Here is a 115,343-nt window from a genome sequence, read left to right as displayed (position 1 = left end):
ACCGCAAAGATCTTCGGCTACCATATACAACTTAAACAATTTGGCTACTGTTGAAGTTACGGTGAAAACAACCGAGGTTTTATCGGTCTTTGTTACAGGAGGCAGAACGTCCTGCTGTGTGGCCGGGTCATATAGGTGATAAGTATAGGTCTTATTATTACCCGGCGATGCATTCTGAACGGTTACATCAAATGGAGAACAACCACTTAGCGGACTTGGAAGAATAAGTGCCACCGGTGATGCAGGGTGCACAGTGATTGTAGTTGTAGCAGTAGGTACATTTCCGCAGGAACTTACCAAATTCAAAGTTACCGTATAAGTTTTGTCCTTACCATCGGTACCCGGTACAAAGGTATGGGTAGGGTTAACTTCGGTTGAGTTAGTACCGTCGCCAAAATCCCAGGTAAAGCTGCTGCTGAGCGGTACGGAGGTGTTAGTGAATTGAACAGGTAACGCCCCGCAACCAGAGGTTACACTGGCTGTAAAGCCTGTTGTAATATGTGCAGGTAAAACATGAACAGTTAAAGTAAAAGGATCGCCGTTACAGTTACTGCCCGTAGCCTGTATAATATAGGTGACTACAGCGAAATTGGATGGATCGCTGTTGGTGATCACATCGTTGATAATAGAACCACTGCCGTTGGTATAACCCGTAGCCGATGGCGAAGTGTTGGCAGGATCAATTGTCCAGGTAAAAGAGCTATTGGGTTTAGAAGCTGTTATATGATAATTAAGGGCAGTTACCGAACACAGATCATTAACCGTAGGGGCGCTGGTGATCACCGTTTGAGGTTCAATAATTACCGTTACCGTACTTATCACCTTATCGCAGGGAACGGGCAGGGTAGTGGTACCGGCTAATGCAAATGTAACCTTCCCGGCGGCTATATCGGCGGCTGATGGCGTATAAGTAGTAACCAATGCGTTAGCATTGTTAAAAGATCCCGTACCGCCTGTCCATGTCTGACTGGTTATGGTGCCACTTAATACAGTACCTGTTAAATTAATATCCGATCCCGCGCAAACTGTCGGGGGGGCGGCAGTGCTAATGGTTGGCGATATTTGAAAAGTAAGGTGCTGGGTAGCTGTTGCCGGTGGGCCGCAATTATTTTTTACAGCAACAGTAATGGTATAGGTGCCGACGTCTTTAAATAATATCTGCGGATATTGAGAATTAGCGGTGGTTCCGCCGGTAAAATCAAACGCGCCGCCACTTATTGTCCAGGTGTAGGAATCAGGTTTCAATTCACCTATACCGTCCAAAACCGTGTGGGTAATACCGGCATCGGTATTAAATTTAAGGGTTTGGTTAATACCGCATACCTGTGCATCTGCCGAAAGTTGGGCAGTTGGCGTATCATCAACTGTTATGGTTTGCGCGGTACCTAAAACCGGACCGCAGCTTTTGGTATTGATAATAAGGTTAACCCGGTAAACACCTGCTTTAGAAAAAACCATATGTGGTTGCTGACTATTAGCGTCTGTATTATCTGCGTAAGTAAGGCTTCCTGCTGGCGCATCCGTTATCCATTGATAGGCATTGGTATTATTACAATTGGCATCAATAACCGATGTGTTATCGGGTATTACGGTTAAAGGCCCGCAGCCAGATTTCACCGGGAAATTAAACTGTACTGTTGGTGGATTCTGGATACAAATTTCCCGTGTAACATCGGCAGCCCCGCAAATACCGGCGGTATTTTGTAACACCAGCCTTACTTTATGTATACCCGGTGTAGTAAAGGTGTAAATGAAGGGCTGGGTAGCTCCATAATTTTGAACCTTCAACACATCATCAACATACCAGGAGTACTTAGCATCCGTATTAATACAACTTGCCGAAGTATTGGTAGTGCTGCCAGATTGCCCCGGATAGGAGGTATTGGCAAAAGTAACAGGTGTATTTACACATCCTACATCATTATTGGAAAACTTATTTTCGGGTGGGGTAAGTACCTGCGCATATTGAGTTGCAGGAGTGCCTATATCACCGCAATACGTGCTGGTAAGCTGTAAATTAACGCCAAAAACGTTCTTAACTGTATTGTTAACGATACTGCCGCATGACGACGCGGTATAAGTATGTACAATTTTACCACCTTGTGCAATAATTTGGCAAAGCGTAAAGGTGCTGCTTGTACCATCTCCCCAGGATACCTTGTAAATATGGCCCGGGTAGTTATTCTGCAAACCTGTTTCCGGCGATGTGATATCGGCATTAAATGTTAGTTCGCCGCTGCCGTTTGACAAACATACCGAGGTAATACCCGTAGCCCCCAAAACACGATTGGCTACGTTATTCATAAGCAGGTACGACTTTGTACCTACAACACCGCCGTTTACCGCTTTAACGGTTACCGTATAATTAGCAGCCTTAGCATTAAAAACCCCGTTGGGCGAAATGCTGACAACGCCACCTTCGACCGTTTGTGCCAGGTCATTAAAAAAGGTTGCCGTAACAGATGTTCCCGATGCCGATTGATTTAAGAAAGTATAAGCTGTAGCAGCATTAGGCCGGCCGTTACATGTACCAAACACTTCGGGATATTGCGGATTGATGATCTGGGAACTTACCGCGGCAACCACCCCGGCCACATTATTAACAGTAAAGGCCGAAGAGGCCGCGCTGGTAACAGCGGGTGCTGTAGATACCACCCTTAATTGATATCCGGTTCCGGATGGCGTTCCGGCAGGGATAATACCGTTTACAAATGTGGCATAAAAGCCGCTGATACTACCTATCTTTTGTTGTGATCCGAAATTCCCATTGGCATCTGATAAGTAAAGATCAAACTCATTGTTTGCGGCAAAACAATCAGAATTACTCAGTTTTATAGGTATGCTAATGGTTGAGCCCGAACCATAGGGTCCCGCATCAACAGTACCAATATTGATGGTTTGAGCTGCGGCGGATGACACAAGTAGACAGAGAAGAGCTAAAAAAAATAATTTTTTAGTGTACTTTATGTTCATTAAAAATTGGTTTCACAATGATTAAATGCTTCTTAACTCACCATCCTATTAAGGTGAATTTGGGGGCAAAACAATTATCAAGCGAAAACAGCTAACGTGAAGCAGGTTTCACGGTTGCCGAATCCGTACTCTTATACGGAATATTTTTACTGCTGGTTACAAAAAAAGAGAAGGATATGAGGGAAAATTAACTTGTTGGAAAATATCGAAATCTATTGAAAATTAAATTATTAACCAAAAAACAAATAGGCCACCAGAATAGCGGCAATAACGCCGGCACAATCGGCTATCAGGCCTGCCGGAATAGCATAACGGGATCTTTTTATACCTACCGATCCAAAGTAGAGGGCTACAATATAAAAGGTAGTATCGGCCGAGCCATTAAATACACAAGCCAGGCGCCCGGCAAAGCTGTCAACCCCAAAAGTTTGCATAGTATTGATCATCATGGCTTTCGATCCCGAACCACTCAGAGGTTTCATATAAGCAACCGGCATTGCATCCACAAAACGGGTATTGAGGTTAAATTGAATACATACCCAGCGCAAGCCATCGTTCATATAATCCAAAGCGCCACAGCTTCTAAAAACACTGATGCCAACCAGCATGGCTACCAGGTACGGTATTATTTTCACCGAGGTTTCAAACCCGGCTTTAGCTCCATCAATAAAAGCATCAAATACATTGATCTTTTTGATCAGCCCGCCCAAAATAAACATTACGGGTATGGTGAACAGCAAAAAGTTACTGCCTATGTTTGATACCGCGCTGATTTGCACTTTGGTTAAGTAATGGGTAAAGCACCAAACCAGCAAGGTTATAAAAGCGGTTAAGCCGCCCAGCCAGGTTATGATCACCCTATCCAAAAGGTTTATTTTTTGTTTAACCGCCACCACAAGCAGACCAACCACAGTGGCTACATACGTAGCGATAATACAGGGTATAAATACATCGGTAGGATTGGCGGCATTTAGTATGGCACGCTGCGCTATAATGGTAACGGGCAATAATTGTAAGCCCGAAGTATGCAGCACCAGGAACATGATCTGGGCGTTTGAGGCCGACTCTTTATCCGGGTTTAACTCCTGCAGGCTGCCCATAGCTTTTAAACCCAGGGGAGTGGCAGCATTATCAAGTCCTAATAAATTGGCCGAGAAGTTCATGAGCATTTGCCCGGTAGCCGGGTGGTCGCGGGGTACCTCGGGGAAAAGCCTGCTGAAGAAAGGTCCTACAATTCGCGAAAGAAAATTAATGGCACCCGCCTTTTCGCCAATATTCAATATGCCCAGCCAAAATGCCATGGCACCAACCAATGGCAACGCGATATCCATTACCGATGATTTTGAGGAACTGAATATACCATCAACCAATAACTTAAACGCTTCTGCATCACCAAAAAATATTAGTTTGACAAAAGCAACCACAAAGGCGATCAAAAAAAAGGCTATCCAGATATAGTTAAGGACCATCGGCTATGTTTAAGGCTTTGAAGTTAATGGTTTTGTTATTTAATATGAAATAACAATCTTTAAATACTATTTGATTAAAGCAAAATGAACCACGTTGTACAGGAATTAACCGATACCATTGATGAATTTCAGGATATCCGATTACAGGCGATTGACTGGGAAACCCGGCCAGCTCCCGGCAAGTGGTCAAAGAAAGAGATCTTGGGCCATTTGATCGATAGCGCGCAAATTAACCTGCAAAGATTTATACGCTGCACCTACGAAGAAAACTTCAGGCTTACTTATGAACAGGATGCCTGGGTAAGTGTGCAACGCTACCAGGATACAGAGGTTAATGACATCATCGATCTTTGGATACTGTTGAACAAACAGATCATCAGCGTATTAAAAAATTATCCTTTGGATAGGGTAGATGCCCGCTGCGACAACAGCAAATCGGAACCAAACCTGCAAACCGTAGCCTGGCTGGCTAATGATTATGTGGAACATTTAAAACACCATATGCGGCAGATTGCACCATGACCGGATATTCAGGAACACCACTGGCAAAAAAGCTGGGCATCAAACCAGGCTTCAAGATTAAGCTGATCAACGCGCCCGCTCATTATATGGAATTGTTTACCGATTTGCCATCGGGGCTATATTTTGATGATACCCCAGGCCCGCAAAAGGATTTTATCCATTTCTTTACTTTAAATAAGGATGAGCTGCTGATCAGGCTGCCCTTGCTGAAAGGGCAGATCAAAGCAGATGGCATGATATGGGTTTCCTGGCCCAAAAGGGCCTCTAAAGTAACAACTGATGTGACGGAAGATCTGGTAAGGGGTACCGCTCTTAAAAGCGGACTGATTGATATCAAAATTTGCGCAGTAGATGAAACATGGTCGGGCTTAAAATTAGTGATACCTGTAAAAGACAGGAAACCATCAGTTTAAGATCATTTTTATCAAAAACAATATAAAGCGGCTCGGCTGTACTTTATTAAGCGCCCGCAAATACGTAACTTAGCCTTACAATATATTCAATATGCCTAATAAAATAGAACTTAAACGTGTACACGGCGATTTCGGGTTTGAAGCGGTTGACGCTAATGGCCACACTGTAAAAATGGATAGCAGCCCTGAGAGTGGCGGTGAAAATTTTGGTGTTCGCCCAATGCAGATACTGTTAATGGGCCTGGCAGGCTGCTCGGCCATTGACGTGATCAGTATTCTTAAAAAACAACGTCAGGAAGTAAAAGATTACAAAATGATAGTTAACGGCGAGCGTGAAGCCGGTAAAGAACCCTCATTATGGGAGGATATTGAAATTGAATTTCATTTATACGGCGACATTGACGAAGATAAAGCGGCCCGCGCGGTCGAACTCTCGTTAACCAAATACTGCTCTGTTGCAGCTACCTTGGGTAAAGCCGGTGCTGATATTAAATCAAAAGTTTTTGTACACCCTGCTGTAATATAGTTCATGGTTCATTGTTGATGGTTCATGGACACAGATTGAAGAATGTAGTTACTACGAACCTTGTGGATTCAGATGTAGCTCCTATGATCTATGAACCATCAACTACAACTATGAACACTATCCCCATACCAACCATACACCTTTTTCCAATTCTGGATCAATTGCTCATTGAACTGCTCAGATCCTTATTGCCCGAAGATTGGAACAAACCTACTGTAGCTAAATTATGGACGGTAAAGGATGTCACTGCGCATCTTTTGCATGGCAATGTGCGTACGATATCTTCCAAACAATCATTTACCGGTGATACGCCTCCTGTTATTAACAGCTATAATGATCTGGTTAGTTTTATCAATAATGAGAACGCCGTTTGGGTAAAAGCGATGAAACAGGTAAGCCCTGATCTGCTGATACAACTACACGAAACAACCGGTAAACAGTTCGTTGATGAATTAGCATCTTTAGACCCTTTTGCCAATGCCTGCTTTTCTGTAGCCTGGGCAGGAGAGGAGCAATCGGCCAATTGGTTTCATATAGCCAGGGAGTATACCGAAAAGTGGCACCATCAACAGCAAATACGCGATGCGGTAAACAAACCGGGTATTATGCGCCGCGAGTTATTTTATCCTTGCATGGCCACTTTTATGCATGCATTGCCGCATACATATCGTCATGTACAAGCTCAAGAAGATACTTTAATTAAAATAATCATTGAAGGTGAAGCGGGCGGCGAATGGTATATAAAAAGAAGTAACAACAAATGGATTATTGCTCCGGAAACCAACAACCCGGCAGATTGCACCGTCAGCATCAAACCAGATATTGCCTGGAGACTTTTCACCAAAGCCATTACACCAGTAGTGGGTTTACAAAATTCAATATTACAGGGTAATACTCAACTGGGTGAAAAAGTATTTGATACTATAGCCGTTATGGCTTAATGTGTATTTATTATTTATAATAACATTTATTTAATAATTAACAATACAATATATATCTTCAAATAAAAACCTTATTATTGTTTAAATTTCATCCAAATTTCATCTTCTGGGTTTCAGGAGGTTTATGAACAATATACCTATAGTTAATTATTGTATAGTTTAATATATACAAATTATAAGTTTTGAATACAGATTGTACTGTTTTTTACTCATTAACTATCCGATACAAAAAGTCAATAATTAATAATTCCAACCCGTTAAAACACGGGTTTTTCCCTTGTTCAGGCGATGCTCTTAAAAGGGGCTCTATCAGTTGTTTATACTCAATTTTTGACTCTTTTACGTTAAAATGAACCTTCATTTTAACTTGTCGGCTGATTTAGAAATTAGACAGCTGGCATTAATGTTGCCAAATGGGGGTATGGTTTATTCAACAGTAAACCAATAATTAAACACAACGATATGAAATCAAATTTAAAAAAATCCACGCTGCTTCTAACAGCACTTATGGTAGGTGGTAAACTATTTGCCCAATCACCTGACTCTACGGCTTCGAGCTATGATTATGTAAAACCTTTTTCAGGTGGCGATAAATTACGTACGTGGTCTGTAGGTGTACACGGTGGCATGTTAACCCCTTATACCATCTTCGGCACCAATAGCAGACAGGATTTTAAAAATCCAACCGAACAACTAGGTTACGGTGCTTATATTAAAGATCAGATCCTGCCTTCATTAGGTATACAAGCTGATTTCTTACGCGGTAAAGTAAAAGGTAACAACAGCGCCCAGCTAGATGGATCAGGTAATTCTATTTACAGCTCATTTAGCACCCAGATCAATTGGTCGGCGGCGTTAAGCGCAAACATTACTCTGGCTAACATTAACTGGCGCCATGATAAACCATTTATTCAGCCTTATTTAACTGTAGGTGGTGGATATATGAGCTACAAACAAAAACTCATCAACGCGGCAGGTCAGGAAACCAACTTCAGAACAGATGGAAAATCTACCAAGGAAGTTTTTATCCCGGTTGGTCTTGGTTTGAAGTTTGACATCGCTCCGGGTGTAAACCTTGATTTGGGTTACCAGGTTAACTTTGTACAATCTGACAACTTTGATGGTAACAACTACGGATCAGGTAACGACAGATTTTCTTATGCACACATCGGTTTAGAGTTTGCTTTGGGTAGCCGTAAAAAACCACAAATGGCAACACACAACCCGGTATCATCAATGCGTAAAGAATACTTATGGGAAAATCAACAAACCAAAACCGCATTACAACGTGAAATTGATGCAGAAAGAGCTAAAAACGACCAGTTAAGAAATGATTTGAACACTACTAATGCTAACCTTGCCAAATTAACAACCGATAGTGATGGCGATGGAGTTCTGGATATTAATGATAAATGTCCAAATACACCTTCTGGTACAAAAGTAGATGGTTCTGGCTGTCCATTAGCTAAACCGGTTATCGTGGTAACTGAAGAAGATAAAAAAGTTGTTAAAGACGCGATCAAAAATCTTGAGTTTGATTTAGGTAAATCAACTATCCGCGCTCACTCATTACCAAGCTTAGACAGGGTTGCTAATTTATTGATTGAGAAAAACTTTAGCTTAAAATTAGCAGGTCATACTGATAACACAGGTTCAAAAGATCTGAACATGAGATTATCAAAAGACCGTGCAGAGTCAATCAAATCTTACTTAGTAAGTAAAGGTGCCAACGCATCACGTATTGAAGCTACTGGTTATGGACAAACACAACCAATTGCATCTAACAAAACAGCTGCAGGCCGTCAGGCAAATCGCAGAGTTGAGTTCACACTATATTAATATTAATAGTTGAATTTCAGTTTAGATACAATCTATCAAACAAAAAAGCCGCTCAAATGAGCGGCTTTTTTTATTACCCTTATATCATTGCAATGACGCTTTTTTTATTATTATTCTCCTTCAAAAAAGTCTATCAGGCCACCAAAATAGCTGTTATTCCAGCCGTCAACCATATCATCAAAGTCAGTATCTGGGATATTAGTGTGTCTCAGTTCTACCGATGATCCTCCTTTATCAGTGTGTAGTTTAATTGTTACTATGGAGTTATCAGATTCGCCTTCAAAATACCATTGTTGTACGATCTTCTTGTTTGGCTCAAATTCCAAATTTTTGCCAGTGATACTGCCATCCCACATCGAAAATTCAGAACCTGGTTCGGTTGACATTTCTGCGATTTCACCAGTCCATAATTCTATGGTGATCGGATTGGTCAGGGCCATATAGATCTCTTCGGGAGTGGCCGGTATATTGTAATATTTTTTAAAATCTTTCACCTGCGCAATTTAGCAGAATTAATTTTAGCTTTTAAATTAAACATTAACCGGACCTATGGGTAATATAACCCTGCCATAAACTTCATTTAACACATTGGCAATACCTGTATATATAGCCGATGCGCCGCAAATAATTCCTTCATACCCGGCCAGATGTTTTATACTATTGTTACCTGTGGCATCGCCGGCAACCAGCAAAAAGAATAGTATGGTTAAAGAAGCGAATACAAACTGCAATGCACGATTGAGCTTTAGTGTACCAAAAAACAATAGTAAAGTAAATATGCCCCATACACTTAGATAAGCACACATAGCGCCTTCTGAAGGCGCAGCACCCCAGCCCAGTTTTGGCATTACAATTAAACCTACTAATGATAGCCAAAAGAAACCATAAGAGGTAAATGCAGTTAAACCAAACGTATTGTTCTTTTTGGCTTCAATTACGCCGGCTATTACCTGGGCTAATCCGCCGTAAAATATACCCATGCATAGAATCATCGTATTCATCTCAAAGAAACCGGCATTATGGATGTTTAACAATACGGTGGTCATACCAAAGGCACAAAGCCCAAGAGGAGCGGGGTTGGCAATGCCATCTTTAACTGCTACAGGTGTTGTAGGAATCATAATAGGTTAGATTTTAAATTGGTTCACCGCAATCTAACTGATTTATAAATATTAAGCAAATTTTTGCAACTCAAGAGCTACTTTTATGTTAAGTATTTACCTATGCAGAAATTAGTATTGATACGCCACGGCGAAAGTGCCTGGAATTTGGAAAACCGCTTTACCGGCTGGGAAGATGTTGACCTTTCGGAAAATGGTTATATACAGGCCAGAAATGCGGGCAACATCCTTAAAAAGAATGGTTATAATTTTGATGTCGGTTTCACCTCTTATCTTAAACGATCCATCAAAACCCTGCATTTTATTTTAGAGGAATTAGATCATCTCTGGATACCGGTTGAAAAATCGTGGCGGCTAAATGAGCGTTTTTATGGCGCGCTGCAAGGTATGAATAAAGATGAAGCTATAGCCCGGTACGGACCCGAACAAGTTCATAAATGGCGACGCGACCCCAATGAGCATCCACCGGCAATTACCAAAGATGATCTGCGTTATCCAGGTCACGATCTGCGGTATAAAGGACTCACTGAAAGAGAACTACCTCTAACTGAAAACTTGAGCGAAACTATGGATCGGGTTTTACCTTTTTGGAACGAGCGCATTGTAAAGGCTATGCGGCGCAATCAAAAGGTAGTGATCGTTGCTCATGGTAACAGCTTGCGATCCCTGGTAAAATATATTGATTTGCTGAGTGATGAAGACGTCAGCAATCTTGAGATACCCACAGCTACGCCATTAGTGTATGAGCTTGATGAGGGCTTGAACCGGATAAAACATTATTACCTCGAGTAGAAGATATTCAGGTTGAATAATTAAACACAGGTAATGCGGCTCCACATTATTTTATCGTAGAGACACATTACATGCGTCTACTGGATAATATTAAACGGCCTCTGCAGTTTGTTCAACCGTCGCGGCTAAAGTCACCCCGGTAAGCTGATCAGCAAAAGCGATGAAGGCTTTACTCTCAGAAATAAGATCCTGGTTATCGATCAGGTCCTGCAGGTTAACTTTTCCGATAACAAACTTATAGCTACCTGAATAATAACGCTCCTGTATATGCTTAAAGTTTAATGCTTCAACCAGGCTTTCGTCGTCATATCGTAGGTAAATATTCAGTTCGATATTATTGGTAAAGTTAAGATCGGTTTTTTCTTTGGCCTTCTTATACTCATACTGGTAGTTATAACGTAAGGCCGCGATATCAGACAACACCGCCGATCCGGTAGGATGGCCCCCCGCGCCTTTACCAAAAAAGAATTGCTGGTCGGCAAATGCGGCTTGTACAGTTACGCCGTTGTATTCATACTCTACATTATATAAAAACTCCGTTTCGTTTACAAATTTGGGTAGTACAAACAGGGCCACATTATGTTCATCCAGCTCTTTGGCTACCGGAACCAATTTGATCTTCAGGTTCTTTTCGCGGGCATATTGCAAGTCTTGTGCGCCCAGGTTTTGTATACCGAAGTTAAACACTTCGTCGGGCTGTACAATTACACCGTAGGCATGCGCAGCAGCTATTACCAGCTTGTATTTGGCATCAAAACCGCCAACATCACTGGTTGGATCTGTTTCTGCAAAGCCAAGGTCTTGGGCTTGTTTCAGTGCGCTGTTATAATCCAGGCCCTCTATAAAACCTTTTGAAAGTATATAATTTGATGAACCGTTAAAAATACCGCTGATTGAGTGCAGCAACTCGTTATCATAATACTCTTCCAGGTTACGAATGATCGGGATACTACCGCAAACCGCGCCCTCATATAATAAAGATGTCCCGTATTTATGCTGTATTTCGATCAGTTCCTCCAAATGAAGGGCGATCATTTTTTTACTGGCCGAAACCACATTTTTACCAGATTTTAATGCTCTTGATACAATTTCAAAAGCAGCCTCCGTATCATTGATCAGCTCTACAATAGTATTGATCTCCGGGTTGTTCAATAGCTCGTCCCGGTCTGTAGTAAACAAATGTGCAGGCAAAGAACGCTCTTTATGCGGATCCTTGATGGCAAATTTTACAATTTCAATGTTTAAATTTTTGGTTTTAACGATGTCATAAAGTCCTTGCCCAACAACTCCAAATCCAAATAATCCGATATTTAACTTCTTACTCATTACGCTGTACGTTGTAATTCTATAATTTTTCCTTTTACATCAGTTTTAAAAAACGATGTGATAATATTTGTTAATGCTTCTGTTTCAATTAAAAACCCATCGTGTCCATAAAATGAATCAAGCTCAGCAAAGGCTGATTTGGGGATATGGTTAAATAAGTATTTCTGTTCTTCAAGCGGGAACAGCACATCCGAATGGATACCGATTACCAAAGTACGGGCCTTGATCAGGCTTAAAGCCTTTTCAACTCCGTGACGGCCGCGCCCCACATTATGCGAATCCATGGTTTTGGTCAGATACCAGTAACTATAGGCATTAAACCGGTTCACCAGTTTTTGCCCTTGGTAGCTTTGGTAGGTTGACGCACGGTAATCATCTGTTTTATCATCGCTTTCTTCCTGCTGGGTTATGGAATAAGTTTTATAGCCACGATAGGAGAGCAGGGCGATGCTTCTGGCCGCTTTAAGTCCTTTTTGACCACCATCGGGCGTATTGGCATAAAAAGTACGGTCGGTTGTAATAGCCAAACGTTGCGACTCGTTAAACGCTATTCCCCATGGTGAATGACGCGCGTTGGTAGCTATCAGGATCAGGTTTTTGATTCGTTCAGGCTCTGTAATAGCCCACTCAACAGCCTGTTGCCCCCCAAGTGACCCACCTACCAAAATATGTATATGATCAATCTGTAAATGGTCTGCAAGCAACTGATGTGCTTTTACAATATCCCTGATGGTAAATTGAGGGAATGCCTGATAATAAGGCTGCCCGCTTACCGGGTTAATACTTAAAGGATTACTTGTACCATAAGGCGAACCCAGAATATTCGCGCACACAATAAAATGTTCTTCGGGATTGAAAAGATAACCTGTACCCACCAGCCCCTTCCACCAATCAAATACGTCGGCATTGGCTGTGAGAGCATGACAGACCCAGATCACATTGTCCTTAGCTTTATTTAACCGGCCATAAGTATGAAAACCTATTTCCAGATCCTGTATCTGCTGACCCGATTCAAATTCAAATGCTTCTGTGTACTTAAATATTTCTGTATTCATTATTCTATTATTCGAGTTTTAAGCAGTGCGTGTTGAGTTTCTATTTTCAACTCACCACTCACTGTTCACCACTCACTTATTATACTAACTCTGCAGCAAGCTGCTCTACTTTGGCAAATGCCTGTTCAAAATCGGCCTTGATGTCATCAATATGTTCGATGCCTACCGATACCCTTAATGATGTTGGTGTAACGCCCGCAGATAACTGTTCTTCGTCAGAAAGCTGCTGGTGCGTTGTAGCCGATGGTTGGATGATCAGCGTTTTGGCATCACCTAGGTTAGCCAAATGACTTACCAATTGTAAACTATCAATAAAATGACTTGCCTGTTGTTTGTCGCCTTTGATCTCAAAGGACAATACAGCACCAAATCCATTTTTTAAATATTTTTTTGCCAGGGCATGATATGGGGATGAAGCAAGGCCCGGATAACTAACCTTAGCTACCTGCGGATGCTGCTCCAGCCATTTGGCCAGTTCTAAAGCGTTATCTACATGGCGCTGTACACGCAAAGACAACGTTTCCAAACCCTGTATATTCAACCAGGCGTTAAACGGTGATTGCGATGGACCGAAATCTCGCAAACCTTCCACACGGGCACGTATAATAAATTGGATATTGCCAAAAGGGCCGTCAATACCAAATACATCGGCAAATACTAATCCGTGGTAACCTTCAGATGGTTCAGTAAACTGAGGAAATTTTCCGTTACCCCAATTGTAGTTACCACCATCAACTATAATACCGCCAATGCTGGTTCCGTGACCGCCGATCCATTTAGTGGTTGATTCTACCACGATATGAGCACCATGCTCCAAGGGGCGGAATAGGTAACCTGCCGCACCGAATGTATTATCAACGATCAGCGGTAGATCATGCTTTTTAGCCAGGGCTGCTACTTTTTCAAAATCGGCTATAGCAAAACCCGGGTTACCTACAGTTTCCAGGTAAATGGCCTTTGTTTTATTATCGATTAAAGCCTCCAGATTTTCGGCGGTATCATCTTTGGCAAAGCGAACATCGATGCCTAATCGCTTAAAAGCTACTTTAAACTGATTGTATGTACCGCCGTACAGGAAAGGGGAGGTCACGAAGTTATCGCCAGCCTGTAATATATTATTTAGTGCTAAAAATTGTGCTGCCTGCCCGGATGCTGTGGCTAAGGCTGCAACACCGCCTTCTAAAGCCGCTACCCGTTTTTCAAAAACATCGGTAGTGGGGTTCATTAAGCGGGTGTAGATATTACCAAACTCCTTGAGCGCGAAAAGATTAGCACCATGCTCCGCATTTTTAAATACGTATGATGTGGTTTGATAAAGTGGTACAGCACGTGAGCCTGTTGTTGGATCAACCTCCTGACCGGCGTGTAATTGAAGGGTTTCGAATTTTAAATTGTTGGCAGACATAGTTGTAAGATTGAAATGTGTTTAATTAATTTTTTACTGTTTTGATGGATTTTTAACGGGCGGGTAAATAAACTTTACCTGTTTGTTGCAACACGTGTTTTCCGGGATCAGAAAAAGAGGACGCGTCCAGTGGATCAGCAGCAACACATACACATACTGCTAATATTTAAGCAAATAGGTTGTATGTTACCGTTTGAGGTATTAAAAATGTGGCGCTGACTAAATTTAATTAAACTTTTCATGGTTATAAATTTATATTCCCCGGGGTTATTTTCCGGGACAGGAATTGGCACCTTCTCCAATTTTGGAGGGTTGCCAGCGGGTCATTGAGCCTGATCTCTCGCCGCTTCTTTATAAATCAAAACCCGAACTATCGCGGAGAATTGATCAATGGTATCGCTACCAAATATTGTTGCAAATATAGGGTGATATAAATTAAAAAACCAAATTAAATTTTAGTAACTTGTTTTAACCAATGAATACCTGCGTAAAAAAGTGCATTTTCTTACTTATTAGTCTTTCATACTCATTAGCCAGTTTTGGGCAGATCAAAGAAGATACTGCTCTAATAAAACCTGAATTAATTGAAAAAGACTCTCTGTTTGTAAAGCGGTTAGCTCATGTATATAAAAATGCTCCGGCCAGTATACTACCATTGTTTAATGCAGTAAACCGAAAAAGTAATGACCTTGGTTTTAATTATTACTCAGTTCGTGGCATTTACGAAATCGGGTATTTATCCATTCGCTATCATTTTATTTTCTTTAAAGATAAGTTGATCAGTTATGAACTAAGCTCTCTTTTACCATTTGACAGCCGATTAACAAACAGGTACAGAGAAATTTGCTCACTACTATTTGAGCCCGGCAATGGTTATTTCACTAAGCCTGTTTATTACAAATACGATGAGATGGTAAAGCCTTTAAATACGAACACAAAACAATATACAACAGATAAAAAAATACAATTTTTAATGACACCGTACTCGGGTGAGATATATGGTGTTTATGCTTTTATGGGGTATTCCCCCATTTTACTTGAAAATCGACGTAATTATAACGCCATAAAAGATAAGATCACTCCCGAAATTGAGCTCATGTTACTTTACAGTAAAAATCCTGCTACACGTTTATCGGCAATTGAATATTACTATCAACACCCGGAACAATTTATAAAGGATAAAGACAGGTATGAAAAAAGGGTCAAGGCCATATATGCGGAATCTCCTTTAATTGAAACAGTTGTTGCAGACCGTCCCTCTACACAAAATGCAGAAGAAATGGTGAAACTATTTGCAGCCTGGCATTAATCCAAAGCTTGTTTCAAATCCGCTATCAGATCATCAATATGCTCTAAACCAACTGATACTCTAAGCAGGTTTATAGGAGTTTTAGTGTCCGGACCTTCAACGGTTGCGCGATGCTCAATCAGGCTCTCCACACCGCCCAAACTGGTGGCACGGGTAAACAACTTGAGTTTGTTAATGATGTTATGCGTATCGTTTTCATCGCCCTTAACAATAAAAGATAACATGCCTCCAAAAGCCAGCATTTGTTCTTTAGCAATGGTATGTTGTGGATGTGAGGGTAAACCTGGATACATTACCTGATCAACTTGAGGATGCTGCTCTAAAAACTCAGCCAGCAGTTGCGCGTTTTGTACATGGCCTTTAACCCGGTAAGGTAGCGTTTTAATGCTGCGGGCCAGGTAATAACAATCAGTTGGAGAGGGGATTGCGCCCCCCATTTCCTGTACCTGCCGTATTTTTTGCCACCATTCACTTTTTTCGGCTGTGATCAGCGCGCCGCCCATCAGGTCGCTGTGGCCGCCAAAATATTTGGTTGCGGAGTGCATTACCAGGTCGGCGCCCAAAGCAAGCGGTTGCTGACATATCGGCGTGGCGAAAGTATTATCGCAAACCACTTTAATCCCTTTCGCTTTGGCAATAGCGACAACCTTTTTAATATCGGTTATTTTAAGTAAGGGGTTCGATGGCGTTTCCAACCATATCACTCCTGTTTCTGGCCTGATGTGCTGCTGCAACACCTCTGTATCGTTTACATCGATAAAATCAAAAGTTAAAATTCCGGCAAACAGGTTTTTAAGCTGGTTGCGCAATCCATGATACATATCATCAGGCGCTATAACATGCGTACCTGGAGGCAGCGACTGGAATACAGACATACCAGCAGCATTACCAGATGAAAAAGAAGCCGCATCTGCACCATTCTCTAGCTTAGCCAATACATTTTCTAGCGACCAGCGGTTGGGGTTTGATGACCTGCTATAGATATGTCCGCCCGGGAAATCACCATCAATACCACGTTCAAAAGTGGTAGATAATATAATAGGCTGTATTACTGCTTTTGACGATTCGTCCTTTTTATTCCCGGCGTGGATAGCTATAGTTTCAATCTTCATTTGGCCAAATTAAATAAGATTATTTTTATAAGGTGTAACGGGGGGCATAATTTTTGCGTAATATTCTAAAATACCCCCCCTGTAATCATGAAAAATTTTTATTTCTCGTTAATTATTGCTTCGTTACTGCTAAGCAGTTGCAAGAAAGACAACATTGCTAATGAAAGTGAGTTTAATAAAAGCTATAATGCTTGGTTAAGCTTTAAAAGTAATGCGCACAATTCCTATCTCTATACCTCGAACTCCGGATCCGTTTTCGGTTATGGGTCAGAGACTAAAATCAGTGTAATTAATGGTAAGATAGTTTCAAGGGATTTTATTTCAACCCAACTTAAGCGAAACGGCACAGCTCAAAAAGACACGTTAAAACAATGGCATGAAGATGCTGATCACATCAACACACATCCTAACGATGCAGGCGAATCACTTATATTAGATGATGTTTACCAAAAAGCCAAAACGGTTTGGCTTAAAGCCGATAAGAAAGCCAATGACATTTACTTTGAAGCAAAAAATAACGGTATGATATCCAGTTGCGGATTTGTTCCCAAAGGGTGTCAGGACGATTGTTTTAACGGCATCAACATAAGCCTGATTACCCCTGTGCAATTTTAGTGTCATTTACTTCCATCCGCTTTGCAATGAATTATCTCATAAAGCATAGTTTTATGCTTTTTAGTACATTTGCGCAAAGTTTTTTCCATGGAAGCTGAAGGTAATTTACAGTTATTATTACAAAATCCGGATCTATCCGCTGATTTAAAGCACATTGCCGAAAAAGTTCTTAATAACGAACGCATCACCTTTGATGAAGGTGTGATATTATATGAGCAGGGCGACCTGGGTTATTTGGGCGTTTTAGCCAACTACATCCGCGAGAAACGTCATGGTCATAAAACTTATTTCAACCGTAATTTTCATATCGAGCCAACTAATTTGTGTGTTTATGACTGCAAATTTTGCTCGTACTCTCGCTTGCTGAAGCAAAAATCAGAAGGCTGGGAATATACCATGGACGAAATGTTTAACATGGTGACCAAATATGATGGTGAACCCGTAACCGAAGTGCATATAGTAGGTGGCGTTTTGCCACAATACGACGTACCTTTTTACCAGGAGCTTTTTAGCCGTATCCGCGCTCATCGCCCGGAACTGCATATCAAGGCATTAACACCTGTTGAATATCATTATATATTTAAAAAAGCCAAAATTGACTATGCTACAGGTATGCGCCTGATGCAGGAAGCTGGTTTACAGTCAATTCCCGGCGGTGGTGCCGAGATTTTCCATCCCGAGGTTCGTGACCTGATATCCAAAGATAAATGTACCGGCGACCAATGGCTGGCTATTCATGAAGAATGGCACAAGCTGGGTGGCCGCTCCAATGCTACTATGCTTTATGGTCATATAGAAAAGTTCTGGCACCGGGTTGATCATATGGAACGCCTGCGCCAGTTACAGGATAAAACTGGAGGCTTCCAAACCTTTATACCGTTAAAATTCCGCAACCAGGATAATCAAATGTCGCACGTGCCCGAGTCAACCGTGGTTGAGGATCTGCGTAACTATGCGGTGGCACGTATCTACCTTGATAATTTTGATCATATTAAAGCTTACTGGGCTATGATCAGTCGTACTACGGCACAACTATCCCTAAACTTTGGAGTTGATGATATTGACGGTACGTTGGATGATACTACTAAAATATATTCTATGGCTGGTGCCGAAGAACAGCACCCGGGCATGAGCACCAAACAATTGGTAGAACTGATCAAAAATATTGGCCGACAGCCTATTGAGCGCGACACTTTATATAATGTAGTAACCGACTATACTAATTTTGAATTCCCGGAAACTGAGCCAAAACCTCAGTATTACAAGTTGCCTGTAATTAATTGATGGTGAAAGGCGAAGGGTGAAAGGTAAAGGGTTTATCTTTTTTATACAAACCTTTTACTTTTCAGCTTTTACCTTTCATCCTAAACAAGAATGATACAAAAAACCTTATATATAGTACGCCACGGCCAAACAGAACTCAACAGGCTGGGTGTTGTACAGGGACGGGGAATGGATACCGATTTAAACGATGAGGGCCGTAAACAGGCAGCTCAATTTTTTGAGGCATACAAAACTGTACCATTTGATAAAATATATCTATCGGCCTTAAAGCGTACTCAACAAAGCGTTCAGCCTTTTATTGATCTGGGAATTCCCTATCAAAAACTATCAGGCCTGGATGAGCTGGCCTGGGGAATACACGAAGGGCAACCGGCTACGGCCCAAAACAAAGCCGCCTTTTTACAAATCATGCGCGACTGGCTCGATGGTCGCTTAGACAGTAAATTTGAAGGCGGTGAAAGCCCTAACGAGGTGGAGGTACGAGAGCGTGAAGCGCTCGATGTGATCATGAGCCATCCCGAAGAAAAAACAGTACTCGTCTGTATGCATGGTCGTGCCATGCGCTTATTGCTTTGTATATTATCAGGCGTTCCGCTTACAGAGATGGACACCTTTCCGCACCAGAACCTGGTTTTATACAAAGTGACCTACAACGGCGAAAAATTTGAGATCGTCGATTTTAACAACTCCGAACATTTAAAACAATCCTGAAAGAGAGCGTTTCTGTGAATAAGATAAGAATATCAGCTGTAAGCTACACCAACACCAAACCCTTTATATACGGCATCCAGCATAGTGGAATATTAGATAAAATTGAATTGAGCCTCGATATGCCGTCAGACTGTGCTCAAAAACTAATAGATGATGTGGTTGATATCGGCCTCATTCCTGTAGCGGCTACCTTGAATTTACCACATTGGGAAATAGTTTCTGAATACTGTATCGGGGCAGTAGGCGCTGTAAATTCGGTATTTATTTTTAGCAATTGCGATGTTAAGGACATCAAATACCTACAGCTCGATCCGCAATCGCGCTCATCCAATAACCTGGCGCGTGTTTTACTAAAAAACTACTGGAATGTAAACCCCGAATTAATTAAAGATGCTACAGACTACAGCGAATCTACAGAAGCCAACACCGCTTTTGTACAAATAGGCGACCGCACCTTTGGCAAAAAAGATAAATATAATTATGTGTATGACCTTGCCGAAGAATGGCAAAACTTTACGGGTTTGCCTTTTATGTTTGCCGGCTGGATAGCCAACAAACCTATTCCACAGGATTTTATGGACGAGTTTAACGCCGCCCTGAAACATGGCCTTGATCATCGGGCAGAGCTTTTTAAAGAACTACCCATGCGTGAAGATTTTGACATACAGGATTATCTGATGCACAAGATAGATTTCGATCTTACCGAAGGAAAAAAGAAAGCGCTTTATATGTTTTTGGATTATATAAAAGCACTATAGCCATCACCAACATATTTTTTCTGTTGAAGGGACGCGTAATTGCGTCTCTTTTTGTTTACAAATGTTTAATATATAAAACCTTATCCTGTAAAATACATTGGTTATATTAAAACAATTAAATATGTAGATAAATGAACCCATCATTAAAAGGACAAGCGGCACTGGTTACCGGTGCCGATAGCGGTATCGGTAAAGGGGTAGCCCTGGCTCTCGCAGCCGCTGGTGCCAAACTGGTTATCAATTACGCCCACAATCATGATGCTGCGGAAGTTACCGTAGCTGAAATAAAGGAGATTGGCGGCGAAGCATTTGCCGTACAAGCTGATGTAAGCCAGGAAACTGAGGTAAAAGAAATGTTTGCCCAGATGTACGCGCAATACGGCACCATCGATATATTGGTAAACAATGCAGGTTTGCAAAAAGATTCCAAATTTGTAGATATGACCCTGGATGATTGGAATACAGTGATCAGCATTAACCTTACCGGGCAGTTTTTATGCTCGCGCGAAGCAGCCAGAGAGTTTATACGCAGGGGTGTAGTGGACGAACGAAGCCGTGCAGCTGGCAAGATCATTTGCATGAGCAGTGTACACGAGGTAATTCCATGGGGAGGGCATGTTAACTATGCCGCAAGTAAAGGGGGCATTAGCATGTTTATGAAAAGCATAGCCCAGGAACTGGCCCCGCATAAAATCAGGGTAGTGGGCATCGGACCCGGAGCTATACAAACACCTATTAATAAAGCTGCCTGGGATACACCCGAGGCATTAGATAAACTGCTCACCCTCATACCTTATAACCGAATTGGCAAGCCTGATGATATTGGCAAACTGGCTGCCTGGCTGGCATCAGACGAGGCCGATTACATCACCGGCACCACCATTTTTATGGACGGAGGCATGACTTTGTATCCAGGTTTCGCGGATAATGGTTAAATTGAGGTTAAAATAATTTGAAAAATCGGTTTAGCTAATCCAAAACCTATTTTTTTGCACATTTTTAAATTTACATATTGTAAATTATACACTAAGTGCATTATAAAAATTTAAATTTTTCATCATAAAAGTAATATAATTATAAAATATTCATAAAAGTTAAATTTTATTTGTGACATTACTAATCTTAGCATACTTTTGTTATGGATTTAAAATTTAAACGGACATGAAAAAGATATTTTTAACAACAGCAATTGCCGCTTTATTAAGCGTTAATGTATTTGCCGCTGACGGCGTAAAAAAAGTAGTTGATGGTGGAACAAACGTTTCTTACATCGCTTTACACGGTTTCACAGTTGACTTTTCCGATGCAAAAGATGTAAACTGGACTGTAACCAAAAATTGCCAAAAGGCTACCTTCACTATCGATGGCGTTAAAAAAACCGCTTTCTACAACCTGAATGGCGAGTTTTTAGGTGTAACTCAACGTGTTGACGCTAAAGCTATCCCTGCTAAAACTTTAAAACAAATTGCTAAAGATTACAAAGGTTACGAAATAGGCGAGGTTATCGTTTACCAGGCTAATACCGACCTGAACGACAACATCGACCCAACTTCATACTTTGTTGACCTGAAAAACGATACTCATGAAGTATTGGTAAGGATCACTCAACAAGCTAACCTTGAGTTTTTCCAACAAGTAAGATAATTCTAAATAGTCTTCATAAAAAGCCATTCCGACAATCGGGATGGCTTTTTTATGTCACAAGCTTGTTATTTTGCCCTTCATTGTAACTATTAAGCAAACAAATTGAGGCTTTCTGTCTTTATTAATAAGTATAATTTATTAATATAATTCGCAGATATGCCCAAGACCATCATTGTATCTAACCGGTTACCTATCAAAATTTCAAAAAACGAAGACGAGTATATTTTATCGTCCAGTGAAGGGGGTTTAGCAACCGGTTTAGGTTCAATATATAAACAAGGTAATAATGTATGGATAGGCTGGCCCGGCATCGAGATCACCGAGCAACAGGATAAAGACCATGTTTCCCATCAATTAAAAGAACTCAGCCTAATACCAGTTTTTCTTGACCAGGAAGAAATCAATCAATATTATGAAGGATTCTCCAACGAGGTATTATGGCCGGTTTTCCATTATTACGCCTCCACGTACGCCAATTACAAGCAATCAAACTGGGATTATTACCAGGCTGTAAATCAAAAATTTAGAGACAGCATCCTAAGTGTTGCCGAACCTGGCGATATTATATGGATCCATGATTACCAGTTATTACTTTTACCTGCCCTGGTAAGGAATGAATTGCCTGATGTTTCTATTGGCTTTTTCCTGCATATTCCATTTCCCTCACATGAAATGTTCCGGTTGATACCCTGGAGATCTGAACTATTGGAGGGTATGCTGGGTGCTGACCTGATTGGCTTTCACACCTTTGATGATGTGCGTCATTTTTTGGGAGCAACCTCACGTATTTTGCCGGTAAATACCTCATCAAACATCATCACCATGGATGAGCGTTCCATCGTGGTAGAATCATTCCCCATGGGAATAGATGAGCAAAAATATGCCACTTTACCGCTACAGGATGATGTCAAAGAACAGATCGAGCTGATAAAAAACAATTTCAAAGACACCAAGCTCATCCTTTCTATTGACCGGCTGGACTATAGCAAAGGTATACTACAACGCTTGCAGGCTTTTGAATTGATGCTGGAGCTTTGCCCCGAGTGTATTGAAAAAATAACGTTCTACATGATCGTTGTGCCTTCAAGGGATACCGTTCCGCAATATGCCCACCTGCGTGAGGAAATTGATAAAAGGGTAGGTAATATCAATTCCATATATCGAACCATGGATTGGACACCTATCCATTATTATTACCGGTCGTTCCCGATCGAAACACTATCTGCCTTATACCATACTGCCGATGTATGCCTGGTAACCCCCATGCGCGATGGTATGAACCTGGTTAGTAAAGAATATATTGCCAGCAGAACAAATAACGATGGCGTATTGATATTAAGTGAGATGGCCGGTTCATCTAAAGAATTAATTGATGCTATCGTCGTTAACCCAAATAATACGGGCGAGGTTTGCCGGGCGATACTGGAGGCCCTTAGCATGCCACTGGAAGAGCAGCAAAGGCGCATGATACCTATGCGGCAGTTAGTATCAAAGTTTAATATTTCGCACTGGGTCAAAATTTTCTTTGACCGTTTAAAGGAGGTTAAACTCATGCAGCGCTCCCTACAGGCCCGGCATGTTAGTTTCGCCACCGAACAATCTATCATCAACCGGTATATCAAAACCAAAAAAAGGATCATCTTTTTAGATTATGATGGTACCCTTGTGAACTTTAAATCAAATATTGAGCAGGCCAGTCCCGATAAAGAATTATACGATATAATTGATAAACTATCAGAAGATCCTGCCAATCAGGTCGTGCTCATCAGTGGTCGTAAGCATGAAAACCTCGAAGAGTGGTTTAGCCATACCAATATATACCTGATTGCCGAACACGGTTCCTGGTTTAAAAGACCTGGCACCAGTTGGCATAAAATATCGGGATTGAGCGATCAATGGAAACATGATATTTATCCCATCCTGGAAACCTATGTAGACCGTACTCCGGGCTCATTTATCGAAGAGAAAACCTATTCGCTGGTTTGGCACTACCGCAAGGCACAAAATGGCTTAGGAGAGCTTAGAGCGAGCGAATTGATGAACAACCTGAAATATTTGGCCAGCGATAAAGGCCTACAGCTGCTGGCAGGGGATAAGGTACTGGAAGTAAAGAACATGGATATCAACAAAGGTAAAGCCGCGTTAACCCTAACAGAAGGCAAAGATTATGATTTTATTATAGCCTTTGGCGATGATTATACCGACGAAGATATTTTTAAAGCATTACCGGAAACTGCAATTACCATCAAAGTAGGCAGCAATTTATCAGCAGCTAAATTTTATCTCCGCAACCCCGCAGAAGTACGCAAACTACTCACCAGCTTCACCCAGCATATTACGGTGGAAGTTAATTAGAGAGTTAAGTTAGTGATTTACTGAATTAGTGATTAAGTAAATTAATTAGTGAATTATTGAATTAGTTGCGTATGTTCAACTAATTCAATAATTCACTAATTCACTAATTCACTAATTCACTAATTATAGAAATATAGGTCTGTCCAATTTCATGGCTATCCGGTAGGCCGCGTTCATCAGGCCTACGTGGCTATATGCCTGCGGAAAATTACCCCATTGGCTACCGTCCTGTTCATCAACATCCTCACTAAACAATAGCAGATGATTAGAGTATTGCAGCAGATTGGCAAACTCGCGCTGGGCATCATCCAGGCGACCAACACTGGCCAGAGCCTCTACATACCAAAAGGCACATATCAGGAAAGTAGTTTTAGGTTTGCCAAAGTCGTCAGTATATAAATATCTGTAAAACAATCCATTAGGGGTCCTTAGCTCTTTTTCTAATGCAAGTAAATGATCCTTAGCTTTTTGCGATTCCGGGTCAAGATAATTCATCATGATCAATTGCAGCGTACTGGCATCCAGATTGGAGCTACCTGCCGAATTGGTATACACTTTCCTCACCGGGTCATAACAGCTTTCTATATGCGCGGCCGCGCGTTCTTTCAATTCTATAGCCTTGTCAATAAGTTCTTTATTGTCAATAGTGCGTGCCATCTTTTCAGCGGCCGAGGCCCCGGCCCATTGGAACAGGTTGCTGTAGCAATGTATATTGGCCATGTTTCTGAACTCCCAGATCCCGGCATCCTTTTCATCAATGGTACGGTCAATCTTATTCAGTAGCGACTCTATCCAGCGAACCGAATCCTTCCGTTCCGAAAAAACGAAACGGTGATCGGTATATAGCGGGAGCAGGGAGATCATTACCTGCCCATAAATATCATTCTGGATATGCTCATAAGCCTGGTTACCAATACGTACCGGCTGGTTACCCATATAACCATCCAGATCGGTCAGTATTTCCTCAACCAATTTTCTTTTACCGGTTATGCCGTAAAGTGGCTGATAGCGTTCATCTTCGGAAAAGGAGATATCCGTAACATAGCTAAAATACTTCTCCATTTCCTCAAAGTGACCAATGTGGTTCAGCGCGGTGATCACATAGTAAGTATCACGCAGCCAGCAGTAGCGGTAATCCCAATTGCGACCACTTCCCGGCGATTCGGGTAAACTGGTAGTACTTGCAGCTATAATGGCCCCCGTATCCTCAAACTGGTGTATTTTTAATGCCAGGCCTGAGCGGATCACAAATGGCTGATAATAGGTAGCGATAGAGGAGTGCTTGATCCAGGTGCGCCAGTATTGAATGGTTTCGGCCAAAAATCGGTCAGCGGTTGATATCAGGGCGGCTTCCAATGGTTCGCCGTAGGTTAAGGCGAGGTATTTGGTTTCATTCAGCACAAAGGCCTGCTCATCAAATACATAACTGATAGGAATATTGGTGGTAAGCCGCATATTCTCCTCACCGCCAAGGTATTGTATATGGTTACTTCCACGGTTTACATTCAGCTTTACCGCGCCATATTCAGATACAGGTTCACACTTCACAATAACCCTGGGCGAGCCTTCAATAGCTTCTATTTTCCTGATCAGCATTAAGGGTTTATAATACCGCTGATGCTGATAAAACCTTGGTGCAAAATCGGTTATACGGTATTTACCACCACTTTTGGGGCTTATCTCGGTTATCAGCACATTGGTATTTTCCAGGTAGTGCTGCTCCGATGTATATTCTCCCTCAGGGCGGATGGAAAACTCGCCGCCCTTTTTTTTATCCAGCAAGCCGCCAAAGATGAAGGTGCTGTCGAACTTCGGCCAGCAAAGCCAGTCGACGTTGGTATTTTTATTAATATGGGCCAAAAAGGCGCAATTTCCAATTATTCCGGTCTCATAGGTATGTCTGCTCATTCAGTTTTTGTGCTTAGTTAATAGGTTCAACAATATTTGCGGCGTAATGTTGAAGCAAAATTTAAAAGCGCAGATCCGTAATGGTTAACAATTGGTCTTGAGTTTTTTAACCCGGTTACAAAATTCAAACCTCAGGATAAGGGCAGCAGACTTTTTAAACCCTTATTTTAACACTTTTCTGATCAAAAATGATGTAAAGAAGCTCACTTATTAGCCATTTTAACAAAGCTTTAACGCCATTTTAACACTTTTTAACAAATTTTTGATGGGTTTTAAAAATTTTAAAAAGAATTAATTTTCTGATATCCAAATAACTGCGTACTAAACAATGCTTTTTTAGCCTATTTTGTCTCTTTAACCAAACGGCCCCACTTATATTTTTCAATTAAGTGGGGCCGTGGCTGGTTATACTTAAATATACAAAATATTTACGGTTTTTGCAATTAAACATTTTCAACAACAAGCAGGCAGTTTTATCCGTTACATAATTCTGTAAATTTTAACCCGATGTTATTTTTACATTTTGATTTATCAATTAATGTATAGTAACTTAGTAGTCATTTATTCTTTATAAATAAAACAACATAATCATGAGTTTACGATTAGGCGATAAAGCCCCAAATTTTCAGGCAAAAACATCAGCAGGTGAAATTGATTTTTACGAATATCTTGGCGACAGCTGGGGCGTACTTTTTTCGCACCCAGGCGATTATACCCCGGTTTGTACAACCGAATTAGGTAAAACTGCCGCTTTGAAAGACGAATTCAGCAAGCGTAATGTAAAAGTATTAGCGCTGAGTGTCGACTCGGTAGAATCTCACCATGGCTGGATAGGGGATATCAACGAAACCCAGGGCGTAGAAGTAAATTTCCCGATCATCGCCGATGAGGATCGCAAAATTTCCGAAGCCTATGACATGATCCACCCAAATGCCTCCGTTAACGCTACAGTACGATCGTTATTCATTATCGGTCCGGATAAAGCGGTTAAGCTCATCATTACTTACCCGGCATCAACAGGTCGTAATTTCCAGGAGATCCTACGGGTAATCGATTCTTTGCAATTAACAGCCAATTACGGTGTAGCTACACCGGCCGACTGGAAAGACGGAGAAGATGTAGTAGTGGTACCAGCTATAAAAACAGAAGATATCCCGGCCAAATTTCCAAAGGGTTATAAAGCTATAAAACCCTATTTAAGGATAACCCCACAACCAAATAAATAATTTTATTTGGTTTATTAATAATTTTATATATTTGGTAAAGATGGGTTTATCTATTCCTTCTGATTATTAAAACCGTTTTATTTTCAGTTTGGCTTTAGTTATTAATCTTATATACGAATTTTTTTTTAATACGATAATTATAATTATGAAAACTGGAAAAGTAAAATGGTTTAACACACAAAAAGGTTATGGCTTCATCGTTACCGAGGATGGTAAAGATCTTTTTGTCCACTTTAAAGATGTACAAGGCGGCGTAAATGCTATTAAAGATAATGATGATGTAACTTACGAAGTGGAAGAAGGCAGAAAAGGATTGCAAGCGGTAAACGTAAAAAAAGTATAGTTTAACCAAACACTCAAAAAAAGCCCCTGCATACACAGGGGCTTTTTTCATGATTAAATTTTTGATTTTATATAATTCTGCTACTTTAGCCTCCACAAATACCCCATGAAAAACATATGACTACTACTACAACACCATCGGCCAAAGCCACAAGGAACATGCTATTCCTGGTTCTTGTTGCCTCACTTGGCTATTTCGTTGATATTTATGACCTGCTTGTTTTTTCCATTGTACGGATAAGCAGCCTGAAAGATATTGGTTTAACTCCCGAGGAAATAACAAGTAAAGGACAGTTTATTATCAGTATCCAAATGTTTGGACTTCTTTTAGGAGGCATTATATGGGGTATTGTTGGTGATAAACTTGGGCGCATTAAAGTTCTTTTCGGCTCAATTTTATTATATTCCATTGCCAACTTTGCTAATGGTTTGGTGCACGATGTAAATACCTATGCCATTGTCAGGTTTATCGCAGGTCTTGGTCTTGCAGGCGAGCTGGGTGCTGGTATTACCCTGGTAAGTGAAACTTTAAGCAAAGAAAAAAGGGGGTACGGAACCATGACGGTTGCCGTTATTGGCCTGTTTGGCGCTACTGCTGCTTACATGGTTGCCAAATTTGGCTGGCGAAATGCTTACTTCGTAGGAGGTGGCCTGGGAGTACTTTTGCTTTTATTGAGGATAGGTACTTTTGAATCGGGAATGTTTAAGAATATCGAACAAAGTAAAGTATCAAAAGGAAACATGCTTATGCTCTTTACCAATTGGAGCAGATTTAAAAAATATCTTTATTGCATACTGATAGGTGCACCGTTATGGTATGTGGTCGGCGTGCTGATCAGCTTTTCTGACCAGTTTGGGATAGCACTTGGCGCAAAAACAATCATCAAACCAGGCGATGGTATTTTTTATAGTTATATCGGCATAGCAGTTGGCGATCTTTTCGCAGGCTTGCTGGCCCAGATCACCAGATCAAGAAAACTAACCATGGCTGTTTTTCTATTATTATCGCTGGTAAGCGTATATTTTTACCTGAGTGCCACAGGTATTACCCCCGAGCGTTTTGTATGGCTTAGCTTCTTTATGGGGTGCACTGTTGGCTATTGGGCTACATTTGTTACCATTGCTTCAGAGCAATTTGGCACCAATATACGTTCAACCGTAACCACAACGGTACCAAACTTTGTACGCGGATCCCTTATTCCAATAACAATAGCATTTAACGCATTTAAGGCAAATTACGGCGTTATAACCAGTGGTTACATTATGATGGGTATATTAACCCTGATAGCCTTATTCTCTTTAAGTCAGCTCAAAGAAACCTTTGGCAAGGATCTGGATTATGTGGAGATCAGTTAGGTTGAAGATAGTATCAAGTAGCTAGTATCAAGTATCACGACTTTTGAAAAGCATATTTATAAACTACCGGAAATCTTGATACTTGATACTAGCTACTTGATACTAAAAAAGTATTTTTACATCCTATGATAAGCAAAGAACAAATAGCCACCGATTACCAGCAGATACAAGACGAAATATGCGCGGCGCTGGAATTAACCGACGGCCAAGCTCGGTTTGAAGAAGAAGTATGGGAACGTGACGGCGGCGGCGGCGGCAGAACCCGCATCATCCAAAACGGCAATATATTTGAAAAGGGAGGCGTGAATTTCTCGGCCGTTCATGGTAAACTGCCCGAAAATATGCAAAAGGCCCTGCAGGTAGAGTCGGACGATTTTTTTGCTACCGGCGTATCTATCGTGATTCACCCGAACCATCCTTTGGTGCCTATCATCCACATGAATATCCGGTATTTTGAAATGCCAACACCAGCAGGCAGCGATCAGCAGCCAAAAAGATGGTTCGGCGGCGGTATCGATCTTACACCACATTACATTATTGATGCTGATGCCCGATATTTCCACGGTAATATCAAAGCGGTGTGTGATACTTATTATCATGATTTTTATCACCGGTTTAAACTTTGGGCCGATGATTATTTTTATATCAAACATCGTAACGAAACCCGGGGCATAGGCGGCATATTCTATGATCGCTTAACTGCCAATGAGGAGTTATCATGGGAGAGCATTTTTGAGTTTTCAAAAGCCCTGGGCCGATCATTCATCCCTACCTATACCGAACTGGTGGAACGTAACCGCCATAGCGCGTTTACCGAAGAACAGCAACTTTGGCAATACCAGCGCCGCAGCCGCTATACCGAGTTTAACCTGGTATATGATGCAGGCACCAAATTTGGACTGGAAACCAATGGCCGTATCGAATCTATACTGATGAGCTTACCGCCCACAGCCAAATGGATCTATAACTATCAGCCTGTAGCAGGCAGCGAAGAAGAAAGGACATTATCTTTACTCAAAAAAGGGATTAACTGGGCTTGAGAGTCAGTATCAAGTAGCAGAATTTGATATCAAGCAGCTAGTATCAAGTATCACGACACTCAAATGTGGTATTGAAGAAGAAAAATCTTGATACTTGATACTAACTACTTGATACTAAAAAATAAATACTATGAAAAAAACGATCTTCCCGGTATTACTGATTGCCCTATTATGCGGCTTTACTAATGGTGAAAGCCCGTTAAAAGGCGTTTGGGAGTATAGGGGAGGGCTGTTTAATGGTAAACAGGACAGCGTATCCACCAACTACACATTGCAGCGTACGTATGACGATCTGCATTACCAGGCCAAAGTAATTGAAAAGGGACAAAAAACTTTTATTTACGAAAAGGGCGACTATAAACTACAGGCAGATACCTGCTTTGAAACGCAGACTTATTGCAATCAACCATCAAAACTGTTGGGCAAAACTGTAAAATACGCTTATACAGTGAGCAACGATACGCTTAAACTTTTAGCTACCTTACCCAATGGCAACAAGATCGAAGATCATTGGGTGAGAGTTCATTAGTGTCAATGGTTCATTAGTTCATTGGTATTATTAGTTCATTGGTTTGTATCGGGTAATATGTTGCATTAAATTGGTTTGGTGATTTTTGTTAAATCATTTACTAATAAACTAATGAACCATTGACACTAATGAACTAATAATACCAATAAACCACTATGATTAAACAATGGATAAAAGGCCGGATCATGAAATATATCAGCCATTTCAAAGATCTGGACGGCTGGCTTACTGAGCGCGAGGCTATGGGATTGTTTCTTTTAGCCCTTAAGGCACCACGCAATGCTACCGTAGTTGAAATAGGCAGCTGGCAGGGTAAAAGCACCTATTGCTTATCCAGAGGGCTCAGATCGGGCAGGGTTTATGCCATTGATCCTTTTAATGCTGATGGCGGATTGGATAAGGACAGTGAAAAAATATACGCCAAAAAAAAAGGCACCGATGATCTTTATGCCAAATTCATGGATAACATGACCAGGCTTAAAGTGCTGTCAAAAATTGTTGCCAAACGGGGATATTCCTACCAGTTTGCCGCAGATTTTAACAAAATAGACGTGCTTTTTATTGATGGCGATCATTCCATAGAAGGTTGTAAGCTCGATTTTGAGCTATTTTCACCTAAGGTTGCTATCGGTGGCTATATCGCTTTTCATGATTATGATCAAACACGTGATGAGCTGGGCCCTACCTATGTAATACAAAATCTGGTGATGAACTCATCATCTTATGTTTATCACCGGCAATATGATTCGCTGTGGGTGGCTAAAAAGATCGCGTAGGGTAACCTATTAACTTTTACGCAAATCAATAGCACTAATGAACTATTGAACCAAAAATTGGCACAATAATCAACTATTTTCTTAACTTCGCAAGTCGCTTAAAAAACACTTTTTAACGCGCAATTATAGAGAAGATTCCACAAATTAATAAAAATGGCTGAAGGAACAGAAAACGACAATTCAAGCAAGGAAGACAGAATAATTTCGATAAATATTGACGAAGAAATGCGATCCGCTTACATTGATTATTCAATGTCGGTGATCGTTTCCAGGGCATTACCCGATGTCCGCGACGGATTAAAACCTGTACACAGACGTGTTTTATACGGCATGTTTGATATGGGCTTAAATAACAACAAGCCTTATAAAAAATCGGCCCGTATTGTGGGCGACGTAATGGGTAAATATCACCCGCACGGTGATAAATCTGTTTATGACACCATGGTGCGTATGGCCCAGGACTGGAACCTGCGTTACCTGCTGGTTGACGGTCAGGGCAACTACGGCTCGATGGATGGTGACGAACCAGCGGCTATGCGTTATACCGAGGCCCGCCTGAAAAAACTGGCCGAAGAAATGGTAGCTGATATCAACAAGGATACTATCGATTTTCAGCCAAACTTTGACGAGTCGGAACAGGAACCAACCGTATTGCCATGTAAATTCCCTAACCTGCTGGTTAACGGTGCATCTGGTATCGCGGTAGGTATGGCTACCAATATGGCACCGCACAACCTGTCGGAAGTGATTGATGCTACTATCGCATTGATAGATAACCGCCAGATAGAGATAGCCGAACTGATGAAATTTGTGAAAGGTCCGGATTTTCCTACAGGTGGTATCATCTATGGTTTTGAAGGCCCGCGCGAAGCGTTGGAAACAGGCCGGGGCAGGGTAGTGATCCGCGCCCGGGCCGAAATTGAGACCCATGGCAGCGACCGCGAACGGATTGTGGTGACCGAAGTACCTTACCAGGTAAACAAGGCCCTTATGATTGAACGTACTGCCGACCTGGTAAATGATAAAAAACTGGAAGGTATATCCGCTATCCGCGATGAATCAAGCCGCGAAGGTATCCGTATAGTTTATGAAATTAAGCGGGAAGCCAATGCTGCTATAGTACTGAACAACCTGTTCAAATATACCGCGCTGCAAACATCGTTCAGCGTAAACAATATCGCGCTGGTTAATGGCCGGCCAATGATGCTGAACCTGAAAGATCTGATTCACCATTTTGTGGAGCACAGACACGAGGTTGTTGTTCGCCGTACCAAATTTGAATTGGCCGAAGCGGAAAAACGCGCCCACATATTAGAGGGTTTATTAATTGCCCTGGATCATCTGGATGAAGTAATTCGCCTGATACGTGCATCACAAACACCTGATGAAGCCCGCGAAGGCTTGATGAGCCAGTTTGGTTTAACCGATATACAGGCCCGTGCCATATTGGATATGACGCTTCGCCGGTTAACCGGACTGGAGCGCGACAAGATCAAAGATGAATACGCGGAGTTAATGAAACTGATCGACTATTTAAATTCAATTTTAAATGACGAAGGTTTAAGGATGCAGATCATTAAGGACGAGCTGATTGAAATAAAAGACAAATACGGTGATGAGCGCAGAACAGAAATAGTTCACTCATCCGCCGAAATGCAAACCGAAGACTTTATTGAGGACGAAGATGTGGTGATCACCATATCGCGCGAAGGATATATCAAACGTACGCCTTTAACAGAATATCGTCGTCAGGGCAGAGGGGGTAAAGGCTCTATCGGCAGCAATAGCCGCGATGAAGACTTTATTGAACACCTGCTGGTAGCATCCAACCACAACTACATGTTGTTCTTCACCGAATCTGGCCAGTGTTACTGGCTCCGGGTATTTGAAATTCCGGAAGGCACACGTACCTCAAAAGGACGCGCTATCCAGAATATCATCAATATTCCTAAGGAAGACAACATTAAGGCTTATATTAAACTCATCAGCCTTAAGGATCAGAACTACCTGGAGAACAACTTTATTATCATGTGTACCCGCAAAGGTACCATCAAAAAAACCTCGCTCGAGGCTTACTCACGTCCGCGTGCCAATGGTATCAACGCCATCAACATCAACGAAGGCGATTCGTTACTGGAAGCAACCTTAACCACAGGCAGCAGCGAAATTGTGATGGCCTTAAAATCGGGCAGAGCTATTCGCTTTAATGAGTCGACTGTTAGACCGATGGGCCGTACCGCAACCGGTGTTCGTGGTATCTCATTAGATAGCGACAACGATGAAGTAGTAGGTATGATCAGTATTGACGACGCCGAAACAACCGTTCTGGTAGTATCAGAAAAAGGCTATGGCAAACGTACCGATATTGATGATTACAGGGTAACCAACCGCGGTGGTAAAGGTGTAAAAACTTTAAATATTACCGAAAAAACCGGAAACCTTGTGGCCATAAAAGGTGTTACTGATAAAGAAGACCTGATGATCATCAACAAATCGGGTATTATTATACGTATAGCGGTTAGCGAGCTGAGAACTATGGGCCGTGCCACACAGGGCGTTAGATTAATTACTTTAAAAGGTAATGACGAAATAGCTTCTGTTGCAAAAATTGAGCATGACGAGGATGAAGAGGCCGAACTGGATGAAAATGCCGTAAATGATGCCGGTGATGGTGATGAAGCAGCTAATGACAGCAACGAATCAGCAACAGAAACTACTGAATAAACAATATGGGTTACCGTAAAATTATCCTGGCGGTTATAATATCATCAATGACTACAACCTTTGCCTTTGCCCAAAGCGAAGCGCTAAAGGTTGTGGTTAATAATCTGGCTTACTATAAGCAAAAGAATGATCTGAAGTACCTGGCAGCGGCCAAAAAATCGGCTGATAGCCTGATCATTACCAAATCAGACACGGCCGATCTGGAAAAAAACACCTACCGGGCCCTGGTTAACGCGAGCATTCTGTATATCGATTCGCTCAATAAACTGGGTCAGCCGGATAAATTATTACCGGAAACTTCGACTTTAGTTGATAAACTTTCGGCAAATAAAAAGGAATACAAATTCCAGGCAGAAATTGATTATAGCAAGCGCTGCTTAGCCAATGTTTACATCCGTAAAGGATTTGAGTTTACCAATAATTCAGATTTCACCAAAGCCAGGGAAGCATTTGACAACGCACGCAAATATGCCCCCAACTTTAAACAAATTAATGATTATATAGCCTATTCAAACAATAAGGCTGGTAATTTAGTAGATGCAGCGAAATACTACAGCAGATTATTAGCGGTTGACAGTAATCGCGCCGAATACATTGAAACCGCTTCCAGTATTTATAAATCATTAGGAGATACCTCCAAAGCTTTAGAGATATTGCAAAAGGGGAGGAAGGTACTACCCAACGACCGCTTCTTGCTGCTCGATGAGGCAAACATTTACAACAACCAGAAAAATTACAAGGCCCTGGAGCCATTAATAGGCCCATTACTTGATATTAATGCAAATAACGCCGATATTGCATTTGTAGCGGCTAATTGCTATGATCATTTGAATAAATTTGATAAGGCGGAGTCACTTTATCTGCGTACAATTGAGTTAAACAGTTCTGCCTACGATCCCGCTTTTAATTTGGGCTTGCTTTATTTAAAACAAAGCGCCAATGCAAAGGAGGGGAGCGAGGATCAGGATATCGGTCGTGCTGTACAATGGCTTGAAAAAGCTAACGAAATATCCCCTAATAATGTACAGGGCTTAAAAGCGCTGCAACTGGTTTATACTAAAACCGGCAATAAAGATCAATTAGATAAAATAAACAGTAAACTAAAACAGTTAACAAACTAAATAAACTATGAAAATCAAACTTTTGATGGCGGGCCTGTTAGGCTTAGTTTCAGCAACAACGTTTGCACAAAAAGGTGAATTAAGCACTGCAAAAAGTGAATATGACAATTACGAAGGACTAAGGGGATCAAAAGCTACTTTAGCCGTTGCTACTAAAAGCCTTGGAACTGCCAAAACCTCTATAGACAAAGCTGCTGCTAATGAAAAAACAGCCAACTTACCACAAACTTTTGCTTTAAAAGGCGCCATTTATGCTGCGCTGGCCGTTCAGGATACTGTTGCTGCCACCTCATTACCTTTGTTTACAACTGCCGATGAGTCATTAAAAAAAGCCAAAGAACTGGATGCCAAAGGCGAAAACAAACAAGTAATTGATAACGCTTATTTAAACCTGGCTCAATACCAATTAACCAAAGGTGTTGCTGAATACGGTGCTCAAAAATATGATCAGGCGTACCGTTCATTTGATTACTACCGTACTGTTTTGCCTGAGGATACCAACGCTATTTACTACACAGGTTTAGCAGCAGCCAACGCTAAGAACTATGCAGCGGCAATTACCAATTATAACAAACTGGTAACCACCAAGTACTCCAAAAACGCGGGTGTTTATATGGACTTATCATCGCTTTATTTAGCTAATAAGGATACTACCAACGCTCTTAAATCAGTTAGTGAAGGTATAACCAAATATCCATCAAATACCGATCTGCGTAAAAGAGAGATTGAAATAAGCCTGCAAACCGGTAAAGAAAAAGAAGTGATTCAAAAAATACAAGCTGCTTTAACTGCCGATCCTAAAAACAAAACACTTTACTACTACGCAGGTTTAACTTATTCACAAACTGCCGAAGCCATTATTAAAGAACAAGTCAAAGCAAAAGACGCTGCAGCCAAAAATACTTTACAGCAACAAAAAGTTGATAATTACACCAAGGCTGCAGACATGTACAAAAAAGCCCTGGAAATTGATCCAAACTACTTTGAGGCTAACCTGAACTTAGGTTACGTAATTTTAAACCCAGCCATTGACGCCTACAACGCGGCAAATAAATTACCTGCCAACAAACAAAAAGAATATGACGCGGCTATTAATAAAGCCAATGCACAATTCGACCTGGCAAAACCATACCTGGTGAAAGCCACTGAGCTAAATCCAAAATCAATTGACGCTTTAACAAACCTGAGAACTTACTACTTAGGTAAAAAAGATAACGTTAACGCAGAAGCAACCAAAAAGAAAATTGACGCGCTAAACGGTCAATAAGATATCATACAGGAGAGGGGCTTTTTATAAAAGCCTCTCTTTTTGATTTTATTACTTAACATAATGTTAATTATGTGAAAAAAATTCAATTACATTTTGACGAACCATTTTTAAAAACCTTCCAGAACAAGCACCAGGTTAATTTAATAAGATTTAAATCTGATACATCCTTTTTACAGTTTGAGGATAATGAGCTGATCCCAAACTTTGTTCGGTCATTAACACCTTATTAATAATGCCGATGGCCAAATGGATAAAGCTTTTTTTGATGTAAAACGCGAAGAGCTGCTGCTTATATAAATTCAATGTAAGCGTTGAACGGTTCGCCTATTTAACCGGGCGAAGCTTATCGGCCTTTAAGCGGGATTTCAAATTCATCTTTAATCAAACACCCAACCGATGGCTGGTGGAAAAACGTTTACAGGAAGCTCATTTTTTAATTCAAAGCAAGCATGAAAAACCTTCCGAAATTTACCAGGACCTTGGGTTCGAAGCCCTGTCGCACTTTTCATTTGCTTTTAAAAAACTTTTTGGAGTAACGCCAACAGCATTAACCGGGCAACGGAATAACTAAATCCATCCTTAATATCGTAATATAAAACTCAAGGTATCTGATTGAAAAGCAGTGAAGATCCCTATGCCATTAACCACATTAGTTGGTGTATTGAGCAGGTTTTGGGAATTGGAACCAAGGGTATTGCTCTTTAACAGATCGGCATACTCCTGGTTCACACTGAGCAAAACCACCTGGAAACTACCGTAATAAGGAAAGCTGTCAGACTCTACGAAATACACCGATTTTCGATCTGCCTGCATCATAAATTGATATGATCCGCTATTGGATATAATGCCTGCCCGTAGCGGAAGCGTTGTTTTTTCGATATTATCAAATACCAGGACATGGTTGAGCGAATCGGGGTTATCCCAGGTAAATTTGTTCAATGTATCAATCTCTCCACGGGTTGTATTTTTATCATTCTCATAATAAACCTGGCCATATTGCGTCTGAAAATTTTGTGGTTTGTATGGCATTACGGTTTTCGCAGAAACTGTTTGTGACAAATATTTAAAGCTCAGGCTGTAAGTTTTGCCCGAAACCAGGAAGGTGCTATCATTCGAAGTGTATGTACCTTTTGTGGTTTCGGTCAACTGGATCTGCTTGCTTCCATCAGATATATAAAGCTGCTGCCCGGTTATTGCTGGGCCATAATTCGCGGTATCAGTCAACGATTTTTGCTGATACAGATTAACTCTAATGGGATGACCTGCTAAAAGGTAAGCCTGAACTACAGGTTGCCCTGTCGAATTGAGATTATTTTTCTTACATCCGGTCGTCACCATAAAGATGATACCGGTTAGCCAAATGAAATATAGGTTGCGTTTCATTTAAATCTTAAACTTAAAGTAATATTAGGTGTAAAGCCCAGGTAATCAACGTCGGTGCTCACCGCCGCGTTATTGCGAATAAAGTATTCCTTATACCAGGTATTCACGTGATTGTACACATTAAAAAGCGAGATACCGATGCTTCCTATTTTATCGCCGCTGATTTTCAGCAGGTCATAAGTAGCAGATAGGTCGAGCCGGTGATAATCTGGCAAACGCTCTGCATTTTTACCGCTCACATTAAAGTAAACGGTGCGGTTACCATCCACACCGGTAAGCGTATAGGTTGACAAAGGAGCAGTGTATGGATGCCCTGTACTGAATATAAATACTGCCGAAAAATTCCAGCGGTTATCATGATACATATTGATGGCTTTAAACTCGTGGCGTATGTCCTGATCGGCGGGATAATAATTATTACCATAAATGGCAAACTTATTCTCGGCATTCGCTAGTGTATAGCTCAACCAGCCGGTATATTGGCCCAGTTTTTTCTGAACGAGCACTTCAATACCCTTGGCACGTCCCGAACCTGTGTAAAAATCCTCGGTAACAGTGGGGTTACCCCCTCCCCGGCCGAAACCGGTTCGGGTAATGTTATATTGCGTTAAATCGGAGAGCCATTTGTAGTATCCTTCTACATCTATCAAAAATTGATCATTTTCATAAGCCACCCCTCCCATTAAATGACGCGACCGGCCAACAGGGATATCGTTATTATTGGATAAAACCCAAAAATTACGGTTGCCATTGGCAATATCATTGCGTGTTACCGAATTCATGAACTGGTAGAACTGCCCGGTAGCGAATTTAATCGTGTAATTATCATTTAAAACATAACTTGCCGACAGGCGTGGTTCTACATATACCTTACTGGTTGGGTTATAATAAGTGGCCCTAATCCCCGGCTGCACATGCAACGCGCTTGTAGGGTCATATTCGGCTTCCAGGTAACCACCTCCCGAGAAGGCACTATTGTGCTGATTGATCAGGTGTGAAGTATCATTTTGGATGTAATCATAGTTGATATGCTGAAAGGATGTAAAACCGCCATATAAAAGTTTGAAATTGTTATTCATTTCCCACACCCAATCTGATTTCAGGCCCACGTCTTTCAAATTATTATTCTCCACCGTACCGTTATTAAAACTCGTCTGGTTACCATTGCTATCGGTGGTGGTACCGGTTGTTGAGCGATTCCTGTCGTTGAAATAAGAAGAATAAGTTATATAGGTGTTGGAGTGTAATTGTTTATTCCATTGCCTGAACCATTTTAAACTGCTGGCCAGGTTGCCATATTTGGTATAGTCGGTAATATCTGGCGCGGTGCCGCCCAAAAAAGAAGGTAACTCAAGTTGCCGGCTATTATCAGTATTATCCTCACCTGAGTAAAAGCTCCAGGTAAATATGTCATTCTGATCTGCACGGTAATTGTATCGTACATCGGCATCATAAAAATGAGAAGCCGGTGTGGTTTGCTGACCGAATCCACCTCTTCCGCCACCGCCTGCCCCGCCGCCAAAGCCACCACCGGTAGATGTATTAAACTGGTGGAAGATCTTATCATAAAAAGGCCCCTGGTACGAGCGCCGGAATGTCATCAAAAGTGATGATTTATCGTTGATCGGCGTTTCCATGAATGCGTTTAAACTCAATAGGCTGACATCAACCCCGAAAGCGGCTTGTTTAGTATTACCATCCTTACCACTGATTTGCGTTACGCTGGAAAGGCGCCCCCCATATTGCGCGGAAAAACCGCCTTTAAACAGCTGTACTTCTTTTATCGCGTTGCTGTTGAAAGCACTGAAAAAACCGTAAAGATGGTCTACCTGGTAAATAGTAAAACCATCAAAGGTTACCAGGTTCTGATCAGGCGTGCCTCCCCGTACATATGCTCCTGAGGAGGATTCATTGGTTGCCCCTACTCCCGGCATGAGCTGGAAGGCACGCATTACATCCTTTTCGCCAAGGTTTGGCAATTTGTCAAGATTGGCCGGTGTAAGTTGTAGCACGCCAACCTTTTTAACATCGGTATTCATTACGCCACTTTTTTGCCCCATGATATTAACCTCATTTAACGTAGTGAGGGCTGGTAACAAGGAAAGTACTAAGGGCTTTTGAAGCAGATCGGGGTTGAGTTTGAAACTGTCTGGCTGATAGCCGGAATAAGAAACATCCAATGTGCAGGTATCTGCGGGTACATTAAATAAAGTAAAATTACCATCATTATTGGCAACAACCGTAAGATTGGTATTGCGCACCCGAACTGTTGCCGAGGGTAAAGCCAGGCCCGAGTTCATATCAGCTACTTTACCACTTACGGTAAGGTGCGAATTTGACTTAGTTTTATCAACCTGGCTAGCCTGTAACGACATCTTATTAGTTGATACAGCCTTTGATTTTTGACCCACACCTCCACCCTCTGCTGCCGGTGGTGAAGCATTCGCCTGCTTAAGTTTAGCGGCCTTTTGTTCGGCTTCATACATGGCGTCAAAACCCCGATCTTGTTCTACGGGCGTACCATCCGGGTTCTTGGATTTAAGAGCTGATTTTGGCGACTTCAGGGTTTTAGCCAATTGCTTCAGCCTTTGCATATCATCTACATCCTTTACAATAAACACGGTGCCACTGGCATCGGTCCAGTAGTGCAGGTTGAATTTTTTGCAGCAGAAACCGAGCACATCTTCTAAGGGCTCTTGAAAAAAGTGTTCCACCACATCATATCTATGCAGTGAATCGCGCTCAAAAACAATTTTTAACCCGTAATTAACAGAAATTGTATCCAGCAATTCATCAAAAGGACTGGATACAAATTTGTTGAGTGTATCCTTACGTAGTAATTGTTTGGTGTTTTGCGCGTTGGCATAACAGGTGCAAATTATCAGGAAGATCAGAAGTAACAGTTTTTTCATTCGCGGGCTGGTTACAGCAGGCAATTTGCAACCTATGCGCAGACGATAAAAATAAATGAGACCATCGGGCCGAATGTGTAGACAAGGGGCCCAATTGTGCGTTTACGCCAAAGCTTTCCCGGTCATTCTATCAATCATATCGCGGTAAGCATCGCTTAACGGTAGCTCGCTGGTTAATGTTTTTATCTTACCCCTGCGAATATGCTGTACATAATCTACATTGATAATATACGATTTATGTACCCTGTAAAAACGTTCAGCCGGTAATTGAGCTTCCAGCGTTTTTATGCTCATTCGTGTGAGCAAGGGTTTGTCGGCACCTGTAAGGTGGATCTTCACATAATCTTTAAGGCCTTCTGCAAATTCAATCTTATCCAGGTTGATCTTAATCAGATTATAATCCGAATAAACAAAAAGATAATTGCGCGACTGTGCCGCAGGTAATATTTGCGCTGCTTGGCGTGTTTCCATAACGCGGTAAGCTTTCTGGCAGGCTCGCAGAAAGCGATCCATCGGAACAGGCTTGATCAGGTAATCCAGCACCTCTAAATCAAAGCCCTGCAGGGCAAAATGCTCATAGGCAGTCACAAAAATAATCATTGGCCGCACGGTCATACTGCTTACCATTTGCAAACCGCTGATCCCGGGCATCTGTATATCGCAAAAGATCAAATCTACCGGGTTATCTCTTAATATCCTGAGGGCATCTGCCGCGTTGCGCGCTTTTCCTGTTACCTGTATATAATCAACCTGCCGCAGGTTATCCTCTAACAGATCAAGCGCCAATGGTTCGTCGTCGATAATAAGGCATCGTATCATTTTAATTGCAATTGAAGGTGAATATTGTAGGTGCTGTTTAATTGTTGAATGTCCAAACGGTGTTTATTGGGATACAGCAGTGCAAGCCTGCGTTTAATATTGTTAAGTCCTATACCGTGATGTTCATCCTTATTAAGTTCAACCGGGTTGTATTGATTGGATACCCTGAAATCAAGCATGCGGTTGTCGGCTATCAGGCTGATCGCTATAGAAGGATTAGTAACATCGCCTGTGCCGTGTTTAAAAGCATTTTCAACAAAGGGAATAAGCAGCATGGGTTCAATTGTTTTTTCGGGCGAACCGATGTGCGCATCGAAATCTACCTGAACAGCAGAACCGAAACGGAGTTTTTGCAGTTGGATATAACTGTTCAGGTATTCCATTTTCCGCCCCAGCGTAATTCGTTCCTCATCAGATACATACAGCATGTAGCGCAATAATTGAGACAACTGTATAAGCGTAGGTTCAACAGCCGGGGGATTCAACCGGGATAATGCTACAACGCTGTTGATCACATTAAACATAAAATGCGGACTGATCTGCGAACGCAGAAAAGCGATCTCCGAAACCATGGTGGCATTAGCAATCTCCCCTTTTCTGGCCACATAGCGAAAATGATCGGTAAGATACCGGTAAGCAAAGCTGCCGGCGGTAATAGCTATCAGCGGCAAAATGAAAAAATTACGTCCCGGCGGTGGTCTGTGCCCCGCAAACATACCCGGTGGAAAAAAATTTCTTGGACGCATACAAGTAATCAGCACACTGGCCAATAAAAAGGTAAGGATCAATAGAAAAAAGAATATCCAGGGTTGCCTGTGCTCATTCAAATAAAAAGGTATAAGGATAAAGGCATTCAAATAAAAAACAACGGCAAGCAGTGTATTGATCAACACGATATGTTGAAACGGGATAAACCGGTGCGGTGTTGCAGAAAATAACGGCAGTAAAGTGATGAGCGCCCAAAAGAGCACATGCAGCAGCACCTCCAGCAATATGGCAGGTTTTATACGGCTTAAGTTAACCATCGGGAGTGAATCAGTTTTAGTTTTGGTATGGGAACGCACGTTAGCTGGCGAAATTATAGCTACTGTTGCCTACATACGTCAAAATGAACTGATTTAACATTTTTTAACGTAAAACACAGTCAAAGAAACAGCTGTACAGATCTTAAAAATGATTATTTCTGCGATAATATTTTATCCCGCGTAGCCGTGGTGTATGCTTTTTGCATGTTGGTAGCTACAGGCAGTTGCTGTGCTGCAGCTCTTAATGTTACAAGTGACATGCAATAACAAGTATTGGGAACTTAGTAATCATCTGTTGGTATTTCAAAAATAACGCTGATAATAAAGCAAGCGAATTTATAAGAATTATCAAATAACAGGTGTAGTTTATTTTAACGCGACTTAAATAAGGTTGCCAGTGTTGTTGGATCAAACCCTGAATATCGTTTAACTTCATTAGACAGATGCGCCTGGTCATAATAACCCATTTCATATGCAAGCTGTGAAAGGCCTTCTTTAAAATCTTTTTTACGAATCCTTTTCAAAACCTGCTGAAACCGGATCACTTTAATAAACTCCTTTGGACTAATCCCCATATGTTCATTAAACATACGCTCCAGGGTTCTGTTGGTGATGTGATGTTTTTTGGCCAGGTGATCTACCGTAATTTTCCCTTTATAGTTTTCTACAGTTTTAGCCAAAGAAATCAGATTGCGGGTATCCTTGATTTTCCGGGTAAAGAAATCATCCAAACGATCGGTAACTTGAGCATCCACATCTAGCAGATCATACAGAAAACGATCCGGGAACTCTATAACCTCATCGGTAAGTTCTTGCAGTGGTAGTTTATAAAAGAATGCGAAACCGCCGGGCTTAAAACGGATGCCAATGAATATGCTGTTCGGCAAACGTTGAATAAGGCTTGAAGTGGTCATGGTGCCACCAAAATAAATAGTACCGGGTAAAAGCGGTGTATTGTTAAGTAAAGGCCTGGTGCTACCCATATTAACAAAAATATCTGTAGTGCCATCCGCATATAACCGTACCTCTGTCGGCTGGTATAACGGTCCGGTTTCCATTATCCAATACGTATCTATAAAATCCCTCAGATGTTCAACCGGAGGAATTTCGACATACCTGAATGAGCTCATAAACAAACTTCCTACCCCTATCCTGAATAAAATTAACGATTTTTTGCCGCTCTTTCCAGGTTTTTAATTACGCTATTGCTCTTCGCATCAGGAAATTACGTCGTTCCTCAAAATTATTTTGTTCTACAGGCAACAATATGTTTTCCAATAATTCAGTAACTGCCGCAGGATGATTAGTGGCCTTTTGCGTTTGGGTGTTAAAATACACAAAGTTTGTCCATAGCATGGCCTTCAGTTTAGTTTTGCTTTCGTTCCACATACGCATTTCGATATGGACACTTTTGGGAGTGAAGGCGATCAGCTGTGATTCGATGAGTACATTTTCAATCACGTTTGCCGGGGTCAGGTAACATATCTGATTAGATACCACAATCCAGGCCTCACCCGTGGTTTTTAAATTTTCGAACACATCAAAATTGTAATTATCCAGTAAATGATCTTCGCGGGCATTAATGAAGTAATTAATATAACTGGCATTGTTTAAGTGATTAAATGGGTCACAATCCTGAAACCGGATCTTGTAGCTGGAGCTTAATATTTTTTCCATGATATTTTTATAACTACCTGCAAAAGAAAGCATCAGGAATAAGAATGATTTGGAAAAATACGACAAAATGATTTTTCCAGGGCGATAATCATCGTTGCAGTTATTTTCCTTATTTTCAAGCAACTTAATTACAGACACCCATGGAAGAAGAACAAATACTTGATGCCCTGAATGCGCACTGGCGCGCGTCGGCAGTTGGTGATGTAAACGCGGAACATGATATTTATGCAGACGATGCCATTTGTGACTATCCCCAATCGGGCGAGCGCATCCTTGGCCGAAGTAATTTACAAGCCTTGCGGAGCCATCATCCGGGTAAACCATCGGGTTTCCATATTAAGCGAATGCTGGGACAAGGCGATCTTTGGATCACCGAATATACCATCACCTACCAGGAGCAATCGGCATACACGGTGAGCATTATGGAGTTCAGCAATGGTAAAGTGGTACACGAGACACAGTATTTCGCCGATGCTTTCGAAGCACCTGCCTGGCGAAGCCAATGGGTTCGGCAACTCCCTTAAAACTTTACAATACTTTGCAGGAAAGTTTCTGTTCGGCAACGTACAGCAACTGTAACATTTCCGAACAATTGAGCTTTTATATGAGTTATAAATCACTAATAATCAATATATTATAATAAAGGCACGTTATTGGCATACTTGAGGTAGTATCGACACATTTTAAAACCGGCCGCACCATGATCAAAACATACTTTAAGCTTGCTTACAGGAATATCGTTAAGGATAAAGCCTATTCCATTTTAAATATAACAGGTTTAGCCATAGGCCTGGCATCAAGTATTTTAATCTTACTTTGGGTACAAAACGAATTAAGCTACGACAAGTCCCATAAAAATGCCAACCAGATCTATCGCATCAATAACGATTTTGGTGATTCAAAAACCGCGGCAAGTTCTGCAGGCATGCCTGCCGGTTTGAAAGCGGAAATGCCAGTTATTAAAAATACAGTTCGTTTACAACCAGCTTTTCCTTCTGTTTTATTTGAAGTGGATAACAAAAAATTCCAGGAAGAGCGTGCGTTTTATGCCGATCCGAGCTTTATGGATGTGTTTTCTTTTCCGTTAGTGAAGGGCGATCGTACCCAAGCATTAAATCAGGTTGATGGCGTTTTAATAACGCAGGAAATGGCCACAAAATACTTCGGCAACGAAGACCCTATTGGGAAGATAATAAGAAAAGACAATAAAGAAAACGTGGTTGTAACCGGTGTTTTGGCCAATATCCCTGCCAACTCCGATCTGCAATTTGATTTTATTCTTCCAATGGCCTCATTAGCCAGGACGAATAATGATTTAAAAAATAGCGTGTGGACTAATTTTAATTTTTATGACTATGTTCTGTTAGATAAAAACTTCGATCCTTCCCCAGCCAATTTATCAAAACTGGAAAAGCAAATTGACCAGATATCGCTAAAACATACCCCGGGAATCGAAGTAAAAGCTTCTTTTCAATTGGCACCTCTAACCAAGATCCACCTGGCACCCGAAAGATTGGGCGATTCGCCGGGCCATGGAAACGCGCAATATGTAAGCATCTTTTTTATTATCGCTGTTTTGATATTGGTAGTAGCCTGCATTAATTTCATGAACCTGGCTACCGCAAGGTCGGCCCGCCGGGCTAAAGAAATTGGTTTACGTAAAGTGGCCGGTGCTGTACGTGGGCAACTGATCTTCCAGTTTTTAAGTGAATCGGTATTTATTTCTTTTGTGTCCTTATTGCTTGCGCTCGGGATCGTTATTTTATTCCTGCCTGTATTTAATGAACTGGCCAACAGAAAACTCAGTATTGATGTGTATGATGTGAAGCTCTGGTTAAGTCTGTTTGGTATTGCCCTGTTAACCGGGCTTATCTCTGGCAGCTACCCTGCCTTATTCCTTTCGGGCTTTAACCCGGTTAAAGTACTCAAAGGCAATGTAAAATCAATGGGGGGCAATTTATTGTTTCGCAACGCCCTGGTTGTAATCCAGTTCATGGTTTCTATTGTATTACTGGTTGGCACCGTAGTTATTTACAACCAGCTTAAATTTATCCGCGAACGAAACCCCGGCTTTGAAAAGGCTAATCTTTTGTATATACCCGTAACCGGAGACATCTGGAGCAAGAAGCAAGCCTTAAAAAACGAATTAAATGCCAACCCGCTTACCAGCGATTTTTCTATCATTACCGATCTGCCCACCAACCTCGGCGGCTGGACAATGAGCGTTGACTGGCCCGGCAAAGATCCCCGCGCCCAAACAATTTTCCCGGTAATGGGTGTGGACGAGGATTTTACCCATACATTCAGGATGAAGATGATAGCGGGCCGCAGCTTTTCAAGGGCCTTTAAAACCGATTCAGCTAACTACCTGGTTAACGAAAAAATGCTGAGCATTATGGGCTTAAAGCCTAATGCTGCAATAGGTAAACCATTAACACTTTGGGGCAACAAGGGTACTATCATTGGCGTGGTGAAAGACTTTAATTTTAAACCGATCCAGCAAGCTATAGAGCCATTGGTTATGCCGTTTAATAAAAATGGCAGCTTTATAGTAGTACGAACATTGCCCGGCAAAACCAATGCTACCATAAAGGCATTATCAACCATAAGCCAGGAACTTAACCCGGCCTACCCTTTCAAATTTGATTTTCTTGACCGGGATCTGGCTAACCTTTATAAAGGCGAACAACAAATGGGCGAAATTTTTAACCTGTTTGCCGCATTGGGTATTTTTATCTCCTGCCTGGGTTTATACGGCTTATCTGCCTTTATGGCCGAGCAGCGCACCAAAGAGATTGGTGTACGCAAAGTGCTGGGTGCATCGGTATTAAGCCTTGTTTATTTATTAGCTTCTGGCATCACCAGGCTTATCCTGATAGCCATAGTTATAGCTATACCACTTTCCTGGTACGCTGTGAACACCTGGCTAACGGGTTTTGCCTATCATATCCATGTAGGCTGGCTGGTATTCATCATAGCATCGGTATCTGCATTGGCAATTGCATGGCTTACGGTTAGCTATGAATCTGTAAAAGCAGCCGTTGTTAACCCTATCAAGAGCTTGCGGACAGAGTAATGATATGATCATCCATCATACCATCTTTTTAATTTGCGAAGCCATAAAGGTTGTACCCAGGCCTAATAATGCGATCAACGTAAAAGACCAGCGTAAATTTGTTGCTTGCGCGATAAAACCGATCAACGGTGGCCCTATCAGGAAACCCAGAAAACCGACTGTTGATACTGCCGCAATGGCAATACCCGGCGCCAATGTTTTTGATTTACCCGCTATGGCCAATACCAACGGCACTACCGATGATACCCCTACTCCTACCATTAAAAAACCGGCCGTAGCGGTATATATATTAGGAAAAAGAACCGCGAGCAATAAACCTGTTGTACTGATCACACCGCTGCATTGCAAAATCCTGCTCACACCATATTTGGTTACCAGGCCATCGGCGGTAAACCGGCCCATAGCCATGGTGGCCATAAAGGCTACGCTGCCTACGGTGGTTAAGGTTTCTGGTACGGTGACTACTTTCTGGAAATAAACGCCGCTCCAGTCAAACATCGTTCCTTCGGTTATCAGGCTCGCGAAAGCGATGAAACCCAGTTTCAGTATATTATAATCGGGCTTGGCAAACAGCGGTTGCGATTCTGAGGCTTCATCCTCGGGCGACAGGTTTTTAAAGGAGATCAATACCATGATCCAGCAGAGTACAGCAATAATGATATAATGCATCCAAAGCGGCCATCCCAGGTTTATAGCCAGCGTACCTATAGCCACGCCACTAAAACCGGCCAAACTCCATAAACCATGAAAGGATGCCATGATAGACCGGCCATATAATGATTCGATGCCTACTGCCTGGGTATTCATGGCTACCTCAAAAACATTATTCAAAAAGCCAAAGCAAAACAACACGATAACCAGCTGCCATATATGTGTTATCAAGCCAATCATACATAAAACCAGTGGAAAAAGTATGCCAGCGGCTATCAGTACCCGGCGACTTTTATATTTGGTTACCATCCAGCCCGAAATAGGTAAACTGGTGAGCAGCCCTATGGGCAAAGCAAATAATACGCTGCCCAGCTCAGCATTGTTCAAACTAAAAAATGCTTTCAGATCATGTATGCGGCAGGTCCAGCTGGAATAGGTTAAACCGCAGATAAAGAAAAATATACAGGTAGCAACGCGATGCGAACGCTTGATATCAATAGATGAAGTGGATACTGGTGATGACAACATACATTTATTTAAAAGCCCGGGGGCGGTAGTAAAATTACCTGTCCGGAATATCGGTTATTCCAGACAGGTATTATCCATTAAGTATTAAGCAGGCACAGCCTGGTTCCAGAGGTGCTGATGAATTTCATCATAATCGTCCAGTTTTACAATATGGCTGATCTCGGCCAGTTTTTTATTGTTGATACCGATAAAGCGGATCCCCAACTGTTTCGTGGCTTCATAATCCCAGCAACCATCGCCTACATAAACAATATCGTTCTTGGGTACTTCTATGTTATGCTGTTCGTTCATCTGCCTGATGGTATTGCCAATAATATCGCGCCTGGCTTTGGCATCCTGAGCAAAAGAAGTAGCAACACAACCTTCCAGATTGATACCGGCACAACGCAGCTTAAATAAAGCCGACTCACGCCAGCCACCCGTAGCCAAGCCAATACTTATCCCCTCTTGCCCACAAAGCGTATTGAAAATCTGGGCGGCTTTGGGTATTTCTTTCATGCAATGCTTTTCCTGCGCATAAGCCGCTTTTAACAAATTACAAAAATGACTGATAAAGCTTTCCCGTTCTGCATCGGTATAGGTACGCTGATGCTGTTCCTGGAATAATTGATCAATAATACCAGAATCGGTGGTATTTACATAATGACCGTAATTGGTTTCAAAGCCTTTGAATCCAAAAACATCTTCCAGGGCCCGTGTAAAACAACGATCGTCAACCTCTGTCGTATCGGTTAAAGTTCCGTCGATATCAAAAATAATGTATTTCATGGTTTGATTTTTAATAGGGTATTAACTAAACTGAATTAAATGGTGATCACCGATTTTAAGCTCGAAATATTATTGCTGCGCTCACGCGTGCCCACGTTAACACCTAAATGCTCAATGGCCAGCTTAAAATCATCCAGGTTATAATCATTGGTGATGATCTTTTCCAGACCCATGCGTCCGCCATTGATCATATCCACCGCATGTTTAAAAGTGTCCATAGAGTCAATAGAACCAATAATGGAAATACTGCGATCAGCTATCTCCCTTGGGTTAATGGTTTGCTGGTTATTACGCAGCCCCATCATGGATATTTTACCGCCATCGGCAATAGCCTGCATTGATTTTTCCAATAAGGAACCTGTAGTATCGATGATCAGGTCGTATTGATTTTTTTGGGGGATAAAGGCCGGTTCAATTTTCCAATGTTTGGATAATACATTGTTATCCTCTATCAGTTTGATCCTTTGGCGCGATGCTTCATAGATCACCCCTTCTTGTACACCATGCTGGGTAAGGGCCATATAAAACAGTAAACCTATCGGGCCGCCACCCAAAATGGCCGTGCGCATAAAAGGTGTTACTGCCAACTTTTTTACTGCTGTGAGTACACAGCTCAATGGTTCAGACATGGCGCCTTGTTCAAAAGGGATATTGTCATTAAGCGGGTAAATGAAGTGTTTGGTAGTTTTAAAATATTTGGTAAAAGTACCATCGATAGATACACCCGCTTCGGTACTCGATTTATGCAGACAGTGGTTACGCTGCCCCCTGCGGCAGTTTTCGCAATAACTGCAAAAATAAGTTGGGTCGATGATCACGCGCTGGCCCTCGAAGCAGTTATCAACCCCGCTCCCCTTGGCTACAATAATACCGGCCGATTCATGCCCGATGATCACACTGGGTTTGGCGTTATACTCGCCCGAGATGATACTCAGGTCGGTACCACAAATACCCGTCGCTTTAATTTCTACGATCACCTCATCTGGCAAGGTAATTTCCGGTTCTGCTTTGTCCTGAATATCAATATCCCAGGCTCCGCTGTACACAATTGCTTTCATGTTTTTATATCTGACTAAAAATTTTATTTAAACGCGAATAGATCTCTTCAATATCATCAACAGTGGCGGTAAGTGCCGGGCGGACTTTTACCACATTGCCAAAACCATAGCGGGAGCTTCGTAAAATGAGGCTATGATTTTCAAAAGCAGCATCAATGATCTTGTTGGTTAGATCCGGATTGGGAGCACCATCCTTATCGATGATCTCCAGGCCCCACATATACCCGATGCCCCGTACATCGCCAATAATACGCGGATAATTTTCCTTCAGCTTATTCAGTAAGTCGCCCAATATGATGCCAGTGCTGCGTACGTTTTCCAGGAAACCTTCGCGGGATACCACTTCCATGGTTTTTTGCGAAGCGGCCAGCGACAAAAGATTACCGCCCGAGGTATAAGAATGCTCGAACTTTTCCAATACAGCATATTCCGGCTTATACAGAATGGCGGCTGCCGGGATACCAATGCCACCCAGCCCCTTGGCCAGTGTAATGATATCGGGCTTAATATCATAATGTTCGCTGGCAAACATGTGGCCGGTACGTCCTATACCTGTCTGCACTTCGTCGGCAATGAGGGTGATATCCAGCTCATCGCATATCTGCCGTACTTTTTCAAAATAACCTTCCGGTGGGATAATATTGCCCCCATTGCCCAATATAGGTTCCATCACCATCGCCGATACACTGCCCGAGCTGCCATATTCCACATAATCATAAATAGCCTCGGCGCACAAAAAGCCACATTTACCCGGACCTTTAGCCGAGAATGGGCAGCGGTAGCAATAAGGGGCCGGCACAATGGCGTTTTTAGTAGAAATAGTATTGGAAAAAGACTTCCGCCTAAATGCGTTGCCCGAAATATTGGTGGTATACAATGTTTGCCCATGATGTGAAAGCGAAAGGCTAACCACTTCATTTTTGCCATTAAATTTGTTTGCGATCTTCACCGCGCCCTCATTTGCCGTTGAACCGATAATGTCGCGCATCCAGCCATCGGTGATATGCTCCGGCGCTTCGTCCAGAATGCGGTCAAGGACCTCTTGCGCCAGCTCTGCCGTAAACGCCGATGATACATGGATCAAATTTTCAACCTGTTGTTTAAGTACCTCTACCAGTTCGGGGTGACTGTAGCCCAGTGAGAGGTTAAATGTTCCTGAAGCCCCGTCTATGTACTCTTCATTTTCGGGTGTGTAGAGGCGAATGCCACTACCTTTTGTAAAAGTGACGTTGTTGGACATGTTTTTAATGTTTGGTTAGATAAATTGGTTTTTATAAGCTTTTAGTTCATTATTTATTAGGCAATACTATTCCATATGGCTATTTTTCAGTGCCATAAACAAATAAGTAGGAATATATTATCCTATAATAACTTAATAAAACGTTTTATTAGGTAAATAATAAGCGCAATGTAGGATATTTTTATATAAAGTCAAGAGATTTTGTATTTCTTTTAGATTAATAAATAATGAACTTTACTTTCTCATGAAGAAATTTTATTGACATAAATAAAAATTAATTCATTTAATCGATTATAAACCAGTCATTTTAATAATATAAATTACTTTATAAGGTACATGATCTACAATACGCGTTATTACCTACAGGTATTATAATATCAAAAAACACATATATAAACCCAGGCAGATTTATAATGAAAAGTAATACCGGCACCTTCTGCGCGGAACATTTTGAATTCAAAACCACATACAAAAAAAAGGCTTTCGTCATACTGACAAAAGCCCTTCGATATCTCACAAAAAAAGCCTGAAGTTATTTCAGGCTTTTTTGTTAAAAAATTTCATCAATAATTTTAATCATCATGTCCATGATGTTTATCATGACCATGACCTCTGTCATCGTCACGGTCTTTTTTCCAACCTTTATCTTTTTTATACCAGCCTTTGTGTTTACCGTTATCCCAATGATTACGATATTTCTCTTCTTTGCTATCACGGATGATCACCTGATCGCGTCTGCCACGATAACCGGCATACCTGGTCCTGTAAATATTGTTCCTCAACCATGGATCCCGGTCATTGATCACCACTTTATACCCCCGGTACACATCGTAGTTGCGATACCTTACCGGTAATGTTACCGTACGTACCCATGCATTATTTTGATAATAAATATATTGGTGCGTTGGAACCGAGTAATAAGCATCAATATCGGGCATGTAATAGTATTCGGCATGATCATAACCAACTGGCCCCCATTCTGGCTGACTACCAATGTTTATGCCTAAACTCACATTAATTTGAGCACTGGCTATTTTGAATACGAAGCAGTTTACTAATAAAGCTGCGGCAAAAATTATTTTTTTCATCTTACAGGATATTTATACAGTACGACAGCATTACATTCAATTGGTTTAATTTGTTTTGTCTGCAGGCGCAAGACATTACACTTTTTAAAGTGCAAAAAGGCGTATTTCTGTATTAAGATACGCCTTTTTTGCAATATTAAATAATAATTCTAATTAATCTTTTCAAACCGCCATTGTTGCGCGCCACCCCCGTTATCTGTATAAATCTCGACATTGTTATTGGCATCGGTTCCGCTGGTAACATCCAAACATAGTGTTGGCGCATTGGCCGGCTGTAGTTTATAATAACCCGAGCCCACACTCACTACTTTCCATTTCTGCGCGTTGGAACTCACATCGCTGGAAATATCTACATTGGTACCTGATGCAGTACCACCACCTGTAACATTAAGCACTTTGCCGGGAGCATTTTGCGGAGCCAACTTATAATAGCCATTACCCTGACTGGTTACCTGCCAGCGTTGGTTGTTGGTATTGCCATCGGTGTAAACCGCCACATTGGTACCATCGGCGGTGCCGCCGCCGGTTACGTCCAGGTTGCGTCCTGGTGCACAAGCGGCTTTCAGCTCGTATACACCATCGGTCAGAGCAGTTGTCTGATCAAAATTAAAATTGATCACCGGAAGATTATTGGCAAAAGTATATAAATAGCCAACTGTGCTCCTGTTGCCATTACCCATGATTAGGGATATAAACAACTCATAGTCGCCGGTAGTTTTCTGCAACTCTGAAATAGGCATGGATACCGTAAATGAATTTCCAGTTGGATTAACCGACCAGGCTACCGCATCGTAATTATTATTGGGCTCGCCATAGGCAGGTCCGGGATCCTGGTAAACATTTACCGCGGTTATAACATCGGTAGTTGTAAACGTTCCGGAAACTATAAAATTACCATTGCTAACGCTTCCGTTCAACGATGTGAGTGATGCCGATGATGTATTGTAAAATGTTTTCACCGTTTTTGAGAATACCTGGCAATTATTCAGGACGGCACTACCCGCCCGGTTTATAAATGTTGGTGCCGAACCCAGTGTATAATTTCCAGAGCCCATCAGGTTGGTACCCAAAGTTGAATGCTCTGTATTTGTTTCGTGCGAGTGTGGCAGGTTTAGACCATGACCCAATTCGTGCATCATACCACCAAACCACTTGGTAAGCAGGTTGCCGTCAGTTGTAGCCTGGCCCATATACTGGATGTCAAATTTGGCGTAATCCAGTGCATAGCAAAATCTGCCGGTTCCGTAAAAAGGTACATCGGCAGCATTAATATCCGGCACCGGCATAATAACCAGGTAATGATCGCTTGCTTTGAGGCTTGGGTTAGCTGTAAAATAACTATTGATCTCCTGTTCCACCGTACCTTTATTACTATAGGTATAGGAACTCGCCGGACTTTGCCCGTTGATAATTACAATACGAACAGATGAGGTATCGGCTGTTTTTACAAACAACCCGAATGTGGAGTTATAACCATTACGGATCATGTTTGAACGGTAAAACTCCTGCCCCCAGCGTAACAACTTACTTAGACGGGGCTGATAATCGGTGATCGCTGTACGGTCTGATGGCACAAAATAAACTACATTCAAACTGTAAGCATTCTCCGACGAATAATCGCCGCTTACCACTCTGGGTTGTGTGTTGGATCCCGTCTTGTTTGCTTCGTTTGGTGATTTACTAACCAGGTCTTTTTTGCAGGATCATGCCAGGGCAACCCCACATAATAATACAATTGTTGTGAATTTGTTTAACCTCATTTTCATAGTGATTGTGGTAATTTAATTGGTTTGTTATTATTTGATAGATATTATTATAGAAAGGCGCGACCCTACAAACCAATGGATACCTAAAACCCACCACATACCTCACCAGGAACCGAGCCTTAGCGCCCGATCAAATTCAGCATCTGAAAGCAAAAGCATGCTTTCGACACATCATTACAATTAATTAATATTCAGTTATTTATTGGCTTGTGTCAACAAGATAAATATTAAATGTTCGGGAAACATTTCTAATCTTAACACAAACGTTTGTGTTAAACCTTTTAATTGACGGGAAAGTAAATTTAATTTTATTTAACTGAGTTTAAATACACACTAAACATTCATTATTTACAGAATATAATCCATTAATAATAAACTTATAAATAACATAAGTTTCATCATATAGCATTATCGGCAAAAAATAGCACACAAACGTTTGCTATCCATAAAAAACAAACTATATTATAATAGTTTTAATACATAAGAAAGGGGCTTTATATACATAAAACGCCTTTCTTCTCTAATAAAATAACTTATTATTGACTAATCAATTTTATCACCCGGTCAGCTTCGGTTAAAAAATTGCCGGTTCCTTTAGTTGGATAAGCGTTTTGCTGCCTGGCCCAGTTTTTTTCAACAGTAAAATAGTCAACTGTTTTTGAGCGTTGCCCTTTAAGCCGGCTATCCAGTTCGTTGAAAAACATTTGCCAGCGATGCAGGTAAAAACTACCCAGCATACCACCCCACTCTTTATTGGCGTATTCGTGCAGGTCGGTCTTTGGGTTATAATCCGGCCCCCAATAGGTTATTTGTGCCCTGGCATTCCACTCGCAAAGTTTTTTATCATCTGGGGTAATACCAAAGGCTCTGGCCTGCTCCAGCCATGTACCCAGCATAAAATTGGGTTCGGTATTTAATAACTCGTTTTGCAAGCGTATCATTTGCAGAAACAGATCTCTCCATTTTTGATAAGCCTTAATATCTTTTGCCTTATAGGCTTTCATACAATCAACATAAACCACCCGGCCCTGGTTTGACATCACCTGCCTGGCCAGATCAACCATATCAACCTTAAAAGTAACCGAGCCTTGAAATTGTACAGCAGCTTTGCGGAAAAGCCGCAATGCCTGCACCGGTTTCTGAGCATCGTACTGCGTGGAATCGGATCCCCATGTGGATGTGTTGGTCACATTTTCAGAGGGCCGGGCGCAAAATATAGCTTCTGCGCCTTTGGAATCGGGTACACCGTACAAAGAATTTAATAATAGTTTCCAGCCCTCATAAACGTCCTTATTATAGGCCCCGTAACGGTACGAGATATACCTTTTGATCACATTATCCATATCGGCTCCAGGTTCAGACCAGGCCGTTTGCAAGGCCAGGTCAAAAGCAACAGGATTAGCAGTGATTGATTCAGGGATAATACCGATCCCTTTCATCCATTTACCCTGCGGCGATCGGTATGCCCGCTGAGGTTCAGTAACCAATCGCTTCAGATCACCTATCATGGTGATCTTACCGCCCCAGTCATTTACCGAGCCCCATATGTAAGGTGTCCCCTCAAAACCATTCCGGCTTTCCCATTCGTTAAACTCTTCTCCTTTTAAATCCAGGATCAGCACATTTTCCTTTTTGAGTCCCGCTAACAGCTCTTTGCGGGGATTGTCCTGCCAACCCTGTAAAACCCAGATGCTGCCGGGATAATATTGCTGCATGATCTTTTGAATATCGCCAGCCGCCTCCGGAACATCAATGCCCGTTGCTTTGCCACCCTCATGAAACAGATCGCCGCCAAAATACTGGATGTCCTTACCATACAATATTTGCATTTCAGTATAATACTGACGGGCCATTTTTATGAACAAGCTATCTGAAGGGGCCAGAAACGCCGGACGCTGAAAGCCACCCGCCCATTTTCCCTGCCTTACAATTTTAGCTTTAGGGTATTTTACAGCCAGGTTATCCGGCACCAGCCCGGTGAATGCCTGCAATACCGGTTGGATACCCAGTTCTTTCATTCGTTTTATTATTTTTTGCTGAAGAAGCCCCCATTTGTTAATCATACCATCGCTCACCGGCCCACCCCAGCCTTCCATATTACCCATCAGCCACCATGCATTAAAACCCAGGCCCGGGATATAAGCGCGAATCTCGCTATCGGTATAACCCAGACTAGTCAGCATTTTTTGCCATATTTTTTCGGTGCCTATGGGAGCCAGCATAGTGTTTATACCGTTGAGGGCCATCCAATCCAGCTCCCGTTCCCAATCATTCCAGTTATAAAAGCTGTACGTATAATTATAGGTGCAATAATTTAAGGCGTAACGGATCTGAAAAGGTGTATTTACGCTGACAGTATCTGTAACCGCAGGTAGCTGTGTTATCGCTCTTACATTATCGCCATAATGAGAAAGCGACATGTGGGCATAATTTTTCAGATAATAATTTACCCCGTAGGCCGCCGCCGACACCGTACTGGCCTCGATAACCAATGACCTACCATGCTGATAAAGCCGAAAGGTATCTCCCTTATCCTTTATGGTTGTTTTCCGGAACTGGACTTTTCCTTTTAAAAAAGGGAACTGCCTATTGATGAGTTGCTGAACCTGGCTGTATTCCTGGGCATGGAGCAAGCTAAACGCCATACAGGCTATCATTAGGGTAAATATCTTCTTCATAATTGCATGAAGATATCATCCTGATGAGTAAGCGGCTCATATTTTGATCAAATTTCTCTACACAAACGTTTGATGATCACCCATAATAAGTAAGGGGAGCGCTCTATATAAATGAAGCTCCCCCCTTCTCCTATCAAAACACCTTGTTATTAACTAACAAGCTCTTTTAAAACCGGATCAGTACCTTAACCAAAAGGCCTGTCTTCAATTAAATAACGTTGTGCTTCGGCAGCATCGGCAATATCAAATACTTTGGCCACTATGGGTTTTATTTTTTTCTGCGCTAATAATGGCAGCAACTGATCCCATACCTGTTTTTGTTCTTCGGCATTAAACCATCCAACAAGGCTTTGCCCCCTCATTTGTAAACCCTTCCATACAAAATCGGTTATGTTGGCTGTGAATTGCACACCCGCCGAGTAGCCAATGGTAACCAGTATACCATTACGGGCCAGCGAATGAATGGCCTGGCCGGTTAAATCCCCTCCGATACTGTCAACCACCAGGTCTACCCCTTTCCCTTCGGTTATTCTTAATACACCATCGCTGATGGATTCTTTGGAAAGATCAATAACATTTTCGATACCCGCTGACCGGGCGGCTTCGGCTTTTTGAGTTGAGCCTGCAGTAGTGATAACCAAAGGCGAGCCATAAGCTAATGCCAGTTGAATAGTGGCGTTACCAACAGCGCCACCCGCGCCTAATGCCAATACACTTTTGTTGTTGGTAAAATCACCTTTATTTAAGCTGGCCTGTGCCGAAAAAAACGCAACCGGAAAGGTGGCGGCTTCTTCATCAGATACATGATCGGGCGTTTTAATCAGTTCCTGCGGGTATAAAGCCAGATACTCTTGCCAGGTTCCGTTGCTTGAGATGCCTCTTATCGAACCATCGGGTGCAAATGGTGATATGATCACTCTTGTCCCCCCCGCAAACTCGCTGTTACCATGTACCACTACCCCGGCGGCCTCGTTGCCCAAAATCATAGGCGGCTTTTTTGCCTGCGGTATTAAACCTTTTCTGATAGTATTATCTACAGGGTTCACCGCGGCTACATTTATTTTAACCAATAATTGCCCCTCCTGTAGTTCCGGGATATCAAGGTCGACTACTTTAAGGGTTTCATATGCTCCGTATTCTTTAAATTGAATTGCTTTCATGTTAGTTTTCGTTGTTCAAATGATCAACCGATCATTCATCGAAGCAAAATTATACCGATTGGTATAATTTATTATAATTGGATTGTCACACTTTTAAATTTCCATTTTGTCAGCACCATTCCATCTTTTGTTTGTAATGATATATGCCGACAAAACATTGGTACTTTTAATCATCAACTTAATTATAGAAAGAATATGGATCTTCAATTGAAAAATAAAGTGGCGCTGGTAACCGGTTCAACCGCCGGCATTGGTTATGCCATAGCTAAATCACTGGCTGCCGAAGGCGTAAAAGTATATGTAAATGGCCGTACCGATGAGCGTGTTAAAACCGCGGTAGAGCAGATCAAAAAAGAAAGCGGCAGCCAGGATGTTTATGGCTTAACCGGCGATGTGGCCAGTAAAAGTGACATTGACCGTATGATAAACAGCCTGCCTGATGTTGACATACTGGTTAATAATGTAGCGACCTTTGAACCCAAGTCATTCCAGGATATTCCTGATGAGGACTGGCTGAAATTTTATGAAGTAAATGTATTGAGCGGTATCAGGTTTTCCAGGGCATATTTTGACAAGATGCTCCAAAAAAACTGGGGTCGCATTATTTTCATCTCCAGCGAGTCGGCTATACAAATTCCCGAAGAAATGATCCATTACGGCATGACCAAAACCGCGCAGGTAGCCGTAGCACGTGGCCTGGCCGAGCTAACTAAAGGAACAGGAGTAACGGTAAATTCCATTTTACCTGGCCCCACCCGCTCAGAAGGCGTTGGTGGTTTTATTGACAAGCTTGCTGCGGAGAAAAAACTGACTGCCGGCGAAATGGAGAAGGAGTTTTTTAAAAACATGCGCGGCACATCTGTCATTCAGCGTTTTCTTGATCCGGATGAGATCGCCAATATGGTTACTTATATAGCAAGTCCGCTATCGTCAGCAACCAACGGGGCTTTGCTGAGGACAGATGGAGGCGTTATCAAAAGCGCGTTTTAAAATAATTGCCGGATGATGCTCTCATCCGGCAATTATTTATTACGTAGCCTGTGTTAATGAACAGGCTTTGTTGTGGTGTCTTTTTTAGTGGTATCGGGCTTTGCCGTGGTATCGGTTGCTGCCGGGGCCATCTTTTTTGAAGTGTCGGTGCTCGTACTATCTGATCCGCTGGCTGTTTTTGAAGAACTACAACCCGCTGCTATTGCACCTACCATCGTCGCGACAAGTGCCAAACTTAAAATTTGCTTTTTCATAGTTATCTGTATTTGAATAAATTATCTATTTTATATAGAATACCTTATTAACCATACAGCAACAATTTTGTTTAAGTTAAAAAATCTATCACCCTATTTATATACCAGGAACAACCCTAATTTTACATTATAAATGCTATTAATTTCTTATAATTTTCAGATATTTAGGGTCTATGGTGGTATCTGAACGAATGTTAAAGTGGGCGATGCGTTTATACCCCCCTCTTTTTTTTCAGCGTATCTGGGTGATAAAATTTGATAAGGGGTTTAAGGGTGTTAAGGTAAAGATCGCTAAGAGCATCCTGAATAAAAACTATAACAATGCCATTTTTGGTGGTACCATTTTTTCGGCTGCCGATCCGTTTTACCCGATATTGTTTCACCAGTTACTTATTCAAAAAGGTTATAAATTAAAGGTATGGTCAAAATCATCAACTATACATTACTTAAAACCAGGCTCGGGTAATTTGTATTTTACGATAACTTTAACCGACGCGGAGATCGAACATGCCGAAATGCTGTTAAATACCGAAGGCAAATACATGGTACACCACCCCATTGATATTTATAATAAAGATGGTGAAATGTGCGTATCAGTAACCATTGAGGTGTATTTGCGCAATTTAAATTTTACAAGTACTAACTTATAATTCTATCTTAATGGCTACATATATGAACGATGAAGTCTTTATCAAAAAAGGCTTCCTGATATCTACCGATAAAAGCTTACTCAACGTTGATCTGATATACAATTACCTGAACGACGACTCCTACTGGGCACAGGGCATCCGGCGTGAAGTGCTGGAAAAAGGCATTGCCAATTCCATGTGCTTTGGCATTTATCAGCAAGGTGTTCAGGCCGGTTTTGCAAGGGTTGTTACCGATAATGCCACCTTTGGCTATTTGTGTGATGTTTTTGTTTTGCCCGATTTCCGCCAGAAAGGCCTGTCTAAATGGCTGGTACAAACTATCGTTAAACATCCCGATCTGCAGGGATTAAGAAGATGGTCATTAGCTACTTTAGATGCACAGGGCCTTTATAACCAGTTTGGATTTACCCAGATAGTTCACCCCGAAAGATGGATGGAAATACATACCCCTTATATTAAGCCTCAGTAACCAGTTTAACGGATAGGATAAAGCGCAAACATGAACCATATCAAAAAATTGATATTTGAGGGCGAAGGTGTATCACTCGACTTTAAAAAAACAATTACAAGCTGCGAAAAGATTGCCCGCACCATGGTATCCTTTGCCAATAACAAGGGCGGCAAACTATTGATTGGTGTTGCCGATGATGGTACCATTAAAGGTGTAAAATCTGAAGATGAGGAGCGCTATATGATCACCAAAGCTGCGCATATGTTTGCCAGACCGGCTTTGGAACCCATATTTGATGAGGTTTATGTGGATGATAAACTGGTGCTGGTGGTAGATATACCCGCAAGCGACCTGAAACCGCACTACGCCCTGGCCGAAGACGGCAAATGGTGGGCCTATGTGAGGGTAAAAGACAAAAGCGTACTGGCCAGCAAAATTGTTCTGGAGGTGCTTAAACGCTCATCAAGTGACGAGGGTGTATTGATCGAATACTCTGAAAATGAAAAATCACTATTGCAATACCTGGAGCTGAACACCCGCATTACGATTAAAGAGTGCGCCGAACTGTTAAAAATAGGCCGGCGACGGGCACAACGCATCCTGGTTGACCTGATATTATCAGGACTTATCCGCATCAATACCACCGAAAAAGAAGAGTTTTATACGGTAAGCTGATAAGCCTATAGCGCAAAGCCGAAGGCTGAAAGCTGTATCGATACCAAAACTATTGCCCCGGGCTGACGCGGTAGCCAAAAAATTTATAGTAATTTTGTTAATAACCAGCAATGCAGCTTTGGGCTCTCTGCCTTTAGCTTTCTGCTCTCCTGTACCTAAATAAATGAAAAAAGTTTTCCTGAAATACAAACCTTATTATGGCGAAAGCCTTAAACTGGCTATCCCCGTAGTGATATCACAGCTGGGCCATACGCTGGTTCAAATGTCCGATTCTATCATTGTAGGGCACTTTGCGGGTACGGTATCACTGGCCGCCGTATCCCTGGTGAACAGCCTTTTTATGACACCGTTGGTTATTGGCATGGGTATTTCGTATGGCTTAACACCGCTCATAGCGCAAAATAACGGTCGCGGAAACGTTAAAGAATGCGGCCTGCTGCTTTCCAATAGTTTGTTTTTAAACATACTGAGTGGCATCTTGTTGTTTGCCGGCATTTACTTTGGCACTATGCTGCTGATTGGTCATTTGGATCAATCGCCAGAGGTGGTAACCGAAGCCAAGCCTTACCTGCTGCTGCTTAGTTTATCATTGATACCGCTGTTGATATTCAATACTTTTAAACAGTTTGCCGAAGGACTTGGATTTACCAAACAAGCCATGCTTATTTCCATCTGGGGTAACGTACTGAACATCTGTTTGGGAATCATCTTTGTAAAAGGCCTGTTTGGTGTACATCCTATGGGCATTAAAGGTGTTGGCTACAGCACCCTGATAGATCGTTGTGTGATGGCCATAGTAATGGCTACATACGTTTTCAGATCGCCCATATTTAAGCAATATCTGAAAAGCTTTGCAATTAAGAACATCGATCGCCTGCGGGGCATACAGATTATGAAGATAGGCGCGCCGGTGGCTTTGCAGTACACATTTGAGGTAAGCGCATTTGGTGGGGCCGCCATTTTAGTAGGTGTTATCGGGCTCGATCAGCAGGCCGCGCACCAGGTAGCCATCAGCCTGGCATCCATGACCTATATGATGGCCAGCGGTATATCTGCAGGGGCGGCCATTAAATCGGGCAATTATTTTGGTGCGGGCCATCATCAAAATCTGCGAATGTCGGCTATTTCCAATTATCATATTGTGCTGGCATTTATGTCGGTCACCGCGCTCATATTTACTTTCGGCAGGCATTTACTACCCTGGATAATAACTTCCGATCAAACTGTTATTGACATTGCAGCACAGTTACTTATCATAGCGGCCTTTTTCCAGTTATTTGATGGCGCGCAGGTGGTTGGCCTTGGCATCCTGCGCGGTATGGGTGATGTAAATATCCCCACCATTTTTACCTTTTTGGCGTACTGGGTAGTGGGCTTACCCGTGGGTTATCTATTAGGGATCAAGCTTAACCTGGGCGTAAACGGAGTTTGGTATGGTTTAACTTTAGGGCTGGCAACAGCTTCGGTGTTGTTATTTATCCGGTTTAATATTATAAGTAAAAGGCACCGACAAGACACTGTGCCGATACTGGCGAAGGATTAAAAGAAAACCTTATTGTCATCCTGAGGAACGAAGGATCTACTCTGCGATTGAAAAGTTTCATAATAGATGCTTCATTGCGTTCAGCATGACAAGCATTTTTTAAAAATTAACCATTATCAAAAATACAGATCAGCCGCTACCTTAAAAGTATTGCAATGCGACTCTACAATATCTTTGATCTGGGGTGAATAACCGCCACCCATACTAACCTGTACCGGCAGATTATGGGCGATACACTGTTCAAACACAAACTGATCGCGGGCTTTGCAGGCTTCTTTACTCAGGGCCAGTTTACCCAATTTGTCGGTCGCCAGGATGTCAACACCCGAAAGGTAAAATATAAAATCGGGCTTTTGTTGTTGGATCAGACCAGGAAGGGCACCATACAGTATACTTAAATATTCATTGTCTTCAACTCCATCAGCCAGTGGAATATCTAAGTCGGATGTCTCCTTACGATAAGGAAAATTATTTGCACCGTGCATCGAGAAAGTGAATACCCGGGGCTCGTTTTCAAATATCTGGGCGGTACCATTACCCTGGTGAACATCTAAATCAATAATTAAGATAGATTGAGATAAATTATTATTTAATAACCAGTTAGCCGCTATAGCCTGATCGTTTAACAAGCAAAAACCTTCGCCCCAGTTACTACCCGCATGGTGCGTACCCCCGGCTACATTAAAAGCGATACGATCATCAAAAGCAAACCTACAGCCATCGATAGTTCCCTTAGCTATCCTGATCTCGCGCTCCACCAACCGAGCTGATAGAGGAAAACCAATGCGGCGCTGCTCTTTTTCGGGCAGCGTCAAGTCGCGCAGTTGATGCCAGTAATTTTCATCGTGTGTTTGCAGGATAATATCCTCCGATAACACATCCGGCGAAAACAAGTTATCTCGGCCGATCACACCCTCATGCAGCAACTGCGCCGGGATCAGCTCATATTTCAGCATCGGGAAGCGGTGCCCCTCGGGCAGCGGGTGCGCGTATATGGGATCGTAGGCTATCTTGAACATATAATTTCTTTTCTACCCATCACGTCATTGCTGCACAGCGTGACAATGACGTGGGGCTGTTTTTCATCTGCACATCTGAAATTCGCACATCTGCACATCTAAAAACCTAACCCAATATCTCCCCCACATGTTTCTGAATATTCTCGCAGATATTATCCAGCGGCAGGTCGTTCGCATCGTAACCAAAGGGGTCTTCTATCTCCTCGGCCAACAGCTCGATACTGGCAAAAACAAACAATACAAACGCAATGATCGGGATAATAAAATACTTCAGATCAAAGGCCCAGGTAAAGGGCAGTGTCATGATGTAAGTAAAAATAAACTTCTTGATAAACACATTATAAGAAAAAGGAATAGGTGTTTTTTTGATCCGCTCGCACCCACCACAAATATCTGTAAATGAAGTTATTTCTGCCGTAATACTAAACAATTGCTCCGGATTAATTACGCCACTTTTATTGAGCTTGTACACGTTTTCGATAATAGCCGAGGCCACCTGATTGGGCACATGTTTCTGCGGATCGATGGTAATGAATTCAGATTCTTCTGGTACATATTTGTCGCGCAAATGATCCCGGAGCGAGCGTGCATAAAGCGATATCGTGTAGTTGAAAAACGCAGCGTCATTGTCACCAACCAGGTGCCTTAGCTTGATGGCCAGGTTACGGCTGTTATTGGTCAAACTCCCCCAAATCTTACGTCCTTCCCACCAACGGTCATATGCCGAATTGATACGAAATGCCAGCAATAATGAAAATACAAAACCAATGGTTTGATGAATGTAACCTACCTTGCGGAGCAAGCTACTATCGGGCAATTGCCAAAAATCGATCAAAAAATAAGTCACCACACCAGCGTACGCACCAACCGCAATCATCAGCGGAAACAGCTCCCGCATCGTATCGGCCTTATTAACCTTGAAAATAAAAGAAAACCACTCTTTAGGATTATAGTAAACCATGTTTTGTTAAGTCAAAAGTAAAAATTCAAAATTCAAAAGCTTTCCTGCTTCGGTATTACTGCTTTATCGCCGCAGCCATTTGTTGCACGGCTTTATACACATCCTGGAATGTATTGTAAAGCGGTACCGGGCTCAGCCTGATCACATCGGGTTCGCGCCAATCGCCTATTACGCCGTTATCGGCCAGGGATTGGAAAATAGCTTTGGCATTCCGCTTACAAACTACCGATAACTGACAACCCCGCTTCTGCGGATCTGCTGGTGTAATGATCTTAAACACCTCCTCGCCCTGCGCCGTATTCAACTCATTGATCAAAAACTCCATATAACCCGTTAAAGCCACGCTTTTCTCGTGCAGGACACCAATACCACCCGCTTCATCAAAAATAGCCATAGAAGCCTTAAATAAAGTCAGGAGTAATATCGGACTGGTGCTCACCTGCCAGCCATCGGCGCCTTTAGCCGCATCAAAGCCGGGCGCCATCAAAAAGCGCTTATCTGACCGGTAACCCCACCAGCCCGCAAAGCGGTCTAATTCTGGATTGTCGAAATGCTTTTCATGCACAAAAACACCACTGATTCCACCCGGACCTGAGTTCATGTACTTATACGAGCACCAGCAGGCAAAATCAGCACCCCAATCGTGCAATCTCAGCGAAACGTTACCAGCAGCATGAGCCAGGTCGAAACCCGCGTAGGCGCCGGCTTTGTGAGCCGCAGCGGCAATGGCTTTCATATCGAACAGTTGACCGGTATAATAATTGATGCCGGCAAACATCACGAGGGCCAGCTCATCGGCATGTTCATAGATAGTTTGGAGGATATCTTCGGTGCGTAAAGTAAGCTCGCCTTCACGCGGAAAGATCTCCACGATAGCCTCCTTTGGATCGCAACCATGAAACCGAACCTGGCTTTCCATAGCGTACTGATCAGACGGAAAAGCCCCCCCTTCCATGATAATTTTAAATCGATTACTATTTGGCTTATAGAAACTTACCATTAATAAGTGAAGATTCACTGTAAGTGAATTCATCACCGTAACTTCATTTTCCTGTGCACCTACAATGCGGGCTATCGATGGCGTAAGCTGTTGATGATAAGCAAGCCAGGGATCATCGCCCTGGAACCAACCCTCTACCGCGAGGTTCTGCCAGGTACTGAGCTGATCGGCTATATATTTCCCTGCCGAGGCCGGTTGCAGACCTAAAGAATTGCCGCATAAATAAACAGCGTCGGCACCCCGATGTTGGGGAATCAGAAAACGACTCCTGAAATTTCTTAACGGATCAAGCGCGTCCTGCTCCAAAGCAAACGCTAAACTATTTTGATAATTCATCGAGCCAAAGATAATTAATTAGTGAGTGGGGAGCAGCGAATGGTGAGTTTTCACTTCAAATAAAAAACCTTACTAAGTCCCCTATTACTACTACCTACTCACAACTCACTTATTCGGTTTACTTACATAAACATCACCTTTCACGTAAAAGCGATACGGCAACAGCGCATCTTCGGCTGCATAGGCAACCCCTATCCGCGGTCCTACCGTTATCTGGTCATCGGTAAAATTCAACCCACGATCTTCCAACCAGAGCGTGTCGCTCTGCAAACTAATAGCATTAATATTCCGGGAAATACCTAAAGCTTTAGCGACAGAACCCGGTCCGGCAGTGATGGTTGATTTAAGTACCGGCATATTACGCCGCGCCTGCATGGCCTCGATACCATCGGTTGGGTGCACGGCCCTGATCAGGATAGCCTGGGGATGCCCTTCTGTAGAAGTTACGATATTAAACATTTCGTGAATGCCGTAGCATAGATACACGTAGGCTATACCACCCTGCATAAACATGGTTTGGGTACGTGGCGTAAGTCGGCCGCCATAGGAGTGCGCGGCTTTATCTACGATGCCATTATAGGCTTCTGTTTCAACAATATAACCACCCGTAGTTACACCATCAATACAGGTAAATAAATACTTACCTAATAAACTTTTACTGATAGCCACCACATCGGTGCCCAGGTAAAACTCTTGGGGCAACTTCATTTTTTGAGGATGTTTTTTAATAATTTATTGATCTCTTTTGCCTTATCAAATATCATAATATGAGTACCACCTTTAACAATGGTGGCACCAATGATACGCTTAAAAGAGAACACCAGATCCTTATCACCGGTGATATGAAAGAGATTTGGCGGGATAATATCGTTTTTCCAGTGTAGAACTGCCCCCATGGCCCACTTCACAAAAGTCGGTGATGAATTTTCCAGCATATCGTTAAACAACCAGGCATCTTCTGCACTCATATGCCCAAATAAAGGCTTGATCATAAAGCCCATTGCGGTGAACAATTTCCCGGGAATAAGCTTATAAATGGGCAACGCGCGAAAGACACTAAAGTACCCGGGCGCTTCACTATTTACCTTGATACTTGATATCAGGATAACCTTTTTCACCGGAATCTGTTTTGCCATTTCCACGGCTATCATTCCTCCCAAGGAATTGCCTATTAGAATAGAATTTGGTAATATATGATATTGATGGATAAGTTTTTGCGCATAAGTATTTAAAGTATCTGATTGATGGGGTTCAATCCAGTCAACAGGGATCACTTCATGATCATGAAGGTCGATATTGTTATAAATCCGGGTATCGGCACCCAAGCCAGCTATCAGATAGATCCTGCTCATGCAAAGTTCAGCAGCTTTACAATTTGCTCCAGGTACAGCGCATCGGTTTCATCAAACTGATCCAGCAATTCGCTGTCCACATCCAAAACGGCAATCACTTCTCCATTATGAAATACAGGCACTACAATTTCTGATCGCGAAAGCGAACTACAGGCGATGTGACCAGGGAAGGCTTCCACATCGGGCACTACCAGCGTTTTGGCCTGCTGCCATGCCGCGCCACAAACACCTTTACCTAAACCAATACGGGTACAGGCTACGGGGCCCTGGAACGGACCTAACACCAGTTCGCCATTTTTTACCAGGTAAAACCCTACCCAAAACCATTTGAATTGCTCCTTTAAAGCCGCGGCCACATTAGCCAGATTAGCAACAAGATCGGGCTCGCCATAAAGCAGGGCCTCAATCTGCGGAATAAGCGTAGTATATTGCTCAGTTTTATCGGTTGATGTGGTTATGTTTAAATCCTCTGCCATGATACAAAAATAACAATGTACCGCAGAAAGTACATCAACAGCATATCATATTTAGGCTGTTGACGGGATAAAGGTATTTGCCGCGTGATATTGACCCGCCTTGACATCGCTGCATATTTCCTATATGTCATTGGGAGGAGGAACAACGAAGCAATCCCCTCGCGTTCTCATCGACGAGAATAGCTACGAGATTATTAATGTTGTTAACTGTTTTTTACGGCATTAATGAGCTCCCGCTGGTCGGTTGTCCACGCTTCGCTCAGCAATGACATGTTTTTTACCCCATCTTTGCACGGGAGGCGAACTTGAATACCAATCCAATAAATCTTTTTAAAGTTTTTAAAACCATCAAAAATTTGTTAAAAACGTCAAAATAACTTTAAAGCGTTAATAAAAAGGATGATCACTTGTTCTTTTCACCCTGTTTTTGATCAGAAAATTGTTAAAATTTGAGGTTTAAAAAGTTTTTTGGCGGGGGTTTTACAATTAATGTTTTATTTAGCAAAACATGATCGTTAGCCTTACCATTGTCCGATACCGGAAACTTTTTATCCCTTTTGCATTGCTGGCCATGGCCATACATCGCCTGCCCATGTGGCTGCAAAAAGGCTGTAGTTTTTATAAACTGCTGGGCTCGGGTCATAATGGCACATTTGATTTGCAGCCCGACTGGCAGCAATGGGGCCTGCTGGCCTGCTGGGACAGCCGGGAAGATTTCGATCGATTTCAGGCCAGCTCTGTTGTTTCGGGCTGGTGGAAAATATTTGGCCATGAAGGCTGGACGGTACTATGTGAACCTCTGCAAAGCCATGGCAAATGGGATGGCAAAACACCCTTTGGCAACCCGGAAATAAAAGAGTATACCGGCCCTATCGCAGTACTTACCCGTGCTACGATCAGAATAAGCCGGTTGAAGAACTTTTGGTCGCATGTAGACGAGGTAGCCAACCTGATGGCCAAAGCACCGGGTTACATTACCTCTTTTGGCATTGGCGAAGCGCCGGTTTACCGCCAAGCCACCTTTTCGGTTTGGCAAAGCCTGGATGCTGTGAAAAATTTCGCCTACAAAAGCCGCGAGCACGCAGAGGTAATCAAACTCACCCGCAGCGAAAACTGGTACAGCGAAGAACTTTTCGCCCGGTTTGAAATACTGGAAAGCTTTGGATCACTCCACGGAAAAGATCCTCTGGAAGATACTGGAGCAAGGATCATTGGAGCAAAGAACAGGAATTTTGAGAGCAAGGATTTTTAGAACGAGAATTTAAAGATTAAAGACAAAAGTTATTATTCAAAAATCCTTACGCCTTACTCCAAAAATCTTTACTCCATAAACAACTCACTAATTCAATAAATCACTAATTCAATAATTAATCTATGAGAATTATAGCCGAACTACCGCACCCGGATTTTAAAATATCCATCCTGAACATGAACCAAAAGTTTATTGTGAAGATAGAACAGGGCGCCCTGGAACAAAGTTACAAGATACCCGAGATGGACCTGACTGATGGCGTAAACAGTGTTTTTGAATTACTGGATGAAGAGTTTTTGAAAACGGTGGGCGCCCGCTTCACCGAAATGCGAAAAGACTTCAAAGAGTCATATTATCGGTACAATTATTAACCATAACTATCTATAATACAGTTATTTAATTTTAAATAGCATTACAAACAGAATTTTATTCTGCAATAAAGGCTAATTTAAAGCCAAAAATAATTCCTTATTGCTATTAATTTACACCATTACTTTGTATTTATTATTTAATTAATTGCAATATAAATAGTTATACATATATAGAAAATTTAATTCTGCGGCTATTTTTGCCAAATAAATGGGAGGTTATGCCAAAACAAGGTCGCAATACCAAAATCCTGAGCGTTTTTGATCAGTTACCGAAACGCAGGAGTCATCGGCATTTTGGGGCGCTTTATATTCTTTAAAAATCTTCACTCCTGTTTTGTAAGGTATCATATTTTTAAAAATCGGGCCTTTAAAAGTGAAGGTGTGGAACTCACCATTCTCGCCGCAAACATCTACATCATCGGGCAGGGCATTAATCAGTTCCGGGCTGATCTCCTTCCCTACTATGCGCTCCAAACGTTCCTGGGTACAGGCTATCACGGTACCAAAGCCAAGGCTTAAAAACTCACTAATCAATTCGCCGGTATCACGTTTCCACAAGGGATATATGCCTCGCAAACCTACCTCGCTCAGGCGGGCATCGCGGTAAGCTTTCAGGTCCTCTAAAAATATATCACCAAAAATGGCATGGGTAATACCCTCGCTCTTAAAATACTTGAGGTGGCGGTGCATCACCTCGTCATATTCCTGCATACCGGGCATCTCGGGCAGGCGGATCTGGTATAGCGGGATGCCGATACTCTCAGCCTGTTTAATCAGCAGTTCCGTACGCACACCATGCATGGATATCCTGTCGGCCGCGTCATTAATAGTGGTAACCAGGTATTTGATCTCCAGATCAGGGTTCTGAAGACAATAATATAAGGCTATGGCGCTGTCCTTACCCCCGCTCCAATTGAATATGCACTTTTTCATTATTTTTTAATTAGTGATTTAGCGAATTAGTGATTTTAAAAAATGCCGGGCAGATTTAAATTATTATTTCTGAAGTTTTACAGTTCACACGAGCAATGTCATTAAAGGTTTACTACTCCGTAGGAGTAAAAGCTTTGTAGCAAACAAAGAATAGTATTTTAGCATACCATAGGTATGCAACCTGAGTGCAGTACCCACGGCACTGAATGAAAATCGACTTTTTTACTACAAAGCTTTAACCCCATGGGGTTTGCAAAATTCTTTAATTTAATAACATCACCCCTTGATCTTGAAGTCTCTTACCCTCAAAAAGTGGGTTTACATGTAAACCCACTTTTTGAGGGTAAGCTATATTTAAATATTTGATTTTCAGATAATTATAGTAATGTAAACCATAAAAAGTGTAAACCATGTAAACCCACTTTTTAGATGACTACTTAACCCCTTAAATTATTGATCTTTCAGAAGCTGATCTACCAATGCTGGTACGCCAACAGTAGCCCTCTCCTGTATTTTTATCAATTGGCCCCTCACACTTACATCCGGTATCTTTGGGTCGATAATATATCTTGGGATCTCTGGTCGTACATAGCTGATCAGGCCGGCTGCCGGGTATACTGCCAGAGAAGAGCCTACCAACATAAAAATGTCCGCATCGGCACAAATACGCGCTGCAGGACCTATCATGGGTACGTCCTCGCCAAACCAAACTACATGGGCCCTCAGGGGCGAGCCTAATTCACACACTTCATCCATCCCAATCTCCCAGCCATCAATGGGATAAGTAAGCTCAGGATCGATACTTGATTGCGATCGGGTTATAATACCATGCAGGTGCATTACATTGGTGGAACCAGCCCTTTCGTGCAGGTCATCGATGTTTTGGGTAATGATGGTTACCCGATATTTTTCTTCCAGTTGGGCGAGAGCATAATGAGCAGCATTGGGTTGCGCTTCTAATACCGATTTGCGGCGCTCGTTATAAAATTGCTGTACCAGAGCCGGGTTTCGCTGCCATGCCTGCGGTGTTGCCACGTCTTCTATATTGTAACCTTCCCACAGGCCGTCGCTGTCTCTGAAAGTCTTTAAACCGCTCTCGGCGCTTATACCTGCGCCTGTTAGCACTACCAGTTTTTTCATAGGTATCTAAAAATTATATATCCATAAAAAAAGCGACCTGCCCTGGTGGCAAATCGCTTTTCTATATTATTGAGTTAGCTTAAAGTGCCAGTTGCTTTTTAGTGCGTAAAAAAGTGTATTTGGTTTTAGCCAGTTCAAAACCGCCAAATAAAATAAAGCCAAATACTAAATTGCCAAATACCATATTCTTTTCGAATGGGATGGCGTTAACCAACGATGTGCCATAACCGGCTAAGGTGTGGGGATATAAAGTTCCCGGTAGATCGGTGAGCAACCAATGGATCAATACGGAAGCAACGGAAGCTAAAACTACATTCAGTACAGTTACTTTTTTAATCAGGCTACCCACCAGGATCATTAAAATAAAGGCCAGATACGTCCATTCGGCACCGCTATACCATAAAGTTAATTTATGGAAGTACAAGTAATTCAGGATAATATCCGTTCCGAAAAGGGCCAGCATTACCGTAACGTAGCTTTTCCATTTATCGGCAAAATACACACCGCCAAATATAGCTATGGCTCCTACCGGATTAAAATTACTTAGCTCCTTATACTTAAATGCCAGCAACCTGAACGCGGCCGCTACCACGATCATCAGTATCAATACGATATTGCGGGTTGTATTATCTTTTGAGTTCATGATTCAAATTTATGAGGTAAAATTACTTATAAATGTACTAAATAAAAAGCTGCTAATTAAACTGGTATTTGGCCCCAAGCATGAAGTTGATACCCATGGTATTGTAACCCAACCAGTCGGTATATTTTTGATCCAGTAGATTATTCAGATCGCCAAATATGCGCAGGTTTTTGGTTGCCTTCAGCTCCAGGTGCAGATCGGCCAGGTGATAATGTTTTAGGGTAACTACTGTAGACGGATAGGTTGCAAAGTTTTGATCGGTACGGTTGCCGGTGTATTTATAATTCACGCCAAATGAAAAATCTTCAATAACCTGGTAGTTAAAATTAATGCCTAATGTGCTTTTTGGCCTGCGGTAAAGATTGGCCGTTTGTACACCCTTTTCATCGGTCAATTTACCGGTTACATAAGTATAATAGGCTGCAGCCGTTAATTTATCAGCGTGATAATTCAACTCGCTCTCAAAACCTTTATCCTTTTGAAACTGACCGTTTTGATAAAAAGATGCAAAGGGCGAAACAGACTGAGTAAAGAAATAGATCACATCCTTAGCATTCCGTTTATAGAAATGGGTATTGAATGTCAGTGCGTTTTTAACAATTTCCCAATCAAAACCAGCTTCATAGGAGGTAGTAGTTTCGGGCTTTAGTTTTATATTACCATATTGGGAATATAACTGATACAATGATGGCGATTTATAGGCTGATGCTATTGATCCGAAAATTTTAAATTGATCGGCCAGGAACAAAGACGGGTTAATGGTATAGGTAAAATTATCGCCATACGTGCTATGGTGATTGTATCGCCCACCCAGTTCCATGTGAAAAATATCAGCTTTAAAAAACAAAGAAGTATAAGCGCTGAATATATTATTATGAGCCAAATTATCGGCGATAGTACTGGCTCCGGGATGATAACCTGTTGATTCATATAAGCTATATTGGGTAGTGTTGCTATATTTAAAACTTACCCCACTGGTTATGTCAAAATATTTACCTAATTCTTGATTCAACACAACTTCGGCATTGGTAATACGCCCAATATTTTTAGTTATCTGGTGGGTAGAATCGTTGTCGGTAGGAAAGTTTTTAAAATTATTCCAAACTGTATTTTGCGATATATTGAAACGCAGCGACCCTTTTGGCAATATTAATTTAGCCCCTAAACCTCCAAACAAAAACGTATTGTTGTAAGTATAATTTTGATCGTCGGTAAATGCTCCGTAGGGTAAATTACCTGATGTATAGCTTGTTTGCAGGTTTCCATTCAGGCTGAAATTCCTGGAAACTGCCTGATTGATATTTACACTCGCCGAACGCTGATGAAAGCCATCTTTTTTAAAATTGCCTTTACCCGTTGTATCTGTTGCTGCCGCAAAACCTCTTGAATCGGAATTGGAAATATTTACAGCAACTCCCGTTTTGTTTACCGTTCCATTTAATGAAGCCGACTCTTTGAAGGTATTATAACTACCACCCATTAGCTGCAGGCTACTTTTAAGTCCTTGCCCGTTTCCTTTTTTGGTAATGATATTGATAACACCGGCCACAGCGTCTGAACCATACAAAGTTGATCCGCTTCCTTTTAAAATCTCGATATGATCTATCAGATCCAATGAAAAAGCGTTCAGGTCATAACTGCCGTCTATGGCTGCTGCATTGTTCACTGGGAAACCATCAATCAATATCAACGTGTTTCCTGTAGATGCTCCATACAGATAAATGGATGTAGCGATACCCGGCGCATTCTGGGCGCCCGAAAATGTAAGTCCCGGAACGGTATTTAGTAATTGGGGTAAGGTTTTCCCCTGTGAGCGATTAATCTGCTCGGCCGGGATCACGGTAACTACCCTGCCTATATCAGATAGTTTTTTTGGTGAGCGGGTAGCGGTAACCACTACATCATTAAGCAATCGCGTAGTATCCTGCGCTTGTGCTGTGGTTACCAGCAATGTAGCCTGCAATAATCCAATTCCTAAAATACCTTTAAAGTAAAGTTTGTCCATATAACCTGTTATAATTAAATAATGCTTGTTATCAACTTATACTATATCCAATATATGATCAGGGCAAATGAAAATACACTCAATGAAGGGCATTCACATTCAAGCTTCAATCCCCGAAAGCTATGAATACTATAAGTGCTTGGGCAGGTGTTCTGACTTGCTCCCCAAATTGCCCGGCCTTCCCATTCTTTTCAGAACAGTGGCCATAAGAGTGGGCAATGGTTAAAGAGCTTACAGCTGCGGGACAGTTACGGATTATTCACCGTATTCCCTTTTAATTCATTTACAGTAATAAACCGTATGAAACCTAAAGCGCAACAAAAGTAAGCTAAGTATGAGCAATCGCAAAGTAACAATCTGTATATTTATGATAATGAAACCGTACATTACATTTCTGTTGCTGGTAATCGCCATATCCAGCTTTGCTCAGCAACCTGATACTGTTTTCCTGAAAGAGCTTTTACAAAGTCATCCGGAGCTATTTAGTAAGATATTGAGCCATCCTACCCAAAATGAGGTACAAATATTGTATACGCAAATCGACCGAGATAAAAACAACACACCGCATTTTAAGTCATACAGTTATCGACTTAACGCTAAACATTATTTCTATCCTGCCAGTACAGTTAAACTACCAACAGCCATTTTCGCGCTGGAAAAACTTCACGAATTACATGTTAAAGGCTTAACCACAAGATCAACTATGATCACCGACAGCGCCTTTGCCAAACAGACTAGGGTAAAAACAGATACCTCATCGGCAAATGGGCTACCCAGTATAGAGAATTATATTAAAAAAATCTTATTGGTAAGTGATAACGACGCTTTCAATCGCTTGTATGAATTTGTTGGCCGTGAAGAGATCAATCGCAAACTAAAAAAATACCAGTTATATCATACCCGTATTGTGGGTCGGCTGGCCGTAGGCGATGCCGGAGAAAACACAAGACATACCAACCCCATTACTTTTTACGATGGAAACCAAGTGGTATACCGCAAAAAGGCATTATATGATAGCTTAAACTATCCGATGCGCCCGGATAATATGATTATGGGGAAAGCCTATCTGGACAGCAGCGACCGCCTCGTGAATAAATCCTTTAATTTGAGTGAAAAAAATGTGTATTCTATTGCCGATCAGCAGCTGGTATTAAAGAGACTCCTTTTTCCGCAATCATTTCCGACGAATCAGCGCTACAACCTCACATCTGCCGATTATGCTTTCATATACCGATATATGAGTACATTTCCTACAGAAAACATAAAACCAACCTATAACCGACCAGACTATTTCCCGGCATACTGCAAATTTTTATATTACGGTGGAGATAGTTCGGCGGTAATTGAACCCAATATCAGGATATTTAACAAAGTAGGCGACAGTTATGGATATGATATTGACAACGCCTACATTGTCGATTTTAAAAATCATGTTGAGTTCTTACTAACTGCGGTAGTGCAATCAAATGAGGATGGGGTTTATAACGATAATAAATATGAATACGCCACGATTTGCCTTCCATTCCTAAAAAATCTGGGGCGTGTTATTTATCAATATGAATTGAAAAGGCCTAAAAAACATCTGCCCAATTTAGCCCAATTCCAATTTAACTACTCACCTATAAAGTAACTTCATACTAAAACAAAAAGGCCTTCTGAATTAACAGAAGGCCTTTTTTATTAAGCTTGCGCTAATTATTTTACTGCATCAATCACGGCTTTGAAAGCATCTGGATGATTCATCGCTAAATCAGCCAATACTTTACGGTTTAAACCGATTTCTTTTGCTGCTAATTTACCTATTAACTGAGAGTAAGAAATTCCGTGCTGACGGGCACCTGCGTTAATACGCTGTATCCACAAAGCTCTGAACTCTCTTTTTTTGGTTTTGCGGTCACGATAAGCGTACTGTAAACCTTTTTCAACTGTGTTTTTTGCAATGGTGTAAACCTTGCTACGTGAACCCCAATAACCTTTGGCGAGGTTCATGATCCTTTTCCTGCGTCTTCTCGACGCTACTGCGTTAACTGAACGTGGCATCTTGTTTGATTTTGGTAGTGAGTGCCTGTTTTTATAACAGAACTTAAAACTCTAATACCTGGTTAAAAAATTTGTGAATTACTTTCCGATACAAAGCATACGTTTAACGTTACCCATGTCAGCATCAGAAACTAAGCTGGTGTGACCAAGGGCGCGCTTACGTTTTGTCGACATCTTGGTTAAGATGTGGCTTTTGTATGCGTTTTTTCTTGCGATTTTACCGGTTCCAGTAAGCTTAAAACGCTTTTTTGCACTGGAATTGGTTTTCATTTTTGGCATAACTCTATTTATTTGTTTTTAGATATTAACGTTTCTCAACGTTTTCCTTTATTTAATGGTACAACATCAACGTCGTACTTAAAAATTATTATTTTTTTACTGCTTTAGGAGCTAGAGTTAAAAACATCCTCTTTCCTTCAAGCTTTGGTAACTGCTCTACTTTACCGTTATCTTCCAACGCCTGTGCAAAACGAAGTAACAGGATTTCGCCCTGTTCTTTGTACACAATGGCACGGCCTTTAAAGTGTACGTAGGCTCTCACCTTTTCACCGGCTTCCAAAAACTTCATGGCATGCTTCAATTTAAATTCAAAGTCATGGTCATCGGTATTCGGTCCGAAACGGATCTCTTTAATAACCGTTTGCTTGGCATTGTTTTTTATCTCTTTTAGCTTCTTCTTTTGTTCATAAATGAACTTATTATAGTCCGTTACCTTACAAACCGGTGGGACAGCGTTTGGAGATATTTCAACCAGGTCGAGCTCTTGCTCCTGTGCAATTGCCAGCGCGTCTCTTAAAGAGTAAACTCCCTGCTCAACGTTATCGCCTACCAGACGAACTTCCTGAGCCCTGATGAATTGATTAATGTTGTGTTCAGCTTCTTTTTTCTTAAAAGGAAGCCTTGGTCCTCTATTGAAAGGTTTGTTTAATGCCAAGTTATACTTTTATTTCTTTAGTTATTTGTTCTTTAAAATCTTCTATGCTCATACTTCCCAAATCGCCCTGACCATGTTTCCTTACAGAAACCAAGCCTTCAGCCGCTTCTTTTTCACCTACAATCAACATATAAGGGATCTTTTTGACTTCAGCATCACGTATCTTACGCCCTATTTTCTCGTCTCTAAAATCAATCAGCCCGCAAATATCGGAATCTTTTAACACATCAGAAAGTTTTTTTGCATATTCCTCAAATTTTTCTGATATGGGCAAAATAATAAACTGCTCCGGCGACAGCCAAAGCGGGAAATTACCTGCGCAATGCTCAATCAACACCGCTATAAAACGCTCCAGGGAACCAAACGGCGCCCTATGGATCATTACCGGACGATGTTTTTGATTGTCACTGCCAGTATATTCCAGTTCAAAACGTTCAGGAAGATTATAATCAACCTGTATAGTACCCAGTTGCCATTTACGGCCCAGGGCATCTTTCACCATAAAATCAAGCTTAGGGCCATAAAAAGCGGCTTCGCCCAATTCCTGAACGGTGATCAAACCTTTTTCTTCAGCAGCTTCAATAATTGCAGATTCAGCCAAAGCCCAGTTTTCGTCAGTACCGATGTATTTACCCTTATTTTCAGGATCGCGAAGCGATACCTGCGCAGTATAGTTCTCAAAACCAAGGGCTTTGAATACATACAACACCAGATCAATCACTTTTTTAAACTCATCCTTTACCTGATCTGGGCGGCAAAACAAGTGCGCATCGTCCTGAGTAAAGCCACGTACACGGGTTAAACCATGCAGCTCGCCGCTTTGCTCGTACCGGTAAACAGTACCAAATTCCGCCAAACGTACCGGCAAATCTTTGTAAGAGCGCGGCTTGCTTTTGTATATTTCACAGTGGTGCGGGCAGTTCATTGGTTTTAAAAAGAACTCCTCTCCCTCCTGCGGTGTTTTTATCGGCTGAAATGAATCGGCGCCATATTTTTCGTAGTGACCTGATGTTACATACAGGTTTTTATGCCCAATGTGTGGTGTAATTACCTGCTCATACCCTGCCCTAACCTGCGCTTTTTGTAAAAAGCTGGTCAGTCGTTCACGTAATGCAGTGCCTTTGGGTAACCACAATGGCAAACCCATACCCACTTTTTCAGAGAAAGTGAACAATTCCAGTTCTTTACCCAGCTTGCGGTGATCGCGCTTTTTAGCTTCTTCGATCATGTGCAGGTAATCAGTTAACTCGCTGGCTTTGGGAAATGTAACCGCGTAAATGCGTGTAAGCTGTTTACGGGTTTCGTCACCGCGCCAGTAAGCACCGGCCACGCTCATCAGTTTAACAGCCTTAATAAAGCCTGTATTAGGGATGTGCGGCCCACGGCATAAGTCGGTAAAATTACCTTGTGTATAAAAAGTGATCGAACCATCGGCCAGATCCTTGATCAGATCAAGCTTGTATTCGTCGCCTTTTTCGGTAAAATATTCAATCGCATCGGCTTTGCTCACCGGTTTGCGGATATATTCTTCTTTGGTTTTGGCCAACTCAATGATCTTATCTTCAATCTGTTTAAACTCATCAGACGAGAATTCACGATCACCAAAGTCAACATCATAATAGAAACCGGTTTCAATAGCCGGACCGATACCAAATTTGGTACCCGGATACAGGGCTTCCAGGGCTTCGGCCATTAAGTGGGCCGATGAATGCCAGAAAGTTGATTTACCCGAAGCATCATTCCAGGTTAATAATTTAACGTGCGCGTCCTGTTCAATGGGGCGGCTGGCATCCCAAACCAGGCCATCAACTTCGGCGGCTAATACGTTACGTGCTAATCCCTCGGAGATCGACTGGGCGATCTGTGCGGAAGTAATCCCCTTGTCATACTGACGAACGGATCCATCAGGAAGTGTAATACTAATCATCTACAACTATGATTTAAATTTTTATAAAATTACGTTTGCTGATCACCTACAAAGTGATCTTTATTTTTGTGGCGCTAATTTAGGATTTTATTTTGATTTAGATTTTCTAAATCCCTATACCCTTTCCAAAAACTTTTTAAACCTTAAATTTTAACAATTTTCTGATCGAAAACGGAGTAAAAACGGCTGAAAATTGATTCAAAACCATCAATTTTAACACTTTTTAACAAATCTGAACACTGTTTTGTTATGCTTTTAAAACTTTAAAAAGTATTAAATATTTAATTTTCAAATAACTATATGCAAAACAGACAATTTTTGATCATGTCTTGGTCTTAACTAAACAGCCCACTGCTCTTAGAAAAAGAGCAGCGGGCTGTTATAATATAAAGATACGAAATCCGGAGCAGACCGGCAAATCCGGGCCCCCCAGGGCATAACACATGTTGATTTTAGCTCAGGTATTTTTCTTTAATAATATTAATATGATGCAGCTCGTGCCCGGCAATATGATAGGCAAGGGCCCTTACCGTAGCGTCATTGGCGGTGCCGGTGCCATGTCCCATCCTGCCGAAAGCATTATCGGGAAGGCCATTAAATAAAGTTATGGTTGCCCGCCTTACGGCCTCATACTCTTCAAAAATATTATCGAGCGAACGGCTGTAGGCTTCCGAATAAATCGCGTAGCTATCCTGATCAAAACCAATGAGGTTATTTTTTTCGTTACGGGCGAAGCGCAGTGCACGATAGGCAAAAATGCGTTCGTCGTCAATAATATGTACCAATGTTTCTTTTATACTCCATTTACCAGGCGCATAGCGATGATACAAGACCTCTTCGGGCAAGGAATAGATCAACCGCTTCACCATATCAAAATTATCCTGCAGATGCTTTAATATCAAGCCATCTGTAGGCAATAATTTCATGTACATGATGGCGTAGGGCGGATATTCGCTTGGCTGAGGTGGTAATATTATTCTCATCAAACGTTTATTTTCCGGTTTTTTCCGGCATCATTTTTATCAACTCCGTCTCGCCATTAAGCAGGTAATAGGCAACAAATTTAAGCGGCTCGGTATCGGATTGATTATCAAAATGCTCAATTGTCGTATTAGCCGGTTCATAAAATGCATCGCCGGCATGTAAAATTCGGGCCCTTTGCCCATCAGCCTCAAACAATACCGTTCCGGAAGCAATGTAGCCCATTACCGGTATAGGATGCTGGTGCCTGCCCGTTTTTTGCTTTGGTTTAAATGTAATTTCGCGCACATCAACACTCGAAACACTACGAACAGGAAACTCCGCCATGAATATTCTTTTGCGGATGATGCTATCTTTTAAAGTAACATAACCTGCGGTGGTTTTTAAAGGGCTTAAATTAGCTGCATTTACCGCACCGGCAAATGCAAGGCTGATCATCATAATTACAACTAAGTTTTTCATGTAGTTATGACTATTTAAACCCGAAATTGTTTCAAAGTGATTTAGAGAATCACAGATCCTCTTGGAGAGAATTTGAGGGAACAGAAAATATCATTAAACATATTGGATACTAAAACCATCGATCTCCCTCTCTACCGAGAATAGAACATCCGCAATTCTGTCAAATTCATCCCCTAAATTTGCTTTACTTATATCAGCATAGCTCCAGATTAATATAACAGGGAGGTCTATCCAGCTTGTCAGACAGTCCCAAAGAGCGTCCAAATTTTCACCATAGTATTCCGGAAATTTTAACTTTTCTTTAATTTCCACATGAAAATCATCTATGGTTTTTATTCGTTCGCCGTCAATAACTATTTCCATGAATTTTTAAAGTAATTCTTAATTCAAACATTCCACTATTGACCTTATTCGTCAAATAAAATTCGAAATCTCAGCTCCCAATTCCGAAATCAAAACCTACACATTCCCCCAGCCCAATGCCAGTACATCGGCCAGGTGCATGGTTTGTATCGGGATACTGTTTTTATCGATATAGCTTTGCAGATGTAGCAAACAGGAGGCATCGGTGGAGATAATGTATTCTGCTCCTGCGGCCAGCGCGTTATCCACCTTCTGTTGGGCCATGGCGGTGGAGATGCCATCAAACTTAACGGCAAAGGTGCCTCCAAAACCGCAGCAGGTTTCGTTATCTTTCAGGTCGAGCAGTTCCAGGCCCAATACTTTGGAGAGCAGCTGGCGGGGCTCGTCCTTGATCTTGCATTCACGCAAGCCTGCACAGCTGTCGTGATAAACAGCTTTGCCGTCAAGCTCGGCGCCAAAATAATCAAACTGGAGGATGTTCACCAGAAAATCCGATAACTCATAGATATTGCCCTGTACAGCCCTGCATTTATTGTGTACAGCGGTATTGGTGAACAGATCATTATAGTAATTTTTCACCATGCCGGTGCAGGAAGCGGACGGCGTTACGATGACGCTATCGTCGGAGAAATCACTCAGGAATTTGCTACCCACGGCTTTGGCCTCGTCCCAGAAACCGGCGTTAAAAGCAGGTTGTCCGCAGCAGGTTTGGTTTGGATTAAAGCTCACTTTACAGCCAGCCTTTTCCAATACTTTTACGGTATTAAAAGCGGTATCAGGAAACAGCTGATCAATAAAACAGGGTACAAATAACTCAATCTTCATCTCTTACACAATTACACGGCGCTTAGCTCCGTATTTTTCTTTAGCTTATTTTCTGCTGCCAGCAAAGAAAACAATAATATTAAACCTATTATAAAAAAGATGGCCAATACCAGTACCGAATTGCGCGGACTGCCGGTAAGCTCTTCAAAAAAACCAAAGCTGAATACTCCGCCCACTATCGCCAGCTTTTCGGTAACGTCATAAAAACTGAAGAACGATGCAGTGTCCGTAATGTTTTCGGGTAAATATTTAGAATAGGTTGAGCGCGACATGGACTGGATGCCGCCCATCACCAGGCCTACTACTGCGGCTACTACATAAAACTCTGTGGCCGTTTTAGTTAAATAAGCGGCAGCACACACCCCTATCCAGATGATCACTACGGCAATGAGCACTCGTACGTTGCCATATTTGCCCGATAAGCGCGACATAAGTGTTGCCCCACCAATAGCCACCAGTTGAATAATTAAAATGGTGGTAATGAGCGCCGATGTAGGCATGTGCAGTTCCTTGGCTGCAAAACCTGTGGCTACCAGCATAATGGTTTGTACGCCCATGGAGTAAAAGAAAAACGCCGGGAGATACCTTTTAAGCAAAGGCATGGTTTTTACTTTTTTCCAAACTTTGCCCAACTCTATAAAGCCTCCTTTAATGATGTTATGGTCATGACTTACAGCATTAGGACTTCCTTTAGGCAGTACAATGAAAGGGATCAGGGCGAAGCTTATCCACCAGATACCTACCAGCAAAAATGATAAACGGGCAGGGAATGTTTTATCCACAATGCCAAACAGCTCGGGCTTCAGCACAAACACAAAACAAATAAGCTGCAGCAGCACGCTGCCGATATAGCCATAAGTAAAACCTTTAGCGCTCACCTTGTCCTGCATATCTACAGTAGCAATTTCGGGCAGGTAAGAGTTATAAAATACAAAACCACCGCTGTAGCCTATAGCAGCCAGCGCGAAGGCGATGATCCCCAGTTCAATATGATTCGCGTCGAAAAAATAGAGTACGCAGCATGCCAAGGCTCCAATGGCTGTAAAAAACTGCATGAATACCTTTTTATTTCCCTTATAATCGGCAATGGAGGATAGTATGGGCAACAGGAAAACAATGATGAGATAAGCGACCGACAAGGCATAATCAGACAAGGCTGTATTTATAAAGGTTTTGCCGAAAAACTGCACCTTACCCCCATTGGTTTTAGTAGTGGTAATAGCTACATAATAAGCCGGAAAAATGGTAGAGGTGATAACCAGGTTGTATGCGGAGTTGGCCCAATCAAAAAAGGCCCAGGCCCTGATGGTTTTTTTATTGTTTTTGGTTTCCATTGAACAATAAAAGTATACAAATTTTGGTATTTGCAAAACCACTGCTGGATATATAGCTCAATTAAGATGCTTAAAATTATGCGTGCATCTGGCAATACTGGTTTAATTTTTGAGAGAGTAAGAAATTTTGATAATTTAAGTAAGGGATGTAGCCAATAAAAATATAAAATGCATCTTTTACAAGCCAGGTTATATAAAACAATTATAGCGGCGACTCGGGAAGGATAATATTTTAATGGAGGATTTGTCAAAACTAATCATCACATGAAGCAAACCGGCAAAACAGAAACAACAACTCAAGACCTAATTCATCATCATGACGCCAAAGCGCTGCTTTTAGATGCCAACAACGCGCATGGCGGCAGGAAACTTGACACGATCAAAACACTGCGCTATACGGCTACTATTATGGGTGTAAAAGCAGTATCTTATGTTGATATTCAGGATAATAAAATACGGATAGAGCTTTGGGAAAACGAAAAGGTTATTTCGACCGAGCAGGAAGAAAATGGCATTGGCTGGCAATGGCTCAACGGCAAAAAAGCAGATATGCCCCCTGCCCGGATAGCCGAAATGAAAAGCACATTTTACTCGGGTTTACTTGGGCTGCGCAAACCAGCCATCAACCAGATGCAGGTGCTGCATATGCAAAAACTCAAAAACAATACTTATTCGGTTCAGTGCAAACTGGATGGTAATGATTATATTTTTGCCATCAACAACCAAAACCAACTGGTAGCCGAGGCCAATAAAACATTCGGTCGGACATCGGTATCCGCATTATCAGATCTGCGCCCGGTACAGGGAATTATGATACCCTTTCATGAAGTAGTAACCTCGGGTATAAAGAAATTGGTTATACAATATGATAGTTTTGAGATTAACCCTGTGTTTAATGCTGATACGTGGGCTGTACCGGCGGGAATGTAGGGAGGTATAAAAAAAACATGTCATTGCTGTAAGGAACGACGAAGCAATCTCCTCGCAGGTATGAATAAACGCGAAGAGATTGCCACGCTGCGCTTGCAATGACATGCTTTTTTATTTAAAGCCCTCCCTTTCGGGGAGGGTTTGGGTGGGGTTATTTACCGTTCCACTTTTGTTGTAAAAGCTTGATATAATATCCACCCACCACACTACGCGCCTGGAAACCTACCTGTTTCCCGTTGGTAGTTTCGTGCCAGTCGCTTAGTGGCACACGAGTTGGGGTTTCCATAGCGTATTTATAAACCGGGTTAACCAATGCCTCAAAATCGGCCCTGTTTTTGGCTAAAGTAGCTGTCCAGATGATCCAATCACTTTTGGTATAGGTTTTACGGCTATCCAGCGGTATACCATATTGGTTTTGTTTGGTCAGATAAAACTTTATTTCGCGGTCATAAACCGATTGCGGGAACAGGTTTAAGCCCAGTATCTTATCCCAAATGATATTATACTTCTGGCTCCAGGTATCTTTTTTGTCAAACACCAGCGAATAATGATCTCCGGCATCGGCCATTTTCATCCATTTGGAAACCATATCCTTAGCCATGGCATTGTATTTTGCAGCCACATCTTTTTGACCAAGCAGGCCAGCCAGGTGAGCATAACAGCCCACACCCACAATAGCCTTAGCCGATAGATTGGCATTACGCGCCAGGTGACCCGCAAAATCATCGGTACAAAGCTGGTTGGCAGGATCCAGGCCTTCTTTAGCTAAGTAATTTGTCCAGGTGGTTAAAGTTTTCCAGTGTTTTTTGGCATAGGCCGGGTTGTTGCCGTTGGCACGTACTATAGCCGCAGTTAAAGCCAGCATATTACCCGATTCTTCAACCGGCATGCCCTCACCATAGGTTTGTCCGTTGGCTAATGGATAAGTACCCAGGTCATGCGCAGCGAAATCATGCGCGAATTTACCCGTCTCACTAAAGTAGAAGATACCATTCAGCATACCTTCCATCAACTTAGGATTGTAAAGCAGGAATAAAGGTGCCGATGGGTATGTTACGTCGACCGTATTGATAGAGCCATTACTAAAATTCTCTTTCGACAGGAATAAGATCTCACCCTGCGGACTTTTCACCAGGATGTGAGCAGCAATACTTTGCCTGTAAGCCAACACACATAATTTAGCATAAGGTGTGCCACCCGCATTTTGGGCATCTTTATACATAGAAGTATTAAACGCGGTACATTTTTGCAGCACTGCCGGATACTCCGCGGCAGCTTTGGCTAATACCTGCTCTATGGTTTTGGTTTGCGCGTTTTGCCACCATGGCTTTAAATTGGTATGAAAATATTGTACGGGAGTGATATCATCATAGCCCAATTCTACAAATTTAGCTACCGCTGCTTTGCCCACCTTACCAAAAGGGATCACGGTATTTAAAACCAGGTTGGTTCCCTCCTTTACCGTTGATTTACTGCCTCCACTAAAAAATGAATCGACAGCTTGCTTACCGGTGCTTACGTATTGCTGTACGTTGGCAGATTTTGGTGCAGCTACATACATATACCCCCAGTCGATACGCAGGTCATCACCTTTCTTTTGCAATACCGGTTGTTCTACAGTACCCGCTTTTAAAACAGATAACGTGCCCGATGTGTACTGTTGCGTAGTTACCGGTTGCTGTGGTGTGTTACGCGCGATATCTGCCGATGCACCGAAATAAACTTTTATATCATGTGCGGCACCATCATTTGATTTTACTTTATAGCTGATATAAGATACCGGGCGCGACAACAGGTTCAGGTCACTCATCAATAAAGGTGAAGTAAATGTAACCTGCAGATCGGCCTTACCGCATTTAAAATTATAAATGGTTTGGGTGGCATTTAAGGTTACGCTGGTTTGTTTGGCCAGTTCAAGAGCGGCATGACCCGTTGGTTTTAACTCATCGGCCAAACCGGCATCAAGCCAGGCGCCACCGCCTGTGTTGGTACAATGTAATGCCAGCACATTTTCACCTTTTTTCAAGGAACTTATGGCGGCATCGTTCAATGCAAAATATTGCAGATCGCCATTGGCACCACCTTGTTCGCTTACTTTTTTTCCATTGATATAAACCTCTGCTTCATCATCATGGTGCAGTCTTAACCAAAGCTTATTAAAGTTAAGATCATTCAGGGTAAAAGTACGGCGTACCCAGATTTCCCGGCCTGTCCATAAAGTTTTGGCAGCCTGTTTATCATTACTGAAAGGTGCCGTGCCTGTTTTCCAACCGCTATCCTCAAATTTGGCAGACGCCCAGTCTTTGGAAGGTTCTGCCTCCGTATACTTACAGGTATAGGGCTTTTCGTCGGCCGCAGCCAGTACAGTTTTGTACTCCACGGGTTCCTTACCCATAAAACGGTAAACAGCACCGTCAACCTTGATCAGGCCCAGCAGCGATTGATCTTTACCGGTCCAGTGATGGGTGGTAGATTCATTCAGGTTATCGGTGAACGACCAAATACTGAAATAAGGATTGTGTGTAATGAGCGGATAAGCAGGCGCTTTGGTAGCCTGTGCCCTGGCCAAAAAGCCTGCTAACATAAGGCAAGCAACTAATGGGAACCTTTTCATGTTTTTATAAATGGTTTATACAATATGGATTTATAGAGCCGTAAATATTTGCATTTTCCGGCTTAAAACAGATATACCACTACAAAAAGCGTTAAATTGACGATTAATTGAGACGATATGTAGAAGATGTGCAGATGTGCGAATGTCCAGATGAGATTGAATATGTAAATGCACCAGATCAAGAAATCAAATCATTAATCATTACCTTCATTTGCACATCCGGCCTTATTTGCATATTTGCACATCTTGTATTACTTAAATAGTTCAAAACTATATTGGGCTACGCTCCAGAATTCGTCAAGCGCTATGATGCGGGGTTTAAAAAAGGATATCAAATTTGGCCAGTCGTTACGGTTAAAGATGCTTGCTGATGGTAACGTTTTGATGATGCGGCTTACCAGTTTATTGTTTTCGTCGCGCGTATGCAGCTCCCAGTCCCACTCTTCATTAACATTAGCATCAAATACTGTTTTTAGCTCTTTGAATTGCTCAAACATCAGTTCCTGCATCCCGGCGTCGGGATGAGAAATTTCGATAGCAATGTAGGCCTGACGATTACCGGTTTGCATTTTAAAGTTAAGGTATTTGATGCCTGTTTTGTAGTTGATCCAGTTAATTCTTAAACCATCGGCCGAAAGTTGCGGCGCTATGTATTGCCCAAATGCGGTCCAAAAAGCCTGTCTGATCTGTGATGCCTCGTCTTTTGAATACAATTTTTTATTGATTTTTACCAAAGCGTCAAAATTAACAAAAAATTGACTGACGCGTTAAAGGATAGGCAGGATATAGAGATATAGCCGTATAAGAATATGGATCATCATTTTGATAATCTCTGGGTACTGGTTCATGCTCATAACCAAAATTCAACTGTGAATACGAAATAGGTTTTACTTTAAAATAATCACAAGCAGCCTCAACCAGGCTGCTTGTGATTAGAAGGACTGGCTTAAAACCTGTCCCAAAATGCAGGTGGCTCGATACCCAAACTACGCAAAAAAACGTATCCCTGAGCCCTGTGATGGATCTCGTTGTCTACAACATACTGTATCGTATTGATATTTTTATTTTCATAAGCACCAAAAGCTACTTCCACTTCCTGAAAACGCTCGGGTGAAATTTGTGGCCAGTATTCGTTCAATTCCTGGGTGATCTGATCCCAGCGTTGCAAGATGGACGCTTTACTTTCAACCGCTACTTTTTCTGTGGCATGATCAAGCGTTTCGGCCGATCTCCATGTACCAGTCACTACACCTTCAACACCATATTGTGACAGATCCATAATTTCAACAGCCATTACACCAAATGAACGCATCCCTCCTATCGAATAACCAAATAATTTATCTTCCGGAAAAGCCTCAATGACTTTTCTGGTTAGGCCGCGGTGTCCTTGCCAATTATTTAAAAAAGTTTCAGGTGAAATGAACTGGGCAGTTGAATTTTCTACTTGTGGGATTGCATTTGTTTCCATGGTTTCTTTTGTTTTGATTTTGTATTACAAAGAAACCTATGGTTAGTGACAGCCTTATGTCAGTAGGATTCAAAGAATTTAAAAAAGTTGAAAATTCTTTGAATTATCTATTTTTTTATAAGTTTACCGCAACTTTAGGGGTGTCCTTTAATGGACTGAGATAATACCCTTTGAACCTGATGCAGTTAGTACTGCCGAAGGGAAAAGTGACGATAACCCTATGTGGTTATTTTTTCTTTCCTCCATGTAAACGGGGCCATTCCTAAAGTCGAAATTTTAGATGCAGAATGGAAATCACCGTAAATCAACAAACTTACCAGGTTACCGATGTGTGCAATGTACAGCAAATGCTGGCTATTGTATTTGATGCCCAGCCAAAAGGCATTGCCGTAGCCATTAATCAGGTCATTATTCCGCGATCCAACTGGGCAGATCAACAGGTCAGCCACCAAGATCAAATCGTCATCATCAAAGCAACCCAGGGAGGGTGATGTTAGATGTGCAAATATGCGGATGTGCAAATGAGTTTCCCTTCATAGAACGCACTAATTCAATAATTCAATAATTATGATGTGCAAATGAATCCCCCCTTCAAAAAATCAATAAATCAATAATTAGCTCCAATCACTAATTCACTAAATCAATAATTCAATAATTGTATAAGTATGAAGCAAGAAAAAATTCCAACCGGCCAGGTATTAACTACCGAGCCTTTCCCGGCCTCCAGAAAAGTTTTTGTGCAGGGACAGCTGCATGATATACAAGTAGCCATGCGCGAGATTAGTTTAAGCGATACTAAACTGCATGGTCGCTTTGGCGAAACAGAACCCAATGCCCCCGTTACCGTTTATGATACCAGCGGCCCCTATACCGATATAAACGCCACTATCGACGTAAAAAAAGGGCTCCCCCGCCTACGTGAGCAATGGATCACGAACCGGAATGATGTGGAACAACTCAATGGCATCTCCTCCCAATATGGGCAACAGCGTTTAAACGATCAAAGCCTGGATGAGTTACGTTTTGCGCACGTAAGTAAGCCTTTAAGAGCTAAACCGGGTATGAACGTATCGCAGATGCACTACGCAAAAAAAGGTATTATTACCCCCGAAATGGAATACATCGCGATTCGCGAAAATCAGTGCATCGACCTGTTAAAAGAGCAATTGAATGGGCAATACGAGGTGATGAGTCATCAGCACCCCGGTCATAGTTTTGGTGCAAATACACCAAAAGGGTACATAACGCCAGAGTTTGTTCGCTCGGAAGTTGCCGCAGGCCGTGCGGTGATCCCCTCCAATATTAACCATCCCGAAATTGAGCCGATGATCATCGGTCGTAATTTTTTGGTGAAGATCAACGCCAATATCGGCAACTCGGCGGTTACTTCCAGTATTGAAGAAGAAGTAGAAAAAGCGGTATGGGCCTGTCGTTGGGGAGCTGATACTATTATGGATTTATCAACCGGGAAAAACATTCATGAAACCCGCGAATGGATCATCCGCAATTCGCCGGTGCCTATTGGTACCGTTCCCATTTACCAGGCTTTGGAAAAAGTAAACGGTAAAGCCGAGGACCTAACCTGGGAGCTATTCCGCGACACACTGATTGAGCAGGCAGAGCAAGGAGTGGATTATTTTACTATCCATGCTGGTGTACTATTGCGCTATGTGCCGCTTACCGCCAAACGCATTACCGGTATTGTATCGCGTGGTGGCTCTATTATGGCCAAATGGTGCCTGGCCCATCACAAAGAAAACTTCCTGTACACCCATTTTGAAGAGATCTGCGAGATCATGAAAGCTTATGATGTGGCCTTCTCTTTAGGTGATGGTTTACGACCAGGCTGTATTGCCGATGCGAATGATGCAGCACAATTTGGCGAACTGGAAACACTGGGCGAGTTAACCAAAATTGCCTGGAAACACGATGTGCAAACCATTATTGAAGGCCCGGGCCATATCCCCATGCACATGATCAAGGAAAACATGGACAAACAACTGGCTCATTGCGGTGAAGCGCCATTCTATACATTAGGTCCGCTTACTACCGATATTGCTCCTGGCTATGACCATATTACCTCGGCCATCGGCGCCGCCATGATCGGTTGGTTTGGTACAGCGATGCTTTGTTATGTTACACCGAAGGAGCATTTGGGCTTACCCAATAAAAAAGACGTAAAAGATGGGGTAATTACCTATAAAATAGCCGCTCATGCGGCAGATCTGGCTAAAGGACACCCCGGTGCGCAATATCGTGATAATGCTTTGAGTAAGGCCCGTTTTGAGTTTAGATGGGAGGATCAGTTTAACCTTTCGCTCGATCCGGATACCGCCAGGGAATTTCATGATGAAACCCTGCCTGCCGACGGTGCCAAGATAGCCCATTTCTGTTCCATGTGCGGCCCTAACTTCTGCTCCATGAAAATCACCCAGGATGTACGGGAATACGCCAAAGAAAATGGTGTGGACGAAGCTGCTGCACTGGCAAAGGGGATGGAGCAAAAATCAAAGGAGTTTGCAGAGAAAGGGAGCGAGATATACCTGTAATAAAATCTGGTACAAGAGCCAGGTTGTCATGCTGAGCCTGTCGAAGCATGGTGAGTAGGCCCCTATACGCGAGTCTTCGACAAGCTCAGACTGACAGGCTCTTAATGAATAAAGATATATGCAATTGATAGTTATTTCACATCCCCAGCAGGTAATCAACGAGGCTGCGATAATAAATCAACTTTTTGAGGCTGGTTTAAAGCGCTATCATTTGCGGAAACCGGCTTGGGACGAAACACAGCTGGTTGACCTGTTACAGCAGATAGATCATGCTTTTTATCCGCAGATAACATTACATCAGCAACATCACATCGCCTCGGATTTTGATATCAAGAAATTGCATTATACCGAAAAACACAGGTTAGATACAGAACCGGGTAAACTGATCCTTAAAAAAGAAGAAGGTTACGTATTGAGCACATCAATTCATAATATAAATGAGTTGAGCTCATTACCACCATTTGACTATACTTTTTTCGGGCCTGTATTTAATAGTATATCCAAACCGGATTATCAAAGCCAACTGCCCGATAATTTTCAACTGCCACCAAACACTGCAACACAGGTTATTGCCTTAGGCGGTGTAGGGTACGCAAACCTGCATAAAGTAAAACATATGGGTTTTGACGGCGCGGCGGTTTTGGGTACAATATGGAACAATCCGGCGCATGCGATCACCAACTTCAACAAATTACAGGAACACCTTTTAATTAAACAAACATGATTGATAAGCTTCATTATATATCGCAACAAACACCAATCCGTACGCATCTCTCGGCCATCAAAGAAGCCCTTAACGCGGGCTGCAAATGGATCCAACTGCGGGTAAAGGATGAGCCCGAATCTACCATCCTGGAATATGCACAAGAAGCTCAAGCATTATGCGAACAATTTAGTGCAAAGCTGATTGTGAATGACCATCCGGAGGTTGCACTGAAAGCCGGCGCTTATGGTCTGCACCTGGGTTTACAGGATATGCCCATTGCAGAGGCACGGCGTATAGTAGGCCAGGAGATGATCATCGGTGGCACAGCCAATACTTTTGAGCATATTCAACAAAGAGTTGCCGAAGGCGCCGACTATATTGGTTTGGGCCCCTACCAGTTTACCAAAACAAAAGAAAAGCTGAGTCCGATTTTGGGATTAGAGGGCTATCAGGATATTTTGGCTCAAGTAAGATCGGCAGCGATGAACATCCCCATCATCGCCATTGGTGGGATTGAACCTAATGATATTGCCGCGATCATACAAACCGGGGTACATGGCGTGGCTATTTCCGGAGCGATCACCCACGCTGCCGATGCTGCACAAACCACGCAATACATCTACCAACAGTTACATATGAACGTTTTAAAAGAAGTATAAGATGTTAAAAATAGCCGATAAAACTTTCAGTTCCCGCCTGTTCACGGGTACGGGCAAATTCAGTTCATCCGCCTTGATGGAGGAAGCTTTGGTAGCTTCGGGATCAGAATTGGTTACCGTAGCTCTGAAACGGGTTGATGTGAGGAACAATGAGCAAGACGATCTGCTGATCCGCTTAAAATACCCGCATATTAACCTGCTGCCCAATACATCTGGCGTGCGCAATGCTAAAGAAGCCGTTTTTGCGGCACAACTGGCACGGGAGGCCCTGGAAACCAACTGGATAAAACTGGAGATCCATCCTGATCCCAAATACCTGATGCCCGATCCTATTGAAACACTTAAAGCCACGGAAGAACTGGCCAAAATGGGCTTTGTAGTACTCCCCTATATCCATGCCGACCCGGTTTTATGTAAACGACTGGAGGATGCGGGTACCGCAGCGGTAATGCCTCTGGGTTCGCCGATTGGCAGCAACAAGGGATTAAAAACCATTGATTTTTTAGAGATCATCATCGCACAAAGCAACGTGCCCGTAATTGTTGATGCCGGGATTGGTTCGCCATCTGATGCTGCCCGGGCACTTGAGATTGGCGCCGACGCGGTCTTGGTAAACACCGCCATAGCTGTTTCGGGTGATCCTGTGCGTATGGCCGCGGCCTTTAAAATTGCTGTGGAGGCTGGTCGGATGGCCTTTGAGGCTAAGTTGGCCTCACCTGTTTCACATGCTGTCGCCAGTAGTCCACTAACCTCTTTTTTAGATGCATAGCTTTAACGATATTTTTGAAACCTATAACTGGGACGAGGTAAAAACCAGCATCTACGCCAAAACCGGCGCGGATGTGGAAAAAGCTTTATCAGCTACCAAACGTACGCTGGAAGATTTCAAAGCTTTGGTTTCACCCGCGGCTGCTCCTTATCTGGAACAAATGGCACAACTTAGCCAGCAATTAACCCTTAAACGTTTTGGCAAGGTGATCCAGATGTATGTACCGCTTTATCTATCCAACGAATGCAGCAATATTTGCACCTATTGTGGCTTTAGTTACGATAATAAAGTAAGGCGAAAAACGCTGTCGCCCATGGAAATTATGCGGGAAGTGGCAGTGATCAAGGATATGGGATATGAACATGTGCTTTTGGTGACCGGCGAGGACAATGTTACGGTGCATGTAGATTATTTTAAGAAGGCGCTGGAACTTATCCGTCCACACTTTGCGCATATCTCTATGGAGGTACAGCCCATGGATCTGGAAGATTATGAACAACTTACGCCATACGGCTTAAACACCGTACTGGTTTATCAGGAAACCTATCACCGGGAAGATTACAAAAAACATCATCCCAAAGGCAAAAAATCCAATTTCAAGTACCGCCTCGAAACACCTGACAGGCTCGGTCAGGCTGGTATCCATAAAATGGGCCTGGGCGTATTGATAGGTCTGGAAGACTGGCGTACCGATTGTTTTTTTACCGCCCTGCACCTGAATTACCTGGAAAAACGATACTGGCAAAGCAAATACAGTTTATCGTTCCCCAGATTACGCCCATTTAGCGGTGGATTAGAACCTAAGGTAGAAATGAATGATCGCGAATTGGTTCAACTGATCTGTGCCTATCGCTTGTTTAACGAGGAGGTAGAACTATCAATTTCTACACGCGAATCGCCGCATTTTCGGAACAATATCATCAAACTAGGTATCACCTCCATCAGTGCGGGTTCAAAAACCAATCCGGGAGGCTATGCCGTTGAGCCAGAATCATTGGAGCAGTTTGAAATATCGGATGAACGGAGCCCCGCAGAGATTGCCCGGGTGATCAGCCAGCAGGGATATGAACCGGTATGGAAGGATTGGGATAATTGTTTAACATAGTGCCTTACCCTGCCCTTTACATCCCGATAGCTATCGAGAGAGAGGGTTCAAAATATAAAAAGATGTTGGAACGTGATGAACTGAAACTATATAACCGCCAGATCATACTGCCAGAATTGGGTTTAATCGGTCAGGAAAAATTAAAAGCTGCCAGCGTGCTGATGATCGGCGCAGGTGGCTTGGGTTGCCCTGTTTTACAATACCTGGTGACTGCCGGTGTTGGCCATATTGGTATAGTTGATGATGATGTGATAGATATGAGCAACTTGCACCGGCAGATCTTATATACTATTACCGATGTGGGAAAACCCAAAGCCGAAACGGCTAAACAAAAGCTGGAATGGCTTAACCCTTTCGTAGAATTGATTGCTTATCAGGAAAGATTAAATGCTGATAACGCAGAAAAACTTATTAAGGAATACCACATCATCATCGATGGTTCGGACAACTTTACCACACGCTACCTTGTTAATGATATCTGTGTAGCCCTAAACAAACCCCTGGTATTTGGTTCCATTTTTAAGTTTGAAGGACAGGTATCGGTATTCAATTATCAAGGCGGGCCAAATTACCGGGATCTGTTCCCTGAGCCCCCTCCTAACGACGAAGTACCGAATTGTGACGATGCAGGCGTTATCGGTGTACTGCCGGGTATCATCGGTACCTACATGGCCAATGAAGCCATCAAGATCATTTGTGGGATCGGTGAAACCTTATCCGGCAAACTATTCGGCATGAATGCGCTGGATAATAGCATGAGTGTTTATCAAATAACTAAGCAAAAGCAGGTTGTTTCAACACCTCCGCTTGTTGATAAAACAGTAGCCAAAGATCATGATATCAGCATAGAAACTTTAAACAACTGGCTGGCAGAATCACCTGACGACATCTGTCTTATTGATGTACGCGAGACCTATGAATTCGATGATTATAATATTGGCGGGATAAATATCCCCCTGTACGAGCTACAGGAATCTGCGGATATGATACCTCTTGACAAAAAACTGATATTCATTTGCCAAACGGGGCAAAGAAGCAAAATAGCCCTGCAATGGACAGATCCGTATTTAAAAAATGAAAAATACAGTTTAAAAAATGGGATTAAGTTTTGATGTGCGAATGACATCATGTACGAATGTATAATTTTACAGACATGCTCAAAATCAGATCATCAGGTATAATTATTTTCATCTGCACATTTGCATATCGGCACATTTGCACATCTGATCACATCTGCACATCTATTTTTTATCCTAAATTCGCTCTTGTTATTTATACCGGAGCAAAGCATTGAGCAATACAGAAACACAGGACAGCAATCACCATTTTATTTTCAGGGGCACCAACCTGGAATCGATGACCAGCAGGGATATCGCTCAATATAATTCTGCAGGTTTCTATACTGATGAAGATGCCGGGCAATATCTTAATCCGCTAAGTCTGACAGTTAACGAAGGAGCATTTAATAATCTTAAAAACATCACTTTCCCTACCGTTACAGTATCACAGGAACCCGAGCAATTGCTGGTCACCTGCACCTGTACCAACGAGTTGGGAAAATTATGCGAGCATGAGGCAGTGGTATTGCAAACCATCCTGCGAAAGGATGAATTTGTTGTGTTTTTCAATACACGGATTCGCCATCAAAAATTAAAAAACGCGGCCATACCTTATGGCTTGGAAAACGAGCCTGATCCCGATCAGTTTTTCCGGATCGAGCTGATTTATAATAAGCTGGTGATCACTTCACATTCTCCCGATCTTTTCCCAGTGACTAAAGAAAGCCTGAACACGCTGCGCACCATGCTACCTTCGAACCCTGATCAGCCGCCAGCGTCATCCCTTGATGATCAGGAACAAAGCGCATTTGTGGTGATCCGGGAGCATAAATATTATAAGTATCTGCATGTAGAGCTTTTTGCTTCGGCACTTACCAAAGAGGGAAAATTAAAAAACCCGCTGAACCGCCTGGAACCCATGGACCTGGTCTGGAAAACTACCGATCATGAGGAGCTGAAATTCTACACCGGTATCAGCAAATTCCAGAATAACCTTACCGGTAAAAAAAGCGAAACAGACCTGGCAGCTTTAAGAGCCATCGCTAAAAACCCAATGGGTTATCCTTTTTATTATCAGGACGCAGAAAAAGGAGAAAAGATCAGTGCCTCATCATTGATACCCGTAAAAGTAGCACCGCTTCCGCAGGGTGTGCAGCTCCGCGTAAAACCCGACGGATCTTTTTTTGAACTATCGCTTGATATCACTATTGATGGCGAACGCCGCACACTGAAAGACCAGCGCATCATGTTCAGCTATTTTTTGCTTAATGGCGATACACTGTACTTGGCCGATAACCTGCAGGCTCTGAGTGTGATGAGTTTCCTGAAGCAAAGGCCAGGCAATATGCTTGTGCACCAATCCAAATACCCTTTGATCAAAAGCCAATGGCTGGGCAAACTGGAGGATACCATCGATGTAAAATACCAGCACATTCAAACCGCCACGCCAAAGCAGCTGGAGCAGATGGGCTTTAACCAGGATCCGGAAAAGATCATCTACCTGTCGGATTTTGGGAGCCATATTATGCTTATCCCGGTTATGCGGTATGGTGAAGCCGAAATACAAATCCGTACCCCAAAAAATATTTATGCCATTGATGCTAACGGAAAAGAATTCCTGGTACAGCGCAATGAGCCCGCTGAAAAAGCCTTTATAGCCAGTTTGATAAGGCAGCATCCTTATTTTGAGGAACAAGCTGATGACGACCTGCACTATTTTTACCTGCATAAAAAACACTTCCTGAATGAAGATTGGTTTCCGGATGTTTTTGAACAATGGCGTAATCAGCAGATCACTATACTGGGTTTTAATGAGATAGAAGGTAACCGGCTTAGTCCTTACAAGATCAGTATTGATATTAAGGTACTGAGTGGCATGAATTGGTTTAATACCATTATAGAAGCCAAGTTTGGACAAAAGAAAGCGAGCTTAAAAGCTTTGCATAAAGCTATCCGCAACAAAAGTAAATTTGTACAGTTGGATGATGGTACACTCGGCATCCTCCCTGCTGAATGGATTGCCAAATTTGAAAGCTATTTTAACGCGGGCGAAGTTGCGGACGATGATATGCTACACACGCCTAAAATCAATTTTTCATCTATAGAGACGATCTATGAGGCACAAGTGCTGGCAGAAGAAGTTAAACAGGACCTGAGGATTTACCGCGAGAAATTTGCAAACTTCGAAACGATCAACCCCGTTGATGTGCCCGCTGATTTATTAGGAACCCTTCGCCCCTATCAACAACAGGGATTAAACTGGCTCAACTTCCTGGACGATTTTAATTTTGGCGGCTGCCTGGCAGACGATATGGGCCTGGGAAAATCAATCCAGGTGATAGCTTTTATCCTGTCGCAACGTAAAAAGATTAGTCAAAACACCAACCTGATTGTCGTGCCGACATCACTCATTTTTAACTGGCAGCAGGAAATACAAAAATTCGCCCCTTCCATTCGCTTGCATACCCTTTATGGGGCCGACCGGGTAAAGGAGATACATGATTTTGATCAATACGAAATTATCCTCACGAGCTACGGCAATATGCTCTCTGATGTTCGTTTTCTGAAAGATTACCATTTTAACTATGTTATTCTGGACGAATCACAGAACATCAAGAATCCGTCATCGCAACGATATAAGGCAGCCCGTCTGCTAAAATCGCGCAATAAACTGGTGGTAACCGGCACACCTATAGAAAATAACACCTTTGACCTGTACGGCCAGCTTTCCTTTGCCTGCCCCGGTTTACTGGGCGGTAAGCAATACTTTAAGGATATCTATTCTACACCTATTGATCAGTTCAAGAGCGCGATCCGTGCTGCCGAATTACAGAAAAAGATAAAGCCTTTTATCCTGAGAAGAACCAAGGAGCAGGTAGCCGGCGATCTGCCCGAGAAAACAGAAATGGTACTACATTGCGAAATGGGTGCCGAACAAAAACGGATCTATGATGCTTACGAAAAGGAATTCAGGGAATATATTTCGGCCATTGATAATGAGGAGCTGAAGAAAACCCCGATGAACGTATTAAAAGGGCTTACCAAGCTCCGCCAGATCTGCGATTCGCCGGTTTTAATGAGTGGCGACCGGCTGCCGGGCAAAGAGTCGGCCAAGATCGATACGCTGATCGAGCAAATAGAAAGCAAATCGCCGGAGCATAAAATACTGGTGTTTTCGCAATTCACCGGTATGCTCGACCTGATTAGCGAAGAACTGCTCAAGCGGAAGATCTCCTTTGTGCAGCTCACCGGCAAAACCCGCAACCGCGAAGCCGTAGTACAATCATTTCAACAGGATCATCACTGCCGGGTATTCCTCATCAGCCTAAAAGCCGGTGGCACAGGACTCAACCTTACCGAAGCTGATTATATCTACCTCATCGACCCCTGGTGGAACCCGGCAGTTGAAAATCAGGCGATTGACCGTGCTCACCGCATAGGGCAAAACAAAAGAGTTGTAGCCATCAGGCTGATCTGCCCTGGTACTGTAGAAGAAAAGATCATGCAGATACAGGAAAACAAAAAAGGCCTTGTGCATGACCTGGTTAAAACGGATACCAACATCCTCAAATCCCTATCCCGGCAGGATCTGTTGGATCTGCTCACGCCTATGAATGTTTTATCGGTTTAGGTGGAGATATGGTGGTGTGTTTTTTCTTCCACTCAGAATATGTTTTATCAGATAAAATTTAACATATCTATTATCAAAATGTCATTCAATTATTATTAAAAATCAATATGTTTAAGTCATTAAACCTTGACAACAAATGATTATAAATCTTCCATTCTTTAACGAGTTAGATTCTGATTCTTTAACAGATTATTATGAAATTGATATTGATTTAGAGCAGAACCAAATTCAATTAGATATAAATTTCGACGAAACAAACATTGAACCTGGTAGACTTGCTGTTTTAAAAAGCTATTTGGATGATCTTCCTAAAATTATTGATACTGCAAAAAAAGAGATCTTCAATGACTTTGACCAGGGCGACGCGGTTAAGGAATATTTAACTTTTCATACCGAAGAACTCGATCAGAGTGACTTGGATAAACTTCTGAAAAATACAGACAAGAACTTGTCTATTGATCTTCAATTACTTTCCATATTAAAATTAAGAAGAATTGGCTTTTATCCAGACGAAGAAGAAGAGTTCGCCATTTTAGACTTTATTCTTGATAAAGATATATCACAATATATTCTGGTTGTAAAAATGAATGATAACAAAACCCTTGATCACATAACCATGGAAAGCTGAATGCAAAAAAAAGCCGGCCTTAACGACCGGCTTTTTTGTCTTACCTATTTAGCACGCTCAACGTATTCGCCGGTACGGGTATCTACCTTTATTCTATCGCCCTGATTAACAAATAGAGGCACTTTAATTTCTATACCATTTTCGGTAGTCGCTGTTTTCAGCGCGCCTGATGAGGTATCACCTTTAACGGCAGGTTCGGCGTAGGTAATTTCCAGCTCCACAAAGTTGGGTGCTACAGCCATGATCGGTTCTTCGCTTTCAAACGAAACGATTACGCTCATACCTTCTTTCAGGAATTTCACCGCGGGCCCAAAAAGCGCCTTAGGGATATTATGCTGCTCAAAGGTGGTATTATCCATGATCACCATGGCGTCGCCATCTTCATACAAGTATTGAAAATCGTTGGTTTCTACACGGCAAATTTCAACCTGCTCGTCGGTGCCCAAGCGGGCCTCAACAATTTTTCCTGTTTTTATGTTACGAAACTTATCCAGGTAGAATGCTCCGCCTTTGCCTGGTGTACGGTGCAGTACTTCTGTTACGGTTACCAGTTCGCCGTTGAAGCGCAATATATTACCTACTTTAATTTCGGATGCCTTTGCCATGAAAATATAATTATAAGATTTAAGCCCCAAAGATAGATTAACTTTGCTAATCACCTAAAATTAAAGTTCGGCCGTCAAAACTTAAGTAGTTTTGATCCTTTCAATCAGTATACGTAACTACAATTTAACACCCATACCCAAAGAAAGCAAATTCATTTTTTGTTTGCTGTTCTTTTTAAGGCCATCAAAAATAGCGCTGAGGCTAAGATTTAATAACAGGTAATATGATCTTTGAACTGTTGTGATAAACATTGATAGTTTCTTTTACAAAATCCGTATCCTTTGCCTGGTTAATATCCAAAAATTGCTGCGGATTTCTGTCTGTTAACGGGAACCACGAGCTCTGTATCTGTACCATTATTTTATGGCCTTTTTTAAAGGTATGTGCAACATCGGGCAGCGTGTACTTTACCCGTGTTGGTTTACCAGGTACAAATGGCTCAGGCTTTTCAAAACTGTTGCGAAATTTGCCCCGCATGGTTTCTGCGCGTACCAGCATCTGATACCCACTCATCGGATATCTGGTGATTGGGTTAGCCTGTGTATCTTCCGGAAAAACATCAATTAGCTTTACTATAAAATCAGCGTCTGTGTTCGATAGGCTTACCAATAGGTCGGCAACTACCGGACCTGCTAATGTTATATCATCCGTTAGTATTCCTGTATCATAAACCAGCACATCCGTACGGCGTGCGGCAAAACGCTGGTCATCAACCATATATTCACGGGTACGGTCGGCATGTATTTTTTCCGCATAAGGTACCGGCTTAGCAGGGTCGCTTACATAGCTGTCAAAAGTAGGCTTTGTACTTTTTGTGGCTGTAAATGATATCTTACCATGTGGCAACAGGTAAATTGGTGTTTCTTTGATATCGGCTAGCGGCCATTGCGAAAATTTACGCCATTTGTTTTCGCCCGAGAAGAAAATTGTCACTTTACTTAACGAGTCGGTTCCTTTTCCCTTTAGGTAATAATTAAAGAACGGAACTTCCATATCCTGGTAATAAGCTGCCGTATTACTATCAAACCGCACATTGCCTAAATGAGTACCGTCTCTGCTCGCCCATTGGCCATGGTACCAGGGCCCCATGACAAGCTTACTGTTTGTTGCAGGGCTTTGCTTAATCAAAGCTTCATAAGTATGCCAGGCGCCGTATCCATCCTCTGCATCAAACAATCCTCCGGTTATCAGCATAGCCGGTTTAACATTTTTTATTCCGGCACGGGCATCACGCGCTTTCCACCAGGCATCCAGGTTGGGATGGTTCATCATGTCGCTCCAAAATTTCATGGTATCACCACTCAATTTGGTCAAATTGGGCATTGCCCCCATTTTTAAATAATAATCGTAATTGTCTTTATAATTGATGTCAACGCCTTTGGCCCCTTTTATGGATGGTTTACGGCTTGGCGCGCTAAAACCATAGCCTACATGAAAATCAAAGGCGTCCATCAGCATCAAAACACCATTATGGTGGTCATCATCACCAAAAAAACGATCGGTAACCGGTGCCTGCGGACTAACTGCCTTTAGCGCCGGATGCCCGCTTAGCGCTATCATGGTAGCAAAAAAGCCAGGGAACGATATACCTATTCCGCCAACATTACCATTGTTGTTATCAATATTTTTAACCAGCCAGTCAATCGTATCATAACTATCGCTTGCTTCATCAACATCCTTATTTGTTTTTTTTTGGGGGTTAAATGGCCTTACAACTTCAAATATCCCCTCGCTCATGTACTTGCCACGGATATCCTGGTTAACCATAATATAGCCCTCGCGGCAGTAGCGCATCATATAACCCCGCCAATACGGCCTGTAAGCTGCACCATAAGGCCCAACCGAATATGGGGTTCGGGTTAATAATATGGGATGTTTTTCTGATTGATCTTTTGGTATGTAGATAGATGTGAAAAGCTTAACCCCATCCCGCATCGGTATAGTTACTTCTTTTTTAATATAATTATTTACAAACCACGTTGAATCAACGTTTTGGGCGTTGGCTGTAATTGAAAAGAAAAGTAATACCGATAAGTAAATGTTTTTCATATAAAAGAATAGGAGCTTTGAAGCTAAATATATTGATTTTTGCTGGGAATGAAAACAAAAAACCCAGTCAAATATGACCGGGTTTTTAACTGTTGTGCGGAAGAAGGGACTCGAACCCCCACGCCGTGAAGCGCCAGATCCTAAGTCTGGTGCGGCTACCAATTACGCCACTTCCGCATTAGGATTTTTAAGAGGTCGCAAAGATAGTGTTTAATGCTAAATTTTAAAACAAAAATTTAGTTTTTTAGCTATCTCTCTCATTTCTTTGCTATTAATTTAACGTTAATTCATTTATTATGCTTTTAAAATAGCCAGGGGCATACAATAATCGGCTGCCATACCACGAAAATATTTCACCATCAACCAGCATGATTTTTGCCTTAGGCAGCATAAGCTGAAATTCGTCGATATGTTTTTGCTTAAACGGATATGGTTCTGATGATAAAAGGATCAGATCGGGGTTAATTTTTATAATTTCCAGCGAGCTTATCTCCGGATAACGATCAATATCAATAATGTTCGTAAGTCCGCATTTTTGAAGCATATTATCAATAAAAGTCCCAGTTCCGGCAACCATATAAGGCTTGCGCCAGATAAAATAAGCTACGCTTAAATTTGTGTTTGGTAATGCAAGATTGTTAAAGCGGTTAGTAATATCAACACACAGCCTATTGGCTTCTGTTTCGCGATTGACCAGCAACCCTACAGTACGGATCATATCAAGCGCGCTATTCAGGTCATGGATGTCGCTTACCCAAACCGGGCAAATATTCATGAGTTCCTCTACCTGGCTGCGTTCATTTTCTTCTTTATTGGCGATGATCAGATCGGGCTTTAAAGCTTTTATCAGTTCGATATTTAATTGTTTGGTACCCCCTACTTTAGTTACCGTTTGAAATTTATCCTTCGGATGGATGCAAAACTTAGTGATGCCAATGACCTCCGTATCGAGCCCTAAATAGAACAACAATTCAGTTTGCGATGGTACTATAGATATGATCCTTTTGGGGATTGCCGGCAAGCTGATTACACGATTGAGCTGATCGTGAAAAATAGCCATGTTAAAACGCGTTTTTCTCGCCTTTCACCACATTCCATACGGTAAGGAAGATGATCTTCATATCCAGCAGGAACGACCAATTTTCCAGGTACCAAACATCAGCTTCTACCCGTTCAAGCATAGCCTGGGTTGTTTGTGTTTCGCCTCTAAGGCCCTGTATCTGCGCCCAGCCGGTAATGCCCGGTTTAAGAAAGTGGCGTACCATGAAAGTATCAATCAATTGAGAGTATTGCTGGGTATGGCTAATCATGTGTGGCCTTGGCCCTACTACAGACATATTACCTAAAAGTACGTTGAAAAACTGTGGTAATTCATCAATACTTGTTTTACGGATAAACGCCCCTGTTTTGGTAATACGCGAGTCGCCGCGGGTCGCTTGCTTCTTATCAGAATCTTTATTTACCCGCATGCTTCGGAACTTATAGCATTTGAAAGGCTTATTGTCGCGACCTGAGCGTTCCTGCACAAAAAATATAGGCCCCCTTGATTCCAGTTTTATCAAAATAGCGAGTATAGGAAATAACCAGCTAAACACGAATAAAATGATAAACAGCGAAAATGCAACGTCAAATAATCGCTTAATTGACCGGTTAAGCATGTTCTCTAAAGGCTCGGGCCTTACTGATATTACCGGAATATGCCCAAAGCTTTGTATAAAAGTTGGTTTTTTGGCGTAATCATAATATTCGGGAATGAATTTAAACCTGATGAGGTTTTTATCAGCATCGAGCATCAGCTTTTCAATAGTTTGCGCCTCTGAATTAGGCAGGGTACAAAATATTTCATCAACTTTATTATTAAGCACCCAGCTAATACAATCTTCCGTTCCGCCCAGATAAAGACGCTTATCCATAATATGATCGGTGTTATCATCAAAGAATCCGATCATGCTATATCCGCGTTCGGGATTTAATTTAAAAAAGCTGTAAAGGTCGGCACCTATTCTGCCGCCTCCAATAATAATTACGGCCCTGGTATCAATCAATGAAGCACGATCGCTTTTACGTATGGTGAGGAATACCAGCTTCCATAACCCCAGCAAAAAGCCAAATAATGCCAAAGAATAAAACAAATATTCACGCGTTATAAAATACGCCTTTGTGCCTATCAGTATGATAATGGTGAAACAAATAAAGCTTACAAATAAAAGATAGGTTTTAATTACACCCCGATAAGTTTTTATGGAGTCTTTGTTTAAAACATGTTCATATAAACCGGTGATATTTGCGGATAACAGCCAGATCAAATTAAACACCAGCACAATGGGTAAATATCTCCTGTTATTTATCCAAAAAATATACGATCTGTCTTCGATGAAGTAAGAAATTACCATGCTTATATTAAGTATAATATAGTCAATGGTAAGGTTCACTGCTTTAATAAAAGTAGCGTATCTGTGAATCATTTATTAGAGCTTATTATAGTAGAAAACACACGCTAAAATTAGCATAATTTATTTATAAAGCAACCTGAAGGCTGAATGTTAAACGGGTTGTAAAGCTGTAAAGTTGCTGCCCGCAAAATTATAAATTAAGAGAATCCATACAAAACCAAATATAAAACAATTAACTAAAACAAAAGACCCCGCAATATATAAACAGTTTTTTATATAGCCGACAGGAATTATAAACGCCCGCTTACAAGATCTTTTTCTAAAATTCCTTTGATATCATATATAACCGATAAATCGTTTTTCTTGAGCTCATTGTAATTTAGATTAAGAAATTCCCGGTGTCCTACGGCAATAACTATCGCGTCATAATTTCCGCGCAATTTATGAATGTCCTTTACCGTATCTACGCCATACTCTTGTTTAACTTCAGCCGGATCAGCCCAGGGGTCATATATTTCACAACGGGCTTCGAAGCCGCTTAAAACTTTTACAATATCAATGACCCGGGTGTTACGCACATCCGGGCAATTTTCTTTAAAGGTAAAACCTAATATTAGTATATTGGAGTATTTAACTGATATATCGTTTTTTATCATCAGTTTTATAACCTCCAAGGCTACGTAAGTACCCATACCATCATTCAGTCTGCGCCCTGCTAGTATGATCTCAGGATGATAACCCACCTCTTGTGCCTTTTGAGCAAGATAATACGGATCAACCCCTGTACAATGCCCGCCAACCAGTCCAGGTTTAAAATTCAGGAAATTCCATTTGGTGCCCGCGGCTTCTAAAACAGCATGGGTATCAATATCCATGATGTTAAATATTTTGGCCAACTCGTTTACAAAAGCAATATTGATATCCCGTTGCGAATTTTCGATAACCTTGCATGCTTCGGCCACTTTTATATTGGGCGCCTTGTGCGTTCCCGCGGTTATAATAGACCGGTAAAGCCCATCAATAAAATCAGCGGCCTCGGTTGTTGATCCCGAGGTTACCTTTAAAATATTGGTAAGTGTATGCACCTTGTCGCCCGGATTGATACGTTCTGGTGAATATCCAGCAAAAAAGTCAGCATTAAATTTAAGTCCGGAGCTTTGCTCCAACACCGGGATACAAACATCTTCTGTAGCACCCGGATATACTGTAGATTCATAGATCACCACATCCCCTGCTTTAAGCACGCTGCCTACACTTTCACTGGCTTTAATCAGCAAACCCAGATCAGGACGATTATATTGATCTGTAGGGGTAGGAACAGCGATGATATAAATAGTACAGGAAGCGATATCCTGGATAGAAGATGTAAATAAAAGCCCTTTATCTGCTGCTACATTAGTTGTTAATACCGAAGATAATACAGCCGAATCCGTTTCGAGGGTACGATCAAAGGCACTGTTCAATTCTTCAACACGGCTTTGTTTGATATCAAACCCTTTTACCGGGTATTTTTTGGCAAACTCTACGGCTAAGGGCAACCCAACATATCCTAATCCAATAATAGCAATATGAGTATTGGCTGATGGTGTAAATTTTTTTTGGAATTGATTTGACTCTTGATCAATCATTTTATATAGCTGTAGATCGTAAATATAGATTTATTTTTTTGTCGCTTAGCCTACCCTATTGATTATAGATCTGGTAAACTCCCTTGATAGTTCTTTCCAATGCAGAACCCACTAACAGTGTTGTGATCTTTTTTTCGATCATTAATTGTTCGGCCCGGCTCACGAATTCCTCTTCATCAATAATAATAGGGTTCGGGGTCATAATTTCGGCAACCGTTAAAGTTGAAGTATCCGGATGTTGTAATAATGCCCTGCGCAAATCACCGTCGGTAACTATTCCTTTGATATAAGTGGCGTCCCCTACCATTACCATCCCTAATCTCCCGGCAGACATGCTGAGCAATAACTCCATAAAGGTGGCGCTTTCATTTATAAAAGGCAGCTTATCTGTACGCATCAGATCCTTTACCTTAACTAATAACTTACGTCCCAGGCTTCCGCCGGGATGAAACCGGGCAAAATCATGTTGCTGAAAGTCTCGTGATTCCATTAAGGCTATAGCAAGGGCATCGCCCATAACCAATGCTGCCGTAGTTGATGAAGTAGGCGCCAGTTCAAGTGGACAAGCTTCTCTTGAAATTTTTATATTTAAATGATGATGGCTGTTTTTTGCCACTGTTGAGTTCGGGTTACCCGTAACACCAATAACAACGTTCTTATTCCAGGTTAAAAATGGGATGATCCTGAGCACCTCATCCGTCTCTCCCGAGTAAGATATCAGCATCACCATATCATTGGAGCTTACCATACCCAGATCTCCATGAAAAGCTTCGCCCGGATGCAGAAAAAAACTGGGTGTTCCGGTACTGGCTAGCGTGGCTGCTATTTTCTTGCCTATCAAACCAGATTTACCTATCCCGATCACGACCAGTTTACCTGTAGATTTTAGTATAACATTAACTACTTTGGAAAATTCATCATCAATTAAGCCGGCCACATGTTGTAACGACTCAATTTCAATATCAAAAACCCTTTTAGCAATATCTTTCATCCACAATTAATTATTGAATTATTGAGTTACTGAATTAGTGATTTACACATTATTCCTTCTGTGTATGAATACATACTCATGAGCAGTACTTTATTAGGTTTACCATAATCGAAATTTTACTTATTAATTATTCAACCTGGATTCTGTTAATTCTTTAATTCAGTAAATTCAGATTCAGACAAATTAGTTCATCAAGACACCAGCGGAGCCATTACCTTATCCAGATCATGCAATTTAACCATGTTTGGGCCATCACTTAGCGCGTTATCCGGATCAGGGTGTATCTCCATAAAGTATCCATCGGCACCAAATGCCTTTGCCGCCAGGGCCATCATGGGTACAAAAGTACGATCGCCACCAGTTTTACCACCAGCACCACCGGGGCGCTGTACCGAGTGGGTACAATCCATACAAACAGGATGTCCGAAAGCTTTCATATCATAAATATTCCTGAAATCAACAGCCAGGTTATTGTATCCATACATATTACCCCGCTCGGTAAGTATCACCTGATCATTACCGGCTTCAATAACTTTTTGTGCAGGGTAAAACATATCCTGACCTGATAAAAACTGCGCTTTTTTTACATTGACTATCTTACCAGTTTTTGCAGCAGCTACCAACAGATCGGTTTGGCGGCATAAAAAAGCCGGAATTTGAAGTATATCAACTACCTGGGCAGCTATAGCAGCTTGTGCGGGTTCATGAATATCGGTAGTTACAGGCAAGCCAAAACGGTCTTTTACATTTTGCAGCATTTCCATCCCTTTTTCGATACCCGGGCCACGATACGAATGGATAGATGTACGGTTAGCTTTATCAAATGACGATTTAAATATTACAGGAACCTGATAACGTTCACCTGCTTCGGCCACTTTTTCGGCTACCTGGTATAAGAGCTCCTGGTTTTCCATTACGCATGGCCCTAATATAAAGAACGGCTTCTGCCGTATTTTTTCAAACAACATATTGCGGTGTATTATGGTGTAAGAGGCAAAGATAATGATAAGCACCAATTACAACGAATAGGAAATACCGGACACTAATTTCACGGATAAAAACTAATTAGCACGAATGGATACTCGCAAATAGAAATTGCACACAGTTCAATAATATGGATGTAATTAATGCACATCCATTCGTACTAATTAGTTTTTATTAGTGAAATTCGTGCTATGAATTATTTTGAATTTTACGACATACCTGAATCATTTGATATAGAAGCGGCATTGCTGAAAAAGAAATTTTACGCGCTAAGCAAACAATATCATCCTGATTTTTATGCCGGCGAAGATGAAACTAAACAGCAGGAAATACTGGAATTATCTACACTAAATAACAAGGCTTACCAGGTACTTTCGGACCCGGCACGCCGTATGGAATACATTTTAAAGCTGCATAACCTGGTATCTGAGGGGGCAAAACCACAACTTCCGGCAGATTTTTTAATGGAAATGATGGATATTAATGAACGCCTGATGGAAGTTGACGACGCCGGACAGCTGGCTGAGGTTACCGCGGAAGTGCTTGCTATTGAGGGCGATATTAATGACAAACTTACTAAACTGACTGCCGGTTACGAACATTTGGACCACACAGCGCAGGAAAGCCGACGCAATGAAATAGCAGAAATTTACTTTAGACAAAAATATCTGTTGCGAATTAAAGAGAGTTTAGATACATTTGCAGCCCGCTTGTAAGAAATACCACTTACAATAAGAGCATGCCCAGCTGGCGGAATTGGTAGACGCGCTGGTCTCAAACACCTGTGGGAAACCGTGCCGGTTCGACTCCGGCGCTGGGTACGTATCGGATTTTTGTCCGATATTTGAAAGGGTTGCTCCAAAAAGAGCAACCCTTTCTCTTTGAGAATCAACAAGTTATCTTCAAAGGTTGGATCAATAAAAGGTGTTCGAAAAGCACCCTCACTATAAGCCAAATTATCTTTGAACACCCCCTAACGATAGAATGCTTCTGAAAAATTGTGCATTTATTATAGATGCCCAACAAGTTAGACATCCACGGCAAAACACGTTCAAAAACGGCCTCATTACTACCTTTCACTTTTGCTCTTCCGCTCAATGCCATTTCCAATTCAGCTTTTTCTTCTTTATACTGTTTGAACCAGGTCTTATAAGTTGAGCTTTCAATTTCATTCTCCATATACCTTTTTTCCAGCAAGTATATTTTTTCATTGACCGTCTGTAACGCTTTGGTGTTTTCCCTGTTTTTCTCCTGTTTCAGCTTTATTGGTTCAACAAGCATCGCTTTAGCTTTGGTCACAAGGGTTTTAATCTGGTATGGTTTAAAAGCCAGTTCCTTTAGCACTTCGTTAAACTGATCGTGTAGCTTTGGCCCTGGAATATTGATGTAATTATGGTCAACACATTTGTAATACATATAGTATTGCTTTTTGCCCTTTGACCATCCTGCGGTATAATTCCGTCCGCACCAACATTTTAAAACACCTCTTAACGGGAAATCTTCCGCGGGTTGTATTCTTTGCGGTCGTTTATTACTCAGCATCTTTTGGGCAGCCCAATATTCTGTTTCGGTAATTATAGGCTCATGAATGCCTTTAACCAATTTCTCCGGTAAATCTCTGTATGCTGCCACCTTGATGAAGCCCGCATATAAAGGGTTGTTTAAAACATCATAAATAGCGCTGTTCCCGGTATATTTAAAACCTATTGCCTTTACATCCTTATAAATGATATACGGGGCAATACCAAGCAGGTAGTCATGAAAGATCCTTTTCACGATAACCGCCTGCGACTGGTTAATCTCAATCATGTTTGTTTTTGAACCGTCAATAATGTTCTGGTAACCGAATGGCGCACGCCCAAGATAACGGCCTTTTTCCTTAGCGTTCCTGATGCCCTGTTTAGTGCGGTGCCTGATATTGAACAGTTCTTTATTTGCCATCATGTAATCCAGCGCCCTTTTCATGAAAACATCAGGGTCGGACGTGTCCAGATCAATACGTTCGTTTGTAGAAAGCACCTTGACGCCATACTTCTTTTCAAGTTCAGCAATTTTCATTAGGGCTTCCGGCAGGTTACGGCTGAACCTGTCATGATCCAGTACAATAAGATATTGGCATTCGCCTTTGTATTTCTTTAAATGGGCTTCCAATGCCATGTAATCCGGCCTGTCAAACGTATAGCTTGATTCCCCGTTGTCTTTGAATACACCCAGCATATTTAGCTTGTTCCTTTTACAATATTCCCTGATGGAAGATTCCTGATATTCCAAAGATTTTGACTGGTCTTTAGAGCTAAGCCTTAAATATCCTAAAGCATTCATAATTCCTCTTTTATAATGATTTCTACAATGATTTTTGCTATTAAAGTTAGTAAAATATCCTCGCTTTTACTAATATTTTCTTCACTTTTTTCAATGTTTTCTATGCTTTCCAACAGCGTGTAATCCGTGAAATTTTCGGTCTGTCCGGCTGTTGGAATGCCTTTGTCAATCAGAATTTGCAAATCTGGATTAGTCATATCTTTTTCTCCTTTCAGTTGCAATATTCCCTGAAATAAGAAAGAGAAAATCCCATATGGGATAAATAAAAAAGGCACGCGTAGAAAATCATGGTTCAGCATACCCGAAGCCTCGCTTTTAAAACAATATATCCCATATGGGATTTTAAATTTTCCGTGTTCGGCAATTTTGACTGCATTAAAATTCAATTGTACGATCATGAACAGAAACAGAAAAATACCCGACCTGAAAGGGCGTAATTTCAACGGCACCTACTATCCGAAACTTAAACGTTTCCGGCAGGAACCACGTCATAAAATCCGGCAGCTTTTGCGTTCGTTCATTCCGCTAAACCAGCCGGAAATCGAAGTGCAGGCCACGCAGAAAAGTGTGCCTTAAGCAAAGGCATTTATCCAAGTTTTTAAACAATTAATCAAGTATGAACCAAAGTTCAAAAGCACTTTCGGAAGGTGCTTACTGGCCCCCGTGTGGTGGGCAGCAAGATGTATTTTTGTCCACAAAAATGATCTTGCCGTCCTTATGGCCGGTGACTTCGCTGCGGAACTTGCGAAGTCTGGAACTTTTTAAAATGGCGGATTATGTCACGAAAAAAAGCGGCAAACCAGCAAGAGCTTTTTACCTGTCCGGTAAGAACAAGGGTTACCCAAAAGACTTTTGATAATCTGGAAAAGATCAAAAAAGAAAGCGACTGCCAAAGCGTAGGTGAAGTAGCCCGTAAGATCCTATCCAAAGAAAAGATCAACTGTTTCTACCGGGACATATCATTAAATGCCCCGATGGAGGAAATGGCACTTATCCGCAAGGAACTTAAAGCTATCGGCATTAACATTAACCAGCAAACCCACCGTTTCCACATCAGCGACACCGAACAGCAACGGGCGTTTTACGTGCTGAAAACGGCAGACCTCTATAAAAAAGTCGGTGACAAGGTGGAGGAATTATTAGCCATCATATCAAAGCTTGCAGAAAAATGGTTGCCAAGATCGTAAGCGGGAAAAGCATCAGGGGAATGTTGCACTATAATGAAGATAAGGTAGCGGAGCAGCAAGCAAAACTTATCCTGTCCAGCGGCTTTGCCACCGACATTACCGGCATGAGCATGGCGCAGAAGCTGCACCGCTTTGAGAACCGCACGATGCTCAACGGCAGGGTGAAAACCAACGCTATTCATATTACGCTCAATTTTGATGCACTGGACAAACTCACTGATGCGCAGCTACAGCAGATCACAGCCGCCTATATGGAACGGATCGGCTTTGGCGACCAACCCTATTTGGTCTACAAGCATACTGATGCTGCCCACAGTCATGTACACATCGCCACAACCAATATCAAAGCGGGCGGTAAGCGTATCGACATTCACGACATTGGCAAAACCCTGTCCGAAACCGCAAGAAAGGAATTGGAAAAAGAATACGGGCTGGTAAAGGCAGAAGGCAGGGCATTGAGCAACGCTTTGGGCATAAAAGCCGCAAACATTGAAAAGGCAGGTTATGGTAAAGCACCTACCAAAAGAACCATTACTAATATTGTAAACGCCGTTATTCGCTCCTATAAGTTTACATCCCTTGCCGAGTTTAACGCCATTTTAAAGCAGTTCAATGTAACCGCAGACCGTGGCCGGGAAAATACGATGATGTTCCAGAAGAACGGGTTGATGTACAGTATCATTAATGAAAATGGCGAACACGTAGGCGTTCCGATCAAGGCCAGCGCCATTTATGACAAACCCACTTTAGCCAGTCTGGAAGAAAAGTTTATTAAAAACGTGGATAGGCGAAAACCTTATAAGGAGCCGCTTAAAGTTGCCATTGAAAAGGTATTCCAAAAGTATGCTGGCATCAGCAAAGCCACTTTTATCGCAGAACTGGCCAAACAGAACATCAACGTGGTATTCCGGCAGAACGAACAGGGCTTTACCTACGGTGTCACTTTTATAGACAACAGGAACAAAACGGTCTTTAACGGCAGCGACCTGGGCAAAGCGTACAGCGCCAAAGCCATTACCGAACGTTTCGGTGCCGTAGATAAGCTATTGATACCCGAACAGAAAACCTATCTGAAAGCACCACCGCAGACCACTTACCTGAAAAAAGAGCCAGCCGCCAAAACCTACCTGAAAGCACCAGTACAGGGTCAGCACCTGAAAGGTATGCTGGATAAAACAGAAACGGATTATAGCCTCGGCATACCACGAAAGAAAAAGAAGAAACGCAATCCTGAACAACAACAGGAACAATCCTATAACCCATAAAAACAGAAATTTATGCAAACCGGAGAAGATACCCAGGGCTTACGTAAGATCATTGACTTTACCCGCCTCATCAGCATTTTTATATTGGCCGTCCATTTTTACCTATGCTGTTATGCGGCGTTTAAGGAATGGGGTTTTACAGCGGAGGTCACCAACCGTATTATCCTGAACATAGCCAAGACCGGCCTGTTTGCCGGAATGCTCAAACCCAAGCTGGCATCACTGTTGTGCCTGCTCATTTCCCTGATCGGTGTTAAAGGCAAAAAGGACGAGAAGGTACAAAAGAACCCCATCATAGCCTATTTACTTACCGGATTGCTGTTATACTTTATCAGTGTTTTATGTTTCTACCTGAACGCTAAAACAAGCCTGATCGCTATCTTATATATCGGCATCACTGTTACCGGTTATATGCTGATCTTAACAGGCGGCGGCTTATTGTCAAGGCTTATCAAAGAAAAGTTAAACACGGATGTTTTCAATACCGATAATGAAACCTTTCCCCAGGAGGAACGGTTGCTGGAAAACGAGTATTCCGTCAATCTGCCGATGGTGTACAACCTGAAAGGCAGGCGTAGAAACGGGTGGATTAATAATATTGCACCCTTTAGAAGCACTTTAGTGTCAGGCAGCGGCGGTGCGGGCAAGACTTATTTTGTTATCCGTCATGTCATAGATCAGCACCTGAAAAAGGGATTTTCCATGTTTTTATATGATTTCAAGTTTGACGATTTGTCAAAGATCGCCTATAACAAGCTTTTAAAGTACAGCAAAAATTATCCGGTAAAACCGGCCTTTTACATCATCAATTTTGAAGACTTGAACCGTACCCACCGCTGCAATCCACTTGACCCCGCAGGCATGGACGACATTACCGATGCGACCGAAGCAAGTCGGACGATCATGCTTGGCCTAAACAGGGACTGGCTGAAAAAACAGGGCGATTTTTTCGTGGAAAGCCCCATCAACTTTTTAACGGCGGTCATCTGGTATCTGCGCAGGTATGAAAATGGAAAGTATTGCACCCTGCCTCATGCCATAGAATTGATGCAGACCGATTATGACAAGCTTTTTGCGATCCTTGAAACCGAGGAAGAAATCAAAGTATTGATTAACCCTTTTATATCCGCTTATCACAATAAGGCGATGGCACAACTGGAGGGGCAGATTGCATCTGCCAAGATCGGAATGGCGAGGTTATCCTCACCACAATTGTACTATGTACTTTCCGGCAATGATTTTATGCTTGACATTAATAATCCCGAAGCACCCAAAATCGTTTGCATGGGCAATAACCCGCAAAAAATCCAAACCTATGGTGCCGTCCTTTCCCTGTATGTGAACCGGCTGTTAAAGCTGGTCAACAAGAAAGATAAACTAAAATCCAGTTTGGTATTTGACGAATTTCCAACCCTGACGGTAGACATTATACCCACGATTTCCACAGGCAGAAGTAACCGGATTGCTGTTACGTTAGGTATCCAGTCGGTTGACCAGCTAAAGAAAGATTACGGGGCTGAACATGCGGATGTGATCGCCGGTATTTCCGGCAATATTATCAGCGGGCAGGTCACCGGGGACAGCGCAAAGAAACTGGCCGACACCTTCGGCAAGATTATGCAGAACAGGCAGAGCGTGAGCATCAACAGCAGCGATACATCAATCTCCAAATCCACCCAGATGGATTATGCCATCCCCGCATCCAAGATCGCTACTTTATCATCGGGTGAATTTGTGGGTATCGTTGCGGACAGTCCAGACCAGAAGATCAAACTTAAAATGTTTCACTGTGAGATACGGAACGACCATGCGGCCATTCAAGCGGAGGAAGAAGCTTATAAGCCCATCCCGATAATTGAAACGGTGACCGAGGAAGATGTTCAGGAAAATTATAAAAAGATCAAACGAGAGATTAGTGAATTAATCGACAAAGAGCTAACCTTAATTGATGCCAAGCAAGTATTGGAAGAAACGGTGCAGGAACGGCAAGAAAAAGCAAAAAAGGATGAAGAAAAACCCATTAATAACGATATGCAGGTTAAAACTAAGTGAAAACATCAAATTTGGTTATGTGAAAAATTGATTTCCTGATCTGTATTGTGGGAACAGAAGCATTTTTAGCCGGCTGATCTTTGTGCAGTTGTAAAGCATAAAGCTTTAAAAGAAACCACTATAGATCGATGATAATCATCTGAATAATTTTGAAATAAGAAATAACAAACTTAATTTTGAGGCTGTTAACTCTCTAAAAAAGGAGGTTACTATGAAAGATTCTCAAATTATAACACTTCAGTAGCGAATATTAAAGATTAATGATTCGCTAATTGAGGCTGATTCAAAAGAATTAGCCTTATTCATTTTTTTATTATTTAAAATTTTTCAAATGACAGAGAATCATTCACTGTCCATGTATAACTATAATACGTGGGCAAATAAAACCCTATTGAAACATTTAAAGCAATTGCCAGAAGGGACCTGGATAAAACACATGAAAATGACCCTATCCGGCCAGATCAAAAAGGCCCCCTTCGCCAGTTGAAAGTGACCACGTTCGCCAAAGCAAAGTGACCCCTCTTCGCCACGTGAAAGTGAC

The 115,343-nt window shown here is 42.0% G+C and carries 104 protein-coding genes, 2 tRNA genes, 1 pseudogene and 3 riboswitches (1 of these 110 running past the window's edge); of the genes and pseudogenes, 51 read left to right on the top strand and 56 right to left on the bottom strand.

Annotated features, from left to right (window positions below; all coding sequences use genetic code 11):
• Both ACTJKG_RS12520 and ACTJKG_RS12515 read right to left on the bottom strand, forming a co-directional pair.
• A protein-coding gene (locus tag ACTJKG_RS12520; protein ID WP_440739400.1) for a PKD domain-containing protein crosses the window boundary here: on the bottom strand, positions 1-2,919 show its 5' portion. It extends 1,182 nt beyond the left edge of the window; only the first 2,919 of its 4,101 coding nucleotides appear in the window; the start codon lies at positions 2,917-2,919; its stop codon lies off the left edge, out of view.
• 284 nt (positions 2,920-3,203) lie between these two features.
• On the bottom strand, positions 3,204-4,442 hold the full coding sequence (locus tag ACTJKG_RS12515; protein ID WP_440739399.1) for a nucleoside recognition domain-containing protein: 1,239 nt from the start codon (positions 4,440-4,442) through the stop codon (positions 3,204-3,206).
• An 84-nt stretch (positions 4,443-4,526) separates the two neighbouring features.
• Between ACTJKG_RS12515 and ACTJKG_RS12510 the strand changes: the two genes are divergently transcribed.
• The 5 genes from ACTJKG_RS12510 to ACTJKG_RS12490 all read left to right on the top strand — a co-directional run bounded on the left by ACTJKG_RS12510 (position 4,527) and on the right by ACTJKG_RS12490 (position 8,683).
• Entirely contained in the window at positions 4,527-4,964 is a 438-nt protein-coding gene (locus tag ACTJKG_RS12510; RefSeq protein WP_440739398.1) for a DinB family protein, read from the top strand.
• Positions 4,961-5,377 (top strand): DUF3052 domain-containing protein, encoded by a 417-nt coding sequence (locus ACTJKG_RS12505; protein ID WP_440739397.1) that lies wholly within the window; start codon positions 4,961-4,963, stop codon positions 5,375-5,377. Before ACTJKG_RS12510 ends, ACTJKG_RS12505 begins: the two co-directional genes overlap by 4 nt.
• Before the next feature lie 91 nt (positions 5,378-5,468).
• Positions 5,469-5,903, top strand: a complete 435-nt coding sequence (locus ACTJKG_RS12500) for an OsmC family protein (protein ID WP_172333407.1) — start codon at positions 5,469-5,471, stop codon at positions 5,901-5,903.
• A gap of 83 nt (positions 5,904-5,986) precedes the next feature.
• Positions 5,987-6,844, top strand: coding sequence for a maleylpyruvate isomerase N-terminal domain-containing protein (locus tag ACTJKG_RS12495; protein WP_440739396.1), 858 nt, complete (start codon positions 5,987-5,989; stop codon positions 6,842-6,844).
• A gap of 462 nt (positions 6,845-7,306) precedes the next feature.
• Positions 7,307-8,683, top strand: a complete 1,377-nt coding sequence (locus ACTJKG_RS12490) for a DUF6089 family protein (protein WP_440739395.1) — start codon at positions 7,307-7,309, stop codon at positions 8,681-8,683.
• A gap of 110 nt (positions 8,684-8,793) precedes the next feature.
• Here ACTJKG_RS12490 and ACTJKG_RS12485 read toward each other — a convergent pair whose 3' ends face one another.
• Both ACTJKG_RS12485 and ACTJKG_RS12480 read right to left on the bottom strand, forming a co-directional pair.
• The gene (locus ACTJKG_RS12485; protein ID WP_172333404.1) at positions 8,794-9,177 is read right to left on the bottom strand and encodes an SRPBCC domain-containing protein; all 384 of its coding nucleotides are present in this window, start codon (positions 9,175-9,177) and stop codon (positions 8,794-8,796) included.
• Between the two features lie 36 nt (positions 9,178-9,213).
• Entirely contained in the window at positions 9,214-9,804 is a 591-nt protein-coding gene (locus ACTJKG_RS12480; RefSeq protein ID WP_172333403.1) for an acetate uptake transporter, read from the bottom strand.
• A gap of 102 nt (positions 9,805-9,906) precedes the next feature.
• Here ACTJKG_RS12480 and gpmA point away from each other — a divergent pair, with 102 nt between their 5' ends.
• A complete protein-coding gene (gene gpmA, locus ACTJKG_RS12475; protein ID WP_440739394.1) occupies positions 9,907-10,596 on the top strand; it encodes a 2,3-diphosphoglycerate-dependent phosphoglycerate mutase in 690 nt (229 codons plus the stop codon).
• A gap of 90 nt (positions 10,597-10,686) precedes the next feature.
• Here the strand turns inward: gpmA and ACTJKG_RS12470 are convergent, their stop codons facing one another.
• From ACTJKG_RS12470 to ACTJKG_RS12460, 3 genes are all read right to left on the bottom strand, one after another.
• Positions 10,687-11,922, bottom strand: a complete 1,236-nt coding sequence (locus tag ACTJKG_RS12470; RefSeq protein ID WP_172333401.1) for a homoserine dehydrogenase — start codon at positions 11,920-11,922, stop codon at positions 10,687-10,689.
• Positions 11,922-12,977, bottom strand: coding sequence for a homoserine O-acetyltransferase family protein (locus ACTJKG_RS12465; RefSeq protein WP_172333400.1), 1,056 nt, complete (start codon positions 12,975-12,977; stop codon positions 11,922-11,924). Before ACTJKG_RS12465 ends, ACTJKG_RS12470 begins: the two co-directional genes overlap by 1 nt.
• Positions 12,978-13,056: 79 nt before the next feature.
• A complete protein-coding gene (locus tag ACTJKG_RS12460; RefSeq protein WP_440739393.1) occupies positions 13,057-14,382 on the bottom strand; it encodes an O-acetylhomoserine aminocarboxypropyltransferase/cysteine synthase family protein in 1,326 nt (441 codons plus the stop codon).
• A gap of 249 nt (positions 14,383-14,631) precedes the next feature.
• Positions 14,632-14,742, bottom strand: a riboswitch (SAM riboswitch).
• 115 nt (positions 14,743-14,857) lie between these two features.
• Between ACTJKG_RS12460 and ACTJKG_RS12455 the strand changes: the two genes are divergently transcribed.
• Positions 14,858-15,691, top strand: a complete 834-nt coding sequence (locus tag ACTJKG_RS12455; RefSeq protein ID WP_440739392.1) for a hypothetical protein — start codon at positions 14,858-14,860, stop codon at positions 15,689-15,691.
• Here ACTJKG_RS12455 and ACTJKG_RS12450 read toward each other — a convergent pair.
• The gene (locus ACTJKG_RS12450) at positions 15,688-16,803 is read right to left on the bottom strand and encodes a trans-sulfuration enzyme family protein (protein ID WP_440739391.1); all 1,116 of its coding nucleotides are present in this window, start codon (positions 16,801-16,803) and stop codon (positions 15,688-15,690) included. The two genes, ACTJKG_RS12455 and ACTJKG_RS12450, sit on opposite strands and share 4 nt — an antisense overlap.
• Positions 16,804-16,890: 87 nt before the next feature.
• Here ACTJKG_RS12450 and ACTJKG_RS12445 point away from each other — a divergent pair, with 87 nt between their 5' ends.
• The 7 genes from ACTJKG_RS12445 (at position 16,891) to ACTJKG_RS12415 (ending at position 24,170) form a co-directional block, all read left to right on the top strand.
• On the top strand, positions 16,891-17,418 hold the full coding sequence (locus ACTJKG_RS12445) for a hypothetical protein (protein WP_172333396.1): 528 nt from the start codon (positions 16,891-16,893) through the stop codon (positions 17,416-17,418).
• Between the two features lie 87 nt (positions 17,419-17,505).
• Positions 17,506-18,702, top strand: a complete 1,197-nt coding sequence (mqnE, locus tag ACTJKG_RS12440; RefSeq protein WP_172333395.1) for an aminofutalosine synthase MqnE — start codon at positions 17,506-17,508, stop codon at positions 18,700-18,702.
• A gap of 90 nt (positions 18,703-18,792) precedes the next feature.
• Positions 18,793-19,413: a histidine phosphatase family protein gene (locus ACTJKG_RS12435; RefSeq protein WP_440739390.1), complete on the top strand. Its 621-nt coding sequence runs from the start codon at positions 18,793-18,795 to the stop codon at positions 19,411-19,413.
• A 14-nt stretch (positions 19,414-19,427) separates the two neighbouring features.
• Complete coding sequence (locus ACTJKG_RS12430) at positions 19,428-20,171, top strand: menaquinone biosynthetic enzyme MqnA/MqnD family protein (protein ID WP_440739389.1); 744 nt, start codon at positions 19,428-19,430, stop codon at positions 20,169-20,171.
• A 131-nt stretch (positions 20,172-20,302) separates the two neighbouring features.
• A complete protein-coding gene (locus ACTJKG_RS12425; protein WP_172333392.1) occupies positions 20,303-21,106 on the top strand; it encodes an SDR family oxidoreductase in 804 nt (267 codons plus the stop codon).
• Between the two features lie 226 nt (positions 21,107-21,332).
• A complete protein-coding gene (locus tag ACTJKG_RS12420; RefSeq protein ID WP_172333391.1) occupies positions 21,333-21,815 on the top strand; it encodes a hypothetical protein in 483 nt (160 codons plus the stop codon).
• A gap of 156 nt (positions 21,816-21,971) precedes the next feature.
• Complete coding sequence (locus tag ACTJKG_RS12415; RefSeq protein WP_172333390.1) at positions 21,972-24,170, top strand: bifunctional alpha,alpha-trehalose-phosphate synthase (UDP-forming)/trehalose-phosphatase; 2,199 nt, start codon at positions 21,972-21,974, stop codon at positions 24,168-24,170.
• A gap of 123 nt (positions 24,171-24,293) precedes the next feature.
• On the opposite strand, the gene ACTJKG_RS12410 is transcribed toward ACTJKG_RS12415, so the two are convergent.
• Positions 24,294-26,078: a glycoside hydrolase family 15 protein gene (locus ACTJKG_RS12410; RefSeq protein ID WP_172333389.1), complete on the bottom strand. Its 1,785-nt coding sequence runs from the start codon at positions 26,076-26,078 to the stop codon at positions 24,294-24,296.
• Positions 26,079-26,668: 590 nt separating this feature from the next.
• Here ACTJKG_RS12410 and ACTJKG_RS12405 point away from each other — a divergent pair.
• The 10 genes and pseudogenes from ACTJKG_RS12405 to ACTJKG_RS12360 all read left to right on the top strand — a co-directional run.
• The gene (locus ACTJKG_RS12405; RefSeq protein WP_172333388.1) at positions 26,669-27,304 is read left to right on the top strand and encodes a peroxiredoxin; all 636 of its coding nucleotides are present in this window, start codon (positions 26,669-26,671) and stop codon (positions 27,302-27,304) included.
• A 145-nt stretch (positions 27,305-27,449) separates the two neighbouring features.
• The gene (locus tag ACTJKG_RS12400; RefSeq protein WP_172333387.1) at positions 27,450-27,647 is read left to right on the top strand and encodes a cold-shock protein; all 198 of its coding nucleotides are present in this window, start codon (positions 27,450-27,452) and stop codon (positions 27,645-27,647) included.
• A 116-nt stretch (positions 27,648-27,763) separates the two neighbouring features.
• On the top strand, positions 27,764-29,002 hold the full coding sequence (locus ACTJKG_RS12395; RefSeq protein ID WP_440739388.1) for an MFS transporter: 1,239 nt from the start codon (positions 27,764-27,766) through the stop codon (positions 29,000-29,002).
• 125 nt (positions 29,003-29,127) lie between these two features.
• Positions 29,128-30,042, top strand: coding sequence for an oxygen-dependent coproporphyrinogen oxidase (gene hemF / locus ACTJKG_RS12390; protein ID WP_172333385.1), 915 nt, complete (start codon positions 29,128-29,130; stop codon positions 30,040-30,042).
• Between the two features lie 130 nt (positions 30,043-30,172).
• Positions 30,173-30,571: a hypothetical protein gene (locus tag ACTJKG_RS12385; protein ID WP_440739387.1), complete on the top strand. Its 399-nt coding sequence runs from the start codon at positions 30,173-30,175 to the stop codon at positions 30,569-30,571.
• A 185-nt stretch (positions 30,572-30,756) separates the two neighbouring features.
• On the top strand, positions 30,757-31,347 hold the full coding sequence (locus ACTJKG_RS12380; RefSeq protein ID WP_440739386.1) for a class I SAM-dependent methyltransferase: 591 nt from the start codon (positions 30,757-30,759) through the stop codon (positions 31,345-31,347).
• Positions 31,348-31,500: 153 nt separating this feature from the next.
• Complete coding sequence (gyrA, locus tag ACTJKG_RS12375) at positions 31,501-34,071, top strand: DNA gyrase subunit A (RefSeq protein WP_440739385.1); 2,571 nt, start codon at positions 31,501-31,503, stop codon at positions 34,069-34,071.
• A gap of 47 nt (positions 34,072-34,118) precedes the next feature.
• Entirely contained in the window at positions 34,119-35,192 is a 1,074-nt protein-coding gene (locus ACTJKG_RS12370) for a tetratricopeptide repeat protein (RefSeq protein WP_440739384.1), read from the top strand.
• A gap of 7 nt (positions 35,193-35,199) precedes the next feature.
• Entirely contained in the window at positions 35,200-36,459 is a 1,260-nt protein-coding gene (locus tag ACTJKG_RS12365; RefSeq protein WP_440739383.1) for a tetratricopeptide repeat protein, read from the top strand.
• Positions 36,460-36,805: 346 nt separating this feature from the next.
• Positions 36,806-37,033, top strand: a pseudogene (locus tag ACTJKG_RS12360) (helix-turn-helix domain-containing protein); the annotation flags it as partial.
• Between the two features lie 8 nt (positions 37,034-37,041).
• Here ACTJKG_RS12360 and ACTJKG_RS12355 read toward each other — a convergent pair.
• The 6 genes from ACTJKG_RS12355 to ACTJKG_RS12330 all read right to left on the bottom strand — a co-directional run bounded on the left by ACTJKG_RS12355 (position 37,042) and on the right by ACTJKG_RS12330 (position 44,278).
• Entirely contained in the window at positions 37,042-37,845 is an 804-nt protein-coding gene (locus tag ACTJKG_RS12355; protein WP_440739382.1) for a DUF4249 family protein, read from the bottom strand.
• Positions 37,842-40,757, bottom strand: a complete 2,916-nt coding sequence (locus tag ACTJKG_RS12350) for a TonB-dependent receptor (RefSeq protein WP_440739381.1) — start codon at positions 40,755-40,757, stop codon at positions 37,842-37,844. Before ACTJKG_RS12350 ends, ACTJKG_RS12355 begins: the two co-directional genes overlap by 4 nt.
• A gap of 102 nt (positions 40,758-40,859) precedes the next feature.
• The gene (locus ACTJKG_RS12345; protein WP_216650448.1) at positions 40,860-41,576 is read right to left on the bottom strand and encodes a LytR/AlgR family response regulator transcription factor; all 717 of its coding nucleotides are present in this window, start codon (positions 41,574-41,576) and stop codon (positions 40,860-40,862) included.
• A complete protein-coding gene (locus tag ACTJKG_RS12340; RefSeq protein WP_172333379.1) occupies positions 41,573-42,601 on the bottom strand; it encodes a sensor histidine kinase in 1,029 nt (342 codons plus the stop codon). Before ACTJKG_RS12340 ends, ACTJKG_RS12345 begins: the two co-directional genes overlap by 4 nt.
• A gap of 371 nt (positions 42,602-42,972) precedes the next feature.
• A complete protein-coding gene (locus ACTJKG_RS12335) occupies positions 42,973-43,731 on the bottom strand; it encodes a DUF6597 domain-containing transcriptional factor (protein WP_440739380.1) in 759 nt (252 codons plus the stop codon).
• A 67-nt stretch (positions 43,732-43,798) separates the two neighbouring features.
• Positions 43,799-44,278 (bottom strand): acyl-CoA thioesterase, encoded by a 480-nt coding sequence (locus tag ACTJKG_RS12330; RefSeq protein WP_172333377.1) that lies wholly within the window; start codon positions 44,276-44,278, stop codon positions 43,799-43,801.
• A gap of 140 nt (positions 44,279-44,418) precedes the next feature.
• Here ACTJKG_RS12330 and ACTJKG_RS12325 point away from each other — a divergent pair, with 140 nt between their 5' ends.
• A complete protein-coding gene (locus ACTJKG_RS12325; protein ID WP_440739379.1) occupies positions 44,419-44,802 on the top strand; it encodes a nuclear transport factor 2 family protein in 384 nt (127 codons plus the stop codon).
• Between the two features lie 176 nt (positions 44,803-44,978).
• Entirely contained in the window at positions 44,979-47,354 is a 2,376-nt protein-coding gene (locus ACTJKG_RS12320) for an ABC transporter permease (protein WP_172333375.1), read from the top strand.
• Positions 47,355-47,369: 15 nt separating this feature from the next.
• Here the strand turns inward: ACTJKG_RS12320 and ACTJKG_RS12315 are convergent, their stop codons facing one another.
• From ACTJKG_RS12315 to ACTJKG_RS12280, 8 genes are all read right to left on the bottom strand, one after another.
• On the bottom strand, positions 47,370-48,533 hold the full coding sequence (locus ACTJKG_RS12315) for an MFS transporter (protein WP_440739378.1): 1,164 nt from the start codon (positions 48,531-48,533) through the stop codon (positions 47,370-47,372).
• 84 nt (positions 48,534-48,617) lie between these two features.
• The gene (locus ACTJKG_RS12310) at positions 48,618-49,301 is read right to left on the bottom strand and encodes an HAD family hydrolase (RefSeq protein WP_440739377.1); all 684 of its coding nucleotides are present in this window, start codon (positions 49,299-49,301) and stop codon (positions 48,618-48,620) included.
• Between the two features lie 35 nt (positions 49,302-49,336).
• Positions 49,337-50,359 (bottom strand): zinc-dependent alcohol dehydrogenase, encoded by a 1,023-nt coding sequence (locus ACTJKG_RS12305; protein ID WP_440739376.1) that lies wholly within the window; start codon positions 50,357-50,359, stop codon positions 49,337-49,339.
• Between the two features lie 4 nt (positions 50,360-50,363).
• Positions 50,364-51,599, bottom strand: coding sequence for an aspartate aminotransferase family protein (locus tag ACTJKG_RS12300; RefSeq protein ID WP_172333371.1), 1,236 nt, complete (start codon positions 51,597-51,599; stop codon positions 50,364-50,366).
• Between the two features lie 572 nt (positions 51,600-52,171).
• The gene (locus ACTJKG_RS12295; RefSeq protein ID WP_172333370.1) at positions 52,172-52,687 is read right to left on the bottom strand and encodes a hypothetical protein; all 516 of its coding nucleotides are present in this window, start codon (positions 52,685-52,687) and stop codon (positions 52,172-52,174) included.
• A 149-nt stretch (positions 52,688-52,836) separates the two neighbouring features.
• Entirely contained in the window at positions 52,837-54,279 is a 1,443-nt protein-coding gene (locus tag ACTJKG_RS12290) for an RICIN domain-containing protein (RefSeq protein ID WP_440739375.1), read from the bottom strand.
• Positions 54,280-54,989: 710 nt separating this feature from the next.
• Positions 54,990-57,131: an alpha-N-acetylglucosaminidase gene (locus ACTJKG_RS12285; protein ID WP_440739374.1), complete on the bottom strand. Its 2,142-nt coding sequence runs from the start codon at positions 57,129-57,131 to the stop codon at positions 54,990-54,992.
• Between the two features lie 185 nt (positions 57,132-57,316).
• A complete protein-coding gene (locus ACTJKG_RS12280; RefSeq protein WP_440739373.1) occupies positions 57,317-58,291 on the bottom strand; it encodes a quinone oxidoreductase family protein in 975 nt (324 codons plus the stop codon).
• 195 nt (positions 58,292-58,486) lie between these two features.
• Between ACTJKG_RS12280 and ACTJKG_RS12275 the strand changes: the two genes are divergently transcribed.
• Entirely contained in the window at positions 58,487-59,281 is a 795-nt protein-coding gene (locus ACTJKG_RS12275) for an SDR family NAD(P)-dependent oxidoreductase (RefSeq protein WP_440739372.1), read from the top strand.
• A gap of 53 nt (positions 59,282-59,334) precedes the next feature.
• On the opposite strand, the gene ACTJKG_RS12270 is transcribed toward ACTJKG_RS12275, so the two are convergent.
• Positions 59,335-59,535: a hypothetical protein gene (locus ACTJKG_RS12270; RefSeq protein ID WP_440739371.1), complete on the bottom strand. Its 201-nt coding sequence runs from the start codon at positions 59,533-59,535 to the stop codon at positions 59,335-59,337.
• A gap of 206 nt (positions 59,536-59,741) precedes the next feature.
• Between ACTJKG_RS12270 and ACTJKG_RS12265 the strand changes: the two genes are divergently transcribed.
• The 4 genes from ACTJKG_RS12265 to ACTJKG_RS12250 all read left to right on the top strand — a co-directional run bounded on the left by ACTJKG_RS12265 (position 59,742) and on the right by ACTJKG_RS12250 (position 62,854).
• Complete coding sequence (locus ACTJKG_RS12265) at positions 59,742-60,185, top strand: DUF4442 domain-containing protein (RefSeq protein WP_371742416.1); 444 nt, start codon at positions 59,742-59,744, stop codon at positions 60,183-60,185.
• A gap of 22 nt (positions 60,186-60,207) precedes the next feature.
• Positions 60,208-60,654, top strand: coding sequence for a GNAT family N-acetyltransferase (locus ACTJKG_RS12260; RefSeq protein ID WP_172333363.1), 447 nt, complete (start codon positions 60,208-60,210; stop codon positions 60,652-60,654).
• A gap of 30 nt (positions 60,655-60,684) precedes the next feature.
• Positions 60,685-61,311 carry an RNA-binding domain-containing protein gene (locus ACTJKG_RS12255; protein ID WP_440739370.1) on the top strand — a complete coding sequence of 209 codons (627 nt, stop codon included), beginning with the start codon at positions 60,685-60,687 and terminating at the stop codon, positions 61,309-61,311.
• Between the two features lie 163 nt (positions 61,312-61,474).
• On the top strand, positions 61,475-62,854 hold the full coding sequence (locus ACTJKG_RS12250) for an MATE family efflux transporter (protein WP_440739369.1): 1,380 nt from the start codon (positions 61,475-61,477) through the stop codon (positions 62,852-62,854).
• A gap of 116 nt (positions 62,855-62,970) precedes the next feature.
• On the opposite strand, the gene ACTJKG_RS12245 is transcribed toward ACTJKG_RS12250, so the two are convergent.
• From ACTJKG_RS12245 to ACTJKG_RS12220, 6 genes are all read right to left on the bottom strand, one after another.
• Positions 62,971-63,873 (bottom strand): histone deacetylase family protein, encoded by a 903-nt coding sequence (locus ACTJKG_RS12245; RefSeq protein ID WP_440739368.1) that lies wholly within the window; start codon positions 63,871-63,873, stop codon positions 62,971-62,973.
• A 106-nt stretch (positions 63,874-63,979) separates the two neighbouring features.
• The gene (locus ACTJKG_RS12240; protein ID WP_440739367.1) at positions 63,980-64,834 is read right to left on the bottom strand and encodes a bestrophin family protein; all 855 of its coding nucleotides are present in this window, start codon (positions 64,832-64,834) and stop codon (positions 63,980-63,982) included.
• A 55-nt stretch (positions 64,835-64,889) separates the two neighbouring features.
• Positions 64,890-66,170 carry a kynureninase gene (gene kynU / locus ACTJKG_RS12235; RefSeq protein WP_440739366.1) on the bottom strand — a complete coding sequence of 427 codons (1,281 nt, stop codon included), beginning with the start codon at positions 66,168-66,170 and terminating at the stop codon, positions 64,890-64,892.
• Between the two features lie 105 nt (positions 66,171-66,275).
• Positions 66,276-66,878: a DNA-3-methyladenine glycosylase gene (locus ACTJKG_RS12230; protein ID WP_440739365.1), complete on the bottom strand. Its 603-nt coding sequence runs from the start codon at positions 66,876-66,878 to the stop codon at positions 66,276-66,278.
• On the bottom strand, positions 66,875-67,522 hold the full coding sequence (locus tag ACTJKG_RS12225) for an alpha/beta hydrolase (protein WP_440739364.1): 648 nt from the start codon (positions 67,520-67,522) through the stop codon (positions 66,875-66,877). The genes ACTJKG_RS12230 and ACTJKG_RS12225 overlap by 4 nt, the downstream gene beginning before the upstream one ends.
• Positions 67,519-67,998 carry a GAF domain-containing protein gene (locus ACTJKG_RS12220; RefSeq protein ID WP_172333355.1) on the bottom strand — a complete coding sequence of 160 codons (480 nt, stop codon included), beginning with the start codon at positions 67,996-67,998 and terminating at the stop codon, positions 67,519-67,521. Before ACTJKG_RS12220 ends, ACTJKG_RS12225 begins: the two co-directional genes overlap by 4 nt.
• 508 nt (positions 67,999-68,506) lie before the next feature.
• Between ACTJKG_RS12220 and ACTJKG_RS12215 the strand changes: the two genes are divergently transcribed.
• Together ACTJKG_RS12215 and ACTJKG_RS12210 are read left to right on the top strand one after the other, a co-directional pair.
• A complete protein-coding gene (locus ACTJKG_RS12215; RefSeq protein ID WP_172333354.1) occupies positions 68,507-69,250 on the top strand; it encodes a DUF3291 domain-containing protein in 744 nt (247 codons plus the stop codon).
• 122 nt (positions 69,251-69,372) lie between these two features.
• On the top strand, positions 69,373-69,621 hold the full coding sequence (locus ACTJKG_RS12210; RefSeq protein WP_172333353.1) for a hypothetical protein: 249 nt from the start codon (positions 69,373-69,375) through the stop codon (positions 69,619-69,621).
• A 216-nt stretch (positions 69,622-69,837) separates the two neighbouring features.
• Here ACTJKG_RS12210 and ACTJKG_RS12205 read toward each other — a convergent pair whose 3' ends face one another.
• From ACTJKG_RS12205 to ACTJKG_RS12190, 4 genes are all read right to left on the bottom strand, one after another.
• On the bottom strand, positions 69,838-70,554 hold the full coding sequence (locus ACTJKG_RS12205) for a diphthine--ammonia ligase (RefSeq protein ID WP_440739363.1): 717 nt from the start codon (positions 70,552-70,554) through the stop codon (positions 69,838-69,840).
• Positions 70,555-71,004: 450 nt separating this feature from the next.
• Positions 71,005-71,694 carry an SIR2 family NAD-dependent protein deacylase gene (locus tag ACTJKG_RS12200; protein ID WP_440739362.1) on the bottom strand — a complete coding sequence of 230 codons (690 nt, stop codon included), beginning with the start codon at positions 71,692-71,694 and terminating at the stop codon, positions 71,005-71,007.
• 79 nt (positions 71,695-71,773) lie between these two features.
• Positions 71,774-72,337, bottom strand: a complete 564-nt coding sequence (locus ACTJKG_RS12195) for a DUF6580 family putative transport protein (RefSeq protein ID WP_172333350.1) — start codon at positions 72,335-72,337, stop codon at positions 71,774-71,776.
• 52 nt (positions 72,338-72,389) lie between these two features.
• Positions 72,390-74,342, bottom strand: coding sequence for a TonB-dependent receptor plug domain-containing protein (locus tag ACTJKG_RS12190; protein ID WP_440739361.1), 1,953 nt, complete (start codon positions 74,340-74,342; stop codon positions 72,390-72,392).
• Positions 74,343-74,467: 125 nt separating this feature from the next.
• Positions 74,468-74,668: riboswitch (cobalamin riboswitch) on the bottom strand.
• Positions 74,669-74,715: 47 nt separating this feature from the next.
• On the opposite strand from ACTJKG_RS12190, the gene ACTJKG_RS12185 reads away from it, so the two are divergent.
• Positions 74,716-75,972 (top strand): serine hydrolase, encoded by a 1,257-nt coding sequence (locus ACTJKG_RS12185; protein WP_440739360.1) that lies wholly within the window; start codon positions 74,716-74,718, stop codon positions 75,970-75,972.
• A 65-nt stretch (positions 75,973-76,037) separates the two neighbouring features.
• Here ACTJKG_RS12185 and rplT read toward each other — a convergent pair whose 3' ends face one another.
• The 9 genes from rplT to ACTJKG_RS12140 all read right to left on the bottom strand — a co-directional run bounded on the left by rplT (position 76,038) and on the right by ACTJKG_RS12140 (position 83,208).
• Positions 76,038-76,382, bottom strand: a complete 345-nt coding sequence (gene rplT, locus ACTJKG_RS12180) for a 50S ribosomal protein L20 (protein ID WP_078346323.1) — start codon at positions 76,380-76,382, stop codon at positions 76,038-76,040.
• Between the two features lie 78 nt (positions 76,383-76,460).
• The gene (gene rpmI, locus ACTJKG_RS12175) at positions 76,461-76,661 is read right to left on the bottom strand and encodes a 50S ribosomal protein L35 (RefSeq protein ID WP_022829872.1); all 201 of its coding nucleotides are present in this window, start codon (positions 76,659-76,661) and stop codon (positions 76,461-76,463) included.
• An 88-nt stretch (positions 76,662-76,749) separates the two neighbouring features.
• On the bottom strand, positions 76,750-77,316 hold the full coding sequence (gene infC, locus ACTJKG_RS12170) for a translation initiation factor IF-3 (protein ID WP_090470682.1): 567 nt from the start codon (positions 77,314-77,316) through the stop codon (positions 76,750-76,752).
• A gap of 1 nt (position 77,317) precedes the next feature.
• Positions 77,318-79,243: a threonine--tRNA ligase gene (thrS, locus tag ACTJKG_RS12165; protein WP_440739359.1), complete on the bottom strand. Its 1,926-nt coding sequence runs from the start codon at positions 79,241-79,243 to the stop codon at positions 77,318-77,320.
• A 452-nt stretch (positions 79,244-79,695) separates the two neighbouring features.
• A complete protein-coding gene (locus tag ACTJKG_RS12160; protein WP_440739358.1) occupies positions 79,696-80,226 on the bottom strand; it encodes a DinB family protein in 531 nt (176 codons plus the stop codon).
• Between the two features lie 7 nt (positions 80,227-80,233).
• Positions 80,234-80,686 (bottom strand): cupin domain-containing protein, encoded by a 453-nt coding sequence (locus ACTJKG_RS12155; protein WP_440739357.1) that lies wholly within the window; start codon positions 80,684-80,686, stop codon positions 80,234-80,236.
• A gap of 93 nt (positions 80,687-80,779) precedes the next feature.
• Positions 80,780-81,049, bottom strand: coding sequence for a barstar family protein (locus ACTJKG_RS12150; RefSeq protein ID WP_440739356.1), 270 nt, complete (start codon positions 81,047-81,049; stop codon positions 80,780-80,782).
• A gap of 96 nt (positions 81,050-81,145) precedes the next feature.
• Positions 81,146-81,874, bottom strand: a complete 729-nt coding sequence (locus tag ACTJKG_RS12145; protein ID WP_440739355.1) for a (Fe-S)-binding protein — start codon at positions 81,872-81,874, stop codon at positions 81,146-81,148.
• 11 nt (positions 81,875-81,885) lie between these two features.
• Positions 81,886-83,208, bottom strand: coding sequence for an MFS transporter (locus ACTJKG_RS12140; RefSeq protein ID WP_440739354.1), 1,323 nt, complete (start codon positions 83,206-83,208; stop codon positions 81,886-81,888).
• A gap of 264 nt (positions 83,209-83,472) precedes the next feature.
• Here ACTJKG_RS12140 and ACTJKG_RS12135 point away from each other — a divergent pair, with 264 nt between their 5' ends.
• Positions 83,473-84,138, top strand: coding sequence for a hypothetical protein (locus tag ACTJKG_RS12135; protein WP_440739353.1), 666 nt, complete (start codon positions 83,473-83,475; stop codon positions 84,136-84,138).
• A gap of 151 nt (positions 84,139-84,289) precedes the next feature.
• On the opposite strand, the gene ACTJKG_RS12130 is transcribed toward ACTJKG_RS12135, so the two are convergent.
• The 3 genes from ACTJKG_RS12130 to ACTJKG_RS12120 all read right to left on the bottom strand — a co-directional run bounded on the left by ACTJKG_RS12130 (position 84,290) and on the right by ACTJKG_RS12120 (position 88,220).
• Complete coding sequence (locus tag ACTJKG_RS12130; protein ID WP_440739352.1) at positions 84,290-86,752, bottom strand: glutaminase domain-containing protein; 2,463 nt, start codon at positions 86,750-86,752, stop codon at positions 84,290-84,292.
• 251 nt (positions 86,753-87,003) lie between these two features.
• Entirely contained in the window at positions 87,004-87,486 is a 483-nt protein-coding gene (locus ACTJKG_RS12125) for a DUF4268 domain-containing protein (protein WP_253952142.1), read from the bottom strand.
• A 212-nt stretch (positions 87,487-87,698) separates the two neighbouring features.
• On the bottom strand, positions 87,699-88,220 hold the full coding sequence (locus tag ACTJKG_RS12120; RefSeq protein WP_172333339.1) for a DinB family protein: 522 nt from the start codon (positions 88,218-88,220) through the stop codon (positions 87,699-87,701).
• A gap of 126 nt (positions 88,221-88,346) precedes the next feature.
• A riboswitch (TPP riboswitch) is annotated at positions 88,347-88,440 on the top strand.
• A gap of 67 nt (positions 88,441-88,507) precedes the next feature.
• On the opposite strand from ACTJKG_RS12120, the gene thiS reads away from it, so the two are divergent.
• The 9 genes from thiS to ACTJKG_RS12075 all read left to right on the top strand — a co-directional run bounded on the left by thiS (position 88,508) and on the right by ACTJKG_RS12075 (position 99,325).
• On the top strand, positions 88,508-88,711 hold the full coding sequence (gene thiS / locus ACTJKG_RS12115; protein ID WP_172333338.1) for a sulfur carrier protein ThiS: 204 nt from the start codon (positions 88,508-88,510) through the stop codon (positions 88,709-88,711).
• A 174-nt stretch (positions 88,712-88,885) separates the two neighbouring features.
• Positions 88,886-90,769: a phosphomethylpyrimidine synthase ThiC gene (thiC, locus tag ACTJKG_RS12110; RefSeq protein ID WP_440739351.1), complete on the top strand. Its 1,884-nt coding sequence runs from the start codon at positions 88,886-88,888 to the stop codon at positions 90,767-90,769.
• 118 nt (positions 90,770-90,887) lie between these two features.
• Positions 90,888-91,493, top strand: coding sequence for a thiamine phosphate synthase (locus tag ACTJKG_RS12105; protein WP_440739350.1), 606 nt, complete (start codon positions 90,888-90,890; stop codon positions 91,491-91,493).
• Positions 91,490-92,134: a thiamine phosphate synthase gene (locus ACTJKG_RS12100; RefSeq protein ID WP_440739349.1), complete on the top strand. Its 645-nt coding sequence runs from the start codon at positions 91,490-91,492 to the stop codon at positions 92,132-92,134. Before ACTJKG_RS12105 ends, ACTJKG_RS12100 begins: the two co-directional genes overlap by 4 nt.
• A 1-nt stretch (position 92,135) precedes the next feature.
• Positions 92,136-92,903 carry a thiazole synthase gene (locus tag ACTJKG_RS12095; RefSeq protein ID WP_440739348.1) on the top strand — a complete coding sequence of 256 codons (768 nt, stop codon included), beginning with the start codon at positions 92,136-92,138 and terminating at the stop codon, positions 92,901-92,903.
• Positions 92,896-94,008 carry a 2-iminoacetate synthase ThiH gene (gene thiH / locus ACTJKG_RS12090; protein ID WP_440739347.1) on the top strand — a complete coding sequence of 371 codons (1,113 nt, stop codon included), beginning with the start codon at positions 92,896-92,898 and terminating at the stop codon, positions 94,006-94,008. The genes ACTJKG_RS12095 and thiH overlap by 8 nt, the downstream gene beginning before the upstream one ends.
• A 62-nt stretch (positions 94,009-94,070) precedes the next feature.
• Positions 94,071-95,120, top strand: coding sequence for a molybdopterin-synthase adenylyltransferase MoeB (gene moeB / locus ACTJKG_RS12085; protein ID WP_440739346.1), 1,050 nt, complete (start codon positions 94,071-94,073; stop codon positions 95,118-95,120).
• A gap of 178 nt (positions 95,121-95,298) precedes the next feature.
• The gene (locus ACTJKG_RS12080) at positions 95,299-98,697 is read left to right on the top strand and encodes a DEAD/DEAH box helicase (protein WP_440739345.1); all 3,399 of its coding nucleotides are present in this window, start codon (positions 95,299-95,301) and stop codon (positions 98,695-98,697) included.
• A gap of 136 nt (positions 98,698-98,833) precedes the next feature.
• Positions 98,834-99,325, top strand: a complete 492-nt coding sequence (locus ACTJKG_RS12075; protein WP_172333331.1) for a DUF2004 domain-containing protein — start codon at positions 98,834-98,836, stop codon at positions 99,323-99,325.
• A gap of 44 nt (positions 99,326-99,369) precedes the next feature.
• Here ACTJKG_RS12075 and efp read toward each other — a convergent pair whose 3' ends face one another.
• From efp to kdsA, 8 genes are all read right to left on the bottom strand, one after another.
• Positions 99,370-99,930, bottom strand: coding sequence for an elongation factor P (efp, locus tag ACTJKG_RS12070; RefSeq protein ID WP_172333330.1), 561 nt, complete (start codon positions 99,928-99,930; stop codon positions 99,370-99,372).
• A gap of 202 nt (positions 99,931-100,132) precedes the next feature.
• A complete protein-coding gene (locus tag ACTJKG_RS12065; protein ID WP_172333329.1) occupies positions 100,133-101,980 on the bottom strand; it encodes a CocE/NonD family hydrolase in 1,848 nt (615 codons plus the stop codon).
• 95 nt (positions 101,981-102,075) lie between these two features.
• Positions 102,076-102,157 (bottom strand) — tRNA-Leu (locus ACTJKG_RS12060).
• Between the two features lie 94 nt (positions 102,158-102,251).
• On the bottom strand, positions 102,252-103,040 hold the full coding sequence (locus ACTJKG_RS12055; RefSeq protein WP_440739344.1) for an ABC transporter substrate-binding protein: 789 nt from the start codon (positions 103,038-103,040) through the stop codon (positions 102,252-102,254).
• A 1-nt stretch (position 103,041) separates the two neighbouring features.
• On the bottom strand, positions 103,042-104,445 hold the full coding sequence (locus tag ACTJKG_RS12050; RefSeq protein WP_172333327.1) for an undecaprenyl-phosphate glucose phosphotransferase: 1,404 nt from the start codon (positions 104,443-104,445) through the stop codon (positions 103,042-103,044).
• 218 nt (positions 104,446-104,663) lie between these two features.
• Positions 104,664-106,001, bottom strand: coding sequence for a nucleotide sugar dehydrogenase (locus ACTJKG_RS12045; RefSeq protein WP_172333326.1), 1,338 nt, complete (start codon positions 105,999-106,001; stop codon positions 104,664-104,666).
• Positions 106,002-106,056: 55 nt separating this feature from the next.
• Positions 106,057-106,992 (bottom strand): KpsF/GutQ family sugar-phosphate isomerase, encoded by a 936-nt coding sequence (locus ACTJKG_RS12040; protein WP_172333325.1) that lies wholly within the window; start codon positions 106,990-106,992, stop codon positions 106,057-106,059.
• Positions 106,993-107,183: 191 nt separating this feature from the next.
• A complete protein-coding gene (kdsA, locus tag ACTJKG_RS12035) occupies positions 107,184-107,960 on the bottom strand; it encodes a 3-deoxy-8-phosphooctulonate synthase (RefSeq protein WP_172333324.1) in 777 nt (258 codons plus the stop codon).
• Positions 107,961-108,167: 207 nt separating this feature from the next.
• On the opposite strand from kdsA, the gene hscB reads away from it, so the two are divergent.
• On the top strand, positions 108,168-108,692 hold the full coding sequence (hscB, locus tag ACTJKG_RS12030; protein WP_172333323.1) for a Fe-S protein assembly co-chaperone HscB: 525 nt from the start codon (positions 108,168-108,170) through the stop codon (positions 108,690-108,692).
• A gap of 25 nt (positions 108,693-108,717) precedes the next feature.
• Positions 108,718-108,797 (top strand) — tRNA-Leu (locus ACTJKG_RS12025).
• 67 nt (positions 108,798-108,864) lie between these two features.
• Here the strand turns inward: ACTJKG_RS12025 and ACTJKG_RS12020 are convergent.
• Positions 108,865-110,298 (bottom strand): recombinase family protein, encoded by a 1,434-nt coding sequence (locus ACTJKG_RS12020; protein ID WP_440739343.1) that lies wholly within the window; start codon positions 110,296-110,298, stop codon positions 108,865-108,867.
• A complete protein-coding gene (locus tag ACTJKG_RS12015; RefSeq protein ID WP_440739342.1) occupies positions 110,295-110,696 on the bottom strand; it encodes a hypothetical protein in 402 nt (133 codons plus the stop codon). Before ACTJKG_RS12015 ends, ACTJKG_RS12020 begins: the two co-directional genes overlap by 4 nt.
• Here ACTJKG_RS12015 and ACTJKG_RS12010 point away from each other — a divergent pair.
• From ACTJKG_RS12010 to ACTJKG_RS11990, 5 genes are all read left to right on the top strand, one after another.
• A complete protein-coding gene (locus tag ACTJKG_RS12010; protein WP_440739341.1) occupies positions 110,695-110,874 on the top strand; it encodes a hypothetical protein in 180 nt (59 codons plus the stop codon). The two genes, ACTJKG_RS12015 and ACTJKG_RS12010, sit on opposite strands and share 2 nt — an antisense overlap.
• Before the next feature lie 200 nt (positions 110,875-111,074).
• Positions 111,075-111,485 carry a mobilization protein gene (locus ACTJKG_RS12005; RefSeq protein WP_440739340.1) on the top strand — a complete coding sequence of 137 codons (411 nt, stop codon included), beginning with the start codon at positions 111,075-111,077 and terminating at the stop codon, positions 111,483-111,485.
• The gene (locus ACTJKG_RS12000) at positions 111,467-112,750 is read left to right on the top strand and encodes a relaxase/mobilization nuclease domain-containing protein (RefSeq protein WP_440739339.1); all 1,284 of its coding nucleotides are present in this window, start codon (positions 111,467-111,469) and stop codon (positions 112,748-112,750) included. The genes ACTJKG_RS12005 and ACTJKG_RS12000 overlap by 19 nt, the downstream gene beginning before the upstream one ends.
• Positions 112,751-112,762: 12 nt before the next feature.
• Entirely contained in the window at positions 112,763-114,802 is a 2,040-nt protein-coding gene (gene mobC / locus ACTJKG_RS11995; protein WP_440739338.1) for a conjugal transfer protein MobC, read from the top strand.
• Positions 114,803-115,133: 331 nt separating this feature from the next.
• Complete coding sequence (locus ACTJKG_RS11990; RefSeq protein WP_440739337.1) at positions 115,134-115,289, top strand: hypothetical protein; 156 nt, start codon at positions 115,134-115,136, stop codon at positions 115,287-115,289.
• Positions 115,290-115,343 lie beyond the last annotated feature (54 nt).

It is taken from the genome of Mucilaginibacter sp. 22184 (assembly GCF_052045695.1).
Taxonomy (GTDB): domain Bacteria; phylum Bacteroidota; class Bacteroidia; order Sphingobacteriales; family Sphingobacteriaceae; genus Mucilaginibacter.
The sequence above is the reverse complement of the archived record's forward strand: the minus strand, read 5'-3'. Positions and strand labels throughout refer to the sequence as shown.

Coding starts and splice junctions, on each gene's coding strand:
- ACTJKG_RS12515 (WP_440739399.1), bottom strand. CDS start 4,442: ATGGTCCTTAACTATATCTGGATAGCCTTTTTTTTGATCGCCTTTGTG.
- ACTJKG_RS12510 (WP_440739398.1), top strand. CDS start 4,527: ATGAACCACGTTGTACAGGAATTAACCGATACCATTGATGAATTTCAG.
- ACTJKG_RS12505 (WP_440739397.1), top strand. CDS start 4,961: ATGACCGGATATTCAGGAACACCACTGGCAAAAAAGCTGGGCATCAAA.
- ACTJKG_RS12500 (WP_172333407.1), top strand. CDS start 5,469: ATGCCTAATAAAATAGAACTTAAACGTGTACACGGCGATTTCGGGTTT.
- ACTJKG_RS12495 (WP_440739396.1), top strand. CDS start 5,987: ATGATCTATGAACCATCAACTACAACTATGAACACTATCCCCATACCA.
- ACTJKG_RS12490 (WP_440739395.1), top strand. CDS start 7,307: ATGAAATCAAATTTAAAAAAATCCACGCTGCTTCTAACAGCACTTATG.
- ACTJKG_RS12480 (WP_172333403.1), bottom strand. CDS start 9,804: ATGATTCCTACAACACCTGTAGCAGTTAAAGATGGCATTGCCAACCCC.
- gpmA (WP_440739394.1), top strand. CDS start 9,907: ATGCAGAAATTAGTATTGATACGCCACGGCGAAAGTGCCTGGAATTTG.
- ACTJKG_RS12470 (WP_172333401.1), bottom strand. CDS start 11,922: ATGAGTAAGAAGTTAAATATCGGATTATTTGGATTTGGAGTTGTTGGG.
- ACTJKG_RS12465 (WP_172333400.1), bottom strand. CDS start 12,977: ATGAATACAGAAATATTTAAGTACACAGAAGCATTTGAATTTGAATCG.
- ACTJKG_RS12460 (WP_440739393.1), bottom strand. CDS start 14,382: ATGTCTGCCAACAATTTAAAATTCGAAACCCTTCAATTACACGCCGGT.
- ACTJKG_RS12455 (WP_440739392.1), top strand. CDS start 14,858: ATGAATACCTGCGTAAAAAAGTGCATTTTCTTACTTATTAGTCTTTCA.
- ACTJKG_RS12450 (WP_440739391.1), bottom strand. CDS start 16,803: ATGAAGATTGAAACTATAGCTATCCACGCCGGGAATAAAAAGGACGAA.
- ACTJKG_RS12445 (WP_172333396.1), top strand. CDS start 16,891: ATGAAAAATTTTTATTTCTCGTTAATTATTGCTTCGTTACTGCTAAGC.
- mqnE (WP_172333395.1), top strand. CDS start 17,506: ATGGAAGCTGAAGGTAATTTACAGTTATTATTACAAAATCCGGATCTA.
- ACTJKG_RS12435 (WP_440739390.1), top strand. CDS start 18,793: ATGATACAAAAAACCTTATATATAGTACGCCACGGCCAAACAGAACTC.
- ACTJKG_RS12425 (WP_172333392.1), top strand. CDS start 20,303: ATGAACCCATCATTAAAAGGACAAGCGGCACTGGTTACCGGTGCCGAT.
- ACTJKG_RS12420 (WP_172333391.1), top strand. CDS start 21,333: ATGAAAAAGATATTTTTAACAACAGCAATTGCCGCTTTATTAAGCGTT.
- ACTJKG_RS12415 (WP_172333390.1), top strand. CDS start 21,972: ATGCCCAAGACCATCATTGTATCTAACCGGTTACCTATCAAAATTTCA.
- ACTJKG_RS12410 (WP_172333389.1), bottom strand. CDS start 26,078: ATGAGCAGACATACCTATGAGACCGGAATAATTGGAAATTGCGCCTTT.
- ACTJKG_RS12405 (WP_172333388.1), top strand. CDS start 26,669: ATGAGTTTACGATTAGGCGATAAAGCCCCAAATTTTCAGGCAAAAACA.
- ACTJKG_RS12400 (WP_172333387.1), top strand. CDS start 27,450: ATGAAAACTGGAAAAGTAAAATGGTTTAACACACAAAAAGGTTATGGC.
- ACTJKG_RS12395 (WP_440739388.1), top strand. CDS start 27,764: ATGACTACTACTACAACACCATCGGCCAAAGCCACAAGGAACATGCTA.
- hemF (WP_172333385.1), top strand. CDS start 29,128: ATGATAAGCAAAGAACAAATAGCCACCGATTACCAGCAGATACAAGAC.
- ACTJKG_RS12385 (WP_440739387.1), top strand. CDS start 30,173: ATGAAAAAAACGATCTTCCCGGTATTACTGATTGCCCTATTATGCGGC.
- ACTJKG_RS12380 (WP_440739386.1), top strand. CDS start 30,757: ATGAAATATATCAGCCATTTCAAAGATCTGGACGGCTGGCTTACTGAG.
- gyrA (WP_440739385.1), top strand. CDS start 31,501: ATGGCTGAAGGAACAGAAAACGACAATTCAAGCAAGGAAGACAGAATA.
- ACTJKG_RS12370 (WP_440739384.1), top strand. CDS start 34,119: ATGACTACAACCTTTGCCTTTGCCCAAAGCGAAGCGCTAAAGGTTGTG.
- ACTJKG_RS12365 (WP_440739383.1), top strand. CDS start 35,200: ATGAAAATCAAACTTTTGATGGCGGGCCTGTTAGGCTTAGTTTCAGCA.
- ACTJKG_RS12355 (WP_440739382.1), bottom strand. CDS start 37,845: ATGAAACGCAACCTATATTTCATTTGGCTAACCGGTATCATCTTTATG.
- ACTJKG_RS12350 (WP_440739381.1), bottom strand. CDS start 40,757: ATGAAAAAACTGTTACTTCTGATCTTCCTGATAATTTGCACCTGTTAT.
- ACTJKG_RS12345 (WP_216650448.1), bottom strand. CDS start 41,576: ATGATACGATGCCTTATTATCGACGACGAACCATTGGCGCTTGATCTG.
- ACTJKG_RS12340 (WP_172333379.1), bottom strand. CDS start 42,601: ATGGTTAACTTAAGCCGTATAAAACCTGCCATATTGCTGGAGGTGCTG.
- ACTJKG_RS12335 (WP_440739380.1), bottom strand. CDS start 43,731: ATGAGCTCATTCAGGTATGTCGAAATTCCTCCGGTTGAACATCTGAGG.
- ACTJKG_RS12330 (WP_172333377.1), bottom strand. CDS start 44,278: ATGGAAAAAATATTAAGCTCCAGCTACAAGATCCGGTTTCAGGATTGT.
- ACTJKG_RS12325 (WP_440739379.1), top strand. CDS start 44,419: ATGGAAGAAGAACAAATACTTGATGCCCTGAATGCGCACTGGCGCGCG.
- ACTJKG_RS12320 (WP_172333375.1), top strand. CDS start 44,979: ATGATCAAAACATACTTTAAGCTTGCTTACAGGAATATCGTTAAGGAT.
- ACTJKG_RS12315 (WP_440739378.1), bottom strand. CDS start 48,533: ATGTTGTCATCACCAGTATCCACTTCATCTATTGATATCAAGCGTTCG.
- ACTJKG_RS12310 (WP_440739377.1), bottom strand. CDS start 49,301: ATGAAATACATTATTTTTGATATCGACGGAACTTTAACCGATACGACA.
- ACTJKG_RS12305 (WP_440739376.1), bottom strand. CDS start 50,359: ATGAAAGCAATTGTGTACAGCGGAGCCTGGGATATTGATATTCAGGAC.
- ACTJKG_RS12300 (WP_172333371.1), bottom strand. CDS start 51,599: ATGTCCAACAACGTCACTTTTACAAAAGGTAGTGGCATTCGCCTCTAC.
- ACTJKG_RS12295 (WP_172333370.1), bottom strand. CDS start 52,687: ATGAAAAAAATAATTTTTGCCGCAGCTTTATTAGTAAACTGCTTCGTA.
- ACTJKG_RS12285 (WP_440739374.1), bottom strand. CDS start 57,131: ATGAAGAAGATATTTACCCTAATGATAGCCTGTATGGCGTTTAGCTTG.
- ACTJKG_RS12280 (WP_440739373.1), bottom strand. CDS start 58,291: ATGAAAGCAATTCAATTTAAAGAATACGGAGCATATGAAACCCTTAAA.
- ACTJKG_RS12275 (WP_440739372.1), top strand. CDS start 58,487: ATGGATCTTCAATTGAAAAATAAAGTGGCGCTGGTAACCGGTTCAACC.
- ACTJKG_RS12270 (WP_440739371.1), bottom strand. CDS start 59,535: ATGAAAAAGCAAATTTTAAGTTTGGCACTTGTCGCGACGATGGTAGGT.
- ACTJKG_RS12265 (WP_371742416.1), top strand. CDS start 59,742: ATGCGTTTATACCCCCCTCTTTTTTTTCAGCGTATCTGGGTGATAAAA.
- ACTJKG_RS12260 (WP_172333363.1), top strand. CDS start 60,208: ATGAACGATGAAGTCTTTATCAAAAAAGGCTTCCTGATATCTACCGAT.
- ACTJKG_RS12255 (WP_440739370.1), top strand. CDS start 60,685: ATGAACCATATCAAAAAATTGATATTTGAGGGCGAAGGTGTATCACTC.
- ACTJKG_RS12250 (WP_440739369.1), top strand. CDS start 61,475: ATGAAAAAAGTTTTCCTGAAATACAAACCTTATTATGGCGAAAGCCTT.
- ACTJKG_RS12245 (WP_440739368.1), bottom strand. CDS start 63,873: ATGTTCAAGATAGCCTACGATCCCATATACGCGCACCCGCTGCCCGAG.
- ACTJKG_RS12240 (WP_440739367.1), bottom strand. CDS start 64,834: ATGGTTTACTATAATCCTAAAGAGTGGTTTTCTTTTATTTTCAAGGTT.
- kynU (WP_440739366.1), bottom strand. CDS start 66,170: ATGAATTATCAAAATAGTTTAGCGTTTGCTTTGGAGCAGGACGCGCTT.
- ACTJKG_RS12230 (WP_440739365.1), bottom strand. CDS start 66,878: ATGAAGTTGCCCCAAGAGTTTTACCTGGGCACCGATGTGGTGGCTATC.
- ACTJKG_RS12225 (WP_440739364.1), bottom strand. CDS start 67,522: ATGAGCAGGATCTATCTGATAGCTGGCTTGGGTGCCGATACCCGGATT.
- ACTJKG_RS12220 (WP_172333355.1), bottom strand. CDS start 67,998: ATGGCAGAGGATTTAAACATAACCACATCAACCGATAAAACTGAGCAA.
- ACTJKG_RS12215 (WP_172333354.1), top strand. CDS start 68,507: ATGATCGTTAGCCTTACCATTGTCCGATACCGGAAACTTTTTATCCCT.
- ACTJKG_RS12210 (WP_172333353.1), top strand. CDS start 69,373: ATGAGAATTATAGCCGAACTACCGCACCCGGATTTTAAAATATCCATC.
- ACTJKG_RS12205 (WP_440739363.1), bottom strand. CDS start 70,554: ATGAAAAAGTGCATATTCAATTGGAGCGGGGGTAAGGACAGCGCCATA.
- ACTJKG_RS12200 (WP_440739362.1), bottom strand. CDS start 71,694: ATGAAAAAACTGGTAGTGCTAACAGGCGCAGGTATAAGCGCCGAGAGC.
- ACTJKG_RS12195 (WP_172333350.1), bottom strand. CDS start 72,337: ATGAACTCAAAAGATAATACAACCCGCAATATCGTATTGATACTGATG.
- ACTJKG_RS12190 (WP_440739361.1), bottom strand. CDS start 74,342: ATGGACAAACTTTACTTTAAAGGTATTTTAGGAATTGGATTATTGCAG.
- ACTJKG_RS12185 (WP_440739360.1), top strand. CDS start 74,716: ATGAAACCGTACATTACATTTCTGTTGCTGGTAATCGCCATATCCAGC.
- rplT (WP_078346323.1), bottom strand. CDS start 76,382: ATGCCACGTTCAGTTAACGCAGTAGCGTCGAGAAGACGCAGGAAAAGG.
- rpmI (WP_022829872.1), bottom strand. CDS start 76,661: ATGCCAAAAATGAAAACCAATTCCAGTGCAAAAAAGCGTTTTAAGCTT.
- thrS (WP_440739359.1), bottom strand. CDS start 79,243: ATGATTAGTATTACACTTCCTGATGGATCCGTTCGTCAGTATGACAAG.
- ACTJKG_RS12160 (WP_440739358.1), bottom strand. CDS start 80,226: ATGAGAATAATATTACCACCTCAGCCAAGCGAATATCCGCCCTACGCC.
- ACTJKG_RS12155 (WP_440739357.1), bottom strand. CDS start 80,686: ATGAAAAACTTAGTTGTAATTATGATGATCAGCCTTGCATTTGCCGGT.
- ACTJKG_RS12150 (WP_440739356.1), bottom strand. CDS start 81,049: ATGGAAATAGTTATTGACGGCGAACGAATAAAAACCATAGATGATTTT.
- ACTJKG_RS12145 (WP_440739355.1), bottom strand. CDS start 81,874: ATGAAGATTGAGTTATTTGTACCCTGTTTTATTGATCAGCTGTTTCCT.
- ACTJKG_RS12140 (WP_440739354.1), bottom strand. CDS start 83,208: ATGGAAACCAAAAACAATAAAAAAACCATCAGGGCCTGGGCCTTTTTT.
- ACTJKG_RS12135 (WP_440739353.1), top strand. CDS start 83,473: ATGAAGCAAACCGGCAAAACAGAAACAACAACTCAAGACCTAATTCAT.
- ACTJKG_RS12130 (WP_440739352.1), bottom strand. CDS start 86,752: ATGAAAAGGTTCCCATTAGTTGCTTGCCTTATGTTAGCAGGCTTTTTG.
- ACTJKG_RS12120 (WP_172333339.1), bottom strand. CDS start 88,220: ATGGAAACAAATGCAATCCCACAAGTAGAAAATTCAACTGCCCAGTTC.
- thiS (WP_172333338.1), top strand. CDS start 88,508: ATGGAAATCACCGTAAATCAACAAACTTACCAGGTTACCGATGTGTGC.
- thiC (WP_440739351.1), top strand. CDS start 88,886: ATGAAGCAAGAAAAAATTCCAACCGGCCAGGTATTAACTACCGAGCCT.
- ACTJKG_RS12105 (WP_440739350.1), top strand. CDS start 90,888: ATGCAATTGATAGTTATTTCACATCCCCAGCAGGTAATCAACGAGGCT.
- ACTJKG_RS12100 (WP_440739349.1), top strand. CDS start 91,490: ATGATTGATAAGCTTCATTATATATCGCAACAAACACCAATCCGTACG.
- ACTJKG_RS12095 (WP_440739348.1), top strand. CDS start 92,136: ATGTTAAAAATAGCCGATAAAACTTTCAGTTCCCGCCTGTTCACGGGT.
- thiH (WP_440739347.1), top strand. CDS start 92,896: ATGCATAGCTTTAACGATATTTTTGAAACCTATAACTGGGACGAGGTA.
- moeB (WP_440739346.1), top strand. CDS start 94,071: ATGTTGGAACGTGATGAACTGAAACTATATAACCGCCAGATCATACTG.
- ACTJKG_RS12075 (WP_172333331.1), top strand. CDS start 98,834: ATGATTATAAATCTTCCATTCTTTAACGAGTTAGATTCTGATTCTTTA.
- efp (WP_172333330.1), bottom strand. CDS start 99,930: ATGGCAAAGGCATCCGAAATTAAAGTAGGTAATATATTGCGCTTCAAC.
- ACTJKG_RS12065 (WP_172333329.1), bottom strand. CDS start 101,980: ATGAAAAACATTTACTTATCGGTATTACTTTTCTTTTCAATTACAGCC.
- ACTJKG_RS12055 (WP_440739344.1), bottom strand. CDS start 103,040: ATGGCTATTTTTCACGATCAGCTCAATCGTGTAATCAGCTTGCCGGCA.
- ACTJKG_RS12050 (WP_172333327.1), bottom strand. CDS start 104,445: ATGATTCACAGATACGCTACTTTTATTAAAGCAGTGAACCTTACCATT.
- ACTJKG_RS12045 (WP_172333326.1), bottom strand. CDS start 106,001: ATGATTGATCAAGAGTCAAATCAATTCCAAAAAAAATTTACACCATCA.
- ACTJKG_RS12040 (WP_172333325.1), bottom strand. CDS start 106,992: ATGAAAGATATTGCTAAAAGGGTTTTTGATATTGAAATTGAGTCGTTA.
- kdsA (WP_172333324.1), bottom strand. CDS start 107,960: ATGTTGTTTGAAAAAATACGGCAGAAGCCGTTCTTTATATTAGGGCCA.
- hscB (WP_172333323.1), top strand. CDS start 108,168: ATGAATTATTTTGAATTTTACGACATACCTGAATCATTTGATATAGAA.
- ACTJKG_RS12020 (WP_440739343.1), bottom strand. CDS start 110,298: ATGAATGCTTTAGGATATTTAAGGCTTAGCTCTAAAGACCAGTCAAAA.
- ACTJKG_RS12010 (WP_440739341.1), top strand. CDS start 110,695: ATGAACAGAAACAGAAAAATACCCGACCTGAAAGGGCGTAATTTCAAC.
- ACTJKG_RS12015 (WP_440739342.1), bottom strand. CDS start 110,696: ATGATCGTACAATTGAATTTTAATGCAGTCAAAATTGCCGAACACGGA.
- ACTJKG_RS12005 (WP_440739340.1), top strand. CDS start 111,075: ATGTCACGAAAAAAAGCGGCAAACCAGCAAGAGCTTTTTACCTGTCCG.
- ACTJKG_RS12000 (WP_440739339.1), top strand. CDS start 111,467: ATGGTTGCCAAGATCGTAAGCGGGAAAAGCATCAGGGGAATGTTGCAC.
- mobC (WP_440739338.1), top strand. CDS start 112,763: ATGCAAACCGGAGAAGATACCCAGGGCTTACGTAAGATCATTGACTTT.
- ACTJKG_RS11990 (WP_440739337.1), top strand. CDS start 115,134: ATGACAGAGAATCATTCACTGTCCATGTATAACTATAATACGTGGGCA.